Origin of the sequence: Dialister sp. (genome assembly GCF_047832375.1) — a bacterium.
GTDB lineage: Bacteria > Bacillota > Negativicutes > Veillonellales > Dialisteraceae > Dialister.
Map to the genome: position 1 here is coordinate 230,686 of NZ_CP181256.1, position 84,315 is coordinate 315,000.

The window sequence follows — 84,315 nt, forward strand, 5'->3', positions numbered from 1 at the left end:
GGGGATATGGCCCTTCTGTACCGGGCCCATTTCGTGACGAGGAATCTGGAAGAGGCCCTGCTGAAGGCGGACATTCCCTATACCATTTACAGCGGCACCCAGTTTTTTGACCGCATGGAAATCAAGGATGCCCTGTCCTATCTCCGCATGATTGTCTACAAGGATGATATGGCCTTCCGGCGTATCGTGAACCGGCCAAAGCGGAATATCGGCCAGCGGCGTATGGAATTTCTTCAGAAAAAGGCGGAAGAAGAGGGCATTACCCTTTATGAAGCACTGAAACGGAATGTGGAGGACCCCCTGTTCCAGAGGACGAAGGCTTCCGATTTCATAGAACTTATCGAATACTACTCCCAAAACAGTGAAGGAAAGCCGGTATCTGAAATCCTTTCCTACATGCTCGATGAAAGCGGCTATGAGAAAATGCTGCGCACCGAAGGAAGCCAGGAGCGTCTCGATAACCTGGCGGAACTGAAGCAGTCCATTTTTGAATATGAAGCATCGGCAGGAGAGGAAACGAGTATTTCCGACTATCTGGAACATGCAGCCCTCTTCTCCAATGCTGACAGGGAACCGGGGAAGGACCGGGTGCTGCTCATGACCATCCATACGGCCAAGGGCCTTGAATTTCCGGTGGTCTTCCTCTGCGGCATGAACGAGGGGATTTTCCCCTCCCGCCGTACCCGGACGAAAAACGGGATGGAAGAAGAAAGGCGGCTGGCCTTTGTGGCCCTGACCCGGGCAAAGGAGGCCCTGTACCTGACGGAGGCAGAAGGGACGAATCTGGATGGTACGCCCCGCTTCCCGTCCCGGTTTATCCTGGACATAGACAGGAAATACCTCCGCTTTGACTCGCCGGTGAATGAATCCCTCTTTGAAGCGGGAAAGGCTTACGTGGAACGGACCAGCGCTTACCTGAAAGACGACAGCGGCCCTTCCCATTTCCAAAAGGGTGATCGGGTGCGGCACACGGTCTTTGGCATGGGAACCATCGAGTCGGTGGATGAGAAGGCCAATTCCTACCGCATCCGTTTCGATTCCATGGATACACCGAGAGAAATCGCCTTCCGTGCCAGGTTGACAAAAATCTAGGGGCATGGAGAACTGTGCCCATTTCAGTGAGCTGTTGGGTTTGGCGGTTAGTATGCTTGCGTGTAGAGGCACTCACACGGGGCTGCTAGCTTCTAGCGGCCAGCTGTTAGAAAGGCTGATCCGCCTGCGGCGCTTCCCGCCCGATATTTCCGTCAGTCATTCGTGCCGTAGGCTGGCCAGCTTTCCTAGAAGCTAGGAGCTAGCAGCTAGAAGCTCCGTACGAATGACGCTACCTATCAGCGCATGATACAACAGCTCGATAAACTGCAATAGTCCGAAGGCACATACCATTGCGTATTTTTCTCCTTGACATGGAAATCATTCCATGGTATTCTGAATACACAATTGAAAGAAGCACCGGAACTGACGGAAATGATGTGGAATGGACCACGTGAACCGGTGTTTTCTGATTCGGCCGACCGTCTGGGCAGGGAAACCTGACCAGGCGGTCTTTGCGTCTGTGGTTTCCCTTCATGGTAAGCGTTTGCTTTATGGAGGGATTTTTTATGAAAAAGAAAAATCGCTGGCTTATTGCCCTGGCAGCTGTGGGAATCCATATCTGCATCGGCAGCGTGTATGCATGGAGTGTACTGACAAAACCGGTCATGGCGGCCATGGGTATGACCCTTTCGGAGACTACCTGGGCCTTTTCCATTGCTATCCTGTTTCTCGGCATGTCCGCCGGCCTTCTGGGGGGCGTGGTGGAACGGATGGGACCGTCAAAGTCAGGGCTGCTGTCGGCAGCTTTCTTTGGAAGCGGTCTTCTGGGGACGGCCCTGGCTATCCATATGCATTCGGCTCTTCTCCTGTATATTTTCTATGGCATGATCGGAGGCATCGGTCTTGGCACCGGCTACATCACGCCGGTATCGACCCTGGTGAAGTGGTTTCCGGAACATCGGGGCTTTGCCACGGGCCTCGCTATCATGGGCTTTGGCTTTGCCGCCCTGGTGGCAGGTCCCCTCATGCGGTTCCTTACCGACAATTACGGGCTTGTTCCCAATTTCCTTATCCTTGGCATGGCCTATGCTGTCATTATTTCCCTCTCCGCCTCCTATCTCCGGCCGCCGAAGAAAGGAGAAATCCCGGTGATGCTGGAAGATGTGCTGAAACGGGAAGCGGCAAAGGGTCATAAGCGGACTGTCCTTGGACCCCAGATGACACGGAAAGAAGCCATGCATACCTGGAAGTGGTATGCGCTCTGGTGGATTTTCTTTACCAATATCACCTGTGGCATCGGCCTTCTGGCAGTGGCGTCTCCCATGGCCCAGGAAGTCATTGGCATGACGCCGGTACAGGCAGCTTCCCTGGTAGGAATCATCGGCATCGTCAATGGGGGCGGACGGATTATCTGGTCCACCATTTCTGACTGGATCGGCCGGGGCGTGGTGTACATGGTCTTCTTCGCTCTGGAGGTATGGGCATTCTATCATCTTTCCATTACCACGGAAGGCCTCATTTTCCAGGCACTGGTGCTTCTCATCATCAGCTGCTACGGCGGCGGTTTCTCCTGCATGCCTGCTTACCTTTCTGATATTTTTGGGGTGAAGCAGCTTTCTTCCATCCACGGATCCATCCTCACGGCCTGGGGCATGGCTGGCGTAGCAGGTCCGGCGATTCTGGCGTTCATGAAGGAACATACCGGCGGCTATACGGCGACCCTCCATCTCTTCGCCGCCCTCCTGGCCCTGGCTTTCCTCATTGCCGCCATTCTCCGCTGGAGAAATGAAGTGGACAAGAAGAAATGGGCCATGGAAGATGAAAAGAAAGCTGCTGTCCTGAAGACGGCAGAAGCGAAGGCTTGAAACTATTGCGGTTTGTCGAGCTGTTGGAGCGGTGCTGATGGATAGAGTCATTCGTGCGGGCTTCTAGCTTCTAGCCGCTAGCTTCTAGGAAAGCTCTACAGCCTACGGCACGAATGACTGGCGGAAATACCGGATGGGAAGCACCGCAGGCTGGCCAGCTTTCCTAGTTGCTAGAAGCTAAAAGCTAGCAGCCCCGTGTGAGTGACCTTACACGCAAGCATACTAACCGCCAAACCCAACAGCTCGACAAACTGAAATATTCCCATCAGCCGCAATGAAAAGGAGCAGTGAAGATCACTTCACTGCTCCTTTTTTATAGAGTATCACTGCTGTGCTTCTTCCAGCTTTTCCAGGAAGAATTTTACGTTGTCCGTGAGATTCGGCCCCTGGGTCTGCAGGGCACCGCCCACGAGGAATATGGAATCGGGACCGTAAACCCGATACATTTCCCTGAAGAGCTGCCATTTCATGCCGCCCGACGGAATGGGGAATATGGGGCGGAGGTAGGCCATTTTTTCATTGGTCCCTTCGCAGATTTTCTGGCAGGTATCCTGGGAGAAGGAGAACCGGCCGCCGAAGCTGGTGAAAATGACCGCATCCGCACCGGCCAGGCGGGAAAGCTGGCCATAGTAGCAGAAGGGAGAAATGCCGGATTCCTGGGACAGTACCTGGGGACCGGAAAAGCAGGGATGGAGGAAAATAGGAAGGCCGAATTCCGGATCCCGTGCCAGGTCCCGAATGAGGGTGAACCCGGTGATAGCAGGGGCGGCCATGATGCCATCGGCGCCGATTTCCTTGGCCTTGTAGGCCCGGTCCAGGAATTGGAGGCCATCGGCGGTGCAGTTGGCGATGTACATGCTCTTTTTGCCCGTCTTTTCTTTCGCGTCCGCCAGGGCCATGACGCACTGGAGTACCCGCTCTTCAAAGGGGGCATAGGCCTGGTTCATGAGGCTGTGGTCATCTTTGATGATGGGGCAGCCGCCCAGGGCCAGGTCGTAGACCATCTTTCCCAGTTCCTTCGGAGAACGGCCCAGGGGTTTGATGGCGGACATGAGGATGGGTCCCCGGGGAACGCCGCAGAGGTCACGGATGCCGGTGCGGCCGAAGCGGGGACCGGGATAATTGTCATACATGGCTTCCGGGAGGTCAAAGGACATGAGCTTGATACCGGGCTGGAGACTCGTATTTCCGAAAAGCATATTCAGAAGTTCCGCCATTTCATCGCCCACCGCATCGGGGTCATAGGAAATGGTGGCATAGTAGGCACCAGGTTCTGCCTTCTTCAGGTCTTCAATCTGGCCGACGATGGAATCGCCGATGGGAGTGCCTTCTACCAGTTCGTAGGGACATTCCACAGTCTGTTCCACACAGATACCGAAGGCCAGCTTCTTCGCCTCTTCGTAGTCCGGCGCAGCAATGCGGTAGGTGGCGGTAAAACGGGAAGACTGCTTCAGGTCTTCGCTGAGCTCAGCAAAAAGCTCGCTTTGGAAAAATGGAATATCTGACAAGGGGGATGACTCCTTTCCGGTTAACTTACAGATAAAAGCACGTAAAACCGGCCTCTTTCAGGGGCTGGCTTTAGTATACAGGGTATGATATTATTTTTCCGCTCCATGGGTTTCCCTGTAGGGATTGTCCTGATGGGCGGCTGTGTCGTCGGCAAGCCAGTAGAGAGGGCGGTTTCTTGATTCCTCAAAAATGTGGCCTATGTATTCCCCAAGGATGCCAAGGCCCATGAGGTTCAGGCTGCCGAAGATGGAAATCAGGATGGTCATGGTTGCCCAGCCGGGGACCGCCTGCCCTGTGATGACGCAGTACAGTACATGAAGGATAAGCAGGAATCCTGCAAAAGCTGCAAAAAGTCCTACATAAAATGACATGCGCAGGGGAACCGTGGAATTGGTAATGATGCCATCCATGGCAAAGTGGAGCATTTTTTTCATGGAAAATTTGGAAACCCCGGCATGCCGGGCGGGGGCTTCAAATTCAATGGTGGTCTGCTTGAATCCAAGTCCACCTACGATGCCCCGGATAAACCGGCTGTGTTCCCGGAATTTCAGGAATGTGTCCAGGGCCTTACGGTCCATGAGGCGGAAGTCGGAACCTCCCGGCACCACCTTTGTGGTGGAAATGGAATTGATGACGGCATAATAGCCGGCGGATGTGAGCTTCTTGACAAATCCCGCATCTTCCGTGGCGGTGCGTATGGTCTGGACAATGTCATAGCCTTCCTGCCACTTTTCGATGAGCTTCGGGATCAGGGCCGGCGGATGCTGCATGTCCCCGTCCATAGTGATGACTGCATCGCCCCGGGCGAAGTCCATGCCGCAGGTAATGGCAATCTGGTGGCCGAAGTTCCGGGCAAACGTGAGAGCCCGCACATGGGGATCATGGTCTGCCAGCTGGTGGATGAGCTCATCGGTCCTGTCTCTGGAACCATCATTGACATAGATGATTTCATAGTCCATGCCAAGGTTTTCCATGACCTTCGTTACTTCATCGTGAAAGAAGACCACGTTCCCTTCTTCATTGTATACGGGTGTCACAATCGATATCATATATATCCTCCACTTATTGGTTTTGAACCACTGTATATTATAGCATATTGGAGATAGGGACGGCGGGAATTGGCACAGGCGGCCTCCCCGCGAAGCCGTCAATCTCCGGATACTTTATGATATCTTATTGTATGAAATCCATGCGGCGGTTCTTTCAACAACAGATTAAATTTTTATAAACAGCATCAGATGAAAGCCAAGAAGTGAGACAATTGCGGTTTGTCGAGCTGTTGGGAGTTGGCGGTTGGCATGCTTGCGGATAGAGTCACTCGCATGGAGCTCCTAGCTTCTAGCGGCTAGCAGCTAGGAAGGATGATCCGCCTGTGGCGCGTCCACCCGGTATTCCCGTCAGTCATTCGTGCCGTAGGCTGGCCAGCTTTCCTGGAAGCTAGTGTCTAATTTCGTAAGTTTCCGATTGTATCCCTAAGTTGCGAACCCTTGACCTCACGTTTTTTCCAGCGGAACGGTTCTGCATGCTCATTGTAGGCAGCAATAAACTTTTTAATCGCTGACACGAGATCCGAAACAGAGTCAAAACTTGCCCCTCGGAGCACTTTTCGCGACATAATGTTAAACCATATTTCCACTTCATTCAGCCAGCTCGCTGACGTTGGTGTGTAATGAAAATGGACATTAGGATGCTTTTCCAGCCAGTCGTTTAAGCGCTTGTGCGTGCAGTAATTATCGACAATAACATGATATTGCACTTTGTCTCCACCCGGCTCACTTTTCAATAAGTCATTTAAAAATTCTTCAAAGTCCTCTCTGGTTTTTCTCTTTGTTGCCTTTCCATAAATTTGTCCGGTAGCTACCTCCAGTGCACCGAATAAATTTATTGTTCCATTCCTCCGGTATGTGCTTTTCAACCCGCGCACAATTTTCTTGTTATGAGTAAGTACATATCCTTGGGCTCTACTTAAGGCCTGTATCGATGGTTTCTCATCAACGCTGATTACGACAGCATTCTCTGGCGGGTCCAAGTAAAGCCCCACGATATCAGCAGACTTTTTAGTAAACTCCGGATCAGTACTGACACACCAGGAACGCTGCCTTGCCAGCTGTATTCCTTCCTTTCTCATAAGTCGCCAAATGGCAGCCTTTGAGACATTCAGAACTCTTGCCAGTGTAGGACCATCCCAGTGTGCTAACCCGTCTGGAGGCGCTTCCTTCAGCTTATTTAACACCATTTCGCGGAATTCCGGTCCATATTGAGCAGTACGGCCCCGCCTTTTCTTATCCTGTAGCCCAGGGATGCCCTGTTCAGCGAAACGATTCCGCCAAAGGCTAACGGTATTGGGGCGTTCCCCCAACTTAGCCGCGATATCCTTGATTTGCATTCCATCAAGACATAGAAGAACCATTTTTGCACGTCTTACAATGCGATGCTCTGTTTTTTGAGAGTTTACGATTTTATGCAGTTCTATGCGTTCGCTTTCGGAGCAGCGTATTTGCTTAGCAACTTTTGGCATAACGTTATCCCCCCCTGCAATTTGCATTTATCTGGAATAAGTATACCATTATTTGCTGTGTCCGGCAATACAATCTATTATTTATGAAATTAGACACTAGCAGCTAACAGCTAGAAGCTCCGCACGAATGACTCTACCCATCAGCATCGCCCCATTAGCTCGACAAACTGAAATATCCCAGCGAGGCAGCGTGGGTATATGCCCAGCGGTACAACAAAAAGGAGAGGAGGGTTCAGGGGGCCTCCTCTCCTCTTTATTTGTAGGGAGATTGGATATGATTTATAAGGTTTACAAAAATAGATAGGTTATCAGAACCGGGTATCCTGCGGTGGCGGAGGAGGAGGGGTTTCATCTCCACGGTCACGGCGGGCATAGCCGTTTCTGTCATGAATTTCGCTGTTATCACCGCCTTTCCATTCGCCATGGTGGCGCCGTTCTCCGTTGGGACCAAAACGATAGTCCCGGTGGTGCTGGTGTCTTTCAGGTTCTCCTGCCCAAGGGCAGGAAGAGGGATCTCCGGGTGCTCCATCCCGGTGGAAGCGGTGCTCCTCCCGGTCATGGCGGAAATGGGGATCACCATTTTCATTATCCCTTTCATTGTATCGCCGGTGTTCACCAGGACCATAGGAAGGACGGTTATTTTCGTCTCCGCCCCGGTACTGCCTTTCCGGTGGACCATTCCGGCCCATCCGGGGACCCCGGTCTTCCGGACCATTCGGCCTTACATCAGAAGGTTCCGGATTGACTTCAGGAGCTGCTTCCTCTTTTGGCACCGAGGACTGTTCTTCTGTATTCACAGCTCTATGAACCACGTGGCCGCCGGCCCTGTCGGCTTCTATGAGAGAAATGCGGTAATCACGGCCCACGTTGGAAATGGGACCGGAGGGATCTTTGGCGGAGAGGGAGGCTGCATCGGCGGTGCTGCCCAGGGCAGAGGCACCGGCGGTGAAGGCCAGCAGTACAGCCGCCATCAGTAGTTGTCTTTTCAGGTTTCTCACGATTATGACCTCTTTTGCAGTGCTTCAGGGATGGGGATATCCCCGTTTCTGTGTATTACAGGCGGTGCCAGTTATTTCCGTCATCGTCCTGGAAATGTTTCTTTTCCGGATTTCCTTTATGTTCATCCTGTTCCCGGGCTTCCGGATGCTGTTCATAGTATTTTTCTTCCCAGGGCTTCAGTTTTCTCTGGCTTTTAGCCTGCTTTTCCTGCTTTGGCTCTTCCCATTGGTTCTTATCCTTGTGGGACTTATCTTTCTTTACTTTGGGAGCCTTTTTCTGGTCCTTTTTATACTGGGGATGCTGGCCATTGTCGTTCTCGAACTGAGGCGGCTGGCCCTGCCGGGCTTCCATCTTGGGGGGCTGGCCGTAGTCAGCAGCGGAAACGGAGGAGGAAACAAGGGCGCCACTCATGAGGGTGAGAGCTGCCAGGGATGCGGTGAGAAGGATGTTCATTTTTTTCATGATAACCTCGATTCTGCGGGGAATACGCCCGCTCTTTGTGTCATACTGCTGTAAGTAATCTATATGAAATCAGTCGGAGAGAAAAGGATACTCCCTCCGGCGGATGGACTGGGAAGTTGTCTCCTTACTTTTCTTTATCGGAAGGAGTAGATGGAGTCTGCTGGCCATCCTGGGGGCCCATCATGGGACCCCGGTGGTTTCCGTCCATGGGGCCGCCATTTCTCATGGTATCCGGCCGGTTATCCCGATGAATCATATGGTCTTCTTCATTGGAAGGGCCTTTCTGGAAGTCCCTCTTTTCTTTATCCCTGTCAGAAAATTTGAAATTTTCCATGATCCGGGGACCGTTGTCATTCATCCATCGATGATAGGAGGGAAGGTCACTCACCAGGAAAGAAAAGGCACCAACAATGAGACAGATAATGGCAAGAACCACGCAGAGGATGATCCGTTTCATGAATCCGCACCACCCTTCGTGTTCGGTGATTTATCCAGGGTACCGCGGATGGCACGGCTGCCTTCTTCCGTAATGAAGTAAACGGAAAGGGCGGTAAATATGCCAAATCCTGTAATGGAAGCCACGGTGAGGGGACTGAACCGCGGCAGCGGCGGGACGCCATGGAAGGGGGCAAAGTTCATGGTAAGAAGGGCAATGACGAGGGCTGTGGCAGCCAGGATCACCACACTGATGATGATGCCGGTAGCGGTGAGAAGCCGGGCGGAAATGCGGACCGTCGTTTCTGCGGCCTCCGGCAGTTTCGGGCTTACCTGGGACCAGGCTTTGCCCGCTTCTGCCGCTGTATCCTTAGCAATCATCCGGGCGGCCTCTTTCATCTGGGAACCCTTCGTCTTTTCATCCACCACCCCTTCGGACTGGTAGGAGTCGTAAATATCCTTTGGACTGCCCAATTCTTTTGCAATTTCTTCCTCCGAAAGGCCCCGTTTTTTCCCTTCTTCAAAGTGGGATTCATAATCGGAAAGGATTTCATTCACTTCCTCCGTCTTCGCATTGCGGAAATAGTAGCGGAGAAGATCTAAAAATTCTGTTTCATTCATGGATATCGCCTCCTTCGGCCAGTATTTTTTTGACGGCTTTTGTAAATTCCGTCCACTCCTTCAGGGATTCTTTGAATTCCTCCCGTCCGGCATCGGTAATCCGGTAATATTTTCGGGGCGGCCCGTTGTGGGATTCTGCCAGATAGGTGTCTACAAGGCCATCTTTTTTGAATCGGTTCAGCAGGGGATAAATCGTACCCTCCGACATTTCAATGTATTTGGAAATGTCCGTGACCAGTTCATAGCCATAATAGTCTTTCCTTCTCAGCATGGATAGGACCACAATTTCCATAACCCCTTTCTTCAGCTGGATATTCATGGCATGTCCTTTCTTACAAGGACGACAGGTTTTCCACTTTTGGGAATTGAACCTGTGGTCAATTTGTTGTTGCTAACAATATATCACAAAGTACTTTGCAATGCAAGGTACCATTTAAAGTTTTGATGAACTTTTTTGAATCGCCAATTTCAGTTTGTCGAGCTGTTAGAGCGAGCGGTTTGGCATGCTGTTGGACAGAGTCACTGGCACAGGGCTGCTAGCTTTTAGCTTCTAGCTGCTAGGAAAGCTGGCCAGCCTGCGGCGCTTCCCATCCGGTATTTCCGCCAGTCATTCGTGCCGTAGGCTGTAGAGCTTTCCTAGTTGCTAGAAGCTAGTAGCTAGAAGCCCCCGCGCGAATGACTCTATCCATCAGCCCCCTCAACAGCCCTACAAACCGCAATAGTCCTCCCAAAATGTATGACTTGCCCTCATATTTGCACATGTATTTGCCATTTTTGCAATTGATTACATTTCCTATTGACCACGCAGCAAATTTTGTGTAATATCATAACCATATTCAAACCAGTACATGCTGTGAACGAGAAGGAAACAGATGGGAAGCTTCAGAGAGCCGGCGTATGGTGAAAGCCGGTGCGGAAAATCTGTGGACTATCACTCGTGAGCTTCCTGATTGAAGGAATTCAGTAAATCAGGACGGACGCCCCCGTTACAGGGCAGGCCTTCAGAGTATAATGCAGGGTGGTACCGCGAATTCGTCCCTGTCCCATGGTGGACAGGGGCTTTTCTGTTTCCATTTCCTGTATGCTCCGGCGGCTGAGTGATAAACCGGAGTGGTACCGCGCCAAGCGCCTCTGTCTGAATTTTCAGGCAGAGGCGCTTTTGGTTTCCGGAGAGTGAGGATTGCACATGTGCTATTCATCAAAGGAGAAATGACTATGAAAAACTGGAAGAACCTTCTGAAAGCGGCGGCCTTTGGCCTCATGATGACGGCGGCATGCGCAGGACTGGCAGGTTGTGGGAGCAGGGGAGAAAGCAAAGGGGGAGAAAAAACGGCAAAAGTCGGGTTTATCAATGGCGTTTCCGGCGGCGTGGCTTCCTATGGGCTGGCGGAAAAAGAGGGACTCGACCTGGCAGTGGAAGAAGTGAACCGGGAAGGCAAGATTCACATGGAAGTGGAAATGGTGGATACAAAGGGCAGCGTACAGCAGGCTGTGGCGGCGGCGCAGAAAATGATTTCCGCCAGGAAGGTCCTGGTCATCGGTCCTCTGATTTCCGGGGAATATAAGGCAGTGGGCCCCCTGTTCCAGAAAGCAAAGATTCCTCTTCTCGGGGCAGCTACCACGGCGGAAGGGCTTATGGATATGGGAGATTACATGTTCCGCAACTGCGTGCCGGAATCTAAAAATATCCCCCAGACCGTGAAGAAAACCCAGGCCCTCCTCGGATATAAAAAGGTGGCAATCCTCTATTCCCATAATAATGAGCACCAGGTATCGGCTTACAAAATCTTCAAAAAATCCCTGGAAGAGGCGGGGGTAGAAATCGTAGATACAGAAACCTTTGCGGATAAGGATACTGATTTTTCGGCCCAGCTGACCAGAATCCAGCATGCCAACCCGGACGCCGTGGTGGTGGCAGGGTATTACCAGGAAGGGGGCCTCATCCTGAAGAAAATGAGAGACATGGGTATGAACCAGCCGGTCCTGGGAGATAATGGATTCGTATCGCCGGAGCTCGTCAAAATTGCAGGTCCTGCAGCGGATAATGTGTATGTATCTTCCATGTGGTCTCCGGATAGAAACTCGGAAGCCACCAAAGAGTTTGTCAGGAATTTCAAGGATAAATACGGCCATGACCCCGACAATTTCGCTGCCTGTGCCTATGTATCCGGAAAGCTGGCGGCAAAGGCCATGGAAAATGCAGGGACCACCACCGATTCCAAAAAAGTCAGGGATGCCCTGGCCAATATCAAAAACTTTGAAAGCGCCGTAGGCCCCATGACCTTCAATAATTCCGGGGATCCGGAAGTGGACCTGGTACTTCTCAAAATCGAGAACGGACAGTACAAGGCAGTGGAAGGATAATGTCTGAAGGCGAAGTGGCTGAAGGGGAACGGGCTTCGCCCGAGGGGAAGGTGGCGGCGCACAAATCAGGAAGCGCCGCCTTATGAAAACTGACTGCGGCTTCGCCGAAGAATTCCATTGTGCCATGTTACTCTAATTGCAAGCATGCAGGCCCTTGGAGATGAATGTCCTGCATAGGACATTCAAGTTTGGCCTGAAATAGAAAAGGCGCTTAGCCTGCCCATAAAAGCGCCTTCCTCTTAGGCCAAACGGCCCGCGGCAAAGCCGCAGGATGGATTGGCGGGATATGGTGAGGCTCATCTGCATTGCAGAGCCCCGCCTCTGCGAGGCGGATCCATCCCCCGGCCTTTGGCCGTCCCCCTTCTCTAAGGGGGAACGCATTTGATGTGTATAGTTACCTGTATTCAATAGGTTCAGTACCCCACCACTCCGTGGCCCTCTCCCCTTGTGAGAAGGCGCAAGTAAGCGGCTCCGCCGCTGGTCCTGTCTGATGCCTGGCTGTCTGACGTCTGGTGTCTCCACTGTCCGCAATCATGCAGGCCCTTAGAGAAGGGCCGCGGCAAAGCCGCAGGATGGATTGGTGAGAAGTGGCTGAAGGGGAATGCCTTCGGCAAGGTGGTTGAAGGGGAACGGGCTTTGCCCGAGGGGAAGGTGGCGGCGCACAAATCAGGAAGCGCCGCCTTATGAAAACTGACCGCGGCTCCGCCGAAGAATTCCATTGTGCCATGTTACTCTAATCGCAAGCATGCAGGCCCTTAGAGATGAATGTCCTGCATAGGACATTCAAGTTTGGCCTGAAATAGAAAAGGCGCTTAGCCTGCCCATAAAAGCGCCTTCCTCTTAGGCCAAACGGCCCGCGGCAAAGCCGCAGGATGGATTGGCGGGATATGGTGAGGCTCATTTGCTTTGCAGGGTCCCGCCTCTGTGAGGCGGATCCATCCCCCGGCCTTTGGCCGTCCCCCTTCTCTAAGGGGGAACGCATTTGATGTGTATAGTTACCTGTATTTAATAGGTTCAGTACCCCACCACTCCGTGGCCCTCTCCCCCTGTGAGAAGGCGCAAGAAAGCGGCTACGCCGCTGGTCCTGTCTGAAATCTGGCTGTCTGATGTCTGGAGTCTCCACTGCCCGTAACCGTTGAGCTCCCAGGCCGGTTCCTTTTTCCGGCATGTGAAAAACGCCGAACCTTTTGGGGGCGGCGTTTTTGACGATCGTTACAGCTGTACCGGGAAAATGGCCTCAGAAGCGATGGCTTCCCCATCGGGGTTCAGGGCGGGGGTGAAGGTCCAGTGACGGACACAGTCTTCTGCATAGGCGGCGAGAATCTTGTAGTCCCCTGCCGGTATGGAGGAGGTTTCTTCTTTCACGGCAGTGGGCCTTCCGTCCATTTTCCCATCGGCTTTGATGAATGCTTTCACGGAAATCAGGGGATGGCCGTTCCGCTCGGCGGCCTGGTGGACCGATTCATTCATGTCCTTCATCACAGCCTCTTTCGGTGCTGCCGGCTGGGAAACCATATTTGAAATGAAGCGGACCGGAACAGCTGCTGTTGAAATGACTGCCCGGTCTCCCTGCATGGCAGGCTTGAAGCGCCAGGATTCTACACAGGAAGCGGCGTACTGGTCCAGGATAAGGGAAGTGGAACTCTGCTCTACTTCCGCATGGGTCACGGCACCGTCTTCATTGATCGTAATTCGGAGAACCGTGGCGGAGGAATGGGGAAGGGTTAAAAGGGCATCATGGACGTCTTTCGTCTGGGGAAGCATTTTAGCAGAAGTAAGGGATGGCGGAATCTCTTCCGCCGCAGTGACCGGTGTACCGTCTTTATTCAGGTAGACCCCATTTTCCGGAAGACTGGCTGCCATGGACAGGTTTCCCAGGGCCAGCAGCAGGGACAGGGAAAGAATGATTTTTTTCATGGAAACTCCTTTCATGAAAATGATAAAAATATTTGCAATTCCTTATTATTTACTTATTGTAGCGGAATGGATTGGCCCTTGCAATGGGGGATATATCCAATGTATGGTACAATACCGGTAGAAATCGGACAGGAAGGGGGATTTCTATGAACCAGGAAGATTTGCAGGCACTGGAAGAAATTGCCAGAAAGGCAGGAGCTTCAGCGGTGAAAGTGGTGGACGTGGCCAAAATAAAACGGGGCGTCTGGCCCCGGCTGAAATGCCAATATGGCTGCGAGCAGTATGCCAGCAATCTCTGCTGTCCGCCCTATACACCGGATATCTCTTTTATGAACCGGTTTCTGGATGAGTATGGGACGGGGCTTCTGGTGCAGTATACCAAAGCCATGAACCTCAGGGATATCAAAGACTGGCAGGAGTTTGACCGCATTTTGAACAATGAACTTCTCATGGTGCTTTTGAAAGTCGAAAAATCAGGGATGATGAGAAATTACTACAAGGCCTTTGCCCTGAAGGCTGGCCGCTGCGGACTCTGCCGGATATGTAACCTGAAGAAATGTATCCATCCCGAGTCTGCCCGTCCTTCCATGGAAGCCTGCGGCATCGATGTGCTTGCGCTGGCAAAGGATTATGGATTTTCTGCCCGCCTGTTGAAAGGGCCTGTGAAGCAGGTATCTGTCTATGGGCTGGTACTGCTGGAATGATAGAAATCAGTGTTTCTTCGCTGCCTTTCCCGGGACAATCGGACTGCCGGTTTCCTTTCCTGCCAGCAGTTCGAAGCCATAGTCCAAAAGCTCTGCACCTTCCCGGAAGCGGGTGTCCGTATCCCGGGAATGCATGACGATGACAATGAGTTCATGGTTATCCCGGATGGCAGAGGCAGCGAGGCACCCGCCGGCAGCACGGGTGTAGCCGGTTTTGATGCCGGTGGCGCCGGGATAGGAATACAGCAGTTCATTGGAATTTTCACAGTGGAAGTTATATCGGGGCCTTTCGTAGTGGATCTGTTTATATTTCATGGAGACAATGCGGCGGAAGGTCCTGTTTTCCATGGCATACCGGGCAAGGCGGGCCATATCTTCGGCAGTGGAGTAGTGATTTTCATCGGGCATGCCGTTGGCATTGACGAAATGGGTATGGTCCATACCGATTTCCTTTGCCTTTGCATTCATCTCGTTCGCAAAGGCAGGAAGGCTGCCGGCCAGGTTTTCCGCAATGGCCGTGGCGGCTCCGTTATCGGAAATCAGCATCATCTGGTTTCGAAGGTTATCCAGGGTAATCCATTCCCCGCCATTCAGGGCGGTGGATTCCACATTTGCCGCATTGGCGCTGACACTGATGGTTTTGTAGGGATTTCCTTTTTCAATGGACAGGATACAGGTCATGATTTTTGTCATGCTGGCGGGGTATTCTTTTTTATTTCCATTTTTCTCATAGAGGACAGCTCCGTCTTTTTCGTCCATAATGACTGCTGCATCCGCCGTAATTTCCGGCGGCGCTGCCTTTACGGAAATGGTGGTAAGGACGGCGGCCGTCAGAGTACATAGAAGTAATTTCAGTTTCATATAAGCCTCCAAAGGAATAAATCCCGGCAGCTGCCGGGACCTCTGTTATTTATCTACGCCATAGAGATTCAGGAGTACACAGCCCACGATGATGAGGACCACCGCAATCATGCCGATGGTGGTTAATTTCTCTCCAAAGAAATGCCAGGAAATGAAGGTGGTAGCGAGAATTCCTACGGCGCTCCAGGTGGCATAGGCCAGGGCCAGATTCAGGGAATTCAGGGCCCGGGAAAAGGAAAAGAAACTGAGGCCATAGGACCCAAGACAGAGAATGGTAGGGACCAGCACCGTGAAGCCGTGGGACATTTTGAGGAAAGTGGTGCCGGAAAGTTCCATGCCGATGGCAAAGAACATGAGAAGATAGGGAAGCATGGGTAGGGCTCCTTTAATGTCATAAAGAAAGATCAGGCAATGAAAAAGGGCTGTGAAAGAGGTTCACAGCCCTTTTCATTACAGTGATCAGAGGAATATGTACTTCAGAATAAAGATGACCGTGAGGACCATCATAAGAATGCTGACCTTATCTTTTCGTCCGGTGAGGATGTTGATGAGGGTATAGGTGATGGTGCCGAAGGAAATGCCTTCTGCAATGCTGTAGGCAAAGGGCATGGCGATAATGGCAAAGTAGCAGGGAATGGCTTCCCGGGGATCATTGAATTCGATGCCTGTCACGGCGGTGAACATGAGGAACCCTACGATAATGAGGGCCGGTGCTGTGGCAAAGGCAGGAATGGCCATGAAAATGGGGGAAAGGAACATGGAAAGAAGGAAGAGCACGGCCACGGTGACTGCCGTGAGGCCGGTGCGGCCGCCTTCAGAAACGCCGGAGGCACTTTCTACGTAGGTGGTGGTGGTGGAAACGCCGAGCAGGGCACCGACGGAAGTAGCTACGGCATCAGCCATGAGGGCCCCCTTTATGTGGGGGAGCTTATTGTTTTCATCCAGCATATTGGCCTTGGAAGAAACGCCGATGAGAGTGCCGATGGTATCAAAGATATCGACGAAGAGGAATGCCAGGAGGACGACTACGAAGTTAAATGTGCCAATCTGGGAGAAATCGAGCTGCATGAAAATAGGCGCAATGCTCTTCGGTTCAAAAGCAGCAACGCCGCCGGAGAAATTGGGAAGTGTACTGAAGGCGCCTACGGAAGGATCCGGCACATAAAGGCCTGTCAGTTCACAGATCACGCCGAGAATCCAGGTGAAAAGGATGCCCCAGAGGATATTGCCCCGGACTTTCCGCACCATGAGAATGGCGGTGAAAAGGACACCGATAATCGCAAGCACTACGGTAATGCCGGTGGTATGGAATGTGCCGGCAGCCATGGCCTGTTTGAAGGAGAACAGGGAAATCTTGGTGGCCGGGTTGGCAACGATAATCTGGGCGCCGCCGAGTCCGATGAAAGCAATGAAGAGGCCGATGCCGGCGGATACCGCTTTCTTCAGGTTAATAGGAATGGCATTGAATATGGCTTCCCGCACATTTGTTAAAGAAAGGATGATGAAGATAATCCCTTCTACGAATACGGCGGCCAGGGCCATCTCCCAGGAGTAGCCCATCTGCTTCACCACGGTGAAGGCGAAGAAAGCATTCAGCCCCATCCCCGGTGCCAGGGCAAAGGGGTAGTTTGCAAAAATAGCCATGAACATGGTACCCAGGAAACCGGCCAGGGCGGTGGCGGTGAGGACGGCTCCCTTATCCATGCCGGTGGTGCTCATGATGCTGGGGTTTACGGCCAAAATGTAGGCCATGGTCATGAAGGTGGTAATCCCCGCCATGATTTCGGTCTTCACGTTGGTCTTATTCTCGGAAAGGTGGAATATCCTTTCCAGAAGACCTGCATTGTTTTCCATGAATAAACTCCTTTCACATTGGAAAAGCATCTCCGAAGAGGTTTTCGAAGAATGATTATTTACCTTATTATTATATGATTTTTAAAATATTGAATCAATGAATTTTGACTCCGGCGGTTATAAAAATATAGCATCCTTTCATGAGGAAATAGAAGGGACCCTATGTGGTACAATGGAATGGAATATTTCAGCTTGTCGAGCTGTTGGGTTTGGCGGTTAGTATGCTTGCGTGTAGAGTCACTCACATGGGGCTGCTGGCTTCTAGCGGATAGCTGTTAGGAAGGCTGATCCGCCTGCGGCGCGTTCTTTCCGTTATTTCCATCAGTCATTCGTGCCGTAGGCTGTAGAGCTTTCCTAGTTGCTAGCCGCTAGCAGCTAGAAGCCCCCGCGCGAATGACTCTATCCATCAGCCCCCTCAACAGCTCTACAAACCGCAATTTGATATAATGAGGAAAAATGATGACCATATGCAATATTTGCCCCAGGGCATGTAAAGTGGAAAGAAAGATTTCTATCAAAGATAAAGGAAGTACAGGATACTGCCGCTGCGGCATGCTTCCTGTGATTGCCAGGGCCGCTCTCCATCACTGGGAAGAGCCCTGCATTGCCGGCACCCGGGGCGCAGGCACCGTCTTTTTTGCGGGCTGCAACCTGTCCTGCGTATATTGCCAGAACTATGAGATTTCCGAAATGCAGAAGGGCATCGAAGTATCGGTGGAACGGCTTCGGGAAATTTATTTCGAGCTCATCGCCCAGGGAGCCCATAATATTGACCTGGTCACCCCTACCCAGTATACCCATGCCATATTCCAGAGCCTTTGGGAGCCATTGCCGGTGCCGGTGGTCTATAACTGCGGCGGCTATGAGAGCGTCCACACCGTGGCGTTTCTCAGGAAAAAGGTGCAGTGCTGGCTGCCGGACCTGAAGTACAGCGACAGCCATGCGGCGGCCCGGTACAGCGATGCACCGGACTATTTCGAAAAAGCCACGGCCGCCATAGAGCAGATGGTCCGGCAGACAGGGCCCTATGAACTGGATGGAAACGGGATCCTCCGGAAAGGGGTGCTCATCCGGCACCTGATTCTCCCGGGACAGGTGGAGAACACGAAGGGCGTCCTGAAGTATATAGCGGAGACCTTTGCACCGGGTGAAGTACTGTTCAGCCTCATGCGGCAGTATGTGCCCTGCGGAAGGGCATCGGAATTCCCGGAAATCAACAGGACCATTACGGACGAGGAATATGAGGAATGCGAAAGCTATATGGAAGCCCTCGGCATTGATGAGGGCTATGTGCAGCAGAAGGCCAGTTCCGATAAAATGTTCATCCCCGCCTTTGACGGTACGGGGGTATTAAAGAAATAAGCAAGGCAAAAGGCGGCGCTCCGGAAAAGGGTACCGTCTTTTGATGTGGGAATTTTTCAGTTTGTCGAGCTGTTAGGGCGACGCTGGTGGAGAGAGTCAAACGCGTGAGAGCTTCTAGCTGCTGGCTCTTAGCTTCCAGGAAAGCTGGCCAGCCTACGGCACGGATGACTGACGGAAATACCGGGTAGAAGCGCCGCAGGCGGATCATCCTTCCTGGCTGCCAGCCGCTAGAAGCCAGGAGCTCCATGCGAGTGACTCTATCCGCAAGCATGCCAAACCGTTCGCTCCAACAGCTCTACAAACCGCAATTGGCAGGTTTATTTCTTCCCAAGTTCGGAGTAAGGAATGAAAGGCTCCGGGTGCTCCGGACGGTTTCCGATAAGTTTTTCCATCCATACCATGTCATACCATTGTCCGAACTTGTATCCGCATTTGGAGAAACGGCCAACCAGCCGAAATCCCAGATGTTCATGGAACAGGGGACTTGTCCGGGGAACATAGGGGTCATTCTCTCCGGCCCAGGTGATGCAGGCTTCCAGATTATACACGTGCTGGGAAAGAAGGATTCTTTCCAGTGCACTGTACAGTTTTTTCCCCAGTCCCTGGCCCCGGGATGCAGGAGATAAATAAATGGAAAGCTCTGCACTGTGCTGGTAGGCAGCCCGGGGATGGAATGGGCCGGCATAGGCGTATCCGATGATCACACCATTGCAGGTAGCCACAAGGTAGGGATACCGGGTGAGCGTATTTTCTATCCGTTCCTTGAAATCCTGCAGAGTGGGAATGTCATATTCAAAAGTAATGGCTGTCTTTTTGACATAGGGCCCATAGATGGCCAGAATTTCTTCCGCATCCTCTGTTTTGGCGCTGCGCATGACCATGCTTTCAGAATCAGCGATTTTCTCCATTTCGATTCTCCGCCTTTTCCATGAATCGGCTGCTGTCTACCAGGAAGCGGTCATGGTCCGATTCTCCGATATCCCCATTTTCATCGGCAGCGGTGATATGGAAAGAAATCTTTTTTCCTTTCACTTCCGTCACCGTGGCGGTGGCAGTAATGGTATGACCCGGCAGGGTAGGGGCTTTGTGGATGAGGTTCATGGATCCGCCTACTGTTGTCTCTTCGCCTTTCAGGAAGGGAGCCAGGGCCTTGCAGGCTGCCTCTTCCATGACAGCAGACAGGACCGGCGTGGCCAGGACAGGCAGGGAGCCGCTCCGGACGACGGCGGCGGTTTCTTTTTCTGTGACAACATGTGAAATCTGGGCAGTAATTCCTTTAATGATCATAATGGTTCCTCCTTGGACTATGCTTTGCAGTTTCATTGTATCATACAGGTGGGAGTGGGATGGATTGTTTAGAAGGGAAACGACTGCTAATTTCAGTTTGCCCCGCTGTTGGGGCGACGCTGATGGGTAGAGTCATTCGTGCGGAGCTTCTAGCTGCTAGCTGTTAGCTTCCAGGAAAGCTGGCCAGCCTACGGCACGAATGACTGACGGAAATACCGGGTAGAAGCGCCGCAGGCGGATCATCCTTCCTGGCTGCCAGCCGCTAGAAGCCAGGAGCTCCATGCGAGTGACTCTATCCGCAAGCATGCCAACCGCCAAACCCCAACAGCTCGATAAACCGCAATAGTCCGGACTGTCAGCCACCGAAAGCGGACAGTGATAAACATAGTAATAAATATGTTATAATATAAAGAATTCTTTTAGCAGATAAAGATGTTTGACCTGACAGAGGTGCTGTATGGAAGACAAAGAAAAAGGAGAGCCCGAGGGCTCGGGGAAAGGGATTTCTTCCTGGACCGTAGAGAAAAAGAGGAAGCTCTATGCCCTGGTGGCCATGGGAATTGTGATTATCGCCCTTGTGCTGGGAGGCCTGTATTTCTATAGCTTTGACCGGGTAGCCCTTCATGGGACCGCCTCTGTGGATGTTCCCAAAAATGCTACAGGCAGGGATATTGCGGATACATTGGAGAAAAAAGGAATCATTCGCAGTGCCAGCCTGTTTCGCCTCTATGCCCGGATTCTGGGAAGTGGGAAAAGCCTTCAGAGTGGTACCTACAAAATGAATCAGGGCCTTACGGTGAAAGAGGCCATGGCCAAGCTTCAATCCGGGGAAACAGAATCCGCTTTTGTTACGGTGCCCGAAGGATATACGGTTCACCAGATCGGAGAACTTTTGAAAAAGACGGACATACAGGGAGCCGCTGATTTTGAAAAGGAAGCTTCTACTTACGGCCCCCTGAAGTACCAGTACGGCCCGGTAGCGGCACCGGTGAAGGGGGAAGGGTTCCTTTTTGCTGATACCTATAATATTCCCAAAGAATATACGGCCCGCCAGATTTGCGATATGATGTATAAGCGGACCGATACCATGCTGACGCCGGATATCCGAAAACGGGCAGCAGAAAAACATATGACACTCCATGACCTTTTGACCCTGGCATCCATGGTGGAACGGGAAGCCCGTTTCAAAGAGGACCAGGTCCCCATTGCTTCGGTTATGCTGAAGCGGCTCCAGGTGGGAATGCCTCTCCAGATTGATGCCACCATCCAGTATGCCCTGGGCGACCAGAAAGAAGAGCTCACGGTAGAGGATACGCGAATTGATTCGCCCTATAATACCTATACCCATAAGGGCCTGCCGCCGGGACCGATTGGCAGCCCCGGCATGGATGCTATCATGGCGGTGCTCGATGCGAAGCCGGGGGAATATCTCTATTATGTAGCCCAGCCCGATGGGCACCATGTATTTACGAAAACCTATGAAGAACACCAGGCGGAGACAGCAAATATCTATGGACAATGATTTAGATCTTTTAAAAAAAGAACTGGAAGAACTGGGAGAGAGGGAACAGGTACCTATTCTCCGGGCAGCGGAGCGGGACTTGCTTCTTGCTGTAGCTGCTGAGGCAAATCCTCAAAAAATTCTGGAAATCGGGACGGCCATAGGCTATTCATCCCTTCTTCTGGGAGAACGGTTTAAGGACGCAGAAATCGATACGATAGAAGTGGATGAAAAACGCCATGGCCTGGCCCAAAAGGTCATGGAACGGGCGGGACTGGCAGGCCGTGTCCATTGCCATCTGGGGGATGCAGCCAGAATTATTCCTGACCTTAAAGGGCCCTATGATTTTGTCTTTCTCGATGGCCCTAAAGGGCAGTATCTTCGGGAGCTGAAGGCCATAGAACCTCTCCTTTCCGAAAAAGCGGTGATTGCGGCGGACAACGTCCTTTTTCGGGGACTGGTAAAGGCGGAAGGTCCTGTGCCTCACCGGTATCGGACCCTGGTCATGCGGCTTCGGGAATATATAGACTATGTCACGGACAGATATGAGACTGTCATCCATGAAGAAGGAGATGGAATGGCAGTCAGTAAAAAGTTAGGAGTGAGGAGTGAGGAGTAAGGAGTGGAGGTGCGGCGCACAAATTAAAAAGCGCCGCAAAATTTTTTATATTGCCCATGAATAGGGAAATTTCCATTATAATAGAAATGGTTCTGCAGGAGTGGAACGGTATGAATAAACAGGATACGGTCATGGAAAAAAGCAAGCGTTTTGCTGTTCATATAATGCAATTGGTAGAATACCTGGCAAGAAATAAGCGTCCATTTTTTATTGTTCAGCAGATTGGAAAATCCGGTACGAGTATCGGTACGAGTATCGGTGCGAATATTGTAGAAGCAGAACATGCTATCAGTAAAAAAGATTTTCTGCTTAAAATGTATATTTCCTATAAAGAATGCAATGAGACTTTATATTGGCTGGATTTATTGAAAGAAATCCGCTATATTTCCGAAGAGCAATATGATTTTATGAAAAAACAATGTGTAGAAATCGAAAAGATGCTGGCCGCTATTACGAGAACAACAAAAAGCCGGATAAATTCATGAATTCTGCCTGTAAATTCGGCTGATTACCGTGGGCAATGGCTTCTATAATTATTTATTTGCGGCGCTTTATTAATTTGATGCGCCGCACCACCATTCCTCACTCCTCCCTCCTCACTCCTAACTATTACTCTGTTTTTACGAAAGGATAACATACTTAATATGACTCAAAAACTCGAGCTTCTCGCCCCGGCGGGGACGATGGAAAAGATGAAAATGGCCCTGCTCTACGGGGCGGATGCAGTGTACCTCGCAGGAAAGGGATTCGGTCTTCGTGCTTACGGCGGAAATTTCAGCCGGGAAGAAATGGAAGAGGCCGTGAAATATGCCCATGGTCTGGGGAAAAAGGTTTACGTTACCGTGAATATTATCCCCAGGAACGAAGATCTCGCCGGAATGGACGAATACCTGAAATTCCTGCAGGATATCCATGTGGATGCGGCCCTTATTTCTGATCTCGGCGTATTTTCGCTCTGCCGGGAAGTGGCGCCGAATCTTCCTATCCACGTGTCCACCCAGGCCAGCTCTGCCAACTGGCGGACCGTGAAGGTATGGAAAGACCTTGGCGCCTCTCGGGTGGTACTGGCCCGGGAAGTATCGGTCAAAGAAATGGCAGACATTCGCAAGAAAGTGGACATTGAACTGGAAGTATTCGGCCACGGGGCCATGTGCATTTCCTGGTCCGGCAGGTGCCTCCTGTCCAATTTCTTCACCAATGGCCGGCGCCAGTCGAACCGGGGCGAATGCATCCAGGCCTGCCGGTTCCGGTATTCGGTGATGGAAGAATCCCGGCCCGGACAGTATTGGCCAGTGGAAGAAGATGACCACGGTACCTATATTTTCAACAGTAAGGACCTGTGTATGATTGACCACATTCCGGAACTCATCGAAGGCGGCGCTTCTTCCCTGAAAATCGAGGGCCGCATGAAGAGCGTATACTACGTGGCTGCGGTGACGGCGGCTTACCGGAAGGCCATTGATGCCTACTATGCAGAAGGCGGGGCCTACCGGGTCCGTTCGGAGTGGCGGGAAGAACTGGAAAAAGTATCCCACCGTCCCTATACTACGGCCTTTGCCTTCCAGAATCCGGACCACAGCGCCCAGGAATATGTGAAATCCCAGCCGGAACAGCCCTATGACTTTGTGGGACTCATCCAGGCAGAAGACAGGGAAAACCGGGTGAACCGGGTGCAGCAGAGAAACCATTTCCGGGTAGGAGAAATCCTGGAATACCTGACACCGAAGGGACAGGTGGGCCTCGTGAAAGTGGAAGGACTGGTAAATGGGGACGGGGTATCTGTAGATAAGGCGCCGCATCCCCTGGAAGAACTGACCATGAAGGGGGACGTCCTCCTGCCGGCCTTTACGATTTTAAGGAGGAGAGTCAGAAATGGACAGTGAAGACACAAGGGTCTATATCGAAATCCCGCCAGCGGAAGTCAATTATGTGAACCGCATCATTGAAGGGTACGAATATTTAGGGGTCCTCACCACGCTGGATGCGAAGAGGGCCACCTGCCAGATCAATTCCACCGCCGACACCAGGGATACGGTCATTGATGTGCTGACCCACCTGCCGGATGTGAAAGTGAAAATCCTGCCTGACAGGGAAGAAGCACTGCGGGAACTGAAAAAATAAAGAAATGTTTCGGGGAAAGAGGTCTTTCAATTGGAAAATGTAAGGATTGTCCTGGAATATTTACGGGAATGTGAAGTATTTTATATGGCCACGGAAGATGGTACCCAGCCCCGGGTGCGCCCCATGAGCGGCGTCTGCGTGACGGAGGGGAAGCTCTGCTTCTTCATGAGCCGGGACTCAGACCTGTACCATGAAATCATGGTGAACCGGCGGGTAGAAATCAGCGCCCGGCATCCGGACAAGTCCTGGATTTCCATCCGGGGCTGGCTGAAGGAAGAAACATCGCAGGAAGTGAAGGATACCATGAGAAAAGCCTGCAAGGATGATATTGAAGATATGGGCCTCATCGGCGATAAGGACATGGCGGTCCTTTCTCTCCAGGGGGGAACCGTTCGCATTGAAGACAGGAATGATGGCAGGGAAAAGGATATGGAGTTGTAGGAGAAAGGGCGGCTGAAAAGTTAGGAGTGAGGAGTGAGGAGTGGCGGTGTGCCGCATCAAATTATAAAACGGAACGAATTTTATATTCAGCCGCAGAGCCGACAATTTATGCCTATATCTTACCGGTTAAGAAGCTTCCCTTTTATCGCTGACCCCGTGGAGAGAGCCATGCAGTGGCTGGGAATCTCCAAAAGTTTTGAGTACTGGTGGCCCTATCCATTAGCTGCGGGAATAATAATTTGCGGCGCTGTGTAATTTGTGCGCCGCTCCCCTCTCTCCTCACTCTGCCCTGTCATCTCCTATCGTTATCCACCGTTTCGTGCTATAATAGACAATCAAAGACACTGTCTTGACAATAAAAATATAAGGGGGATATTATGGCTTCCAATGGATTGATTACAGATTTGTACCAGCTTACTATGACCAATGCCCTTTTCAAGAAGGGCATGCATGAGAGAAAGGTGGTCTTTGACCGCTTTTACCGGCAGAATCCATTTAATGGAGGATATACGGTGGTGGCCGGACTCTCCCATCTGGTGGATTTCATAAAGGACTTCACCTATAGCCCGGAGGATATCGAGTATCTTCGGAGCCTTCATATTTTCTATCCGGAATTTCTGGACTACCTTTCCCATTTCCATTTTACTGGCAATATTTATGCCATGCCCGAAGGGACCGTAGCGTTCCCGGGAGAGCTGCTTCTCCGGTTCGAAGGGACCACCACAGAGGCCATGCTGCTGGAGACGGGGCTTTCCATGATCATGAACCATGAGAGTCTGATTGCAACCAAGTGCCGCCGGGTGCGGACCGTGGCACCCCATGATGCGCTCATGGAATTTGGCCTTCGCCGTGCCCAGGGCCATTCCGCCGGTCTCTGGGGAGCCCGGGCCTCCATGATCGGTGGATTCAATGGCACTTCCAATGTGGAAGCGGGCAAGCTTTTTGGTATTCCTGTGCTGGGTACCATGGCCCACAGCTGGGTCATGAGCTTTGACACGGAACTGGAAGCTTTCGAGGAATATGTGAAGCAGTACCATGACAATCTCATTCTCCTGGCTGATACCTATAACGTGCTGGAGCTGGGGGTACCCCATGCCATCCAGGTGTTCAGGGAACTGAAAGCCAAGGGACAGCTTCCGAAGAAATATGGTATCCGCATCGATAGCGGGGACCTGGGGTACCTGTCCCAGGAGGCAAGCCGTATGTTCCGGGAAGCGGGATTCCCGGATGCCATCATTTCCGGATCCAATGACCTGGATGAATATATCATCCAGTCTTTGAAAGAACAGGGGTGCACTGTGACCAGCTGGGGTGTAGGTACCAAGATTATTACTGCCGATGGCACCTCTGCCCTGGGTGGCGTCTTCAAGATGAGCGCCAGGGAAAAGGGTGATTCCTTTGAACCGGTGATGAAAATTTCCAATGATGTGAGCAAAATGACGAACCCCGGTATCAAGGGAGTCCGCCGGTTCTATAAAAAGGGCACCGGTAAAATGATTACGGATCTGGTCTGCCTGAACGATGAACCTTTCCCCAATGGCGGTGATTTCACTCTCGTCACAGAATCCGCCAAATGGAGGAAGAAGGAGCTGAAGGCAGGTACCTATACCTGCGTGGATATGCTGAAGCCCGTTATCCTTGGCGGCAAGGCAGTAAAGCTTCCGACCCTTCCGGAAATTATTGCCTATGCCAACCGGCAGATGGATACTTTGTGGCCGGAATATAAGAGGCTGACCAATCCGAATGTCATGGAAATCAACCTTTCCGATAAACTGCAGGATTTGAAGAGCCATATTATTGAAGAAGACCTGAAAAAGAAATAATGAAAAGGAGCCTGTGAGAAGTTTCACAGACTCCCTTTTTTATATCTATTTTCAAGGCAGAAGGACGGTCATCAGTTCTTTTACGGAGGAAACGATTCTGTCTGCACCGGCTGCTGTCAGTTCCTCCCGGGAACCGTAACCATAGGTACAGCCAATGGAGGGCAGATGGTTTTCTTTGGCGCCTTCAATGTCGTAGGCCGTATCTCCTATCATTACGGTGTGCTGCCAAAGGTCATCATGGGCATAACCCCGTTCTTCCAGCTCACCCATGGCTTTTTTGATGATTCGGGCTTTCTGGCTGGCAACGGCCCGTTTTTTCAGCTCATCACCTATATCACTGCCGCAGATGGTAGAGAAGAAAGAGGCAAATCTAAAGTGACCGATGATTTCTTTTACAAAGGGCTCCGGCTTGCTGGAAGCCACAGCAAGAATATATCCTGCTTCCACGGCCTGGGGAAGCAGCCTGTCCAATCCATCATAGGGGCGGCAGTCGAAAATGCCTTTCGTTTCGTAGAGCTCCCGGAATTTTGTGACTGCGGTGACGATATCCGCATCGGACATATGGTACAGCTTTTTCATCTGTACGTTCAAAGGCGGTCCAATGAATGTGCTGAGTTTCTTCATGTCCCTTTCATGAATACCTACGGCATCCAGCCCATACTGTACGGCTTTGATAATCCCCGGGGCTGATTCAGAGAGGGTGCCGTCCAGGTCGAAGAGAAGATATTTATAATGGTTCATGCTGTTCCTTTCATCCAATTGAGGTTTTGATAAGATGTTGGAGTGGTGCTGACGGATAGAGTCATTCGTGCGGGAGCTTCCAGCTTCCAGCTACTGGCGTCTCTATGCCGGTGACTCTGACCACAAGCATGCTGACTGCCAAGCCCTGACAGCTCGCAATACTGAAATTGGCGGTGCTCTTTAACTGGAGTACCGCCAATTCTTTATTTTGCTCCCTGCAGGATTTCCTTCAGGTACTGGTTTGTTTCTTTTTTCTCATCCAGGTTATCCAAAAGGATGTCTACGTACCGTTCTATGGTTTCCTCATCGGTGTAGCCGGAAATGAAAGAATTGCTCCGATTGTTTTCCAAAATAATTGGAAATTCAACGGCAGAAAATATCTGCATAGCCTTGAGCTCCAGATCCTTTTCATCAGTGTAGCCGGTGATTTCTGCAATATTTCGAATGACCTTTTCCCAACACTGGCTGTGGAGGAGAGAAAGGTAAATAAAATAGGTATCTTTAGCTTCTTCACTGGAAGGATTGGAAATGGAACGGAACAGGGCCGGGTACTGGCGGGACAGGTGAAAATAGGAAAGAATGTACTTTTTCATCCGTTCCCTGGCGTTGTAACGGGGATCATCGAGATAAGCCACTATATTCTCCAGATTTCCCATCATATACTCCAATGCACAGCCAATCAGTTCTTCCTTGGAACCGAAATAGTAGCGCACGGAGGCAATATTTACGCCCGCCTCTTTGGCAATGGTACGGACCGTTGCTTTTTTGAAGCCCTGCTGCTGGAGAATACGGACCGTGGTGGCGATCATTTTCTCCCGAACCTTTTCCCCTTTTCCCGTCAATTTTTTCGTACTCATAATGTGGTGCCCTTTCTAATGTTCATGGTTTTTCTGATAAACGACATATCTTCCGGTGCTTCCGTTTTTTCTGTGAGTGCATTCATCATCAGCTTCAGCCGGTTGGCCTGGTTTACTTCGCTGGCGCTGGCGTCACAGTCCAATGCCAGGAAGACCGCCTCCGGGTAAGCAGAATGGAGTTTATGAATCATTCCTTCGCCGGTAATATGGTTTGGCAGGCAGGCAAAGGGCTGCAGGCATACCACACCACGGCATTCATGGTAGAGGAGGTCAATCATATCGGCGGTGAGGAACCAGCCCTCGCCAGCCCGGTTGCCCAGGGACAGGTATTGGGATGCCCGTTTTGCCAGCTTTCCAATCGGCGTGATTTCATGGAACCGTTTGGAGTTTTTCAGCGCTTTTTCCAGAGGTTTCCGGTACCATTCGATGATATAGCGGGTAAAGGTGCCTTTCAGGTCATCTTTGAAGCTGCCGTCCATTTCCTTGTGCTGGAAATGGCTGTCCAGGGATCCGTAGAGGAAGAAATCCAACATGCCGCTTGTTTCTGCTTCCCCGCCGTTTGCTTCAATGGCGTGAACGATGTCGTTGCTGGCAATAGGACTGAACTTGACGTAAATCTCTCCTACAATGCCGATCCGCGGACGGCGTGGTGTATCTGTAAGGGGGAGACGGTCGAAATCTTTGATGATGCCGGAAACATTCTTCTTGTATTCATGGTAAGACTCACCTTTCAGGATTGCCTGCGCCGCTTTCTTCTGCCACTGGCGATAGAGAGTTTCAGCGCTGCCCGGCTCTTTTTCATAGGGACGGGTGCGGTAGAGGCACTGCTGCAGGGCATCACCGTAAACTACAGCCTGGATGAGCTTGATGGCAAGTCCTGGTGTCAGTTTGAATCCCGGCTGTGGTTCGAAACCGTGGGTATTCAGGGAGATGACAGGGATCTGGGAGAGCCCTTCTGCATCCAGGGCCTTATGGATAAAGCCGATGTAGTTCGATGCCCGGCACATGCCGCCGGTCTGGGACATCATGAGGGCCGTCTTGTTCAGATCATATTCCCCGGATTTCAGGGCCCGCATAAGGGAACCGATGGTAATAATGGCCGGATAGCAGGCATCATTATTGACACAGGACAGGCCTTCATCGATATCGGCCCGGATCGGTGGGAGAACCTTTACGTTGTATCCGCCGCTTTTGGCTGCTGCTTCAATCAGGGGGAAGTGAATGGGGGACATTTCCGGTACCAGGATGGTGAAGTCTTTCTTCATGTCTTCCGTGAATACGGACTTCGGGTAGAGGATAGGAGCGGCCTTCGTATTTTCTTCCACCCGTTCCTGGATGGCTGATTTCAGGGAACGCAGACGGATGCGGACCGCACCGAGGTTCAAGCTCTGGTCAATTTTCAGGCAGGTGTAGAGGCGGCCTCTCTTGTTCATGATTTCCTGGACCTGGTCGGTGACTACGGCATCGAGACCGCAGCCGAAGGAATTGAGCTCTACCAGTTCCAGGTTATCATGGCGGGTAACATAGTCCGCTGCTTTATAGAGGCGGCTGTGCCAGGTCCACTGGTTCATGACTCGGAGATTCGGGAATTCTCCGCCCACCATGGACACACCGTCTTCGGAAAGAACGGCCATACCCAGCTGGTTGATAAGATCCGGAATGGAATGGTTTACTGTGGGATCTACATGGTAGGGGCGGCCGGCGAGGACGATGCCGATGAGATGTTTATCATTGATTTCTTTCAGAACCCGCTTTGTTTCCTGCTTCAGCTCGTCCATGTACTGCTTCTCTGCGGCCCTTCCGGCGAGGATGGCAGATTCGATTTCACTGCCGGAAATCTTGAAGGGCTTGAAGAATTTCTTCAATCTTCCCACTACGGCATCGGAATGGAGGGGCAGGAAGGGATGGTAGAACTTTGCATGGTACTTCGACAGTACTTCGTCCATATTGGCCTGGATGTTTTCCGGGTAAGAGGCCACCATGGGACAGTTGTAGCTGTTCGTGCTGCCTTCATCGGGACCCTTATCAATGCAGGGATACCAGATGAAGTCAGGGTGGTGTTTCGCCAGGTCATAGACATGGGCATGGGCCAGTTTGGCCGGGAAGCATTCGGAGTAAGAGGGGATAGTTTCCATGGCTTCCGTCGGAATGTCCCGAACCTGTTCCGAGGAAAGAAGGACCCGGTAGCCCAGCTTGGAGAAGAAGGCATGCCAGAATGGATAGTCTTCATACATATTCAGGGTACGGGGAATGCCTACGGTACCACGGTATGCCTGCTTCGGCGAAAGGGGTCTTCTGTGCCAGATCTTGTCATATTTCCAGCGGTAAATATTCGGGAGCAGGGAATGGGGAGCACTCTTACCGGTGAGCATGATAGCAGCACCCCGTTCGCAGCGGTTGCCGGATACAAAGGCCCGGCCGTCATTGAATCGGGTAATGGTAATCATGCAGTGGTTGCCGCAGCCAGGGCACCGTTTCATTTCATTGGTATAGGACAGGGATTTCAGCTCTTCCGGAGTGACCAGGGATGATACATGGCCTTCGGGGCAGGAATCCTTTGTGATGAGCGCAATGCCGTAAGCTCCCATGAGTCCTGCTACATCAGGACGGATGACGTGGCAGCCCAGCAGTTTTTCCAAAGCCCGGAGAACGGCGTCATTGTAAAATGTACCGCCCTGGACCACCACTTTATTCCCCAGGTCTTCTGCCCGGCGGAGGCGGATGACTTTGTACAGGGCATTCTTGATGACAGAATAAGAAAGGCCTGCGGAAATATCTGCCACCGAGACTCCATTTTTCTGGGCTTCCCGGACCCGGGAGTTCATGAAGACCGTACACCGGGACCCCAGGTCTACCGGATGGGGAGCTTTCAGGGCAGTCTGGGAGAATGTTTCGATGTCCATGCCCAGGGACTGGGCGAAGGTGTCCAGGAAAGAACCGCAGCCGGAAGAGCAGGCTTCGTTCAGGAGGATATCATCCACTGCACCGTCCTTGATGCGGCAGCATTTCATGTCCTGGCCGCCGATATCCAGAATGGTGGTGACATCGGGAAGGAAATGTTTGGCACCCCGGTAGTGGGCCATAGTTTCCACTTCTCCCACATCGGTCTGCAGGGCCCGTTTAATCAATTCTTCTCCGTAGCCCGTGACGCCGGCGCCGGCAATGGTAACGCCTTTGGGAAGCTTTTCATAAAGGTCAGTGAGGATTTTACGGGCTCCAGCAAGCGGCGTACCTTTATTACTGCCGTAGTAGTCGTAAAGGATACGGCCTTCTTTATCCAGCAGTACTGCCTTGATGGTCGTAGAACCGGCATCGATACCGAGCCATACGGAACCGGTGGCCTTGGAAATATCGCCCCGGGGCGCATGGAAACGGCTGTGCCGTTCTTTGAACTCTTTATATTCCTCTTCATTTGCGAAGAGGGGAGGCAGGGTCTTGGAGGTTCCAAGGCTTACGTCCTTTTCCTGTTCCACTTTGGCCAGCCAGCTGTCCAGGTCCATTGGACGGTCATGGCGGGCGGAAACGGCAGCGCCGATGGCTACGTACAGTTCCCCATGTTCCGGAACAATGGTGTCTTCATCGGAGAGATCCAGGGTCTTTTGGAACCGTTCCCGAAGGATTGGCTGGAATGTGAGGGGGCCGCCGAGAAAGGCTACCTTGCCATGGACCGGACGTCCACAGGTGAGACCGGAAATGGTCTGGTTTACGACTGCCTGGAAAACGGAAAGGGCCACGTCTTCGTGGGATACCCCTTCATTCAGGAGCGCCTGAATATCGGTTTTGGCAAAGACGCCGCACCGGGAAGCAATGGGATAAATCTGTTTCGCCTTCTCTGCCAGCTTTCCAAGGCCGGCGGCATCCACGGAAAGAAGGGAAGCCATGCGGTCGATGAAGGCACCGGTGCCGCCGGCGCAGGCCCCATTCATCCGCTGGTCCACGCCATTCCGGAGGTAAGTGATCTTTTCATCTTCTCCGCCCAGCTCGATAATTACATCGGTGTCAGGATGGAATGTACGGATGGCCTTTGTCTCAGCCAGAATTTCCTGGCAGAACGGGAGACCCATCATTTTGGCAAGTCCCATGCCGCCGCTTCCGGATATGGATGCGGTAATGCGGTATCCGGAGAATTTTTCCTGCAGTTCCTTCAGCAGGTTCAGCGTGGCCGTGCGGATATCGGACATGTGCCGCTGGTAACGGCCGAAAAGAAGCTTCAGGTAAGGTGACAGGGCGGCCACTTTGACAGTGGTAGACCCTACATCAATTCCTACATGAATAACCGGTTTCATAAAAACCCTCCCATCCCATGGACCATCCATGGGGTTTGATATATACAAAGATAAACTGATTGTTTATAATCATATGATTGATTTGTTTGATTATATTTTAACACTCTTCGATGCATCCTACAATGCCGATACATTAAAACGGTATGTGTCAAGGTTTTCTCGGTACTTTATTTGACAGTCGATGTTATCAGGTTTCCCAGCCTCTGCTTTCTCAATAAATCTGTATCGCTTTAGCAAGCTGGCCCATCGGAGTTGAAGTCGCTCCGTATACGCCTATACGGCCTTCCAGGCACCCGGGACGGTAATTCCGTGCGTTCCTGTGCCATTTAGCGTCCCTGGCGGCTTTGCGGTTCGTTTTTACGGCTGCTACGACCGCCTTATGCATCTGCCGGTCCATCTTCTTGTAGGCTTTGCCTGCAGCACAGTAAATCAGGGCTTTTTCCAAAGTGTCATTCTGGGTAGCAGTAATCAGCGTGCCTATTGAATCCATACCTATCCTGCACCAGCTGCGCCCCTGCTTTTTCAGACGGTAGCTATAGCGTCGGTGGTCGCTTTCAGCTGCCCCCAGGTGGATATCGGTTCGGATTCCGCGCTCCCGGATGCCCGGGATATAGTCGGCGTTGCGGCTCAGATAGTCTGCCAGTCTCCGTACCTGCTCGGCCTGTTCTTCTGTTTCTGCGTAGCTGGCAGCCGTATCCAGATATGGCTTCATATCTGTGATGACATTTCTGCTCTTATTCAGTTCAAGCACGAATTTATCGATGAATCCACGTGGGCAGAAGCTGAGGCGGGTCCGCACTTTCTCATTCACATGGTATCTGTCCCGGAAATGGTAATGTGTCTTGCATCCCTCGACAATATTGTCGAAGTCATCGAAATTATATCCTGCTCCGCCATCCCCGTTGGAAAGTACTGTAATCTCGCTCAGATTGTACCGGCCATGCACCCACACCTTGACGAGTTCAAACAGCCTTTTCCTATCCGTTCCAGAGAAGCAGTGGTACCCTGTCAGTCTCGAACGTTTTCCATTCTTCTCGACGCCCTCATAGACCTGGATTCGGTGAAGTTCTATGTTCTGGCCGCCTTTGGTATCGGTGACGGGGTCCGCCTGCTGCTTCATTACAATCCCATCGCCCTCAATAGCCAGCAGCCCGTCCTCCGGTACTCTCTTCTCGGCCTGCTCCATGGCTGCATCTGCTGCTTCGTATTTTCTAACCATTTGGGCGGCAGTGCGGCTGAGATTTGAAACTGTCTGATGTGAAATATCCGTCTGGGTCAGAGTTTTCACGATATGGCTCACATTACGGAACTGGGTAACCTGGGCAGCCTGGGCAATGCGCAGAATCACTCCCATGCTATAGTGACGGGAAGGCAGAAATCCAAATTTCTTATCTAATGGGTAAAATCCCTGCTTTCCGGCCATCTCCAGCCGCCTCCGCTTGTAGGTGACAGGACCAAACAGGCAGTATATGGTTCTGGAATCCCGCCGGGAAATCCGCCACCCCTGAGGCTTGTAGACCCTCTCATACAGCTCCCCATCGATCATTTCGAAGGCCGTCGCCACAAGAAGGCCAAAGAGTTCCGTGAAGAGGTGCCAGAGAACCTGCTCCATGGCCAGTGAATCCTTGGAGTCCTTGATACTCTTGAGAATTTCCTCCTGAATAAAAGGTTTGAAAAGTTCGATATTCTCTGATAAAATGCTCATTGGGAAGAGTCCTTTCTTTTGATTTGTTGCAAGGAAATTATAACATTTCCATCAAAGGGGACTCTTCCCTTTTCTATCCAGCAGGGGAGAAATCCTCTACCGAGAAACATTTTACACTAAGCATTAAAACGTTCGTTTAAAATCATGCTTTTTTATGCATGGTTTGAAAGAATCCGATAGAGAAAAACATAGTATACGATATTTCACTGGGCGATTATAACTTTTTCTGCATACTATGAAAAATCACGGTTTCCTCAATAAAAAAAGTCGAAAATCAACGGATTCTTTGATTTTCGACTTCTTTTATCAGGGAGGCGATGATCCGTTTGCGGAATCAGATTTTGTAAGTTTTTATGCCCTGCTTCGCTCTCCGGACCTGCCAGGAGTTGAAACGAAGCTGCCTTAATGTATGAGTGTTCCAGCCTGCCTCTGGATCAGCAGTCTCTGCAGGGGGATGCATAATCCTCCTTTGAACGACTTGCTGTTCGTGTTGGATTGTTTTTTCATTACATCATCACGAATGACATCCGACGATGGCTTAATCGGCGTCTTCTTACAGTCTGCCGGAGTCAAGGATAGCTATGGCTTCTTCAGGAGTCTTGCAGAATCGGATGGAAGAAAGGTCTTCTTTATCAGCAAATCCCCGTTCCTCCCAATTATCAAATAATTCCTCCAGGGGATTATAAATTCCATCGGGGTTCATGACCAGTATAGGGGGACGATTCGCGGGAACACGGTAAATTCGATAGTGGCTCAGGGTATCCGCCAGCTCTTCCAGCGTACCTGGGCCACCGGGAAGAACAATAAAGGCATCACCAGACTCCATCAGTTTCTTTTTCCTTGTCATCATATCAGGTACTTCTATGAGCTCTGTCAGTCCCCGGTGGGCCTGCTCTTTTTCTATAAATACTTCAGGAATGATTCCGGTAACGCGCCCGCCCGCAGCCATGGCAGCATCGGCTGTAATACCCATAAGGCCCACGGTGCCTCCTCCATAGATCAGATGAAAACCGTTTTTCCCAAGTGCTTCACCAAGACGTCCGGCCAGAGCGGCATAGGATGGGTTATTTCCTGCATGGGAACCACAATACACAACAATATTCTTATAGACCATTTCCTATCTCCTTTTAGATACGTAAAGAACACACATATGAAATATTTTACCATGAATCCTGTCGGATCGGAGAGTGACAGACCCTGTTCATGTCGTGTGGTTTGGGATGAAGGAACCTGCCTGCGGCCCTATCTCTGCCCTGGCGAGTTGGGTAAAAAGTAACGCTTTTTTAATAGGGGAGAAAATCATAATCAGCAGTAATGGTACGCCAGGATACGTGGTAAAAAAGTTGCGCATAAATACGGAGAAAAAAGAGTGTAAAAATGTTTGACATCCTTCCCGGGTGATGGTATAATTCCAATGTTGCGTGGATTTAGTGTGCTGCAAAGCAGGTGAGAAGAATGACGCTGGAAGATTTGAAATCCGGTACTTATGTGGTAGGTATGAAAGAGACCGAGCGGGCTATTGAAAAGCAGGAAGCAGCCTGTGTATTTATTGCTTCTGACTGCGATGAGAGAATTTCCCGCCCCCTGATGGAAGCCTGCCAGACGTCAGGAATTCCTGTGGAACAGGGATTCACGAAAAAAGAAATCGGCCGTGCCTGCGGCATCAAAGTAAAAGCTGCATCCGCTGCCATTCTTAAATCCCGGTAATATCTTCCGGAGCTCTGCTTCGGGAGATCAATTATAAATTTACCATTGAAGAAAGGAGGTGCCCATTTTGCCGACAATCAATCAGCTGGTTCGTAAAGGACGCCAGACTCTGGCTACCAAAGCGAAGACCCCGGCTCTGAAACAGTCTCCACAGAAACGTGGTGTCTGCACAAGAGTTTACACAGCTACCCCGAAGAAGCCGAACTCTGCTCTTCGTAAAGTAGCCCGTGTACGCCTGACCAACGGAATCGAAGTTTCTGCTTACATTCCTGGTGAAGGCCACAACCTGCAGGAACACTCCGTCGTCCTCATCAGAGGCGGCCGTGTTAAGGATCTTCCAGGTGTTCGTTACCACATTATCCGCGGCGCTCTCGATACCGTAGGCGTATCCGGACGTCAGCAGGGCCGTTCCAAATACGGCGCTAAGCGCGAAAAGAAATAATTCGAGACTTTACCAATTAATGTGACTAACAAACAACGTTTTAAGGAGGAAATTAACAATGCCGAGAAAAGGTGCTGTTCCGAGACGTGACGTGCTGCCGGATCCCGTGTATGGAAATAAGACAGTAACCCGTTTCATCAATAAGGTTATGCTGGACGGCAAGAAGGGTGTCGCAGAATCTATCGTCTATGGCGCATTCGATATCTGCCACAGCAAGCTGAACAAAGAACCGATCGAAATTTTCGAACAGGCTCTCAATAATGTTATGCCGGTTGTTGAAGTTCGTGCTCGCCGTGTTGGCGGCGCCAACTATCAGGTGCCGGTAGAAGTCAGGGCAGACCGCCGTCTGACTCTGGGTATCCGCTGGATGGTCAACTATGCCCGCCAGCGCAGCGAACGTACTATGGAAGAACGTCTTGCAGGAGAACTCATGGACGCTTACAACAATACGGGCGCAGCAGTAAAGAAGAAAGAAGATACTCATAAAATGGCTGAAGCCAACAAGGCTTTTGCTCATTACCGCTGGTAATTTTAATAAGGAGAAAAAATCGTGGGCAGAGAATTTCCGCTTGAAAAAACAAGAAACATCGGCATCATGGCACACATTGATGCAGGTAAGACAACAACCACGGAACGTATCCTGTATTATACCGGTGTAAACCACAAGATCGGTGAAGTTCATGATGGCGCAGCTACCATGGACTGGATGGCTCAGGAACAGGAACGCGGTATTACCATTACGTCTGCTGCTACCACCTGCCACTGGAAAGGCTATCGTGTCAACATCATCGATACCCCAGGGCACGTAGACTTCACTGTAGAAGTTGAACGTTCCCTGCGCGTATTGGATGGCTCCGTTGCCGTATTCAGTGCAAAAGATGGCGTTCAGACCCAGTCTGAAACCGTTTGGAGACAGGCAGACCACTACCATGTTCCCCGTATTGCATTCATCAACAAGATGGATACAGTAGGCGCAGACTTCCTGCATGCCGTAAAAACCATCGACACCCGTCTTCATGCCAAAGCCATTCCTATGCAGCTCCCAATCGGCAAGCAGGATACCTTCAAAGGCATCATCGACCTGCTCGAAAGAGAAGCTGAAATTTACGACAGTGACGATGGCAAACAGTATCATAAGGAACCTGTTTCCGATGATATGAAAGACATGGTCGAAGAATATCGTGAAAAGATCATCGAAGCTGCTTGCGACGGTGATGATGAACTGGCTGAAAAATACCTGGAGGGGGAAGAACTCACAATTCCTGAAATCAAGGCTTCCATCCGTAAGCAGGTACTGGCATGCCAGCTGTTCCCCGTATTCTGCGGCTCCGCATACAAGAACAAAGGTATCCAGATGCTTCTGGATGCTGTTATTGACTATCTGCCATCTCCTCTGGACATTCCTCCTGTCAAGGGCACATCCCTGGACGGCGAAGAAGAAGAACGCCCGGTATCCGACAGCGCACCGCTGGCAGCCCTGGCATTCAAGATCATGGCAGATCCCTTCGTAGGTAAACTGGCATATTTCCGCGTTTATTCCGGTGAAATGCACCAGGGCACCTATGTTCTGAACTCCACAAAGGACAAGAAAGAACGTGTTGGCCGTATCCTCCTGATGCATGCCAACCACAGAAAGGAAATCGATGTGGCTTACACCGGCGATATCGCTGCAGCTGTAGGCTTCAAGGATGTTACCACCGGTGATACACTCTGCGATCCGGACCATCCGATTGTCCTTGAAAAAATGGAATTCCCGGATCCCGTTATCTCTGTTGCTGTTGAACCGAAGACCAAAGCTGACCAGGAAAAGATGGGTAATGCCCTCCAGAGACTGGCAGAAGAAGATCCGACATTCAAAGTACACACCGATCCGGAAACCAACCAGACCATTATTTCCGGTATGGGCGAACTCCACCTGGATATCATCGTCGATCGTATGAGACGTGAATTCAACGTGGACTGCACCGTAGGCAAACCTCAGGTTGCTTACCGTGAAACCATCCGCAAGTCTGTTGAATCTGAAGGTAAATTCATTCGTCAGACCGGCGGTCATGGTCAGTACGGCCACTGCTGGCTCCGTCTTGAACCGATGGAAGCAGGCAAGGGCTTTGAATTCGATAACGAAGTCGTGGGCGGCGTAATTCCGAAGGAATTCATCAACCCGATCCAGGCCGGTGTCGAAGCTGCCATGCAGGATGGTGTTGTTGCCGGATATCCGATGGTTGATATCAAAGTTACCGTATATGATGGGTCTTACCATGATGTCGACTCCTCTGAAATGGCCTTCAAAGTTGCAGGTTCCATGGCATTCAAAGATGGTGCCAAGAAAGCTGATCCTGTCCTCCTCGAACCATACATGAGCGTAGAAGTCGATGTTCCGGAAGACTACATGGGCGACGTAATCGGCGGCCTGAACTCCCGCCGTGGCCGTATCGAAGGTATGGAAACAGAAAACGGCGAATCCAGAATCAAAGGTTTCGTTCCGCTGTCTGAAATGTTCGGCTATGCGACTGCTCTCCGCAGCTCCACACAGGGCCGTGGTACCTTCACCATGACATTCGATCATTACGAAGAAGTTCCGAAAGCAATCTCTCAGAAGATTACTGAAGAAAGACTTGGAAACAAATAATTTTTAAGGAGAAACAAAATGGCAAAAGCTCATTACGAAAGAACAAAGCCCCATGTTAACATCGGCACCATTGGCCATGTCGACCACGGCAAAACCACTCTGACCGCTGCTATCACCAAAGTACTGGCTGAAGAAGGCAAAGCAAACTTCCTCGACTATGCTTCCATTGATAAAGCTCCGGAAGAAAGAGCCCGCGGTATCACAATCAACACCTCCACTGTTGAATATGAAACCGAAACCCGCCACTATGCACACGTTGACTGCCCAGGGCATGCCGACTATGTAAAGAACATGATCACCGGTGCAGCTCAGATGGATGGCGCTATCCTCGTAGTATCTGCAGCTGATGGCCCGATGCCCCAGACCCGTGAACACATCCTCCTGGCTAAACAGGTAGGCGTTCCGGCAATCGTAGTATTCCTGAACAAAGCTGACCAGGTCGATGATCCTGAACTGATTGACCTCGTAGAAATGGAAATCAGAGATCTTCTCTCTTCCTATGACTACCCGGGCGATGAAGTGCCGATTATCGTTGGCTCTGCTCTTGGTGCACTGAATGGCAACAAAGAAGACGAACAGAAGATCCGCGACCTCATGAAGGCTGTTGACGAATACATCCCGACTCCTCAGCGTGATACGGATAAACCGTTCCTGATGCCTGTCGAAGACGTATTCACCATCACCGGCCGTGGCACTGTTGCTACAGGCAGAGTTGAACGTGGTACCGTCAAAGTAGGCGATCCGGCTGAAATCGTCGGCCTCCAGGATAAACCGACTGAAACTGTCGTTACCGGCGTTGAAATGTTCAGAAAGACACTGGACCAGGCACTGGCTGGTGATAACATCGGCACACTGCTCCGCGGCATTGATCGTAAAGACATCGTTCGCGGCCAGGTTCTTGCTAAACCGGGCACCGTACATCCGCACACTGAATTCACCGCCCAGGTTTACGTACTGACCAAAGATGAAGGCGGCCGTCATACCCCGTTCTTCAACGGCTATCGTCCGCAGTTCTTCTTCAGAACCACCGACGTAACCGGCGACATCACCCTGCCGGAAGGCACTGAAATGTGCATGCCTGGCGATAACGTAGAAATGGGCGTTAAGCTCATTACCCCGATCGCTATGGAAGAAGGCCAGCGTTTCGCTATCCGTGAAGGCGGCCGTACCGTAGGCGCAGGCGTTGTAGCTAAGATTGTAAAATAATCTGCTTTTGCTGGTTGAAAAGGAGCTCCCTTGTGGAGCTTCTTTTTTTCACCTTTTTAATTTGAAAATGATATAATATTTTTAATGACCCTGATTTCAATGAAGAAAGGTGAATATATATGAAAATAAAAAAATGGCTGGCTGTTTCTACCATGGCACTGGTACTGGCAGCGGGTGGAATGTCTGTTCATGCGGATTCCCTGACTCTGTCCGGAGGTGAAATACTGGATATGGGTTCCTCCGTGTCTGTATACCCTGGAGAACGATCCTTCTTCGGCAGCCAGTTCCATGACTGGCTCATGAAACCCGATGCCGCTTCCACATTGGAACAGGCCATGGTAGGAGCAAATCTTTTCCCAAAGGACAAGGGCTATGAAAAAGAAATGGCTGAAATGGCGGTAGGGATTCTTCGGACCGGAAAAGTGTACCAGGTCCGGGCAGCAGCGAACGATACTTTTTATCAGGGAATGGTACTCTCCCTTTCCGTATCTGACAGCGATATGCTGAAGATGGCCATGGCCGGCAGTGCTGCCCTGGACAAGGAGGGAAAGACAGAGAATCTTACGGGAACTGAGAAAAAAGAGGCCCTGGATCTGGCACTGGCTGCCCTCCGGGGTACGGTGAATGTAGAAGATCACTCGTCCTGGGAAAACAGAGTTTCCGGGAAAGGTCTTGCTTACCGTACCGCAGACGCTAAAGTAGCCCTTACAAGAGATGGGTTCCTCCTGCCACTCTATGTAAAGGGAATCATCACCAAGGGGGAAGGGAAGACCGTGTATACCGCTTTTGTATCAGACCAGGCTTCCGGAAATTATTTCAAACCCTTCTTTGATAAAGCATTGAAAGAAGCAAAGAAATGAGTATAAAAAAGACAGCCACACTGATGGCCTTGTCCCTTATACTGCTGTCCGGCTCTACAGGCGCTGCAGCATCTGCTCCGTCAGCCGGCACGGGGATAGGTATGGGGAGTGAGGACGTTTCCGCATCAGGAATTGTCGGCACTGCACTTCCTTCTGGCCTTCTGCCCGGTGTATTTCCCGGCGTAGGGCCGGTAATTGGTGGACAGGCGGGGGAAAGTCCTGCCATATCCGGAAGCGGGACTTCGGTACCTGTGGATGAGATTCCCTCCGATGAAATGACGGAATCCTTCCTGAATGGGAAGGTATTGCCAAAAACCATGAAGTACCAGCCCCTATCGAAGGACAGGCCGTCCCTTGGAACTTACGGGGGCGTCCTTACGGTAAAAGGTACATCATACACCGCTGGTGCGCTGGCGGTGAGTGCTGTTTTCAAAGGACCGAAATCGGATGCTTATTTTGGCGGTATGTTCCTGCCCGGCGGTTATTCCCGGCAGGCAGGTGAGAAAATGCTTGCTTTTAATATGACTCTGCTCAAACTGGAAAGCATTACGAATGATGTATTTCTGAAAACAGTGGGGGAAGCAAGGAAAGATACAGGAACCCAGGTCCCCTATGATTTCCTGGCGGTAGATATGCTCCATGTGGAGCAGCTCCATAAGGTCAATGATCATCCTAAGGTATACAGCTTCTCCCTGCGCCCCGCGTTTTCTGTGGATGGATGGGTTATTCCCCTGTTTTTCCGTGGCTATGCAGCGAAAGTGGATAATTCCTACCGATTTTTACTGTTGGCATCTCCAGACAGTGAAAAGGATCTGGTCAGCCAGGCCGGACTTCGTCTTGTCGGCATCCATTAAAAAAAGGCTCTCCTGAAACGGAGAGCTTTTTTATGCATGTGCGCCCATGCTGGGCGCACCACAAAAAGATGGTCCAATGGAAAACCATTGAACCATCTTTTTTGATTGCTGTCAGAGTTTCCGGAGGAGCCGGAAGCGGATCCGTTCCATCAGGCCCAGTCGGGCGAGGCAGGCTTTGCGGGCTTTGCCGGCGATGGCGGCGGCTTCTTTCCTTTCGTCTTCCGAGAGGGGACGGCCGGAGTATCTGGCGGAGACCAGGAGGTCGATGAGCCGGTCAAAGCCTTCAAACCGTCCGTCTTTCCGATAGGCTTCTTTCCGGTCTTCGTAGCTTCCTTTCAGCGGGATCTTCGCCCATCGGGTGAGGCGGCCCAGGTAGTCGAGGAGCCGGTTGAAGGAATCTTTGTCCCTGGGGGCAGCGGCTATCAGCCGGCCTACGGCGGTGAGGCGGAGGGCAAGGAGCAGGATCGCTGCCAGGAGAAGGAGCGGCAGTACCAGGAGGCCCTTGGGGAAGGGCTTTTCTCCATTGGGAGAAGGAGCCTGCTGCTGGAGCCGAGGCGGCTGGCCCTGGCTTGGGGCATTGTTCCGGGGCCGGTTCTGTGGCTGCTGGGAAGGATTCTTCTTTGGCTCCTGGGAGGAGGGATTCTCACCTTTGTCCCGGTCCTTCGGGTCCAGGGGCGCATCGGGGGCGCCGGTGTTGTCTTTCTTTTTGTCCGCAGGTTCCGGGAAGGGGTTGTCCGTGCCTTCGTAACCCGGAGTCATTTCCACGGGCCGCCAGCCGAGGCCATCTACGTAGACTTCTGCCCAGGCGTGGGCGTGATGGTCATTGATGGAAAGCTGGTGGAGTCCGTCAGCGGAGACAGGGGCTTCATGGATTTCATCGCTTCCCACGGTGAGCCCTGCGGCATAGCGTGCGGGGATGCCGCTTTCCCGGAGAAGCATGACGGCGGCAGAGGCGAAGGAGGTGCAGTAACCCTTCCTGCTTTCCGTGAGGAAGTAAGTAATGAAGTCTTTCTCCACCGGCGTCTTTCCGGGATTCGTGGTGTATTCATAATTTTTGGCGAGGAAATTCCGGATTTCCTCGACCCGCTGCCGCTTCTCGGCCAGGGTGGTGACCTTGCTTACGGGCCCCAGGGCAGCAAGTCCTTCTTTCACGGAGTCCGGGATATCCAGATAATGGCGGTATACGAAGTCTCGGTACCGCTTCTCGGCGCCTGTATAGGTGCGGTAGTAGGGGTCCGACGACGATTCCCGGTCCATCATGGAAAGGAGGGCCCCGGAAGGCAGGTTCCAGAGGTAGGTGCTGTAGGCTTTCCCTTCTGCGCTCACCGGGGACCGGTCAAAGGCGAAGAGGGGGGCACCGAAGCTGGCATCGTAGGGGAGAAGGAAGAATTTCGTCTTTTCATAGACTGCATTCACGGAGAAATCCTTCTTCAGTCCTTCCACAGAGCCATCGTCCAGGTAGTTGGAAAGGCTCTGGGACAGGGCAGGGCTCCGGGCGATGACTTCCATAAGCCAGGCGCCCTGGTCGTACCATTCGCCCCGGTTGTCCCGGAAGAGTTCTTTCACACTGTCATAGTCGGAGTCCGGCAGGTCCTTCCAGGCATTATTTCCATAGTCCCCGCCGCTCCAGCTCCGAAGATACAGGCGGTGGGGAATATCCGCGGTCTCGATATCCGCAATGATGCGGCCGGAGTAGCGGATGCCGTTCACGGTCCCCAGTTTCTGGTGGCCCGCGGTGCCTTTCATCATGCCGGTGTAGGCATTGCCGGCGTGGAAGATGGGGTCATAGGGATCAATGAAGGAAACGATATCTTCCTGGAGGCGGGAGAACAGGGCCGGCTGCTGGTACCGGCTTTCCGGAACGGCGAGGCAGATGAGGAGTCCAAGAACCAGGGAAACCGCAAAGGCCGGAATCTCCGGATGGGACAGGGCCCCTGCCTTGAGCCGGGCCGGCAGGGACGCCAGGAAGGCACCGGAAAGGACAAGGGCCGGTGCTGGCGGATTGATGCCGAAGTAGAAGCCCAGGAGCAGGAGGAAGAACGAAAGGAGTCCGGCTGCCAGGGAGGCTGCTTTCGAAAGGAAGGCGGCCAGGAAGACCCAGCAGGAAAGAAGCAGCAGGAAGAGCTCCGCCATCACCGGACTGGCGGGTTGGGTGAGGCGGGGCACTTCCATTTCCACATCATAGGGCTCTTTCAGGGTGGTGATGAAGGGCACCGACAGGGAGCGGAGGCTTTCCGTGAAACTGCTGCCGGAGACGATGGCTATGGCTGCGAGAAGCAGGAACAGTACCGCCAGCAGGGGAAACCGCCGCTTTTCCGGAAGGTTTCCCAGGAGGAAGGACGCCACAAGGGTGATGATAAAGGCGGCCAGCCCAAAGGAGAGAGCGCCATCGCCGAAGTAGGAAAAGAGGAGGGAAACGGCGCCTGCTGCGCCGGCCCCAGCGATAAGGGAAGAAAGCATTTTCACTTTATCCATTATTTCTTCCCTCCCAGTGCTTCATAAATGGCATCCCGTCCGGCAAGGGCTGCATGGGGCGCATCGGAAGAAGCACACCAGATGGCGGGATGGAGGATGGGAGAAATGGGGGGATTCGGATTTCCCGTGATATAGCAGATGGGAATATAGGGAGACAGGGCGCTTTCCCGAAGGGCATCGCCGGTGCCGGCCCGGAGGAATCCGGAGAGACTGTCCATCCATTCTTCCCGGCTGTGGATGGCGGCGGTCATGGGCCCTTTGGCGGTGGCAAAGGCAAAGCGGAAGGGAATGCGGGCGGACAGGAGGGCGAGGCCCAGAGAGTAGAGGGCATCGCCCACCGTATCCCGGAGTGCCGGCTCTTTTTCGTAGTCCGCGGCCAGTACGATTTTCTCGCTGTCCGCAGGATAGGAGTCCCGCACGTAGACGTCCTCTTTCCGGGCAGTGATTTTCCAGTTGATGAGATGGGGATTGTCACCGGGCTTGTAGGGGGTGGCACCGAAGTATTCCACCTCGTCGCTTCCCGTGAGCCGGCGGAGGCTGGCCAGGGCGGCATGGTAATTTCCCACGGCCCTTGGGTACACAAGGTAAGACAAGGTAGGAAGAACCTGATGGAAGTGGAAGAGACCGAAGGGGTCTGTCCAGGAAAAGACGGCCTTCCCCAGAGCCTCTCTTCCGCAGTGGAGGGCATCCTTTGTGAAATAGAAACGGATGCCCTCCTTTGTTTCCTCGTAGGACTCATAGGCCTTGCCATCCAGCAGGAGATCCGGGGAACCAAGGAAGGAAAGAAAAGAGCCGGCCACGGTCACCGTGATTTCCACGGTGTCTCCCCGGCTGGCATGGGAGGGACCGGCGGCGGAGAGGGAAAGGTGCTTTCCTGCCCATCTTCCCCAGAAGTACAGGGGAAGGGGCGTCAGGATGAGTACCAGGGCCAGCAGAAAGGCATCGTACTGGTCATAGATGATCATGAGGAGCAGGGCCAGGGCCAGGATGAAAATATAGTACAGGCGGCCCATTTATTCCTCCTTCAGTGACGGAAGGGGCAGGGAGGAAATGATATCCGAGAGAACGGACTCCGCCGTTTTCCCTGCATACCGGGCGTCGCCGGACAGGGAAATGCGGTGGGACAGGGTGTAGGAAGCCACTGCCATCACATCGTCCGGGGTGGCGTAGGTCCTGCCTTCCATGAGGGCATGGGCCTTCGTCATGGAAGCAAGGCACATGGTACCACGGGGAGATACACCGAGGCGGATGTCCGGATGGTTTCTCGTGGCCCTGGCGATGTCCACCATGTAGCCATAGAGACTGTCTTCCACGTGGATGCGGCTGGCTTCTTCCCGGAGGGCCAGGAGCTGGGCGGGGGAAATGACAGGGGTCAGGGATTCGGCGGGATTCCGGCTTTCACCGGAGAGAATATGGATCTCGTCTTCCCGGGCCGGATAGCCTACGGTGATGCGGATCATGAAGCGGTCTGTCTGGGATTCCGGCAGTTCCTGGGTGCCGGAGGAACCGAAGGGGTTCTGGGTGGCCATGACGATGAACGGCTGGGGCACTGCGTAGGTCTTGCCGTCCACCGTGAGCCGCCCTTCCTGCATGACTTCCAGCAGGGCGGACTGGGTCTTCGGAGAGGCCCGGTTGATTTCATCGGCCAGGAAGAAATTCGTCATGGCGCTGCCCGGCACGTAACGGAAGGTGCCGCTTCCCTTGTCGTACATGGAAAACCCCGTAATATCTGACGGCAGTACGTCCGGAGTGAACTGCATGCGCTTGTAGTCCAGTCCCAGTACGTGGGTGAAGGAAACGGCGATGGTGGTCTTGCCTACGCCGGGAATGTCGTCGATGAGGATATGGCCGCCTGCCAGGATGGCACAGAGAATCCGGCGAAGCACTTCCTCCTTCCCCAGTACGGCCTTCCCGGTTTCCGCCAGGATGGAATCGATCATTTCTTTTGTATTCATAAAGGTACCTCGGTTTCTCTATATAGGATTGATATTTTATATTATACTCCTTATGGGAAGGGAGGAAGGAAAGTGGCTGAGGGGGCTGAAAAAGTTAGGAGTGAGGAGTTAGGAGTGAGGAGTGAAGGTGGCGGCGCACAAAATTGGGAAGCGCCGCCTTTTGAATTCTGCCAGCGGTTGCCGCCACTTGCAATGACGGGGAGCGGGAAGAGGCACCTTTTCAGAGCTCTGTACTTGCTGTGGTGCCTCTATCCCTCTACCGTCATTTCGAGCGGTGGTAAGCGCCGGAATGAAGGTAAATGCAAGAATCGTATGTGAGAGAGAGTCGAGAAATCTCCCTGGTAAATGCCTGTGACGGTGTTACAATGCAGGCATCGTAAAAAGGTGGCTCAAGGGGAACGGCCTTCGGCCGAGGGGAGGGAGGCAGCGCAGAAATTATATAGCGCCGCAGGATATATATCTGTAATAACCGGCTGGCCCAATCATGCGGAGGGTTCGTAAGGGTTGTGGCTTCCACGCCGCTTCGCTTGTGGAAGCGGGTTGTAGGTTGGCGGCGCTGCGCTGGCCAACCGGGTGGGACGCTTCGCTTAAAAGGAAGGGAAACCTTATATAACGCCGCCTTCGGCGGCTGATTCTCCCAATGGCGGCGAAGCCGCTGGAACTCAACTCTCAACTCTCAATTAGAGATTGGGCGCGGTGCGCCACTGAATATCAAAGAAACGGGAGTTGTCTAACATCACTTTCTATTGGTTTTATCCCCTATTTGGGTACATACTTATGGTGGATGGGCGGATATACTACATAAACCCGTGGAGCTGAGTGGTGGAGCTGTGGCAGCGACTACCCCGTTCAATTAAATATGGAGATCATTCTTTGGAATTGAAAATTGGTGCCGCCGGGTTTTGGCCCGGCAATAGAGCCCGTAAGCTTATATCTTTGTACAATCGTCTCGATTGATTCAGAATGATCAGTCAATGTCCGCTACATTCACCTTTACTTCTTTATTTATCCTTATTGTAGAAAGGAGGAAAGATGCAATGCATGAACGCATGGAAATTGGTGACAGAAATGAATATATTCATCCCATATGCTGTGGGCTCGATGTCCATAAGAAATCAGTATTTGCAGCCGTCTTTATCTATGACAATAGTGACAGTCCGGTTAAATATTATACCGCCCAGTTTACTACGTATCCCAAAGACCTGAAGAAAATGACTGATTGGATCATTTCCAAAAACTGTCATGATGTATGTATGGAGTCTACCGGACAATACTGGCATCCAATATATGATGCAGCGGAAGAAGCCGGATTACATCCCCTTGTGTCTCATCCCAAGTACACCAAACCATTAAAAGGTAAAAAGAGTGATCCCGCTGATGCAAAATGGATTGCAAAATCCTATGCCAGTGGACGTGTGGTTGCAAGTTTTATTCCATCAAAAGAATTCAGAATCATGAGGTCAACAATCCGGTACTGCCAGAAAATTCATAATGCAATGACTGGAGAGAAAAACCGCATACTGAATTGCTTAACCGGGGAAGGCATCAAGCTTGATGTTGTTTTTTCAGATGTATTTGGGAAGACATCAAGATCAATCATTGACTATATGCTTAATCATCCTGGTGAGAAATTTAATGTGGCCCCATTCATTGGAAAACGATGCAAGACGCCAATCCCTGTTATCCAAGAGGCAGTAGCAAAGGCATCATCTGTAGATATATCTTCTTTGTCCAAACTCAAAGTGGCCTTCAGCAGGTTAGACAGAACTGTGAAAGATGAAGCAGTGCTCAAGCAGGACGTTGCAGAGAGAATGAAACCCTATGCTCATCAGCTGGAGCTGATCAGGACGGTCCCAGGATTTGACAGGGACCCATTTACCGCTATGCGGGTGCTGGCAGAAATTGGTCCGGACATGAGTGTATTTCCTTCGGCCAGACATCTTTGTTCATGGGCAGGTGTATGTCCGAGCCACGATTCAAGTGCCCACAAGGTAAAAGGCAGAAAAATATCCCGGGCAGGGAAATATTTGAAACCGCTGCTGGTTAATATTGCCAGATCAGTTGTACGTTCAAAAGACCACCCGGAAATTACAAGTCGCTTTAACCGTATAAAAAGCAGACGTGGTTACATGAAAGCCATCATCGCAATCTGTAAGATGTTCCTGACTGCCATCTGGCACATCTTAAGTAAGGACGAGCCTTACAAAACTGACGGCTACATGACTGCGAAGAAGCCTAAAAAGGCTAAAAGGGTAATGACGAGGACTCAACTCGCTGAATACCTTGCTTCGCAGGGGATAACTGTTGTTGATTGACAGCAGCAATCCGTTAACCACGTCCGGTTCATAAAGAACCTAAAGTTATTATACAACAGCTTTAGGAGGGAATAACCCCGAAAAAAATTAGATTTTCCAGGGGCTTTATAAAGTTACCCCAAAAGTAAGCTTGTTGTCGGGAGCTTATGTTTCAAGCTTCTCAAATCTATCCCAAAGCATGCAGCCCCTTAGAGAAAGGCCGCGGCAAAGCCGCAGGATGGATGCGGCAATGCCGCGGAGCCTCAACTCTCTTTCCTCAAATCTCAATTCTGCTTTTGCCCCCTGCTACGCAGGTCCCGCCTCTGCGAGGCGGATCCATCCCCCGGCCTTTGGCCGTCCCCCTTCTCCAAGGGGGAACGTGCTTGCCAATTTCCTTAACATGTGAGATGACCAATAGCATGCAGCTTTTTGCGGCGAAGCTGCTGAACCTCAACTCTCAACTCTTTCCCTATCATGCAGGCCCTTGGAGAAGGGCCGCGGCAAAGCCGCAGGATGGATTGGAGGGGAAAGGAAAGGTGGCTGAAGTGATTGAGGTGGTTAAGGTGGCTGAGGGGGGTGTGGCGGCGCAGAAATTATATAGCGCCGCCTTATGAGACCTGACTGCGGCTTCGCCGCTGGATTTCTCATCTTTCATTGTAGGGCCTTCATAGACATAGACCAGAGAGATCTCTCGACTCTTTCTCACATACGATTCTTATGAGTACACTCACTTCGGTGCTTGCCACCCAAGGGGAAGCGTGTCACTGGATTCTCAGTCGCCTGCGGCTCCCTACGAATCCAGTTCCCTTGCCACCGCTCGAGATGACGTTATAGGGAAAGAGTCATTTTACGGAAACCGTTTCGCTGAAACCCTGCTCTACCCAACCCCGTCATTTCGGCCGGTGGCAGTATGCTAAGTGACTCTGCAGTTAAGAATCGCTACAGCCGTCAGGCCGCTGCCTTTCTGACAATCCTATTTGACAATCCTCTATCTTTTCCTCTATAATAGGTATCGTTATGGAAGGGTGTCCGAGCGGTTGAAGGAGGCGGTCTTGAAAACCGTTAACTTCGTGAGAGGTTCATGGGTTCGAATCCCATCCCTTCCGCCAGAAATGATTCCGCGGGGTACCCGCGGATTTTTTGTACTATGGAGGCTGTATGACAGTAGCCGGAAGAACGATCGATTTCTGGTCCCTTTTCAAACGAATCGTGGGACTGGCCATTGGGGCCATTATTTATTCTGCAGGGCTGAACCTGTTTCTTATCCCGAACCACATCATCGATGGCGGGGTCACCGGTATTTCCCTGCTGGTGCAGGCGGTGACGGGGATTCCTTTTTCTGTGCTTATCGTGGTACTGAACCTGCCCTTTTTCTACCTGGGGTACAAGCGCCTGGGGGCGGGGCTGGCGGCATCGGCGACCTTTGCCATCGTGGTGCTCTCTTTCTGCTCTTCCTATTTCGAAACGCTGACGCCCGCCACCACGGATCCCTTCCTGTCCACCATTTTCGGCGGCATCATTATCGGTATCGGCGTAGGCATCGTCATCAAGAGCGGCGGCTCCACGGATGGCACGGAAATCGTGGCCATATGGCTGGATAACAAGTCTTCCTTTTCCGTGGGGGAAATCATCATGTTCTTCAACCTCTTCATCCTGGGGGCGGCGGGATTCGTATTCAGCTGGAACAGCGCCATGTATTCCCTCATTGCCTACTTCATCTGCTCCCGCATGATCGATGCGGTGTCCACGGGTCTCGATTCTTCCAAAGGCATCTTCATCGTCACCACGGATTACGATGCCGTGGCGGATGCCATTGTCCACGACATGGGCAGGGCTGTCACCCGGATCCACGGGCAGGGGGGCTACCTGAAGGATGATAAGGACGTGCTCTACTGCGTGGTGACCCGGTTGGAAGTGACGAAGCTGAAACAGGTGGTGCACCACATCGACCCCTCCGCTTTCCTTTCTGTCTTCGACGTGCAGGAAGTCCAGGGCGGGCTGATTAAAGGGAAAAAATAAAAGACACAGGACGCTCCTTCCCTGGGATATGGGAGGAGCTTTTTTACTGCGCACCTTTTGCCTTTGACTGTAGGACGTGTTTTTCTCTCAGCGGCTTATCTTCTTTCATGTTATAATATAAATAATAAGAAATTAATGGTAAACGAGGAAAGGGAAAAAATGCTATGAATAAGAGAATGGTTCTTGATACGGTCATGCTTTTTGTGTTTCTCCTTCTTCTTGACCTGCGATGGGTCCATGTGCCTGGGCATGAGACACTGGCGATTCTCTTTACTATCCTCGTTATTATCCATACCATCTGGAATCGGTCCTGGTATGCTGCTCTTTCCCGGGGGCGATGGAACCGGCAGCGGAAACTGATGACCGCCATCGATGGAGTGCTGATTCTCCTTTTCCTGACGATCATGGTGAGTGGATTGTCGTTTTCACAGTTTGTCCTTCCTTTTGGTATGAGGCAGCCCCTGTGGGTTCATCGGCTCCATCGAGTAGCCGGATTTATCATGATTTTTGTGATGGGGCTTCATCTTGGGATTCACTGGCAGTTCCTGTGGCCTCGCATGAAACGGGCAATATTCGGTAAGAGCAGCCGGGTACCCTCATGGGTATGGAAGGGAGCGGCACTTCTGATTGCGGCATTTGGCGTTTACAGTTCCTTCCTTTACAATCTGGGAAGCCGTATCCTTCTGGTGCCGGCCTCCCAGCTCCAGCGGCCTCCGGTGACACTGGGATTCTTTCTGCTGGCCCATCTTTCTATTATTGGTCTCTATACAGCCATTGGTTACTATGCCATGAAATGGGCAGCCAAGAGAAGATAAGAAAGCAATGATTTCTTTAGCGGATCTGATTTTCTATGACTTTTCATGAAATGGCTCATAGAAAAAGCCCCTTGAACGGCTTGCCGTTTAAGGGGCTTTTTACGTATCTGCTAAAGGTAACAGCAAAGGGGTAAGTGGGGACCGTGATCAGGAGAAGATCCGGTCTTTGTCATACCGTTCTCCATCGGCATCGGGAAGGAGGCCGTATTCTTCGGTCCACAAGGTTTTATAGCGGACAGCCTGGAGGTGGATCTTTTCGACCGTTTTTTCGTCCAGCTGTTTGACGACTTTGGCGGGACGGCCCATGATGAGGGAGTGGGGCGGCACGATGGTACCTTTGGTGACCAGGGCACCGGTAGCTACGATCGAGCCTTCACCGATGACCGACTGGTCCAGTACGCAGGCGCCCATGCCGATAAGGCAGTTGTCTTCGACCCGGCAGCAGTGAAGAAGGGCACTGTGGCCGATGGTCACAAAGTTTCCGATGTGGCATTCATAGCTTTCTCCATGAATCACCGTATTGTCCTGTACATTGGTGTAGTCCCCGATGGTGATGGCCTTGTCACCCCGGACCGTGGCATGGTACCAGATGCTTGCAAATTCACCGACCGTCACATTTCCGATGACATCGGCTGTTTCAAATACATGGGCCCTTGGGTGGATGATGGGACTGCTTTTTCCGTTGGATGCAATCATGGCGTGTTCCTTTCTGTTTTGGGTAATATTCGAAGGTTATCTGCTTACATTATAAGTCATGGAGTGGAGGAGAAACAGAAAGAAAAAAATAGGGGTCTGTAGACAGGGGTTACAGAGAATTCATAATCCTATATTGCGTGGAAAGTGGGAAGGGTAATGCTTCGCGAGGCGGCTCAGGGGAAATGGCCTGCAGCTAGGGGAAAGGTGGTGTACAAATGATATAGTGCCACGGATGATATATTCGGCGGGTCCTCTATAGGCCTGATTTACAAATTTTTCTGCAAAATCCCCTGTCAAGCATTTTTGAAAATGTCCCGAGAATTGTCATTTAATAGCCCCGCAATAGTGGGGCTATTTTGAGTGGTTAGGCCAGTATGTTACTAAAATATGTTACGCGATGCAAGTTCTTCTGGATCTTGTCTGGAATGATGCGGTCTTGTAAGGACGTAATGACGGAAAGATGCCTGCTTCCATGGGTGACTCATCGGTGGAATCCAGTGTTTCTGAGGCTTTGGTTTGGTATAGTCAGCATCAAGCTCAGGAGATTTCTTCTGGCGCAAAGGGATGGCTTCCAGCGCGTAGATACTGGTATCGTTAACACTGCAGTAGAGTTCGCCGTTGAAAGCCCGTATGACTAGTACTTTGGTTCCGCTGGCATAATGCACCTGATGGCCTTCTGAATCAAGCATACGATAGTACTGACGCTGGAAACGGATGCAGTGGCCTCTGTCTACCGTACGGCCTGTAAGTACAGCCAGTATCAGGTTGATCCTCTCATCTGACGGTTGCGTCACAAAAGCTGATTTGGTACTATTGGGGGGAAGTGCAAACTTCGCATTGAATTCTTTTAGGTAGGACTTGAGGAATTCATTGGCGTCTGCAATAGTCGTGATGCCTGCCTGTCTCAGCTCAATCGGCAGGCGCGACTGCAGCGTCTCATTGAGCCGCTCAACCCGGCCTTTGGCCTGTGGTACGCTGCTTGACTCAAGGTGTATCCCCAGTTGCCTGCAAGCGTAACCGAACTGCGTATAGGTATCCTCGTCGATGGACGGGGATCCTTTTTGTTTGTAAATGAACACAGTGCGTTTATCCGTGAAGATTTCCACAGGGATTCCGTAATCTTTGAGAGTCTGCCAGAGGACATGGTAATAGCCGTTCAGGGTCTCCTGGGTGTCAAAATAGCCGCCAGTCACGATGCCAGTGGCATCATCAATGAAGAGGTGGAGATGCCAGATCTTCCCGGGAACCCATTCATATGGAGTGGCATCACCCTGCAGCTGTTCCCCAAAGTAAGCATGCCGTGGACGCCGGCTGTGGGCATCTTCAGCAGCCACAAGATTGACTTGTATTTCCATCTGCTTTTTCTTGGATTTCGTGTTGCTTTTCATTGCTTCCAATTTTCTCCTGATCCGTTTTCTTTTGGCCCGTGTAGCCTTAGGAGAGAGAATAAAGGCTGCCTCAAGAATGGAGGCTACAGAGGAAACGGAGACATGGATATTCTCATGTCTGTCCAGAAGTTCGGTAAAGTGGGTAAAATTGGCGCCATAGTACTCATTCTGGTAAAGGGCCACAATTTTTTCTCTGAGTGAGGCTGGAAGTGTTGTTACGGGCTGTCTACCCCTGTTCTCGTGGACAAATGCTGCTTTACCTTCCTGACGATAGCGCAGGATTAACCGGTTCACGGTGCGGACAGTGCACCCCAGCCGGACAGCTGCTGCGAGCTTGTTGCCATCTGGATGATTAACAAGAGATTTGATTGTTTCATATTTGAACTGCTCGTCCATCGTTAATTCAACCTTTCTGATAAAAATTCCTCCCATCACTTGCGTTAAGATTGTGATGAGATTATACCATGACTGGGACATTTTCATTTGTGGTTACTTGAGACAATATCACTTGTGGTTCATAGATTTACAAATTTTTCTGCAAAATCCCCTTTTCAAGAATGTAAAGCTATTGTATAATAAAACAATTTGTGCCGGAATCGGCATGGGAGTTTTTTAGGAGTTTTTTGTGCGTATCTCTAAGAGGGGGAACTATGTCAGAAAAATCTTTGGAAGAACAGGAATTTGAAGAAACCGGGGTCACCCGGAAAGAGCGTTGGAAGATCATGTGGGCTTCCATCATCGGCTATGCCATGGACGGGCTGGATGTGCTGATCCTGTCCTTTGCCATGGCGGCCATTGTCAGTGAGTTTGGGCTGTCCCTGGGGGAAGGGGGACTTATCGCCACCTACACACTGATTGGTACGGTACTGGGCGGTTACCTCTTCGGTATCTTTGCCGACTACTTTGGCCGGGTCCATACCTTTTCCCTGACCATCATTATTTTCTCCATTTTCACCGGCGCCTGTGCCTTTGCGGATAACGTGACCCATCTGGATATCCTCCGTTTCCTGGCGGGCCTTGGCCTTGGCGGGGAATACGGTATCGGTATGACCCTTGTTTCTGAAACCTGGCCGGCCGCCAAGCGTGCCCGTGCTACGGCAGGGGTGGCCATGGGCTGGCAGGCAGGGGCTGTGCTGGCGGCCATCCTGGCGGCTTTCGTCCTCCCGGATTACGGGTGGAGAGGCCTCTTCCTGGTGGGTGTGGTACCGGCGCTGCTGGCTGCCTGGGCCCGTCACGGCCTGAAGGAACCGCCTATGTGGGTAAAGCGTAAGGAAATGAAGAAAGCCCTTCTTGCCAGAAAAGCGAATGGGGAACAGCTGACGGCGGAAGAGGAAGCGGAACTGACGGAAGCGAAGAAATTCCCGCTGGCCCATCTTTTTGACAGCCCATCCAAGACGCTGACCACCGTGTCCCTCACCATCATGACCAGCGTCCAGAACTTCGGTTACTACGGCATCATGGTATGGCTGCCCATGATTCTTCTGAAGGAACACGGCCTCACCACGAAATCCATGTCCGGCTGGATGATCGTCACCGTTGTGGGGATGATCGCCGGGATTTACGTATTCGGTTACCTCTGCGACCGGCTGGGACGGAAGATTCCTTACCTCATTTTCTACGTCTGCGCCGCCGCCATGGTTTATATCTATGTAAACCTCGGAACGCCGATTGCCCTCCTCTTTGGCGGTGCATTCCTGGGATTCTTCTGCAATGGCATGATGGCAGGCTATGGTACCCTCCTTTCTGAAAACTATACCACCGATGCCCGCTCTACGGCCCAGAACTTTATCTTCAATACCGGCCGCGCTGTGGGCGGCTTTGCACCGGCCATCATCGGTGCCCTGGCCCAGGCCCATGGCTTCAATGCGGCCTTCGTTCTCCTGTCCTGCGTCTATCTGGCGGCAGCACTGAATGTGCTCTTCTTCATCAAAGATACCAAGGGCGTTACGATTAAATAAACTGTGATTTTGCCTGTAAAGAGCTGTGAAATGGGATTTTCTGTTTCGCAGCTCTTTTGTTATTGTATACTGCTTCAGGCGAGGCGCATGGGGCTAAAGGTGGTGGGTGAACATCGCTGCGCTCGTTCACCGGGTTGTGGGCGCTGCCGCGCCAGGGGCATAAGGTAGGTCTGCCGCCAGATGGCTGGGACACATCAGGCTCTGTTTCAGTGATCGCAGCAAAGTGGAGAGCATAACCTGCTTGCCGGACGTCAAAGATAATAGCCTGTCATCTTTAGCCCCATCACCCGCACAGGACGCATAGTAAATGGTCCTTTGCTGACAGCATTCCCCTATTCCATATAGACAAACGCCTGACTATAATGTATAATTGCCCCAAATACTAAACCCCCGTCTGAGACGGGGGAACCGGCGGAGCCGTAGCGTTACCCAAAGTACCAAAAAACCTCCTATGTTAGAATAAAGTGGGTCTAGCAAATCCGCTTTATAAAACACAGGAGGTATCCAAGATGGATAACCAAAGTATATCTCATACGAGATGGAATTGCACGTATCACATTGTATTTATTCCAAAATATCGCAAGAAAATTCTGTATAGCAAAATTCGTTTGGAATTAATCGATATTCTTAGAAAGTTGTGTGAGATGAAGAAAGTCCAGCTCTTGGGTGGCGCAGTCTGCATTGACCACGTTCATATGTATATTGCAATCCCGCCAAAACTTTCGGTATCAGAAGTTGCTGCATATTTGAAAGGGAAAAGTGCGCTGATAGTGTTCGATAACCACCCGGAACTCCGTGCAAGATGGGGAGAAAGGCATCTCTGGGCAAGAGGATACTATGTGTCCACCGTCGGGAATGTGAATGAAGAGACAATCCAAAATTACATTCGCGAGCAGGAGAATAGTGATCAAATGGACTTAAGCAAATAAGCAATTAAGAATAGCCGCCTTTAGGCGGTAAGTCAGTATCAGGGCATTTGCTAGACCTGCCAATGGCAGGTGCCAGTATCATATCCCCGGAGGGGTTATAAATAAACCCCCATTTGAAATGGGGGTTGCTAACTTATTGCAATAATTTGTATAAATTGCATAAAAATGAGGTGCTCTGATGAAACTGTGGAAAAAGGGAATACTTCTGGGGGCTGCCATGATGCTGGCGGCAGGAATGATGGCCGGATGCGGCGGGGAGAAGAAGGCCGCTGCCTCTTCTGCCAATAAGAATGTGCTGAAAGTGGCCACCAATGCCACCTACGTGCCCTTCGAATTCAAGACAAAGGACGGCTCCGACTACACGGGTTATGAAATCGATGTGGTCCGGGCAGTGGCCAAGGAAATGGGGAAGGACGTGGAATTCCGGAACATCGCCTTTGATGGACTCATTCCCTCCCTCCAGTCCAAGGAAGTGGACATGACCGCCTCCGGCATGACAGCGACCAGAGAAAGGGCACAGAAGATTCTCTTTGCAGCGCCCTTCTATGAAACGAAGCTGGCCGTGGTGACCCGGGCGGACAGCAATATCCATTCCGTAGATGACATGACCAATGGACAGGAAATCGCCGTGCAGGTAGGGACCACAGCGGCCTACTACGCCCAGGACAAGGGCATGCATACGAGAAACTTTGACCACTCTTCTGACATCGTCATGGAACTTAAAGCCGGCGGTGCCGTGGCCGGTATCCTCGACAAACCGGCGGCGGACTATTTCGTGGCCACCGACGGGAAAGACCAGTTCCGGGTGGTGGACGTGCCGGACTCCAAGGTCCAGTACTTTGCCTTCGGCTTCAACAAGGACAACAAGGAACTGCAGCAGCAGGTAAACAAAGCCATTGCGGACCTGAAACAGAAAGGAACGCTGAATGAGCTCCATGAAAAATGGTTCAAACAGCCCCTGCCGGACATGCCGGCTACCGCAGAAGAGGCACTGGGAATCTGATGATAAAATCTCGCAGGAATGGGAAAACGTTCCTGCGAGGTTTTTATTTGGAGATAATAGGTTAGTAAGACAGTGTGACAGTGGCGGAGGGAAAAGTGAGGAGTGAGGAGTTAGGAGTGAGGAGTGAATGTAGCGGCGCACAATTCATATAGCGCCGCTAATTTTATATATTCGTCAACATGCAGGAAACAGCAAACGGTAAGCTGATAGCGGATAGCGGAAAGCAATTTCCTCGATCTCGACCTCGATCTCAATCTATTACCTGCATGAGGGCACTTACTTTTCAATCAATTTGAAAAAATTTCACTTTCCATGTTCACAAAATCGAAGTTCGCGGTATGTATATAGTAGAGGGATGAAAAAGGCCCGCGGGTTGAAAAGTGGATTCCCCGTTTTCCTGAGTGCGCGCTGTGGAAAGAACCCCCGGGAATCCAACGGACATCGGTACCGCCTTTGGAAGTCCCTCCCTCAATGGCCATGGAGGATGGCGAGGATCCAGGTCCAGGTCTAGATCCAGGTCTAGGCGGATAGCCGCGACGGCGGCGAATCGACTAGCCACTAGATCTAGTCACTGGCTACCTTGCCACAATCCGTATAACGGACAATGAAACACACAACACCATAAGACCCAAGGACTTTCTGATAGCTCATGCTTTTGCCTCTTTGACGACTAGTTCGGCTTTTGGGGAAACTTCGGTTTCTGACCTTACGCCGGCGCCTGATTCACTGGACAAATTCCTGCATTTTACGGACACCGGGTCTTGTTGGTGTTTTTTGTTTTGCCATGGTAAGCCGTGCGTGCGAACCGGCGGGGCCTTGAGCCTTTTGCCTTGAGCCTTGAGCTGGTCAGCGGCGTTGCCGCAAAGATAGCGGCGCAAATCATGTAGCGCCGCCTTTTATATTGTATTTAGCGGCTATGCCGCAGTTGGAATCCTGAAGACTCTGCAAAAAAATCGTGCAATTGCCTCAGCTGTAGGCTCTCTTCTCTGAAGAGAGCTGCCCACCGGGCTGAGAGATGGTGATGGCAGCGCCGCAGGCGAATTCCCTCAATCTCGGCCTCAATCTCGATCTCATTTACCCACAGGGCTGGACTGGCTTAAGCTTAAAGTTAAGAGCTCGAAGCTGTGTACACCATTTTTGTCCCCAAATCAGATGGGACAATTTTACTTCGTTTTGGACTATACAGGTGAGAGGCGGAAAGGCCGGATGGAATTTCTCCCCTGCCGGGGGTACTCAGCCCATGGGACCGGAAAAGGGAGAAAGGACGTCTTCATATGATTCTGCCCCTCCAGCGCGCTGAAAAGAAATCGGCCGCGAAGCGGCTAAAGGCCTAGACCTAGATCTAGATCTAGACCGGAAGCAGCTCTGTCGTTAGTCCCTGCACAACAACACAATCACACAGAAACTCCTGAGGAAAGACCTGTCAGAAATCATGAGCAGCCGTTTGACCACTTCGCTCTTCCCTGACGACACAGACATCCCGCATTGCGGTTACCCCTGGCCGAAGCACGGAAGAAGATGGTACAGGCCCCACTCTGCATCGGCATTGGGATGAATCAGGAGTTTTTGTGGTGGAATAAAGGGGATTTTTGCTGTTCAGCGTCTTTGCCGCAAAGACAATAGAAAATAGACGGTAGATGGAAGAGGGGAAGGAGCTTGCGGCTGGGGCTGAAGTGGCTTAAGTGGCTGAGGTGACTGAGGGGGGAGGTGGCGGCGCACAATTCATATAGCGCCGCCTTATGAAGAGTGATTACCGCTTCAACACTTTCCCCACTGACTCTACACTCACTCGTCATCTCGAGCGGCGGTAAGTGCCGTAGTGTCTCTACAATCAAAAATCGCTACAGCTGCGATGAGTCGAGAGATCTCTCAGAGAAATGACTGTGACGGCTTAAAAAAAGAATTGAGATTTGAGGAAAGAGAATTGAGGCCCGGCCTGCGGCGCCTCCATCGGCCGGCCTCCGTTAAATGAGATCGAGAACGAAGCCGAGACTGAGGTGGAAAGCAGCTCCGCCGCCGCAGGAAACCTGATGACTCTGTTCATAAAATGTAAGAATACCGCTGCAGTAGGCCCCTTCCTCGGGGAAGTAAGCGAACCCAGTTCACTTGCCACCCGCCAGGGTGGGGAGCTGATGGGAAGTGATGGAAGCGCCGCAGGCCGGACCTCAACTCTCAAATCTCAACTCTGTATTATTCAGACACCACAAAAACACGGAACCTTATGCCGGAATCTCTCATGCATCGAAGGCCGCCATGAATCAGGCATCAGCGCATTAGCTCAGCGGAAGATTGGTGGGATAAGCAAAGCTTTCCCTCTCTGCCGAAGGCTGCTCTAGGATTGGTCGTCAAAGCCTGCCGTTCCGTGTAGAGATAGTAGTGGCTATATTCCGTGTTTTCGTATTTGTGAAACTTTGTCTTGCCGGTTGCAGGATCCTGCTTACCGCTTCCTTCCGGACGAAAGCGGGGCGGGTAAAGGAGAAGCCCCTGCGCAAACAGGAGATTTTCTTTTCTGACATCGTTCCCTGCCTAGGATTTGGAAATGAGATCATACTTTTTGTGAAAATGTCCTGCTCTTAAGAGGGCTCCTGATTTACCCCTCCATATATTAAAATGCCTTTTCGAGGGTAAAATCACAACCAATTTTGGAATATCTAATGTTTTGCTAACAAATTGGCGCATGCCCTGTGGGAGGTGGCTGGGAATGACTGCTTACAGCTATCGGCTTACAGCTTACTGAGAATCAGCGCTTCCCTGGCTGCGGCGCAGCCGCGGCTTCATCTGACTTCTGATTGTCTGACCGTCTGATGTCACCATTGCGGCGGAGCCGCAGGACCTCGAATCTCAACTCTCAACTCTCAAATCTCAACTCTTTCTACGTCATATCTCCATTTGCCTGTCGCTCGTAGTTTTCGACCTCTTTTCCACCTCTATAGCTTTCCCATAGGTAAATGACCAGAGGTAGAGGTGGGATACCGGTTTGCCCAGAAGTTTTTCGGCTGCTTCGCCGTAGACCTGGAGCTGGATTTTGTAGTGGTTCTTCAGCTCTTCTTCGGTCATGGTGTGGTCGGTCTTGTAGTCGATGATGAGGAAGTCTTTGTCGAATTCCAGAAGGCAGTCCATGACGCCCTGGAGGAAGATTTTTTCTCCCTCTTCGCAGTCCGGGTAGAAGGAGCGGGCAGGAAGGAGGATGGAGAAGGGCATTTCTTTTTTGATGTCCTTCGCTTCCTTCATCTTTTCCGCCAGGGGCCCTTTGGCGAAAGTGAGAAGGAACCGGACCGGATTATTTTTCCTCCTGGTAGAGAGAAGAGTGGTGCCCTCTTCTTCGGTGAAGACTTTGTCCTCTATCAGCTGCTTGAGGGCGGCGCGGATAGTTTCTTCTGTGGGTGGGAGCTTGGTAAAATCGATCATTTCCATGGCTTTGTGCATGAGGGTACCGAAGGAGGTGCCCTCATATTTTTCTTCTTCTCCGGAAAGAAAGGCCGGCGGCTCGGCATAATCGGCGGAGAGCCCTTCTGTTTCATCGCCTGCCAGGATGTCCGAGGCCATAGGCGGTTCGTCGCTGGCGGCGTATTCCGCCAGTTCCCGGAGGTGCACGGCGGCGGTGGCGGTGAGTTTGGCTGGCGTTGCGAGGGCGCCCCGGTGGCCGTAGGTCCAGGTGAGCTGGCGGTCCATCCAGTCCGGCCAGCTTTCGGGCAGGTGGGAAAGGAAGGACGCCAGCCGGTCTCCCTCTTTTTTTTCATCCATTTGGGGGAGAATGGCTTCATTTCCTTCTGCCTGGAGACTGGCTCTTTCGTCTTCTGTGAGGAGGTCTTCCTGCTTTATATCGGTGAAATGGAAGTGGGAATGGTCGGAGGGAGCATCATCCCGGTAGGAGGGCACTTTGTCCGCCAATTCCCAGGCCTCTTTCATGGTGCGGTGCCGGAGGGCGGCGGGCATGATCCAGTCCAAGTAACATTTACCGTTGGCTGCGATGTGGCCGGGAAGGGGAGAAACCATGGGCCCTTCGCCGGCGGTGGCCAGGGAGGCAGTCCAGTGGTCCAGGTCATTGTGAAGGTTGTCGCTGGTGCCGATGATAAAGAGTTTGTCCCGGGCCCTGGTCATGGCTACGTAGAGGAGCCGGGCCTCTTCGGCCAGACTTTCCGCCTTTGACGCTTCTTTCACGGAGTACCAGTACAGGCTGGGCCAGCGGACCCGGTTCTTTTTGTCGTAGTACTGGATGCCAAGGCCCAGTGTCTTGTGGCAGATAGCGGTCTGCTGGGTGTCCCTGAGGTTGAAGCCCTTTTTCGTGTCCGCCAGGAAGACCACCGGAAATTCGAGACCCTTGCTCTTGTGGATAGTCATGATATGGACGGCGTCGGACATGGCATTGGTGGAAATGGATTTGAATTCCCTATCCTCCTTGTGAAGTTTGGAAAGGTATTCCAGAAAGGAGTAGAGGCCGCTTTTGGGAGCGCTGTCCCGGGAGAGGGCGAGCTGGTAGAAGGCAAGCACGTGGCTCACCCGCCACTCGCCGCCGGGAAGGCCGGAGAGCCACGTGAGGTATTCGGTGTCCGTGAGGATTCTCCGAAGGAGGGGAGCCGTGCCATCCTGCATGGCTTCTTCCCGCCATGCCTTGAAGGAATCAAGGAAATGGCGGACCTTTTCTTCTTTTCCCGCCTCCAGTACGCCGGGCATGGCAAGCACCGGCCAAAGGTGGGGAAGTTTCTCTTCTTCCTGCCGCAGGTGGAGGAGGGTGAGGTCCTTTTCATCGAGACCTACGAAGCAGGAACGGAGCACAGCGGCAGCGGCCAGGTCCTGGAGGGGGTTGTCCAGCAGTTTCAGCAGGGCCCAGAGGATTTCCACGTCCCCGTTTTTCATGAAGTCCTCTTCTTTGTCGGAAATGGCGGGTATGCCGTTTTCTTCCAGCACCTTCATGAGGACAGGCCCTTTTCCTGCAATGGAACGGAGGAGGATCACCATGTCTCCGTATCGGGCAGGCCGGAAGGCGCCGCTCTTTTCCATCACAGTGCCGTGGTCCATGATTTCATGGATCCTTCTGGCAATGAGCCGCCCTTCCATCATGATATTTTCCATATCCTTCAGCTCATCCGGTGCGTCTCCTTCCCGGATGCCCGCTTTATCAATGAGTTCAATGGAAACGGAGCCGCCGGCATAGGTGTCGGGCCGTTGCTCTTCGTGGCGGCCGGCATAGAGGGCCTCGGGGTCCCCGTAGTCCAGTTCCAGGGTATCCCGTGTCATGATCTGCCGGAAAATGAAGTTGATGGAGGAAAGGATGGCCGCGTCGCTCCGGAAATTGCGGTTCAGGTCGATGCGGTGGGAGGGACTGTCTTTCTCCGGGGAGAAGTGAAGGTACTTATCCATGAAAATGGTGGGGTCCGCCTGCCGGAAGCGGTAGATGCTCTGCTTGATGTCCCCCACCATGAACCGGTTCTTTCCGTTCGATACGAGGGCGGTGATGAGTTCCTGGACCCCGTTGGTGTCCTGGTATTCGTCGATCATGACTTCTTTGTATTTCCGGCGGATGGAAAGGGCGGCCTCCGAGGGGAAGAGGGCCGCTTTTTCCGGCGTGAAGGCCGGATTTTCCCGGTCCACCAGGATATCCAGGGCATAGTGCTCCATGTCATTGAAGTCCATGAGGCCTTCCTGCTTCTTCCGCTCCCGGAGGGCTTTGGAAAAGTCCAATGCCAGCTGGGAAAGAACGGTGACTACCGGTTTCATGGCGGAGGTTTCTGCAATCCACTGGGCCTCCGGCACCTGGGTGAAGGGGAGAATTTCATCCGTCCAGGTAGCTTTGGAAGCTTTTCGGAGGTCGCTGATTGTTTGGGCATCGGTGGACTTTGTAAAGTCGCTGGTCTTTGCGTAATGGAAAGCGGCGGCCTGCTTTGGCTTCATGGTGTTCATACGGCCAAAGGCGAAGGAAGGGAGGCTGAACCAGTCTTTCCATGTCTTTATGGAGGAAACTACGGAAAAGTAGGAGTACTCATTGCTGAGCTGCTCTCCGTACACCGCTTGCGCCGCCTTGTTCCTGTCCATGATGGCAAACATCTGCCGGTAGCTGTCTGCAATTTTCCGGGAAAGGGAGATGAGGTGGTGGAGCACCGGCCGGTCCCAGGGGAGGTCGTCCATGGAGGCCCCTTCCGGAATGGTGTACCGGTCGGGAAGATGGATGAGCCAGTCCTCCGGGAAGGGGAGGGAGCAGGAAAAGTGGAAAATCTTCGATACCATCTGCTTCAGGGTCCGGTCCTGGTAGCGGTCGGCAAAGAGGTCCACGGTATCCAGAAAATCCGGATTTCCTTCGGCATACCACTTCTCCAGCACCTCCGACAGCACCTCTTCTTCCAACAGGAATTCTTCATTTTCGTCGGACAGGATCCGCACCTTCGGGTCCAGGTCCAGAAGGTAGAAGTACTGGCGGATGATGGACTGGAAATAGGAGTCCAGCGTGGAAATCTGTGCGCTCCCCAGAAGGGAAATCTGCTTTTCCAGATGGTGGATGCGCTTTTCATCGTCTGCCTTGTCCGCTTCCTTCAGGGCATCGGACAGGGCCTTCGACACACGGGCTTTCATTTCACTGGCGGCGGCTTTCGTGAAGGTGAGGACCAGAAGTTCATTGATGTTCGTATGGCTGCCCGGATCCTCCACCAGGCGGACGATGCGCTCTGTGAGGACCGCCGTCTTTCCGCTGCCTGCCGCAGCGGAAAGGAGGAGATTCTGCCCCCTGGCATCCAGGGCTTCTTCCTGTTCTTTTGTCCAGTGGTTACTCATGGTGTTCCTCCTTTTCAGCGGCAATTTCGGCAAGATTACTTTTCAGAGTCTTTTTATCGGGAAGATGGATGTATTCATACCCTTCACCTTCGGCCTTCGGGTCGAAGTGGCAGATGCTGTGGTAGGGACAGTAGGTGCAGGGAATTTTCTTATTGTAATTGACCGGCCGGATTTCTATGTGCCCCTCTTCCATGGATCTGTAAATTTTCAGGAGATTCTTCTTTACGATGGTGAGAAGGTTCCTGAAATCTTCCTCAGACAGGAGAGAGGTGGACGTGGCCAGACCCCCGTCTTTCTTGAATTTCAAGGGAAGAATGGAATCATCGGTACCTGCGGCGCTGTCCAGGGCCTTTACCATGTCCGGGTCGTCCAATATCCAGCCGGAGCCGCTGTCCTTATCCGGAAGGGGCGGCTTACTGCCCGGTGGGACGGTCTTCATGTTTTTCACATCCCCCGAAAGGTAGATGTACATGAGGGCCGCCGGCAGGAGACCCCCTTTCCCTTCTTCCTCCACCGCCAGAAGGTAGGTCAGGAGCTGCAGTTTCAGCCCTGCCACCACTTCCTGCAGAGAGGCTTCAGGAGTGCCGGTTTTGTAGTCATAGATGGCCACCCCATTTCCTGCCATGTCGATGCGGTCAATTTTTCCCTTCAGGGTGAAAGTATCCCTGTCTCCGGCGATGTGGAGGTAAAATTCCTTCTCCAGTGCCTTCGTATCGAATTGGCTGTTCCGGCTCCATTTCCGGAGGGCCTTGAGGGAACGGCGGAATGTCTCATTCAATGCCCGCTCGGTGTACCGGGAGGCGCCGTCTGCATGGAGGGCGCCGTAGTGAATCTTTTTGGACAGGGTTCCGGCGATTTCTCCGGAAATCTTTTCAATGTCCTCGTCTGTGGCATCCCGCCACTGGCGGTTTTCTTTCGTCAGCCGGCTGCCGAACTGGTGAAGCCCGGCGTGGAGGTAATTGCCGAAGTCCAAAGGCTCCATGTCCCCTTCATCCCGCTTTTCGATGTGGAGGCCGTACTGCACAAAGTAGGCAAAGGGGCAGCGCCGGTAGTTCTCGAACCGGGTGACGGAGCCGAAGAAACGGCCCTGGGGTTTGAAAAGCCGGGCGGCCAGGTCCCTTGGAAGGGGGGCAGCCTCATTCTTATAGTGAAATCCCGTAAGGGCCTGGGTGAGGTCTGCTTCATGGCCCATGGCCTTTGCCCAGGCTGCCAGTTGGGACCAGGGGGAATCGGGAGCAGGAACTTCCCTTCTCAGAATGGAGGGAAGGAGGGACAGGGCCTGCTTCGGATTATCAAAGAAGGAACGGTCATTTTCCCTGTCCGACGGGGAGAGGGTGATGTATTCGGAGGCATAGTGCAGGTTGGCCAGCTGGGACAGGAGGAAGGAGGGCTCCGTATCGTTGTGGTCATCGTTTACCGAGGGCATGGTAATGTAGAGTGCCCGGCGGGCCCGGGTGAGGGCCAGGTATACGAAGAACTGCTCCTTGTGCACTTCCTCCAGGAGATCCGTGCCGAAGAGGAGCCGGCTGTCCCGGTAGATTTTCTGCTTTTCCGGCTCCGTGAAGAAGCCCCCTTCTTCTACCCGCTTCGGGAATTCCCCTTCAATGGCGCCGGGGATGAAGACCACTTCTGCCTCCATGCCGTAGCCCCGGTCCATGCCGGTTACGGTCACGTGGTCCAAGGTGGGAGGGATGGTGGAGTAGGTGAGGGAAGACAGGCCATCTTCAAAGATGGACTGGAAATCTTTGGCACCGATTTCATCGTCTCCGGCGGCATGGACGATCTCATCGAGGAGGGTGAGGATCTTTTTCCATACCTGCAGGTTCGGCCGGAGATTGGTGCGGAGTTCCTCTTTTTCGTCCCGCTTTTCCATGGTTTCCGGTATCTTTTCATCTACCATCCACTGGTACAGGAGCTGGCACCGCTCCCGGGCATGGGAAAATTTCTTCCATTTTTCCGCCAGGGGGTCCAGCATGGAGGTAAGCCGCATCCGCCATCCGTTGGCCTCGGCCAGTACCTCTTTTTCTGCGTCCGTCGGCGCCGGAAGGGGACCGTCGAGATCCCGGTATTCCCGGAAAGCCCACTCTTCATGGTACTGGGAGGGCCGGATGCCATGGGAGAGGACGTAGTTTTCCAGACGGTCCACGTCTTCTTCCGGCCACTGGGGCAGGAGGGATGTCTTCAGCAGGCGAAACAGGGTTTCCCGCTGCCAGCCGCTTCCCCGGTGAAGGGATTCGGCGGTGAGGAAACGGAGGAGACTGCTGATGAGGACCACCAGGGGATGGTTATTCATGGGATGCTTCCGGTCAATAAATCCGGGGATTTCATAGCGGGCAAAGCATCGCTCGAAGAGGTCCCCATAGGTTTCGGGGTCCCGGATGAGGACGAGAATATCCCGGTACCGGAAATGGCAGTCCCTCACCAGGGTCAGGATGCGGCGGGAAATATAGTCCACTTCCTCCGCCTTGTGGGCAGCCCGGATGAGGTGGAGCCCCTCGTCCAGCGAGGGCGCTTTTTGTCCTTCTATCGGGGAGGGCTCGGTGCGGCGGTTGAAGAAATGGCGGGCCATGGCGGCCAGCTGGGAGGAACGGAAGCGGAGGTCTTCGGAAAGGAGGACGGCATCGCCGCCTTCCTGCCGGGAAAGAAGACGGTAGAGATGGAAGGGCCTTGCAAAGTTCGGATTTTCCACAGCCTCTTCGGGCTTATCCATCTGGATGGTCATGGTCACTTCTTTTGCTGTATGGACCAGGGCGGAGACGATGCGGATTTTCTGGGGCGCCATGCCGTTGAACCCGTCGATCCATACCCGGGCCTCTTTAAGTGTGGGAGATTTGGGAATTTCCCGGGCCAGAAGGTCAAAGAGGCTCCCTTCGTAGGCGAAGTGGTCCTTCAGGTACCGGTGATAGGCACCGTAAAGGAGGGAAAGGTCTCCCATCTTTCTCCCCAGCGGCGTATCGCCCTGGGCTTCAGCGGCGGAGGAAAGGTCCTCTTCCGACACGCAGAACATGTCGAGCTGGTGGAAAAAGCGGGTGAGCTCTTCCGAAAAATGGGGATGGGAGGCGGCTTTCATCACCATCCGGAGTTCGTTCTTGTGCTCTTCCATGAGCCGCCGGATGATGATTTGCTGCCCCAAGGGGGACAGGGCATCGCTCACCGGGGAGTGGAGCTCCTGGAATACCCGATAGGCGAGCCTGGAAAAGCCGCACACCGTGACATCGGTGAATCCTTCCCCAGGGAAAGAACGGGCCAGCCGGTACTCTGCCGTGTAGGTCCCCTGGTCCGGTACCAGGAGGAAGGCCTTCCGCCCTTTGCCTCCCAGTACGTATTCCCGGATTTCCCGGCACACCCGGTCCGTCTTGCCGGTTCCCGCCCGGCCCAGAATGAAATGAAGTCCCATGGTCATGTCCTCCTTCGTTTTGTTGTATTCATTATACTATGGGGAAGGACAGAATGTGGCAGTTGTATGCATTGCATGCACGGCCCAAATGAATGAATGGGGCTAAGGGGGGCAGGTGAACGTCGCTGCGCTTGTTCACCGGGTTGTAGGTGCTTCGCACCGGGGGCATAAGGTACATAAGCCGCCGTTAGCGGCGTTACCTAAGTTTTCCCTTCCTTTTAAGCGTAGCGCTCCACCCGCTTCAACGAGCAAAGCGATGTTGAAGCCACAACCCGGTCGGGCCAGCGAAGCGGCGCCCGACCTACCACCTTTAGCCCCAATTTACACGTTTGAGCCGCCTGCGAATCATGCCCATGAGCTATCCTATTTGTGCTACAATAGATGTACTTGTTTTTTTATATAGAATAGAAAGGCGGCAGTATGGCGCAGGCTAAGATATGGACCCGGGAGTTCCTGGGCATGGGCATGACCAATTTCTTTTACTTCATGTCCCAGTATATTCTGATAGCAGCCCTTCCGGTATTCATCATGGATGACCTGGGGAAGGGGCAGTGGGAAGCCGGTATGGCGATGACCTGCTTCCAGATCGGCACGGTGGTGTGCCGTCCCCTGGCGGGGCGCATTATCGACGGCGTGAATAAGCAGCGGCTTCTACTCGCAGCTTCCTCAGTGTTTTTCCTTGTGATGGGGAGCTTTTACTTTGTGTCGAGTCTTCATATGGTGTGGGGGCTCCGGCTGGTCCACGGCATCGTCTTTGCCCTGGGCACCACGGCCTCTGCCACCATGGCAGCCCTGGTGCTGCCGAAGAGCCGGAAAGGAGAGGGGATCGGCTACTTCGCGGTGAGCGGGAACCTGGCCATGGTTATCGGGCCCCTGGTGGGACTTCTGATTATTGATTTCCTGGGGCCAAGGCCGCTGTTTATCTTTCTGGCTCTTCTGGCTTTGGGGGCCATTTATGGAGGAAATGGGAAGAAGCTTTCCGATGACATCATCCTTCCTTCGGGGAAACGGAAGCAGGGATTCCACCTGTCCGATTTCTTTGAAAAGAAAGCACTCCCCTCTGTCATCCTTGGGGGACTCGTGTTCTTTGCCTACGGCGGGGTGCTCACATTTATCCCCATGTATACCCGGTCCCTCGGCCTGTCCTCTTTCACCAGCCTGTTCTTCCTCGTTTTTGCCCTGGTCATCGTGGTGACCCGGCCTTTCGTGGGATACCTCTTTGACCACCATGGCCCTGATGCCACGGTGTATCCGGGATTCGCCTTCTTCTGCCTGGGCTTTGTCCTGTTCAGCCAGGTGGGCGGTGTACCGCTGCTCCTCCTGTCGGCGGGGGTCCTGGGTATCGGTTTCGGCGCTCTGGCACCGGCTTTCCAGACACTGGCAGTGCAGAGTGCGCCGCCTTCCCGGGCCGGTGTCGCTACGTCCACCTATTTCTGGTCCCTGGATATTTCCGTAGGCCTGGCGGCGGCCGTGCTGGGCGTGGTATCCGACAGCCTGGGCTATCCCTTCATGTACGGCGTGGTATGCCTGGCATCGGCGGTTTTGGGGCTTGTGTATTATTTCTTCTGGCGTAGAAGTGGAAAAAGGGCAGCGGCCTGACAGCCGAGGGAAAGTTAGAAATGAAGAGTGAGAAGTGAGAAGTGAGGAGTGAGGAGGAGTTAGGAGTGGTGGTGGCGGCGCACAAGTTATAAAGCGCCGCTTTTTGAATACCTATCCCCGTCATTTGGACCGGTAGTATACAAACCATATAGCTCTACTGCCTGGCACTCCTGAAGCTTAGAGGAGTGGAGAAATCTGTCTTGCGTTTGGGATTACAGGACTTTCCGCACCAGTATCAGTCCAGTATCAGTATTGTAATACCTTCATAGTCATATATCCCGGAGATCTCTCGACTCTTTCTCACATGCTATTTTTACGATTATCCCCACTACGGCACTTACCATCGCTCGAGATGACGAGTTAAGAAATATTCATTATCATTTCATTGCCCTCTCCAACGGGACAATCATAAAAGGAAAGCGTTTTATCGTTCAGTAAAAATGCCAACTTATGACCGGATTGCTTGCCTTCCACAGACCCACGACCCGTGAAGAGAGTGCAAGTTAGCAGCTTTGGAGTAAAGTGGGAGCATATATTTTGCGGCGCTTTATAACTTGTGCGCCGCCACCACCACTCCTCACTCCTCACTCCTCACTCCTGACTGGTTTCCGTTTCTTTCCCCTGGCCTGGGAATACACTTTTTCAAAAAGATAAAAAAAGTGCTTGACAGGATGGAGATGGGGGATTATTATATACACATCTTCAGACAAACGAATGACTTGAGAAAAGCCAGGATCGAGACAAAAGGTTTGTTGTTTAATCTTCAGAGAGCCGGTGTATGGTGTGAACCGGTAGATGGCAGCATTCATACTATCCCTCGAGAGCTCTTTCGTCGAACCAAGTAGATGAAGGCGTTCATTCACGTTACGAATAGGACTACAGAGTATAATGTAGGGTGGTACCGCGATACATCGCCCCTATCTTCTTTGGAAGATAGGGGCTTTTCTTATGGCAGGGGTATCAGTTTACTTATGGTCCGCAAGTGATAAGTGGGAGTGGTACCGCGCATATGCGCCTCCGCCTTTGGGAAACCAGGGGCGGAGGTTTTCTTTTGCTTATTTCAGTCATTCGGGTCACAGTATTATTTTTGAAAGAGGGAGAAACTATGCAGAAAAAATGGTTAAAAGGAATGGCAGCAGTAGCAGCTGCAGCAGTATTGGCAGGAGCATTTGCAGGCTGCGGCGGACAGAAGTCTGACAAAGGCGGCGCAAAAGGACAGCAGACCGTAAAATTCGGTTTCGTTACCGGCTGGACCGGCCCTGGCGCTGCTTATGGCACCGCTATGAAGGAAGGCGTGGATCTGGCTGTTGAAGAAATCAACAACAACCCGAACACCAAGATGAAGATTGACCTTAAGGAATACGACACCAAACTGGTGAAGGCAGAAGCCATCAATGCATTCAAGAAGTGCATTGAACAGGATAAGGTCCTGGCTATCGAAGGCCCGATGACCTCCGGCGAAATGTTTGCTGCCGGCCCGATTGCCCAGCAGTCCAAGGTCGTTGCCTTTGGTACCGGCACCACGGCTCCCGGAATCACCGATATCGGCGATTATATTTTCCGTAACGCAATCCCCGGCAAGATGGCTATTCCGATCACCGTAAAGAAAGCACAGGAAAAACTGGGCTTCAAGAAAGTAGCTATCCTCTATTCCAACAACAATGACCAGATGGTCGGCGAAAACAAGATTTACCAGGAACTGTTCAAAGATATGGGCATCGAAGTCGTAGCCACCGAAACCTTTGCTGATAAGGATACGGACTTCTCCGCACAGCTCACCAAGATCCAGGCGGCTAACCCCGATGTCATCGCTGTAGCAGGCCTGTACCAGGAAGGCGCCCTCATCGTGAAGAAGGCCCGTGAAATGGGTATGAACCAGCCGATTCTGGCAAACAACGGCTTCAACAGCCCGGCTTACATCCAGCAGGCCGGCGAAGCAGCTAACGGCACCCTCGTAGCTACTCCGTGGAACGCAGAAAGCAAGTCTGAAAAGGCACAGAACTTCCGTAAAGCCTTCGTTGCCAAGTACGGTCATGAACCGGACCAGTTCGCTGCCCAGGCCTATGATGCCATGTACGTTATGCACCAGGCTGCTGAACAGTCCGGCACCACCACGGACCGCAAGAAGTTCCGCGATGCCCTGGCCAAGATCAAAGACTTCGAAGGAGCTACCGGCAAATTCCAGTTCGATGACCATCGTGATCCGAAGATGGACCTCTCCATCATGGAAGCCAAAGATGGTAAATGGGTTCCTTTCGCTTAATCGGCGAATCACAGGTAGAGGCTGTGAACCATTCCACAGGGATTTCATGGCCGCATAGTATGACCCTCAGCAGGGGGACCGTAAGGGCATTCCTGATATAAGCTTAGCCTTCGATTCCCCCTTTGCCGGAACAGGATTCCGGCGGGAAGACTGCCGCCTGTGGGCAGGGCAGGAAGGAATAGACTGCTGCCACAGTCCATTCTTTTCCCTGCCCACCTGGTAGTTTTTCCCAAAGTAAAAGAGCAGTGCATCCCTACGCACTGCTCTTTTACTTTGGAAAAAATCATTCTTTTTGGATTTCCCAGATGTGGCGGAAGGGGATATTCTTCCCTTCTATCCGAAGAAAACGGAAAGGAAGGTCTATGGATTCCAGCGCTCCTTCCAAAGCCCGATAATGGCCTGCTTCGTAGAAAGTGATGCGGAGAAGGTCCCCTTTCTTTATACAGCCCAGCAGGACATCGAGCTTCCGGGCCCGGTCTTCGGAGAGGGGCCGTTCTTTTTCTTCCGTTTCTTTTGCTTCTGCCAGGAGTTCTCCATATCCCTTAAGGCCGTTGAAAGGGAGAAACTGCCTGGCCCGTTTTTCGTTATCCATGATGACCTCCTATGAGACTGTTCCTTTCGCGGAGCGTGGCTTTCGGGAAATAGTCGATGCCCCGAAGCAGTGCATTTTTTCCAAATCTTTTCTTGACCTCCACCATGGCAAGTTCCACATTTTTCTGCCGCCTTTCTTCTTCCGGCGACCGGAAAAGGGAAAAGAAATGGGGAACCCGGTGGGATGGGAGCACGTTGTCCAGACTGATCCGGATGACCCGGATGCCATGGCCCCGGAGGACCTTATCCCTGTAAAGCTGCCGGAAGGCATGCCACAGGTCCGAGGGAATATCGGTATGGTGGGCCAGCCTTTTTGAACCTCGGCTGCCCCGCCTGTTTTTATCGGAATATCCGGCGTACAGGGAAATACCCCGGGCCACGAGGCCTTCTTCCAGCAGCTGCTGCACCAGGATTTCCACCATTTCAAAAAGGAGGAGTTCCCCTTCTTCCCAGGTGTAGTCCTCGAAGAGCACCTGACCGTTGCTGATGGACCGCTCCGACGGGCGGTAGCTGTGGATATCGGCAATGGTGCAGGACTCCCGGCCATGGGCATGGTCGATGAGATACTTTGCGTTTACCCCGAATTCACGGTACAGCAGCTTCTCCGGCAGCAGGGACACTCCATAGAGGTCATGGACTCCGTATTTTGCCAGCCTCCGGGCGATGCCGGGGCCGATATTCCAGATATCCGTAATGGGCCGGTGGTTCCGGATCGTCTCCTGAAATCGGGGTTCATCGAGATAGGCAATGTGTGTCGGCAGGTGCTTGGCCAGGATATCCATGCCCACCTTGGCCAGGAAAAGGTTGGTCCCCACGCCGGCGGTGGCGCAGATGCCGGTCCGTTTATAGACGGCATCCATGGCCATCCGCGCGATGCCGGGGCCGTCTCTTCCGTAGAATGTGAGGTAGGGGGTCACATCGATGAAGCATTCATCAATGGAGTAGGCGTACACATCTTCCGCGGAGAACAGGGAAAGGTAGGTGCTGTAGATATCGGCGGACACATCCATGTACAGTTCCATGTGGGGCAGGGCCACGAGATAGGGAAGGGAAGGAGGAATCTCGTAAATCCGGCACCGGTTCCGCACGCCCTTCTCTTTCAGCGAAGGACTTACGGCCAGGCAGAGAGCGCCGGGGCCCCGGGAAGGGTCTGCCACTACCAGGTCCGTGGTAAAGGGATCCAGTCCCCGGGCGGCGCACTCCACGGAGGCATAGAAACTTTTGAGGTCAATGCACATGTATACCTTATCTTTCATAAGTCCTCCGCCTTTCCATCCTGAATACAAACAAACTTTCTACATAGAAGTATAGAATTTTTGTTCGAACAGGTCAATGAAACGGGGAATTAGAATCAGTAGAAAAGGTGGAGGCCAGACAGTTCGTCAAATTGCGGTTTGTCGAGCTGTTGGGGTTTGGCGGTTGGCATGCTTGCGGATAGAGTCACTCGCATGGAGCTCCTAGCTTCTAGCGACTAGCAGCTAGGAAGGATGATCCGCCTGCGGCGCTTCCAACCGGTATTCCCGTCAGTCATTCGTGCCGTAGGCTGGCCAGCTTTCCTAGAAGCTAGCAGCTAACAGCTAGAAGCTTCGCACGAATGACTCTATCCATCAGCGCCAAACCCATCAGCTCGACAAACTGAAATTGGCAGTGCTGTTTCTTTTCCTGCCCCGATGGTTCCGCTCCGGCAGGGTACCTGCGAAAAATCCCTGTGAGATCGTATCTCACAGGGATTTTTCTTCGTGGAAATTTTCAATGGGGAGAGGGTTATTTCAGGATAATCTGCTGTACCAGGGACTCGATCTGTTTCCGGCCGTCCGGGAAGGAAGACAGGTGGTTGATGTACATGAAGGAGACCTGGGAGCCGATGTAGTTGCGGAAATCGTTGAACTTCTTTGCATCCGAAGCGGCATCGATACCGTAGAGGGACTTGGCGATGTCCTTCAGGATGGCAATGGATTTCTGGGAGGCCGGGGACGTGAGGACCCAGTCGTGGTCACCAAGGTGGACGATATAGCCTTCCTGCTTGTGGGGAGCCGGCAGGCCTTCCCCATCTTTCCGGAGCACGCCGTAACGGACGGGGTCTTTTCCGGCCAGGAGGGAGGCTGCCTTGATCCAGCCCACCACGTCGGCTTCGCCCTTAGCCCCGGTGGGAGCGCCGTGGGCGCAGGCCTGGGCCACCACCACTTCTGCAGGAATGCCGCGGTACATGGACTCAGCGATACTGATGACATGATGGGCACCCTGGCCGGCCAGGGTATATTCCTTCAGGGAGCTTCCGTCTTTCTGCCACTGGAAGACGAAGGGCTTTTCGATGTCATGGAGAGCTTCACCGGCAATGGCGGTGTCATAGTCTACATCGTAGCCGAATACATCTTTATAGGTCCGGCAGATGCCCTGGGTAATGTGGAGGTTGCTGCATACGTGGGTGCAGAGGCCGCCGGGGTAGGGATGATGGCTCATGTAGCCGCTGCCGGGGGCTGTCAGGAATGGCTGGTTATGGGAAGGAAGGGCAGGAAGGAGGGTGTCGGCGGAAATTTTAGCAGGGTCCGCCAGTTTCATGTCCACCAGCCGGTTGTATACCCGGGTAATAGCGGCGGAAGAGGTGAAGTTGGCCATGAACGTGGGGCGGGGGTCCCGGATCATGGAAAGAACGGAGGATTTGAGTCCGCTGTCGCTGATGGTATTCACGATACGGAGAATATCATCATAGGATTTCCTGACGAGGGCAGAACTTCTGGCGGAGGTTTCCGCATTGGGAAGGGCGGAAACGGAAATCGGCGCAATGGTGAGGGAGTGGCTCACCTCTTCAGCGGCAGAAGCCTGGAAGGGGAAGCGGAACAGCAGGGCCCCTGCAGCACTTCCGGCGGCAAGTTTCAGGAACGTTCTTCTGGAAATCGGTTCTTTCAGCATAGATTGACTCATGGTTCATCCTCCGATCAGAATGTGGAAATGGGAAACGGTGCCGAAGAGGCTATGTTTCCTTTTTATTATTGGCATTCGCATCAGAAAAAGGGGTTGGGGGGAATCCTGTTAAAGAGGACGGGCTTTTTCTCATGCGGATGATTTCAGTGTAGAAAGCGAAAGAAAAGGAAAAACCACGATTTGGAAAATAAGAAGACAAATTCCGTCAAAATCTCGTAAATTTGCAGGAATTTTCCAAAGCTGACAGAACTTTTAAAGAAATTTGACAAAACCTGTGAAGTGAGAAGATATGCTTATAGAAAGCGTAGAAACGGCGGACAGGATGCATAGGGCAAGACCCTGCTTTCTGTTCACCATGGTGAAAGTGTATTACAGGAGGTTTTACTATGTTTGGTATCGGCATTCCGGAATTGCTTCTGATCCTTGTCATTGGTCTTATTGTTTTCGGACCTGGTAAACTTCCGGATATCGGCAAGGCCCTGGGAAAGAGCATGCATGAATTCAAAGAGGCCGTGAATACGGATGAACCGAAGACGGTGACTGTGGTGAAAGCGGAACCGGCAGAAGTGAAGGCAGGAGAAAAGAAATGACAGCAGGCGGAGGAGCGGGTGATATGCCCCTCACTGCCCATCTGTCGGAACTGCGGAAACGTCTCATTTTTTCCATCGGCGCCGTGCTGGTGGGGACGGCAGTGAGTCTTTTCTTTATAGAAAACCTGATTTCCTTCCTCATGGCTCCGGCGGGGCATCTCTACTTCGCCCGGCCGGCGGAGGTCTTTGTCATTTATATGAAGACCGCCCTCATTGCCGGATTCATCCTGGCATCCCCGGTGGTTTTCTTCGAATTCTGGCGTTTCGTGCTTCCTGCCATGACAGACCGGGAACGGACGTGGACGGCGGTATTCGTACCCCTCTCGGTGGGCCTTTTCCTGGGGGGCATCGGATTTTCCTGGTTCTTCGTCATGCCACAGAGCCTTCATTTCCTCATGGGTTTCGGGGGAGATAACTTTACGCCCCTCCTGTCCATGGAGAACTACCTGGAATTTGTGATTCTCATGATCCTGCCCTTTGGACTCCTTTTCAACCTGCCACTCGTGCTGATTGCCCTGTCCCGGGCGGGCCTTGTGAGCGGGCGAATCCTGAAAAAGGGAAGAAAGTTCGTCATTCTGGGGGCCTTCATTCTGGCTGCCGTCATTACGCCGACACCGGATATCCTCACCCAGTCCCTGCTGGCATTACCTGCGATTTTCCTCTACGAGCTGTCCCTTTGGATTATTGGGTTGTGGGATAAGTAAAACCATGGTGTGAACATAAATAACGGAATAAAGCAAAAAGAGCGCTGAAAGATGATTCTTTATTTTCAGCGCTCTTTTTCTATGGAGGGCTGCCGAACTGGGGCGAAAGTATGGGTTATATTTGACCTTCTTTAAATACCCGCATCATTTCATTGGTCAGCGAGTAATCATCGGGCTGGAGAATGATATCCTTTTTTTCTGCCCAGAAAGCTTCCGACAATTCTGCAGGGTCCCTGGTAATGTGGGGATTCCCATCCACCTCGCAGAAAAAACCGGCAAGAATGTCACTGGCACTGGCCCAGGGCTGGGATTTATAGTAGCGGATGTTTTTTACGGAAAGACCGGTTTCTTCCTTTACTTCCCTTCGTACTGTGCCTTCCAGGGTTTCACCGATTTCCGTAAAGCCGGCGATCAGTGCATAGAAGGAAATATGGTGGTCCGCATAGCGGGTGAGAAGCAGCTTGTCATTCCAGGTCACCCCGGCAATGATGGCAGGATTCAGCCGTGGATATATGGTTCTCCCGCAATGGGGGCAGAGTAAGGCACGCTCCAGGGGTGAGGGGATTGTCTTTTCCCCACAGGAGCCGCAGAATTGGTTATCTCTCATCCACCGGACAATCTGCAGTGCAGTCCAAGCTATAAAAATATCCTTTTGAACAAGGCGGGAATGGAAACGAAGTTTTTTTACCGGGAAATATAGGGCTCCTGCCGGTATATGGGAAGGGTTTTCATTGGCCAGGAAGTAGGCAGTACTATCCATGGTAAACAGATAGGTCACTTTTCCGGCGGGAAGCTCCTCCTGTCGGGGGAAGGGATCTATCCCCGGGCAAAGAAGCAGGTTTTCATCGCTGAAATAAAGGATTCTGCTGTTTTTGTCAGGCTTTTTTAAGGAATCATAATGGTTATCAAAATGGTGGGGGAAAATATCCTGCATCATAGTGGGTCTCCTTTTACTTTTAGCTTTATTATATAATTATACAGATAAGGCAATCCGGTAATGTTATTTTCCGGTCAAATCCTGCAGGAGGTTTTATGGAAGTCCAAAAAAAGATAGTGGCCATAGTGATGGCGGCTTTCCTTCCTCTTTCATCGGCCGGGGCTTGTACCCTGTTCGGCGCTAATGGAAGTGAAGTGGAAGGAGGAGGAACAATCCTTGTCAAAAACAGGGATTGGCGGCCCCAGTACCAGGAAATGCGATATGAAATGGGGCCCCGTTACCGCTTTTATGGCCTCTATGGAGGAAATGAAAAGAAGATGGCCCTGAAGGGCGGCGTTAATGAAGCGGGGCTGGCCATTTTTTCTGCAGCCGCCAGTTCTATTCCCAAAAGGAAACGGATGGCCATGGATCATTCCAACAAAAGCAGTATCCGGGAAATACTTGGAAGCTGTGCTACTGTTGAGGAAGCGCTGGCCATGAATCGGTATTTCAGGGGACCGAAATTTCTGGTTATAGCCGATGCCAGGGAAATGGCCTCTGTGGAAATAGGGGATCATGGAGAATACCGGGTGAAAAAAGTGAGAAATGGACCCCTGGCCCATACGAACCATTACCTTTGGCCTGATTTTTCCTCACTGAACAGGCATGTCGGTCATTCAAGCATGACCCGCCTCTCCAGGATAGAAGAACTTCTTGGGAGAGGACATAAGCCCTATGTGCTTGATGATCTTATGGCCTTTTCCCAGGATCAGCATGATGGACCGGATGACAGTATATGGAGAACAGGGAGTGGAGCACGGTCCGATGAAACCCTGGCTTCTGTCGGCCTGTGGCTCCATGACGGAGGGAAACCGGATATTTTTGTGAAAATACGGTATTCACCGGAAGACAGAGGAAGGGAAGACGTGTACCAGTTGGAAGGAAAGGACCTCTTTCCTGGGGAAAAATGATTCTGGGGAAGAGAGATTTCGAAAATTGTGGTAAAATGAGGTGAATCTGATTCCGGTGCAAGGGGAAGCACCAGTCCTTCAGGAGGAAAAAATGGATGCAATACAGTGTCTGATTTCAAGAAGAAGTATCAGGGAATATACGGATGAACCGATTTCCCGGCAGGATGTAGAAAATGTGGTAGAAATTTCCCAGATGGCATCATGTTGGGAAAATACCCAGCCCATCCGATATGTAGCAGTGCTGGACAGGGAACTGAAGAACCGGATTGCCGATGACTGCACAAAGAAATTCCCATGGAATACAGAAAATATCCATGCAGCACCGGCACTGGTTGTTTTGTGTGCCATCAAAGGCCTTTCGGGCTATGAGCCTGATGGCCGGGCTTCCACATCCAAGGGAACCCACTGGCAGTCTTTTGATGCTGGCGTGGCGGCAGCCCATTTCTGCCTGGCGGCTACAGCACTGGATCTGGGGACGCTCATCATGGGACGATACGATGAGGAAAAAATCAAAGAAATTTTGGACCTCCCCGCTGAGTATGATGTATCCGCCATTATTGCCATTGGGCACCCGGCGGTTATTCCGGCGGCCAATGAGCGGAAACCGCTGAAAGAAGTACTGTCATTTCGGTAGAAAGAGGGAGCATCTGTAATGGAAGAGCGGTATACCTGTCCCCAGTGCGGAAAACGATTTTCCTTTATCCGGTATGATATCATCGATACGGGCAAACAACCGGAAATGAAGGAAAAAGTGAGGAATGGAGAGACCTTTTATGCTTCCTGCCCTTCTTGCGGGTGGCATACCCATTTCGATTATTCCTTCCTTTACAGGGAAGAAGATACACATACCCTCATTTACTATGCCAATTCCCGGGAATTTTACGAAGCGGCCTATTATCGCATGATTGGAAGAAATGGCGGCAGCGACTTTGAAGCCATTCGGACCTGGAATCGGCGGGTGGTGACATCCAGGAGGGACCTCCTGGAGAAGCTGCTGATTCTTGACTGCAGGCTGGATGACCGTATTATTGAAATTATGAAGGGCCTTGCCTTTATTTCCCTGAAGCAGAAACATCCTGATATAGAAGTGGATACGGTTCTTTTTGATCAGGGAGGGGATGGCAGTTGTTATTTCCGGTTCAGCAGGGGTGAAACGGTGGAAGCTGCCTATGCCTTTGACAAAACTTTGTATCGGAGAATCGATGAGGTGCTGGGACCAAGAATCCGCGAAATCGCGGAAGGGGATGTGGTGATTAATTCCCAGTGGGCTGCGGGGGTCATGAAAAAGTTGGAATCCCTTTAGCAGGCCAATAATAAAAAGCTGTGAAGAACGAGTGATCTTCTTCACAGCTTTTTTATTGTGTCAAGGACTGACCAGAGAAACAGCCGCTGCCGATGGGCCTGTACTTTTGAATGAAAGAAAACCATGGCTCATCTCACCGTGCTTTCTCACGGTGAAGAAATAAAATAACTTTTTCTGGAAAAACATCCCCATAAAAATTTTCTGAAGCCGATATTTATAGTGAGGGGGGAAAATAGAAAGGAGGTTCCCCTGGATAAGGATAAGGCAGTGTTGATTTTTGAAATTGCCATTATCTGAGGAAAATGGAGATACGAAAGTTTTCCGGAGCGGCAGCCTGTGAAACCGAAATTGATTGGTCAGTCAGCAGTTTCCGGAGAACCTGGAATGTGACAGGAAGGGGATTACCCCCCGAAAGGAGAAACAATCATGGAAAGAAATGAAATCAGAAACCGGAATACCTTTGTTACAGGGAAAACAGTCGTAAAAGAAAACAGGAAAGGTCGTAAAAACTGCCGTCCCATGCCGAAGGCGTCCGTAAAGGTGCTGGATGCTGCCTATGCGGACCGCATGCCCCGTATTCCTACTGTATGTATCCATGGATGCTGCGAAGGAAATGAGGAAAAAACCGGAGCTTATACGGTGGTCATCCTGAATGAAGGGAAAAAGACGGTGCTTGCCATTTCCGGCGGACAGATGGGGACCACGGTAAACCGTATGTACCTTATGGGACTCATTGAAGCGTTGAAAATCCTGATCCGGGATGAAGGAGTGCAGTCAGTCCGGATTGTGACGGATGAAGACTTTGTAAGCTCCGGCGTCCGCTACCGCTGGTGGAGCCGGTGGAATGAGAACGGCTGGAAAACAAAGGCCGGCAGCCCGGTGAAAAACCAGGATCTCTGGCGTCTTGTTTCCCGCATGGTGAGAGAAAAGAAATTCAAACTGTGGGTGCCGGATGATGCCTCCATGGAACCGGACTTTATCAACCGCTGCGACATCTATGCACGGGCGGCCATGCCGAAAAAACCCAATGCGGACGGCGCATGGCAGGCTATGTGAAGGGAGGCGTGCAGGATGAACCAGGTAGAAATTCTTGGAAACCTTACAAGGGACCCCATCATTCGTGCTACCAGTACCGGGAAAACCATGGCCCGTTTCAGTGTCGCTGTGAATCGGACTTACAGGACTCCGGCGGGAGAAGAAAAAACGCTGGTGGACTTTATTAACATCGTGGCCTGGGAGCGCATGGCGGAGAGTGTAGGCAATTACCTGAAGAAAGGAAGCCGGGTCTTCGTGATGGGGCGGTATACCACCCGTTCCTATGAAGGGCAGGATGGGCAGAAAAAGTATTTCACTGAAGTGAATGCAGGCTTTATTGCCTGTCCCCTGGGAAACAGCATGGAGAATGAAACTGGCGGTAAAGGAGACCCTTACCGCCGGAACAGGGACCCGGTCCCACCGTTTGGAGCGGCTCCTTTCCTGTAAGTAGTCAAAGATTCCGTTTATATATTGGTATTTCACTATTTTCATGATAGACCGGTATTTGGAAGAAGCAGGAACTGCTTAGACTATCTGTGGAACCTGTGCTTTTCTCGAATACCGGTCTTTACTGCTGAAAGAGATGGGGAGTCCCTGCTTTCAGAAAAATCATCGGTGCTTCCCTGAATCAGGACTATATTTCTGTTTTCACTCGATAGCAGCAGAATGGCCTATGAGACCATTCATAATGTCTTGATTGGTAAATTCAACAGCCTTTTTCTTACTTTCTGCTATAATGAAGGAAAATGGAGATCCTGGCCGCCAATGGCTGGCAGCAGGTATGGATGGGATTTCATGGAAAGGCGGGAATTCTATGGCAAAAGAAAGCAAGGACAGGGATGATAAGAAGACGGAGCGTGTTCTTTTTCTATGGGATATATTGGGCCGCGGCGGTTCTGTCAGCAGGGAGGAGCTGACGGAAATGTTTGGCGTTAATATCAGAACAGCCAGCCGTTATATAGCGGAAATCAGGAAATATCTGGAAAAGAAAGAAGAACGGGATGGGATCCGCCGTGAACTTTACTACGACAGGACCGATGGAAGCTACCGGATCCGTGACCTGGAAAATGAAATGATTTCTTCCGGTGAGCTCTTTGCCATCGGGAAAATCCTTCTGGCCAGCCGGGCTTTTCATAAAAAAGAGCTTGAATCCCTGCTTGGGAGGCTCCTCCAGTCTGCGGTAGTGGGAAAAGGAAAAAAGGAAGTGGAGGACTATATCAAAAGTGAACTCTTTGACTATCTGAATCCAAAGCACCGGAAACCGGATATCCATGTCCTATGGACCATAGCCAGGGCTGTCCATACGCACCATATTCTGTCTTTTGGATATAAGAAGCAGGGATCTAATGAAAGTGTGCCCCATAAGGTATGCCCGGAAGGAGTCCTTTTTTCAGAGTATTACTTTTACATGCTCGGTGTGCCGGAAAAGGAATGGCAGTCCGGGGAAAAGGAAACCAGGGTTTACCGGGTGGACCGCATGTTTCACCTTAAAGATACAGGAGCCGGTTTCGATGTGAGCTACAGCAGCCGTCTCAGGGAAGGGGCCTTTAAAAACAGTGTCCAGTATATGTATGGCGGCGAGCCGGAACGAATCCGGTTCCTCTATACCGGTCCCAGTGTAGAAGCGGTCCTTGATCGGCTGCCAACGGCCCACCAGGAACAGCTGGAGGACGGCAGTTTCCTGATTACCGACAAGATACAGGGCGATGGCATACTGATGTGGCTTTTAAGCCAGGGAAGTCGGGTGAAAGTCCTGTCACCGGAAGGGCTTCGGAACAAATGGATTCAGGAAGCGAGAAAAATCATTGAGGAATCGGAGTCCTGACGCCTTTCCGTCGGTATTTCCTGTTTCCCGATAAGAAACGGAAGCAGGGAAAAAGCAGGGCTGTAGGGAATTTTTTCCCTCACAGCCCTGCTGTATTTGTAAGCGCTCTATTTAATTTCATTCAACTTTTTTGCCAGGACCTCAGCCGATGGATCCGATCCGGTGGGAGTCAGGATGGACTGGTTTCCCAGATACACCGTGCCATCGGAAGCGTAAGCTTCTTTTACATTCTGCCCATGGTTATAAGCGGCAGCCAGGTTGCCCATGACAAAGTATTTCCTTTCGGCGCTGCTCATGCCGGATGTGGCAGAGGGAGTTACGAAATCTTTGCCGTTAACCTGCACCATGTTGGAATCTTTTTTGATTGTAACATGATTACCTGACAGTTTAACCAGTTTTTTCTCGTAGTTTTCCATTCGTTCCCTGTTAGTGGGATGGTCATCGGGAGAAAAGATTTCGCCTACCAGACTGTTTTTGAATTCTCCCTGCTTTTCTTCGACCCGTTCCCAGAGGGCTGCTCCGGCACCAGGATTATAACCGGCCTGGTAACAATAGTCGAAGGCCAGGTTATCCGCTTCCCATTCCTGCTTTTTGGTAATCTGTACATTGTTAATCTGGCCTACCAGGGCTGACATGGTAAGGTTGGCCAGTACGCCACCGCCCATGGCGCTGGCAGCTACACTGCCGCCGATGATGGTGCGGAGTTTCTTTTTGGTACCGTTCATGGCGTGATTTTTCATACCATGCCCCATCTCATGGCCCAGTACAAAGGCTACCTCATCGGTATTGTCAGAAATTTTAAAAAGGCCTATATTAACTGTCATTACATGGCCCAAACCGCAGGCTGCGTTGAATTCGGTACTCGGATTCAGAAAATAGAGGAAAGGCTTCTGCCTGATGGAAGGGTCAGAAGCGGCTATTCCGGCGGAGAGGTTTGTCATAATACTGTCAAGCATGCTATTGTAGTAGGAATCATAGGAGACTCCCTGGCTTTTCTTCAGCTCTTCAAAGTATTTTTGCCGGCCTTCTTCCGTATTATTAACGGTATCCAGGTATTCATCCATCTGCTTGTAAGCTGCAGCGCCATAGATGAGGGAGCCGATCATACCGGCAACATCGGCGGCCTCTGCCTGCGGCATGGCAGGATAGGGACAAATGGAAAATCCCGCTGCCAATCCCAAAAGAATAGAGGCAGCCATCTTTTTTGTATGATTGAACATAAGCTTTTCACTCTTTCCCATAACCATGAACCGGATTCTGATACATCTATTGTACAACTTTTGTGAAGGAAGTTTATTATGATTTTAAATACAGGGCAGCGGACGGATATTCCCGCCTTTTATCCAGAATGGTTCATCAACCGTATAAAAGAAGGAATTGTGATGGTCAGAAACCCTTTTAATCCTCACCAGGTGACACGATACAGACTGGATCCTGCTGTGGTGGATGCCATTTGTTTCTGCACGAAAAATCCGGCTCCCATGATTCCCTTTCTGGATAACCTTTCTCCATTTCGGCAGGTATGGCATGTTACCATTACACCCTATGGCAGGGAAATTGAGCCCAATGTGCCTTCTGTGGATGAGGCCATCAGGGCCTTTCAGAAACTTTCTGCATCTCTGGGGAAACATCGGGTGACCTGGAGATATGATCCCACTTTTCTATCTCCCATCTACACAGTAGAAAAACACCTGTCTGCGTTTTCACACATTGCCGATGCCCTGAAGGGATACACAGAAAACTGCGTATTCAGCTTTATTGACCTCTATGCCAAGACAATCCGGAATTTCCCGGAAGCCCGTCGCGTATCCTATGAAAAACAGCAGATTCTTGTCCGGGAAATGAGATTCATAGCCAATCGAAATGGAATGAATCTGGCTGCCTGCCACGAGGATCCGCGTCTGGGACCGCTGGGAGTCGATATAGGTGGCTGCCTCTCCCAACCAAAAATAGAAAAAGCCTTGGGAATATCGCTCATTGTGCCTGCGTCGGCTAAAGAGGCCAGACCAGGGTGTCACTGCTTATTGGGACACGATATAGGGGCCTATAATTCCTGTGCCCATTTCTGCCGATACTGCTATGCCAACTATGACAGGAGAAGGGTAATGGAAAACAGAAAACGACATGATCCTCTATCTCCGTTTCTGATAGGCCATGAAGAAGAAGGGGACATTATAACAGATGCCAGGCAAGTCAGTTGGATTGACAGGGAAATCAGTCTGTTCTGATATAAAAATAAGGAATTGACAGAAGCAGAAACGGTTGCTATAATTAAATACGCTGAACCAAGACAAGAGAAAACAAACTGTTGACAAGGTAA

At 51.8% G+C, this 84,315-nt stretch carries 68 protein-coding genes, 1 tRNA gene, 1 pseudogene, 1 riboswitch and 2 other annotated features (1 of these 73 only partly in view); of the genes and pseudogenes, 39 read left to right on the plus strand and 31 right to left on the minus strand.

Features of this window, described 5'->3' with window-relative positions; translation table 11 throughout:
- Together ACFWUL_RS00915 and ACFWUL_RS00920 are read left to right on the plus strand one after the other, a co-directional pair.
- Positions 1–1,092: the 3' portion of an ATP-dependent helicase gene (locus ACFWUL_RS00915; protein ID WP_416177532.1), read on the plus strand. Its footprint begins 1,059 nt before the window's first position; 1,092 of the gene's 2,151 nt are visible here — the last part of the coding sequence; its start codon lies off the left edge, out of view; the stop codon is at positions 1,090–1,092.
- A 349-nt stretch (positions 1,093–1,441) separates the two neighbouring features.
- Positions 1,442–1,528: riboswitch (ZMP/ZTP riboswitch) on the plus strand.
- Positions 1,529–1,598: 70 nt separating this feature from the next.
- Entirely contained in the window at positions 1,599–2,897 is a 1,299-nt protein-coding gene (locus tag ACFWUL_RS00920; protein WP_297019130.1) for an OFA family MFS transporter, read from the plus strand.
- 323 nt (positions 2,898–3,220) lie between these two features.
- On the opposite strand, the gene ACFWUL_RS00925 is transcribed toward ACFWUL_RS00920, so the two are convergent.
- From ACFWUL_RS00925 to ACFWUL_RS00960, 8 genes are all read right to left on the minus strand, one after another.
- On the minus strand, positions 3,221–4,405 hold the full coding sequence (locus ACFWUL_RS00925) for a RuBisCO large subunit C-terminal-like domain-containing protein (protein ID WP_297019985.1): 1,185 nt from the start codon (positions 4,403–4,405) through the stop codon (positions 3,221–3,223).
- 90 nt (positions 4,406–4,495) lie between these two features.
- The gene (locus ACFWUL_RS00930) at positions 4,496–5,455 is read right to left on the minus strand and encodes a glycosyltransferase family 2 protein (RefSeq protein ID WP_416177533.1); all 960 of its coding nucleotides are present in this window, start codon (positions 5,453–5,455) and stop codon (positions 4,496–4,498) included.
- A 395-nt stretch (positions 5,456–5,850) separates the two neighbouring features.
- A complete protein-coding gene (locus tag ACFWUL_RS00935) occupies positions 5,851–6,924 on the minus strand; it encodes an IS630 family transposase (protein WP_416176770.1) in 1,074 nt (357 codons plus the stop codon).
- 308 nt (positions 6,925–7,232) lie between these two features.
- Positions 7,233–7,922 (minus strand): hypothetical protein, encoded by a 690-nt coding sequence (locus ACFWUL_RS00940; protein WP_297041442.1) that lies wholly within the window; start codon positions 7,920–7,922, stop codon positions 7,233–7,235.
- Positions 7,923–7,977: 55 nt separating this feature from the next.
- Entirely contained in the window at positions 7,978–8,385 is a 408-nt protein-coding gene (locus ACFWUL_RS00945; protein ID WP_297019978.1) for a hypothetical protein, read from the minus strand.
- Positions 8,386–8,509: 124 nt separating this feature from the next.
- The gene (locus ACFWUL_RS00950; RefSeq protein WP_297019975.1) at positions 8,510–8,842 is read right to left on the minus strand and encodes a hypothetical protein; all 333 of its coding nucleotides are present in this window, start codon (positions 8,840–8,842) and stop codon (positions 8,510–8,512) included.
- On the minus strand, positions 8,839–9,441 hold the full coding sequence (locus tag ACFWUL_RS00955; protein ID WP_416177534.1) for a DUF1700 domain-containing protein: 603 nt from the start codon (positions 9,439–9,441) through the stop codon (positions 8,839–8,841). The genes ACFWUL_RS00950 and ACFWUL_RS00955 overlap by 4 nt, the downstream gene beginning before the upstream one ends.
- Positions 9,434–9,760 carry a PadR family transcriptional regulator gene (locus ACFWUL_RS00960; protein ID WP_297019969.1) on the minus strand — a complete coding sequence of 109 codons (327 nt, stop codon included), beginning with the start codon at positions 9,758–9,760 and terminating at the stop codon, positions 9,434–9,436. The genes ACFWUL_RS00955 and ACFWUL_RS00960 overlap by 8 nt, the downstream gene beginning before the upstream one ends.
- A gap of 525 nt (positions 9,761–10,285) precedes the next feature.
- Positions 10,286–10,484, plus strand: a binding site (T-box leader).
- Between the two features lie 172 nt (positions 10,485–10,656).
- Between ACFWUL_RS00960 and ACFWUL_RS00965 the strand changes: the two genes are divergently transcribed.
- Positions 10,657–11,805, plus strand: a complete 1,149-nt coding sequence (locus tag ACFWUL_RS00965; RefSeq protein WP_297019967.1) for an ABC transporter substrate-binding protein — start codon at positions 10,657–10,659, stop codon at positions 11,803–11,805.
- 1,212 nt (positions 11,806–13,017) lie between these two features.
- Here the strand turns inward: ACFWUL_RS00965 and ACFWUL_RS00970 are convergent.
- Complete coding sequence (locus tag ACFWUL_RS00970; RefSeq protein WP_416177535.1) at positions 13,018–13,722, minus strand: TonB family protein; 705 nt, start codon at positions 13,720–13,722, stop codon at positions 13,018–13,020.
- A 146-nt stretch (positions 13,723–13,868) separates the two neighbouring features.
- Between ACFWUL_RS00970 and ACFWUL_RS00975 the strand changes: the two genes are divergently transcribed.
- Positions 13,869–14,426 carry a DUF2284 domain-containing protein gene (locus ACFWUL_RS00975; RefSeq protein WP_416177536.1) on the plus strand — a complete coding sequence of 186 codons (558 nt, stop codon included), beginning with the start codon at positions 13,869–13,871 and terminating at the stop codon, positions 14,424–14,426.
- 6 nt (positions 14,427–14,432) lie between these two features.
- Here ACFWUL_RS00975 and ACFWUL_RS00980 read toward each other — a convergent pair whose 3' ends face one another.
- The 3 genes from ACFWUL_RS00980 to ACFWUL_RS00990 all read right to left on the minus strand — a co-directional run bounded on the left by ACFWUL_RS00980 (position 14,433) and on the right by ACFWUL_RS00990 (position 17,141).
- Entirely contained in the window at positions 14,433–15,287 is an 855-nt protein-coding gene (locus tag ACFWUL_RS00980; RefSeq protein ID WP_416177537.1) for a D-alanyl-D-alanine carboxypeptidase family protein, read from the minus strand.
- Positions 15,288–15,332: 45 nt separating this feature from the next.
- Positions 15,333–15,659 (minus strand): DMT family transporter, encoded by a 327-nt coding sequence (locus ACFWUL_RS00985; RefSeq protein ID WP_297019957.1) that lies wholly within the window; start codon positions 15,657–15,659, stop codon positions 15,333–15,335.
- An 87-nt stretch (positions 15,660–15,746) separates the two neighbouring features.
- On the minus strand, positions 15,747–17,141 hold the full coding sequence (locus ACFWUL_RS00990; protein ID WP_297019954.1) for an NCS2 family permease: 1,395 nt from the start codon (positions 17,139–17,141) through the stop codon (positions 15,747–15,749).
- 495 nt (positions 17,142–17,636) lie between these two features.
- On the opposite strand from ACFWUL_RS00990, the gene ACFWUL_RS00995 reads away from it, so the two are divergent.
- A complete protein-coding gene (locus tag ACFWUL_RS00995; protein ID WP_416177538.1) occupies positions 17,637–18,503 on the plus strand; it encodes a 4Fe-4S cluster-binding domain-containing protein in 867 nt (288 codons plus the stop codon).
- A gap of 317 nt (positions 18,504–18,820) precedes the next feature.
- Here ACFWUL_RS00995 and ACFWUL_RS01000 read toward each other — a convergent pair whose 3' ends face one another.
- Together ACFWUL_RS01000 and ACFWUL_RS01005 are read right to left on the minus strand one after the other, a co-directional pair.
- Complete coding sequence (locus ACFWUL_RS01000) at positions 18,821–19,411, minus strand: GNAT family N-acetyltransferase (RefSeq protein ID WP_416177539.1); 591 nt, start codon at positions 19,409–19,411, stop codon at positions 18,821–18,823.
- A complete protein-coding gene (locus tag ACFWUL_RS01005) occupies positions 19,395–19,790 on the minus strand; it encodes a thioesterase family protein (protein ID WP_416177540.1) in 396 nt (131 codons plus the stop codon). The genes ACFWUL_RS01000 and ACFWUL_RS01005 overlap by 17 nt, the downstream gene beginning before the upstream one ends.
- Before the next feature lie 457 nt (positions 19,791–20,247).
- Here ACFWUL_RS01005 and mltG point away from each other — a divergent pair, with 457 nt between their 5' ends.
- From mltG to ACFWUL_RS01040, 7 genes are all read left to right on the plus strand, one after another.
- Positions 20,248–21,312: an endolytic transglycosylase MltG gene (gene mltG, locus ACFWUL_RS01010; RefSeq protein WP_416177541.1), complete on the plus strand. Its 1,065-nt coding sequence runs from the start codon at positions 20,248–20,250 to the stop codon at positions 21,310–21,312.
- Positions 21,302–21,910, plus strand: coding sequence for an O-methyltransferase (locus tag ACFWUL_RS01015; RefSeq protein ID WP_297022974.1), 609 nt, complete (start codon positions 21,302–21,304; stop codon positions 21,908–21,910). Before mltG ends, ACFWUL_RS01015 begins: the two co-directional genes overlap by 11 nt.
- Before the next feature lie 110 nt (positions 21,911–22,020).
- Positions 22,021–22,395 carry a four helix bundle protein gene (locus ACFWUL_RS01020; protein WP_416177542.1) on the plus strand — a complete coding sequence of 125 codons (375 nt, stop codon included), beginning with the start codon at positions 22,021–22,023 and terminating at the stop codon, positions 22,393–22,395.
- 198 nt (positions 22,396–22,593) lie between these two features.
- Positions 22,594–23,793, plus strand: a complete 1,200-nt coding sequence (locus tag ACFWUL_RS01025; RefSeq protein ID WP_416177543.1) for a peptidase U32 family protein — start codon at positions 22,594–22,596, stop codon at positions 23,791–23,793.
- On the plus strand, positions 23,783–24,031 hold the full coding sequence (locus ACFWUL_RS01030; protein WP_297022965.1) for a DUF4911 domain-containing protein: 249 nt from the start codon (positions 23,783–23,785) through the stop codon (positions 24,029–24,031). The genes ACFWUL_RS01025 and ACFWUL_RS01030 overlap by 11 nt, the downstream gene beginning before the upstream one ends.
- Positions 24,032–24,061: 30 nt before the next feature.
- The gene (locus tag ACFWUL_RS01035) at positions 24,062–24,472 is read left to right on the plus strand and encodes a pyridoxamine 5'-phosphate oxidase family protein (protein ID WP_416177544.1); all 411 of its coding nucleotides are present in this window, start codon (positions 24,062–24,064) and stop codon (positions 24,470–24,472) included.
- Between the two features lie 377 nt (positions 24,473–24,849).
- Positions 24,850–26,295, plus strand: a complete 1,446-nt coding sequence (locus ACFWUL_RS01040) for a nicotinate phosphoribosyltransferase (RefSeq protein WP_416177545.1) — start codon at positions 24,850–24,852, stop codon at positions 26,293–26,295.
- Positions 26,296–26,346: 51 nt separating this feature from the next.
- Here the strand turns inward: ACFWUL_RS01040 and ACFWUL_RS01045 are convergent, their stop codons facing one another.
- The 5 genes from ACFWUL_RS01045 to ACFWUL_RS01065 all read right to left on the minus strand — a co-directional run bounded on the left by ACFWUL_RS01045 (position 26,347) and on the right by ACFWUL_RS01065 (position 34,998).
- Positions 26,347–27,036: an HAD hydrolase-like protein gene (locus tag ACFWUL_RS01045; RefSeq protein WP_416177546.1), complete on the minus strand. Its 690-nt coding sequence runs from the start codon at positions 27,034–27,036 to the stop codon at positions 26,347–26,349.
- Between the two features lie 203 nt (positions 27,037–27,239).
- Positions 27,240–27,893 carry a TetR/AcrR family transcriptional regulator gene (locus ACFWUL_RS01050; RefSeq protein ID WP_416177547.1) on the minus strand — a complete coding sequence of 218 codons (654 nt, stop codon included), beginning with the start codon at positions 27,891–27,893 and terminating at the stop codon, positions 27,240–27,242.
- Positions 27,890–32,179: an acyl-CoA dehydratase activase-related protein gene (locus ACFWUL_RS01055; RefSeq protein ID WP_416177548.1), complete on the minus strand. Its 4,290-nt coding sequence runs from the start codon at positions 32,177–32,179 to the stop codon at positions 27,890–27,892. Before ACFWUL_RS01055 ends, ACFWUL_RS01050 begins: the two co-directional genes overlap by 4 nt.
- 211 nt (positions 32,180–32,390) lie before the next feature.
- The gene (locus ACFWUL_RS01060) at positions 32,391–33,884 is read right to left on the minus strand and encodes an ISLre2 family transposase (protein WP_416176748.1); all 1,494 of its coding nucleotides are present in this window, start codon (positions 33,882–33,884) and stop codon (positions 32,391–32,393) included.
- A 553-nt stretch (positions 33,885–34,437) separates the two neighbouring features.
- Positions 34,438–34,998: a TIGR00730 family Rossman fold protein gene (locus ACFWUL_RS01065; RefSeq protein ID WP_297020164.1), complete on the minus strand. Its 561-nt coding sequence runs from the start codon at positions 34,996–34,998 to the stop codon at positions 34,438–34,440.
- 341 nt (positions 34,999–35,339) lie between these two features.
- Between ACFWUL_RS01065 and ACFWUL_RS01070 the strand changes: the two genes are divergently transcribed.
- From ACFWUL_RS01070 to ACFWUL_RS01100, 7 genes are all read left to right on the plus strand, one after another.
- Entirely contained in the window at positions 35,340–35,591 is a 252-nt protein-coding gene (locus tag ACFWUL_RS01070) for a L7Ae/L30e/S12e/Gadd45 family ribosomal protein (RefSeq protein ID WP_297020167.1), read from the plus strand.
- A gap of 67 nt (positions 35,592–35,658) precedes the next feature.
- A complete protein-coding gene (gene rpsL / locus ACFWUL_RS01075; protein ID WP_008860286.1) occupies positions 35,659–36,033 on the plus strand; it encodes a 30S ribosomal protein S12 in 375 nt (124 codons plus the stop codon).
- 58 nt (positions 36,034–36,091) lie between these two features.
- Positions 36,092–36,562: a 30S ribosomal protein S7 gene (rpsG, locus tag ACFWUL_RS01080; RefSeq protein WP_296096373.1), complete on the plus strand. Its 471-nt coding sequence runs from the start codon at positions 36,092–36,094 to the stop codon at positions 36,560–36,562.
- A gap of 21 nt (positions 36,563–36,583) precedes the next feature.
- The gene (fusA, locus tag ACFWUL_RS01085) at positions 36,584–38,662 is read left to right on the plus strand and encodes an elongation factor G (RefSeq protein WP_297020172.1); all 2,079 of its coding nucleotides are present in this window, start codon (positions 36,584–36,586) and stop codon (positions 38,660–38,662) included.
- Positions 38,663–38,680: 18 nt separating this feature from the next.
- Positions 38,681–39,868 (plus strand): elongation factor Tu, encoded by a 1,188-nt coding sequence (gene tuf / locus ACFWUL_RS01090; RefSeq protein WP_297025270.1) that lies wholly within the window; start codon positions 38,681–38,683, stop codon positions 39,866–39,868.
- Between the two features lie 119 nt (positions 39,869–39,987).
- Entirely contained in the window at positions 39,988–40,728 is a 741-nt protein-coding gene (locus tag ACFWUL_RS01095) for a hypothetical protein (protein ID WP_297019318.1), read from the plus strand.
- Positions 40,725–41,582 carry a hypothetical protein gene (locus ACFWUL_RS01100; protein ID WP_416177549.1) on the plus strand — a complete coding sequence of 286 codons (858 nt, stop codon included), beginning with the start codon at positions 40,725–40,727 and terminating at the stop codon, positions 41,580–41,582. Before ACFWUL_RS01095 ends, ACFWUL_RS01100 begins: the two co-directional genes overlap by 4 nt.
- A gap of 111 nt (positions 41,583–41,693) precedes the next feature.
- Here the strand turns inward: ACFWUL_RS01100 and ACFWUL_RS01105 are convergent, their stop codons facing one another.
- Genes ACFWUL_RS01105 through ACFWUL_RS01115 form a run of 3 tightly spaced genes read right to left on the minus strand, consistent with a single transcriptional unit; the run spans position 41,694 to position 46,012 of the window.
- Positions 41,694–44,057, minus strand: a complete 2,364-nt coding sequence (locus ACFWUL_RS01105) for a transglutaminase-like domain-containing protein (RefSeq protein ID WP_416177550.1) — start codon at positions 44,055–44,057, stop codon at positions 41,694–41,696.
- Positions 44,057–45,070 carry a DUF58 domain-containing protein gene (locus ACFWUL_RS01110; protein WP_416177551.1) on the minus strand — a complete coding sequence of 338 codons (1,014 nt, stop codon included), beginning with the start codon at positions 45,068–45,070 and terminating at the stop codon, positions 44,057–44,059. Before ACFWUL_RS01110 ends, ACFWUL_RS01105 begins: the two co-directional genes overlap by 1 nt.
- Complete coding sequence (locus ACFWUL_RS01115) at positions 45,071–46,012, minus strand: AAA family ATPase (RefSeq protein ID WP_297019261.1); 942 nt, start codon at positions 46,010–46,012, stop codon at positions 45,071–45,073.
- Between the two features lie 974 nt (positions 46,013–46,986).
- Between ACFWUL_RS01115 and ACFWUL_RS01120 the strand changes: the two genes are divergently transcribed.
- From ACFWUL_RS01120 to ACFWUL_RS01140, 5 genes are all read left to right on the plus strand, one after another.
- Positions 46,987–48,327: an IS110 family transposase gene (locus ACFWUL_RS01120; protein ID WP_416177053.1), complete on the plus strand. Its 1,341-nt coding sequence runs from the start codon at positions 46,987–46,989 to the stop codon at positions 48,325–48,327.
- Between the two features lie 362 nt (positions 48,328–48,689).
- Positions 48,690–48,920 (plus strand): hypothetical protein, encoded by a 231-nt coding sequence (locus ACFWUL_RS01125; RefSeq protein WP_416177552.1) that lies wholly within the window; start codon positions 48,690–48,692, stop codon positions 48,918–48,920.
- A gap of 405 nt (positions 48,921–49,325) precedes the next feature.
- Positions 49,326–49,415, plus strand: a tRNA-Ser gene (locus tag ACFWUL_RS01130).
- Positions 49,416–49,464: 49 nt separating this feature from the next.
- Positions 49,465–50,325, plus strand: coding sequence for a YitT family protein (locus ACFWUL_RS01135; RefSeq protein ID WP_416177553.1), 861 nt, complete (start codon positions 49,465–49,467; stop codon positions 50,323–50,325).
- A gap of 164 nt (positions 50,326–50,489) precedes the next feature.
- Entirely contained in the window at positions 50,490–51,140 is a 651-nt protein-coding gene (locus ACFWUL_RS01140) for a DUF4405 domain-containing protein (protein WP_416177554.1), read from the plus strand.
- Positions 51,141–51,287: 147 nt separating this feature from the next.
- Here the strand turns inward: ACFWUL_RS01140 and ACFWUL_RS01145 are convergent, their stop codons facing one another.
- Together ACFWUL_RS01145 and ACFWUL_RS01150 are read right to left on the minus strand one after the other, a co-directional pair.
- A complete protein-coding gene (locus tag ACFWUL_RS01145; protein WP_416177555.1) occupies positions 51,288–51,836 on the minus strand; it encodes a gamma carbonic anhydrase family protein in 549 nt (182 codons plus the stop codon).
- Between the two features lie 380 nt (positions 51,837–52,216).
- Positions 52,217–53,707 (minus strand): ISNCY family transposase, encoded by a 1,491-nt coding sequence (locus ACFWUL_RS01150; protein ID WP_416176706.1) that lies wholly within the window; start codon positions 53,705–53,707, stop codon positions 52,217–52,219.
- A 167-nt stretch (positions 53,708–53,874) separates the two neighbouring features.
- Between ACFWUL_RS01150 and ACFWUL_RS01155 the strand changes: the two genes are divergently transcribed.
- The 3 genes from ACFWUL_RS01155 to ACFWUL_RS01165 all read left to right on the plus strand — a co-directional run bounded on the left by ACFWUL_RS01155 (position 53,875) and on the right by ACFWUL_RS01165 (position 57,114).
- On the plus strand, positions 53,875–55,182 hold the full coding sequence (locus tag ACFWUL_RS01155; RefSeq protein WP_297023142.1) for an MFS transporter: 1,308 nt from the start codon (positions 53,875–53,877) through the stop codon (positions 55,180–55,182).
- Between the two features lie 509 nt (positions 55,183–55,691).
- Positions 55,692–56,111 (plus strand): IS200/IS605 family transposase, encoded by a 420-nt coding sequence (gene tnpA, locus ACFWUL_RS01160; RefSeq protein ID WP_416177556.1) that lies wholly within the window; start codon positions 55,692–55,694, stop codon positions 56,109–56,111.
- A 178-nt stretch (positions 56,112–56,289) separates the two neighbouring features.
- Positions 56,290–57,114 (plus strand): basic amino acid ABC transporter substrate-binding protein, encoded by an 825-nt coding sequence (locus ACFWUL_RS01165; RefSeq protein WP_416177557.1) that lies wholly within the window; start codon positions 56,290–56,292, stop codon positions 57,112–57,114.
- Between the two features lie 2,877 nt (positions 57,115–59,991).
- Here ACFWUL_RS01165 and addA read toward each other — a convergent pair.
- Both addA and ACFWUL_RS01175 read right to left on the minus strand, forming a co-directional pair.
- Positions 59,992–63,879, minus strand: a complete 3,888-nt coding sequence (gene addA / locus ACFWUL_RS01170; RefSeq protein WP_416177558.1) for a helicase-exonuclease AddAB subunit AddA — start codon at positions 63,877–63,879, stop codon at positions 59,992–59,994.
- Entirely contained in the window at positions 63,872–67,276 is a 3,405-nt protein-coding gene (locus ACFWUL_RS01175; RefSeq protein ID WP_416177559.1) for a PD-(D/E)XK nuclease family protein, read from the minus strand. Before ACFWUL_RS01175 ends, addA begins: the two co-directional genes overlap by 8 nt.
- A 420-nt stretch (positions 67,277–67,696) precedes the next feature.
- Here ACFWUL_RS01175 and ACFWUL_RS01180 point away from each other — a divergent pair, with 420 nt between their 5' ends.
- Both ACFWUL_RS01180 and ACFWUL_RS01185 read left to right on the plus strand, forming a co-directional pair.
- Positions 67,697–68,875, plus strand: a complete 1,179-nt coding sequence (locus ACFWUL_RS01180) for an MFS transporter (RefSeq protein ID WP_416177560.1) — start codon at positions 67,697–67,699, stop codon at positions 68,873–68,875.
- 722 nt (positions 68,876–69,597) lie between these two features.
- Positions 69,598–69,797, plus strand: a binding site (T-box leader).
- A gap of 183 nt (positions 69,798–69,980) precedes the next feature.
- Positions 69,981–71,138: an ABC transporter substrate-binding protein gene (locus ACFWUL_RS01185; protein WP_297023779.1), complete on the plus strand. Its 1,158-nt coding sequence runs from the start codon at positions 69,981–69,983 to the stop codon at positions 71,136–71,138.
- 283 nt (positions 71,139–71,421) lie between these two features.
- Here the strand turns inward: ACFWUL_RS01185 and ACFWUL_RS01190 are convergent, their stop codons facing one another.
- From ACFWUL_RS01190 to ACFWUL_RS01200, 3 genes are all read right to left on the minus strand, one after another.
- Entirely contained in the window at positions 71,422–71,730 is a 309-nt protein-coding gene (locus tag ACFWUL_RS01190; RefSeq protein ID WP_297023784.1) for a hypothetical protein, read from the minus strand.
- Entirely contained in the window at positions 71,723–72,985 is a 1,263-nt protein-coding gene (locus tag ACFWUL_RS01195; RefSeq protein ID WP_297023787.1) for a DNA repair protein, read from the minus strand. Before ACFWUL_RS01195 ends, ACFWUL_RS01190 begins: the two co-directional genes overlap by 8 nt.
- A gap of 508 nt (positions 72,986–73,493) precedes the next feature.
- A complete protein-coding gene (locus ACFWUL_RS01200) occupies positions 73,494–74,651 on the minus strand; it encodes a twin-arginine translocation signal domain-containing protein (RefSeq protein ID WP_416177561.1) in 1,158 nt (385 codons plus the stop codon).
- 386 nt (positions 74,652–75,037) lie between these two features.
- Here ACFWUL_RS01200 and tatA point away from each other — a divergent pair, with 386 nt between their 5' ends.
- A complete protein-coding gene (gene tatA / locus ACFWUL_RS01205) occupies positions 75,038–75,241 on the plus strand; it encodes a twin-arginine translocase TatA/TatE family subunit (RefSeq protein ID WP_297020489.1) in 204 nt (67 codons plus the stop codon).
- Positions 75,238–75,945, plus strand: coding sequence for a twin-arginine translocase subunit TatC (gene tatC, locus ACFWUL_RS01210; RefSeq protein ID WP_416177562.1), 708 nt, complete (start codon positions 75,238–75,240; stop codon positions 75,943–75,945). Before tatA ends, tatC begins: the two co-directional genes overlap by 4 nt.
- A gap of 115 nt (positions 75,946–76,060) precedes the next feature.
- On the opposite strand, the gene nudC is transcribed toward tatC, so the two are convergent.
- Entirely contained in the window at positions 76,061–76,882 is an 822-nt protein-coding gene (gene nudC / locus ACFWUL_RS01215; protein WP_416177563.1) for an NAD(+) diphosphatase, read from the minus strand.
- Positions 76,883–76,977: 95 nt separating this feature from the next.
- On the opposite strand from nudC, the gene ACFWUL_RS01220 reads away from it, so the two are divergent.
- From ACFWUL_RS01220 to ACFWUL_RS01250, 7 genes are all read left to right on the plus strand, one after another.
- Positions 76,978–77,832 carry a carcinine hydrolase/isopenicillin-N N-acyltransferase family protein gene (locus tag ACFWUL_RS01220; RefSeq protein WP_416177564.1) on the plus strand — a complete coding sequence of 285 codons (855 nt, stop codon included), beginning with the start codon at positions 76,978–76,980 and terminating at the stop codon, positions 77,830–77,832.
- 91 nt (positions 77,833–77,923) lie between these two features.
- Entirely contained in the window at positions 77,924–78,466 is a 543-nt protein-coding gene (locus ACFWUL_RS01225; protein ID WP_297020498.1) for a nitroreductase family protein, read from the plus strand.
- 18 nt (positions 78,467–78,484) lie between these two features.
- Positions 78,485–79,135 (plus strand): CpXC domain-containing protein, encoded by a 651-nt coding sequence (locus ACFWUL_RS01230; protein WP_297020501.1) that lies wholly within the window; start codon positions 78,485–78,487, stop codon positions 79,133–79,135.
- A 426-nt stretch (positions 79,136–79,561) separates the two neighbouring features.
- Positions 79,562–80,191 (plus strand): RNase H family protein, encoded by a 630-nt coding sequence (locus tag ACFWUL_RS01235; RefSeq protein ID WP_297020503.1) that lies wholly within the window; start codon positions 79,562–79,564, stop codon positions 80,189–80,191.
- Between the two features lie 15 nt (positions 80,192–80,206).
- Positions 80,207–80,617, plus strand: a complete 411-nt coding sequence (locus tag ACFWUL_RS01240) for a single-stranded DNA-binding protein (protein ID WP_297020506.1) — start codon at positions 80,207–80,209, stop codon at positions 80,615–80,617.
- Positions 80,618–80,984: 367 nt separating this feature from the next.
- Complete coding sequence (locus tag ACFWUL_RS01245) at positions 80,985–81,995, plus strand: helix-turn-helix transcriptional regulator (protein WP_297020509.1); 1,011 nt, start codon at positions 80,985–80,987, stop codon at positions 81,993–81,995.
- 274 nt (positions 81,996–82,269) lie between these two features.
- A complete protein-coding gene (locus tag ACFWUL_RS01250; protein ID WP_366461196.1) occupies positions 82,270–82,332 on the plus strand; it encodes an SWIM zinc finger family protein in 63 nt (20 codons plus the stop codon).
- Positions 82,333–82,408: 76 nt separating this feature from the next.
- Here ACFWUL_RS01250 and ACFWUL_RS01255 read toward each other — a convergent pair.
- Positions 82,409–83,242: pseudogene (locus ACFWUL_RS01255) on the minus strand (M48 family metallopeptidase); the annotation flags it as partial.
- Between the two features lie 51 nt (positions 83,243–83,293).
- Here ACFWUL_RS01255 and ACFWUL_RS01260 point away from each other — a divergent pair.
- On the plus strand, positions 83,294–84,223 hold the full coding sequence (locus tag ACFWUL_RS01260) for a DUF1848 domain-containing protein (RefSeq protein WP_416177565.1): 930 nt from the start codon (positions 83,294–83,296) through the stop codon (positions 84,221–84,223).
- The last annotated feature ends 92 nt before the right edge of the window (positions 84,224–84,315 follow it).

Bases quoted from the DNA above. Each gene is read 5' to 3' on its own strand.
- ACFWUL_RS00920 (WP_297019130.1), top strand. From the start codon at position 1,599: ATGAAAAAGAAAAATCGCTGGCTTATTGCCCTGGCAGCTGTGGGAATC.
- ACFWUL_RS00930 (WP_416177533.1), bottom strand. From the start codon at position 5,455: ATGATATCGATTGTGACACCCGTATACAATGAAGAAGGGAACGTGGTC.
- ACFWUL_RS00935 (WP_416176770.1), bottom strand. From the start codon at position 6,924: ATGCCAAAAGTTGCTAAGCAAATACGCTGCTCCGAAAGCGAACGCATA.
- ACFWUL_RS00945 (WP_297019978.1), bottom strand. From the start codon at position 8,385: ATGAAAAAAATGAACATCCTTCTCACCGCATCCCTGGCAGCTCTCACC.
- ACFWUL_RS00950 (WP_297019975.1), bottom strand. From the start codon at position 8,842: ATGAAACGGATCATCCTCTGCGTGGTTCTTGCCATTATCTGTCTCATT.
- ACFWUL_RS00955 (WP_416177534.1), bottom strand. From the start codon at position 9,441: ATGAATGAAACAGAATTTTTAGATCTTCTCCGCTACTATTTCCGCAAT.
- ACFWUL_RS00960 (WP_297019969.1), bottom strand. From the start codon at position 9,760: ATGAATATCCAGCTGAAGAAAGGGGTTATGGAAATTGTGGTCCTATCC.
- ACFWUL_RS00965 (WP_297019967.1), top strand. From the start codon at position 10,657: ATGAAAAACTGGAAGAACCTTCTGAAAGCGGCGGCCTTTGGCCTCATG.
- ACFWUL_RS00970 (WP_416177535.1), bottom strand. From the start codon at position 13,722: ATGAAAAAAATCATTCTTTCCCTGTCCCTGCTGCTGGCCCTGGGAAAC.
- ACFWUL_RS00975 (WP_416177536.1), top strand. From the start codon at position 13,869: ATGAACCAGGAAGATTTGCAGGCACTGGAAGAAATTGCCAGAAAGGCA.
- ACFWUL_RS00980 (WP_416177537.1), bottom strand. From the start codon at position 15,287: ATGAAACTGAAATTACTTCTATGTACTCTGACGGCCGCCGTCCTTACC.
- ACFWUL_RS00985 (WP_297019957.1), bottom strand. From the start codon at position 15,659: ATGCTTCCCTATCTTCTCATGTTCTTTGCCATCGGCATGGAACTTTCC.
- ACFWUL_RS00990 (WP_297019954.1), bottom strand. From the start codon at position 17,141: ATGGAAAACAATGCAGGTCTTCTGGAAAGGATATTCCACCTTTCCGAG.
- ACFWUL_RS01000 (WP_416177539.1), bottom strand. From the start codon at position 19,411: ATGGAGAAAATCGCTGATTCTGAAAGCATGGTCATGCGCAGCGCCAAA.
- ACFWUL_RS01005 (WP_416177540.1), bottom strand. From the start codon at position 19,790: ATGATCATTAAAGGAATTACTGCCCAGATTTCACATGTTGTCACAGAA.
- mltG (WP_416177541.1), top strand. From the start codon at position 20,248: ATGGAAGACAAAGAAAAAGGAGAGCCCGAGGGCTCGGGGAAAGGGATT.
- ACFWUL_RS01015 (WP_297022974.1), top strand. From the start codon at position 21,302: ATGGACAATGATTTAGATCTTTTAAAAAAAGAACTGGAAGAACTGGGA.
- ACFWUL_RS01020 (WP_416177542.1), top strand. From the start codon at position 22,021: ATGAATAAACAGGATACGGTCATGGAAAAAAGCAAGCGTTTTGCTGTT.
- ACFWUL_RS01025 (WP_416177543.1), top strand. From the start codon at position 22,594: ATGGAAAAGATGAAAATGGCCCTGCTCTACGGGGCGGATGCAGTGTAC.
- ACFWUL_RS01030 (WP_297022965.1), top strand. From the start codon at position 23,783: ATGGACAGTGAAGACACAAGGGTCTATATCGAAATCCCGCCAGCGGAA.
- ACFWUL_RS01040 (WP_416177545.1), top strand. From the start codon at position 24,850: ATGGCTTCCAATGGATTGATTACAGATTTGTACCAGCTTACTATGACC.
- ACFWUL_RS01045 (WP_416177546.1), bottom strand. From the start codon at position 27,036: ATGAACCATTATAAATATCTTCTCTTCGACCTGGACGGCACCCTCTCT.
- ACFWUL_RS01050 (WP_416177547.1), bottom strand. From the start codon at position 27,893: ATGAGTACGAAAAAATTGACGGGAAAAGGGGAAAAGGTTCGGGAGAAA.
- ACFWUL_RS01055 (WP_416177548.1), bottom strand. From the start codon at position 32,179: ATGAAACCGGTTATTCATGTAGGAATTGATGTAGGGTCTACCACTGTC.
- ACFWUL_RS01060 (WP_416176748.1), bottom strand. From the start codon at position 33,884: ATGAGCATTTTATCAGAGAATATCGAACTTTTCAAACCTTTTATTCAG.
- ACFWUL_RS01065 (WP_297020164.1), bottom strand. From the start codon at position 34,998: ATGGTCTATAAGAATATTGTTGTGTATTGTGGTTCCCATGCAGGAAAT.
- ACFWUL_RS01070 (WP_297020167.1), top strand. From the start codon at position 35,340: ATGACGCTGGAAGATTTGAAATCCGGTACTTATGTGGTAGGTATGAAA.
- rpsG (WP_296096373.1), top strand. From the start codon at position 36,092: ATGCCGAGAAAAGGTGCTGTTCCGAGACGTGACGTGCTGCCGGATCCC.
- tuf (WP_297025270.1), top strand. From the start codon at position 38,681: ATGGCAAAAGCTCATTACGAAAGAACAAAGCCCCATGTTAACATCGGC.
- ACFWUL_RS01095 (WP_297019318.1), top strand. From the start codon at position 39,988: ATGAAAATAAAAAAATGGCTGGCTGTTTCTACCATGGCACTGGTACTG.
- ACFWUL_RS01100 (WP_416177549.1), top strand. From the start codon at position 40,725: ATGAGTATAAAAAAGACAGCCACACTGATGGCCTTGTCCCTTATACTG.
- ACFWUL_RS01105 (WP_416177550.1), bottom strand. From the start codon at position 44,057: ATGGATAAAGTGAAAATGCTTTCTTCCCTTATCGCTGGGGCCGGCGCA.
- ACFWUL_RS01110 (WP_416177551.1), bottom strand. From the start codon at position 45,070: ATGGGCCGCCTGTACTATATTTTCATCCTGGCCCTGGCCCTGCTCCTC.
- ACFWUL_RS01115 (WP_297019261.1), bottom strand. From the start codon at position 46,012: ATGAATACAAAAGAAATGATCGATTCCATCCTGGCGGAAACCGGGAAG.
- ACFWUL_RS01120 (WP_416177053.1), top strand. From the start codon at position 46,987: ATGTCCGCTACATTCACCTTTACTTCTTTATTTATCCTTATTGTAGAA.
- ACFWUL_RS01135 (WP_416177553.1), top strand. From the start codon at position 49,465: ATGACAGTAGCCGGAAGAACGATCGATTTCTGGTCCCTTTTCAAACGA.
- ACFWUL_RS01140 (WP_416177554.1), top strand. From the start codon at position 50,490: ATGAATAAGAGAATGGTTCTTGATACGGTCATGCTTTTTGTGTTTCTC.
- ACFWUL_RS01145 (WP_416177555.1), bottom strand. From the start codon at position 51,836: ATGATTGCATCCAACGGAAAAAGCAGTCCCATCATCCACCCAAGGGCC.
- ACFWUL_RS01150 (WP_416176706.1), bottom strand. From the start codon at position 53,707: ATGAAAATGTCCCAGTCATGGTATAATCTCATCACAATCTTAACGCAA.
- ACFWUL_RS01155 (WP_297023142.1), top strand. From the start codon at position 53,875: ATGTCAGAAAAATCTTTGGAAGAACAGGAATTTGAAGAAACCGGGGTC.
- tnpA (WP_416177556.1), top strand. From the start codon at position 55,692: ATGGATAACCAAAGTATATCTCATACGAGATGGAATTGCACGTATCAC.
- ACFWUL_RS01165 (WP_416177557.1), top strand. From the start codon at position 56,290: ATGAAACTGTGGAAAAAGGGAATACTTCTGGGGGCTGCCATGATGCTG.
- addA (WP_416177558.1), bottom strand. From the start codon at position 63,879: ATGAGTAACCACTGGACAAAAGAACAGGAAGAAGCCCTGGATGCCAGG.
- ACFWUL_RS01175 (WP_416177559.1), bottom strand. From the start codon at position 67,276: ATGGGACTTCATTTCATTCTGGGCCGGGCGGGAACCGGCAAGACGGAC.
- ACFWUL_RS01180 (WP_416177560.1), top strand. From the start codon at position 67,697: ATGGCGCAGGCTAAGATATGGACCCGGGAGTTCCTGGGCATGGGCATG.
- ACFWUL_RS01185 (WP_297023779.1), top strand. From the start codon at position 69,981: ATGCAGAAAAAATGGTTAAAAGGAATGGCAGCAGTAGCAGCTGCAGCA.
- ACFWUL_RS01190 (WP_297023784.1), bottom strand. From the start codon at position 71,730: ATGGATAACGAAAAACGGGCCAGGCAGTTTCTCCCTTTCAACGGCCTT.
- ACFWUL_RS01195 (WP_297023787.1), bottom strand. From the start codon at position 72,985: ATGAAAGATAAGGTATACATGTGCATTGACCTCAAAAGTTTCTATGCC.
- ACFWUL_RS01200 (WP_416177561.1), bottom strand. From the start codon at position 74,651: ATGAGTCAATCTATGCTGAAAGAACCGATTTCCAGAAGAACGTTCCTG.
- tatA (WP_297020489.1), top strand. From the start codon at position 75,038: ATGTTTGGTATCGGCATTCCGGAATTGCTTCTGATCCTTGTCATTGGT.
- tatC (WP_416177562.1), top strand. From the start codon at position 75,238: ATGACAGCAGGCGGAGGAGCGGGTGATATGCCCCTCACTGCCCATCTG.
- nudC (WP_416177563.1), bottom strand. From the start codon at position 76,882: ATGATGCAGGATATTTTCCCCCACCATTTTGATAACCATTATGATTCC.
- ACFWUL_RS01220 (WP_416177564.1), top strand. From the start codon at position 76,978: ATGGAAGTCCAAAAAAAGATAGTGGCCATAGTGATGGCGGCTTTCCTT.
- ACFWUL_RS01225 (WP_297020498.1), top strand. From the start codon at position 77,924: ATGGATGCAATACAGTGTCTGATTTCAAGAAGAAGTATCAGGGAATAT.
- ACFWUL_RS01230 (WP_297020501.1), top strand. From the start codon at position 78,485: ATGGAAGAGCGGTATACCTGTCCCCAGTGCGGAAAACGATTTTCCTTT.
- ACFWUL_RS01235 (WP_297020503.1), top strand. From the start codon at position 79,562: ATGGAAAGAAATGAAATCAGAAACCGGAATACCTTTGTTACAGGGAAA.
- ACFWUL_RS01240 (WP_297020506.1), top strand. From the start codon at position 80,207: ATGAACCAGGTAGAAATTCTTGGAAACCTTACAAGGGACCCCATCATT.
- ACFWUL_RS01245 (WP_297020509.1), top strand. From the start codon at position 80,985: ATGGCAAAAGAAAGCAAGGACAGGGATGATAAGAAGACGGAGCGTGTT.
- ACFWUL_RS01260 (WP_416177565.1), top strand. From the start codon at position 83,294: ATGATTTTAAATACAGGGCAGCGGACGGATATTCCCGCCTTTTATCCA.